Source organism: Natronomonas salina, assembly GCF_013391105.1.
In the GTDB taxonomy this organism is placed as follows: domain Archaea; phylum Halobacteriota; class Halobacteria; order Halobacteriales; family Haloarculaceae; genus Natronomonas; species Natronomonas salina.
Genome location: NZ_CP058335.1, coordinates 2086481 through 2198987, shown reverse-complemented (window position 1 = coordinate 2198987; position 112507 = coordinate 2086481). Strand labels below are relative to the sequence as shown.

Genomic DNA, 112507 nt, shown 5'->3' with positions numbered 1-112507 from the left:
CGTCTGGATCGAGCCCGGGAGCACTGAGCACGACCGAACGATCGGCCTCAACTTCCTCGAACTTCCCGAGTGCGAGACGCGAACGGCCCGTGAAAACGAGATCGAGAACCGCATCGAGAACCTGAAAGCAATCTTCGACACCGACGAGTACTGGGGCGTCAACATGGAGTCGATCACCGAGTCGATGGCTCGGGCGATGATGCAGTCCGAGACGCCGTTCTCGGTGATCGACATGTACTTCACGCTGCTGAACGCCGACCGCCGCGAGGACTTCGCACGCGACGTCGAGGACCCGTACGTCCGAGAGTTCTGTCTCGAGATCGCTGCGATGGACGACGAGACCGTTCGTCCGCTTCTGAAGCGCATCAAGACCTGGGTGGAGAACGCAGTCATCCGCCGTATCATCGCCCACCGCGAGAGCACCATCGATTTCAGCGACATCGTGGCCAACGACCGCATCGTGATCGTCAGCACGCCCGTCGAGAACACCGACATCAAGAAGATGGTCACGCTCGGCGTGCTACGGAACCTCTGGAGCGCCATCCAGCAGCGTTCCTACGAGCAGGAGCCACCACTCGACCCGTACTTCGTCCTGTGTGACGAGTTCGACGAGATCGCGAGCGAGAACCTCGATGTCGAATCGATGCTGGCTCGCGCTCGGTCGATGCGGCTCTCGGTGACCCTCGCTACGCAGTATCCCTCACAGCTCGCCGAGCCGACGCGGAAGGCGATGTTGAACAACTGTGATACCCTGGTGACCTTCTCGGTGAACGACGTCGACGACGCCCGGCTGCTGATGAAGCGATTCCGTGGCTACAACGCCGAGGACCTCATCTCAACAGACCAGTATCAGGTCTGGACGAAACTCCCGCTGGCGGACGGCCGGTACTCCGATCCCGTTCTGCTGAACACGTTCCCGGTGTATCCGCCACTCCGGTCTGCAGACGCCGTCCACGACGTCATCGAACAGAGCCTCGAGCGGTACGGGACTGACCCGTTAACGGACGCCGACATCCTCCAGAACCTCGTCTACAGCGACGCCAACGAAGCAGTGAGCGTCGAGTCGCTGCTTGCGGAGGCGATGGCCGAGGCGATTCGTGCCGTCCAGCTCCGCGAGGGCGTCCGTGAGACGAACGGCTGGGTGGACACCCCTGACGTCGACGCGGAACTCATGACTCGCATCGAAGCCTTCGACACGGATGTCTCAGCGACCGATGTCGACCCTGTCGACTTGCCGGACGTCCGTGAGGCATCGCCGCTCATCGAAGTTGACCTTGACCGAGAGCGGGACACCGTCGTCACGCGACTCTCCGAGGACGGCAACGCTGCGGTGACGCCGGCGACGGGTGACGTCCAGTCGGCCGGCGGTGACGACCACGACGCGTTACTCACAGACGCTGAACGGGCGCTCACCGAACAGGGATTCAGTGTCCGGCTGCACGAACAGGACGGCCGAACACAACCCGACGGTACCGCTGTCCATCCGGACTACGATACGGCGTTCACTATCGAGGCCGAGACCACGACGCCCGATCGCCCGGCGAAGGTCCTCCGGAACCTCGCTCGAGCACATCATGCCGATCGGATGCCTATCTTCGTGGTTCGACCAGGTGACGACGCGACGAAGTGGGCGGCCAGAATCGAGAACATCTGCTCCCCGCCGCTTCGTGAACTCGCCGACGGCTCCGAGCAATTCTACACCTGCGACGAGGTCGTGACGTTCGGTGGCGGGGCGACCGTGCAAGGCGGCGTGACAGCTGTCCGACCGCGAACCGGCGACTCCAACCGCACGGTCTGGCAGCGCGACGACGGCGACCTCGTGCTCTCGGACGGCGACACGGAGTTCACTCGCGTCCCCGACGTCGACTCGCTCTCGAAGGATACCGTGCCTGCCTATTACAGCTACGACCGAGAGACCGAACGGTACACCGTCTACACGCCCGGTGAGACACAACAGTACGAGTCCCGCGACACCTTCGAGGATGACTGGGTGTCGATCAAACGCCCGTTCCTCCCGAGTGAGCAACTACCCGATCGAGATTACGACCTGGATAGCTATCTCATCGTGATCCTCCCCGAGGACGGGTCGCCGCTCCTCTACCAGAACGGTTCGACCTATCCGTTCTCAGAGTGCCTCGATCAGGGCGTCCTCTGGCCCTCCGACGGTGATTCTTCTGTACCAAAGCGTGACGCAGCTGAAGCAACCGATGGAACGGATGCCGAATCCGTCGAGGAAGCCCCCGACCAAGACACCGGCCAGCCGGTAGTCGACGAGCAAGACAGTGATGCGGTCGAGGTATTCGCCGCGATGTACGTTCGCGAATCTGAGGCAGCACAAATTCTGGAGGATGAGCTGTTTCAGGCGTACCTCGCCTGGCTCGAGGACACCGACATCGAGGGCACGACGGACAAGGGCTGGTTCACACGGAAGCTCGGAAACGTCGTGGACTTCGAGGTTGATCGAGTCCGCGACGACGGCGACCGAGTCCGGTCGTACAATGGAATTGATCTCACTCCCGATGGCCACTCACTCCACGACACATGAGATACCTGACACACTCAGACTCGGTCGTACTGAACGGCTTGAATCAGGCTGGATTGCAGGCGTCGTCCTGCCAGAATGAGAGCCATCACCGTATGTACGCGGGGAATACTTTCCTTGTCCCAGCAAGTTGCACGGACATCCGCATCCCACGATCGATGGCGTCCCAGGAGAACCGCAAGACGTCGTCGGTGTCCTGGCAGTGTCCCTCCAGAAACCAACTAGTATACTCACGGCTGAACCCGAAGAACGGGCGGGGGAGTAGGAGGCTCCGGCAGGGGCCGGAACTGGCGACAGATGCCAGGATGTTGATAATCAGGTTGGGTGGAGCTGTCGCAGTTTGTGGAGGTGGTCGCATTGCCGGACAGTGACTGGTCGCTGGACGTGGACACGATCCCTGAACGGTTGTTGGAGCGCGAGCAGTGGGTGTGCTGGCGGACCGAGCAGCGGGATGGGAAGCAGACGAAGATTCCGGTGACGCCGGGGTCGGGGTCGTTTGCGTCGGCGACGGACGCCGACACATGGGCGGGGTTCGAGGCAGCTCGCGAGTACGCGGCTGCTGGCCGAGCAGCAGGCGTGGGGTTCGTCTTCACGGATGCTGATCCATTTGTTGGCGTCGATCTGGATGACTGTCGCGATCCGGAGTCGGGTGACGTCGACGAGACAGCGATGGATATCATCGAGCGGCTGGATTCGTACACCGAGGTGAGCCCGTCTGGCACCGGGTTTCACGTGCTCGTTGCGGGGGAGTTACCTGAAGGGCGGAACCGGCGGGGGTCCGTCGAGCTCTACGATTCAGCGCGGTACTTCACCGTCACCGGCGACCACGTCGAGCAGACGCCGCGGCGTGTCGCGTGTCGACAGGACGCCCTCAAGGCGATCCATCGTGACTACGTGGCGGAGGCCGAGACGGACGCGCATGCTCCAAACGAGACGGTTGATGAACCCAACGAGGATGGTGGCGCTGCCGTCGCGTCGTCCAGTGAGTCGGGTGGGCCTGGGTCGGATTTCGATGACGAGGCGGTCCTGGAGAAGGCGAAGAACGCCGCGAACGGCTCGAAGTTCGAGCGGCTGTGGAAGGGGAATACGGCCGGGTACGAGAGCCACTCGGAGGCTGATATGGCGCTGTGTTGCCTGCTGGCGTTCTGGACTGGTGGTGACGCGATGCAGATGGATCGGCTCTTCCGGCAGTCCGGATTGTATCGCGGGAAGTGGAACGAGGTCCACTACGGTGACGGCTCGACGTACGGCGAGAAGACGGTCGAGCGAGCAATCGAGACCACGACCGAGTTCTACGAACCGCCGGCCGACGATGCCGCTCAGAAGACGATTGAGAGCGCTCGTAACAGCACTGGAGAGTCGGGGCGGACTGTATCTGGCGAGCGGGGCGCGCTCTTGCGGGAGAAGAACCGGTTGTTATCCGAGCAGGTGGACGAACTCGAGACGACGGTCGCTGAGCAGCAACAGCAGATCGCCGACTTGGAAGCCGAGCGGCGTCGCCTGCAGGCCGCGCTCGCAGACTGTACCGCGGACCTCGAGGCGGCCACGCACTCCGATTCAGCGCCTTCGTGGTCGTCTCGGGTGACGCAACTCCTCTCGGGTCGCGACGAAACGTAGCTGTCGCATCGAGTGATTAGATCAACGCTAGCTGGGCAGACGACTCCGATTTCCAGTACCAACAACAGAAGAGAGTCGGTCTCTGATTAGCCGACGAAATCCCAATCTGGCATCGAGTGATGCCCTCTTCTCACTCGTTTTATTGTTCCGGCTGGGGTTCTGGCGTCGGCTGCGAGTCCTTCAGCGAAACTGCGGGTCGCTTGTTGACTTCTGCTGGAAGGACTCCGTCAGCGGGCCAAGAAGCGTCCTCACAAAGCTCCATGGCTTTCTGCCATGCAGCGTCGTGGAATCGCCCGCCGGTGAGTCGCAGCCAGAGATAGACGGTCCCGAAGTACCCATCGATGTGGCTGCCGCTGCCGCCGTAGTGGCCATGTGCCAGAATACCGGGCGTATTACCCGGCTTGTTCAGCGACGGGACGTTGTAGAACATGAAGAACGACTCGTCTTTTCTGTTCGATCGCTGATCGGATACCACGCCGGGCCAGGTGACCGGGATACTGATTTCGCTCCGACTCGTGAGGAATTCAACCAGTCCGTGAAGGGACTTCATCTGTGCTTGCGTGGGGAGCCGATATGGGTACTTGTGGGGCCCTATCGCGACGGCTTCCGTGTTCCACTTCGTCGTCACGAAGTCGTCCGGACTGTCAGTGACGATCGACTCTGCTTTCGGGTCCGGATCGTTGACGATGTCGATCGCGACCGAATGGGTGTTGTGGGGCCCGCCGTGGACGAGCCGCTGCATGACGTCGTTGTGTTGAACAACAGTTCCGTCGCGTCTGATGACAAAATGCACCGATAGTGGTTCGTCATTGCCAGCGCTGTTCTCGTTGTCCTGCATCCGGTTCATGTTATCCTCCTCCCACGCCATCGAGTCCGTTTCGTGGACGATGATCTCGTTGACATCGTCAGCGCTCCGGCATGTTATCCTCGGTGGTGTGAAGTGGAGAACGTCGTCGTTCTTCCAGTTCGTGATTTCGAGGTCGGGAACCGAGTGTTCGGTTTCGTCGAGGACGAGCGTCGACTCCGACTCCGGGACGTTCGTGTAACACGTCGGAATCGCTTCCGTATCGGCTTCCCCGTCTTCGGCCTCGCCAGCACCATCGCCAGCGACCGCATTCTGGAGATACCACTCCTCTGTGTCATCGAACCGAGAAACCGCGTCGGTTGCTCTCCCAACTGGATCACCTTTCGATCGAAGCATATCCTCCCTGAGGTCGCTGCCGGAGGCACCCCCTGTTGAGCTGTTCGGCCCCCCATCGCTTCGTTCACCGGCCGTCGAGGCTGCTTGAGGGGCGTTTTTCGATGTCTCGTTGAGCAGTGCACCGAATCCGGAGTTGGTACTGGTCGTCCGACCGCCGGACCCATCAGCAGCTCCGGCGAGTCCGGCGAGCGCTCGCACCTTATCGACCTCGGCCTGGAGGTCCGCACGATAGTTTTTCCCTGCTATCTCTCCGAATTGGGTCGCACTGGCCGTCGTCGTTCGCATAGCATCGGTTGCGGCGTCGCTAGTAGCCTGCTGGCCATTCTGTGTCACCGCCGCTGTCTGTTCGAGCCCGGCCATGTCACGGAACAGGTCCGCTGTCGATAGGGCATTCAGGATCGCGCCAACGCCCGTTGGATCAGGTGCACTCTGCGGCGACTGGATATTGACGATGGGGGCGTCGAGTGATCCCGGCGTCACCTGATCGTCGGTGGCACGCGAGCCGGTATCGACCGGCGTAATCTCCGTCGCTGCAAACGGGATTGGCGATTCCTGCCAGTCCCAGAAACGCGTGATGTCCAGCTTCTCGGCGGCATTCGCCTGGCCGAGGACGGCCTCCATGTGCACCCCCTCGCTCGGGAGGGCAACCATCTCTTCGTCGATGGCCATGGGGTCGTAGTTCCGGTCGCGCCATTCACCCCACCAGTTGACGAGCGTCAGTAAGGTTTGATCGGCTTCGGTGTCCCCGACGAACCCTTCGAAGCCGTATCGCACGGGCTCACCCCGCAGATCGGCACCCTCGAGCGTCTCTGTTAGCGTCGTGTCGATCGCCTCCCGGGTCGCCTCTGACAGTTGATCAATCGGTTTCGGGTCTGGGAGGACCAGCGGGAATCCTACCAGGTTCCCGTAGGTCGCTACGGGTGTCGGTTCGATGAGCTCCGTAGCCATCTTCCGCCCCAGCAGGGGCACGTCTTTCAGGAGTAGAGCCAGTGTCTCCTGTCCAAGGTCGGCCCAGACTGCCTGGCTGTAGTACAACTGGTCGTCCATGAGGGTGTCGACGAGCTCGGTGAACTCGATCGGCCGGTCGACGTGCAAGAGTGGCCACGAACTGGCATTACCCTGTCCGTCCCACCGACCACGGATGATAAGCGAGTCCTGTTCGCCTTCCCATGTGACACTGAGATTCAGTTCGAATCGGTCAACGTTGCTCGTATCGGCGTCCTCATCGAACGCGACCGAAACCTGTCTGATATCGCTGAACGCGAGTCGGTCTGGGACGGATGTATTCCCGTTCGAGAGGTCGATCTCAAGTCGGTCAGCTCCGTGCCGGTCGATAAAGACCGTCTCGATAGTCTTCTCCGTGGGGTCTCCTGTCGGCGCGGTAAAGCTCGTAATCTCGGCGTCGGAGGGCACGGACCACTCACCGTCGCCGAGTGACCCCTCTACGCCGATCCGGGCGTAGACGCGTTCTTCTGAAGCGGTGTCCGATAGCTCGTCAGGCGAGAGGTCCTGGCTGAGCGTGACCCTCGATTTCCCGAACGCATTGCGAAGTAATCGATGCGTATCGGTATCGATCGCTGCATCGAGCAGGGCCGAGCGGTGCTGTCGAACTATCTGCTGGTTGAAGTCGATGGGGTCGAACGGGATGTAAATGACCGGATCGGCCTCCTCGGGACCAACCTCGGTCCGGTACATCTGGACGACCTCGTAGTAGTGGAGGTTCAGCGGGTGCATGTGGTTATAGTTGGTCACCACCCGCGTTTTCGCCTCGACGCTCTCGGATTGGCCCACCTCGCTGACGATCGAGGCTCGGCGAGATCGGGTCGAAGATGCATTCTGCTGAGTGAGGTCGGACAACCGCTGCCCCATCGACGCTGCGAGACCGCGACGGCCACTTGAGGAACTTACCGACCTCGTCTTCGACCGAGTTCTCGCCGAGCTCGTCGACCCGCTCGCCCCGAGCGTGAATCCCCCACCGGAGAAGCCGAGCCCAGCGCTCCCGCTGGATTGGCCTGATTCGGAGTCACTCGAAATGGTCGAACTCCCGGTAGTGAACTCCGTGGCTGTCGCATACTGGGTTTCGTCGATGGCTCGCGACCGTCGTTGTGTGTTGGAGAGCTGTTCGCCTTGCGAGATGTCTTCGTCAGTCGAGGCGCTGGAACGGCGTTCCCAGTCTAATACTGCCATCCGGGTCATTTCGCCGGGTGCGAGTGACGTACTGTGGAGCAAGTTCCCAAGCGAGAGTCCCTCTGGAGTCCACGACTGAGAGAGCGACAGTACCGCCCCGATAGCGGGCTTCTCGAATCCATTCGGCGTCTCTGACCCGTCTATCTGTATCGGAAATGAGCTGTCGGCACGTTCCCTCTCTGTATCTCTCTCACCCGGAAAGAACACGTGGCCTGGCCAGACGATGTCTCTATTCCCGATGGTCCTACCACTGGTGTCCGGATTCGACATCTCGAGGACATCGTCCAGGAATACCTTTTCGTAGAATACTTTCTCCGTGTTATACTGTCGAGCGACGGGTTGCAGCTCGGCTGGCGGTTGGTCGCTATCGGGATCGAGCTGTCCACCGCCGAATTGCTCGAGGATGGACCGCGCAGCGACGAATGGGGACCAGTGGCTGTAATCACGGACCGTCTGTAGTCCGGTCGCTTCTATCAGTTCCGCCCCCACGCCGTCTTCAGTCCCGGCTATGGCGGTTATGTCCTCGTTGACCAATTCGGTCACATCCCGGGGTTCATCACCTGTTACGAGACTCGCTGGTGCGTATCCGTAGTTGGACATCGGCGATGCATTGCCAGCGGCGGCCATCGTTACGTCGCGCGCTCGTTCGAACAGTGGCGCAGTCGCCAGGTCATGAATCGTTTCGATTCCCAGTCGGGCCAATGCAGTGACGTCATCGTCATCGACCCCAACGAGCCGGTCGACACTCGACCCGAGAGCATCTCTAGTGCTCAGATCTGCGTGCTCGCCTTTCAGAAAGTTGCTGTAGTGGATCTGCGTGAAGCTCTCCCCAGACATGCTACTCAAATGTTTTATTTGGTCTTAACCGTACGCGTATGATGTATTGATATTAACCGTAATTACGCCGAATTACCTGTGGCTCCCTACGGGGAGCCTCTGGCGTGGCTTCTAACTCGGGGTACGAGTAGCGGCTCCTTCGTTTCCCTCTCGAAACCGGTGTAGTAGTCGGTAGCCGTTCAAACTGCCCCCAAGGGCGTCTTCCGTCATTTGGTTCATCGTCGTCGTAAGCTGGTTGCACCTGCCCCCGTTCGATTCTGCGTGCAGATCATCTACCCAGTCGGCCCAAGTTGACGCGTAGGTGTGCCGCAAGCGACTGGTCGTGCTCACTGCTGCAAAGCGTAACGAACCCCCATGACCATCTTTGAAACGGGCGTGGGTATTCGAATAAGTACCGGCGATAGTCTTCTTGATTCGATTAGTGGTGGGATCGATCAAGACCACATCCGCTATGTGACCATCCTCTAATACGGCGCAAGTCGATGTAGGGGATATGGCCCGACACCTGTACGAATGTCTTAGCTGTCGAAACCTACACGCTGGAGAGCCTCACAGCGGCTGCGCTGTTTGTGGCTGTGAGGTCACACAGGTCGATCTCACTGAGTTCGAGTGACCGAGGGTAGTCGCCGGCCCTCGAAACGGGGAACTATCCGTTAGCCACAGTGCGTTTCTTGGGGTCAAACAATGCCCCACACCGATAGCACTCAACCGTGTCTTCCCAGTGGGAGGCGTTGAACAATGACGTACAGCCAGGGCATTTCACTTGGACACCCATTACGCTACAGCCATCGCGGAAAATCTCTTATAGATATCTACGAAATCGGCTGGGTCCCCGGACGGTGCGACTGCTCGGTCAGCACTCTCTTGAAAGCCTTCGGTGCGGCTCGCGGTCACTCAGCGAGATATCCCTACTTCGCTCGGATAGGAGTCGCTGAGACGGCTCTGCTGCGTCGTGAACCCATCTCGCCCTTTCACTCCACCAAGTGCTTCCACCGTCAGGGTTACTCACTCAGTGAGGATGACTGATAGCCCTTGGACGGCTCACTATCATCTACCTGAATCAGATGTGGGGATGTACTGACAGTGGAGTCTTCGAGCGTGATCTCGCCGTCGCTGGTGATCGTGACCTCCTGGCCTGCATAGGTGAACGAGACTTCTCCAGTCGGCATCTCCTCGATGACCGTCTCTAATGCATCCGGATCGATAACATCCTCTAAGATCGGGAGTTCCAACGGGTCTCGTCCTTGCGTTTCAGCGACACGATGAACGACTCGATCAGGGATGGCACCCTCCGTTTCTGGCATATCCGCCTCTTTGGGAAACGCTGCTATAACCGTAGTGTCGGGGCAGTGGCCGGATAATAAATTATCCCTGCATCTGGATGGATTCAAAGATCGCTGTCGACCGGAGACTGGCCTGAAAGAGGTCGATTGGAGCCGGGTCGTCGATTAAGTCATACTCACATCATGCTCTTGGCTGGATAAAGTCGGAGCCACTGTCCTTTATGCGCCGCTACCGGATTTATCGTCCTTCGTCCACGGCAGCATCCGTTCGTGTTTGTTCGTAGAGACGAATCGGCGGAGTTGGTTGTGCATCTCGAACGGCGAGTCCGTGAAAAGTGCGGTGCAAAACGTTCCATATCGTGACGTAGGGGGGCAGGCTGAAACTCAACCTGCACAGATACTTCCTCGCTGCCATCCGTGAGACAGGATGTGGCCTTCGTGAACCGCCTCCCGATGACATTCCAACGGTGATTGAACGAAGGCCATCGCCCGAAAGCAGGATGCCGATAGCTGATTCCACTGATTGTTCACGTAGTCAGTCGGTGAAAATCGAGGTGAGCTCGCCAAGGTATTCCTCAGCGTCGTCGTGGCCGTAGTACTGGATGTCTTCATTCCGCTGGTCGAACTCGAGCCAGCCTCGCGCTTCGAGGTGCGGCAGGTGGGCATGCGGCAGTGATACCTCGAGTTCCTCTCGAGTGGTCAACTCGACCTCGGATTCGATGTGCATGATGAGTTCCTCGAGTGTCACTGTCGTATCAGTAGTCGTCTGCTCGAAGTGGTAGATCACCTCACGCCGGATATGATGTGATAGCGTATCTAACAGATCGTTCACCGCTAGGGATTCTTCAGGTGAACTGTGGGGAGACATACGACCAGGTGCATCTGTGCACAGATTGTTACCAGCGTATTTCTGCGATGCCGATATGGGTACTATTAGCGTCTTTGCGCTGGAAACATGTGGTGTAGCAACAACCATCGCCTAGATTGGTTCCACTCTGTTTCGCGAAACGTGGAACGGACAGTCGATTATGGAATGGTGGATATCACCAATATACGCTCTACACTCTCCAAAACGGCTATCTGATATTCCTGATGAGGAGATTCCCCAGATTCACGAGTTGGGATTCGTTTACACGAGTCGATTTATCGCTTCAGACGGCGCTAATCTCGATGTCATCCGGGCCCCTGACAGCGATTCGATAGTCGAGGTACGTGAATTCGAGGGTGATGGTGTCTCGTGATGCACTGTAGCTGGGGTTGCTGAACAGCGTTTCGAGTACGTCGGGGTCGATCACGTCGTACAATGGTGGGGAGAGTTCCTCTGGTGGGTCGCCCTCTCGCTGTGCGATCTCGGAGAGGATGGTAACAACGACCGACTCGGTCGAACCGTGTTCTTGGAGCGTCTCTGACCCCATATACCCCCTTGTGTGGGTTGGGTGCATAATCTAAATTGAATATTACTAGAATTTACTAATATTTAGTCGACGACCTCTTCAAACTCAGGAAGCGGCCTCGAGGTTAGCCGAGTTTCAATCCGGCCAGCTGCCTTCCTCATTGGGTCTGGAATCGTACTCCTCGATTCCTACGGGAGGAGACGGACTCCTTGCATCCGCTACACTCCTGTCTTGGGTGGCGTGTTAAGCGACTTCGATATGCACGTTCTCATCACCCTCTATCGTGATGAGATGGCCAGCGTACGTGAATTCCACCCGGACAAAGCCATCCTTTGAATCACAGAAGAGTGCCTTCAGCCCGTCAAGATCTATGACGGTATTGAGTGGCGGAGACAGCTCGATCGGGTCTACACCTTCCTCTTCTGCAATCTCCAGGATCAGCGAGGTTGTCAGCGAGTCTGTCCCTCCGGAGCGTGTTAGCACAGAGTCACCCATATCTAACCAAATAATAACAGAATGGCTTATAGATTTCTCCGAATACAATCCGGAAATAGAGGCAAACAGAGGGGGGTAACGTCGGGGAGAACAATCCAGGCGTGGGCCGAGGTTACTCCTTTTCGGCTCCTCCACGGCGGAGGGGAGTAATCGTGATCGCGTACATCGCTCCACACTCACTACACTCCAGATTGAAACTCGGATTGTCGTCTCGAGTCGTCTCTGATATCTTCCCTCCACAGTCGCACCCGAGCGTGATGTCCATCTATTCGACCACATCCAATGTCTGGGAATCGATAAAGTGTGGCCTGGTTATCTATCTGACATCTAGCTAACGTTTATAGCCAGGGTTGGGGTCCGTTGACGTAGCGTTACTATTCACGTCTCTGCTGGCTCCTGTACTATGTTTCCTGGAACAAAACTGTTATTTTCCACCCCTCAAATCGACAGATGGACAGCAGGTAATGCCGAGCCATAATTGCATCCCCACCCCACCCCCACTGCTGTCCCATCTCTCTCACCGGTTCCGACCGTCAATGAACATTATATATTAGGCAGGATTCCTATGCAGCATCCCATCGTTCGCTGACATATGAGCGACTACGTTGAGTGCCGAGACTGCACGTTCGTTCTCCAGGCCAAAGCAGGCCCCGACCCAGAGCCTCGGCACTGGACTTCCTGCCCGAACTGTGGGACGACCGAGTTCGACCGGATCGAACGTGAGTCTCGGGATGAACGCAGAACACCCGTTTCCGGTCCACTCCCCGAAATGGGTGGATAACTCAACCAGGTTCGCTATACGGTTTGGCGATTCTCGACCGAGACCTCGGTGACGAACCCACCCTGTTCGAACGCACTGCGACACGTAGCACACAACGTGACGAGCTCTCTGGTGCCATCTGTATACGCGACGTTCACCGGCTCGCTGTCACTTCGCTCACATTCGGCGCAAGCCATACTGGGAGAGTGTCCGCCTTCAGGGTAAGGCACTCGGCGAACTCGATTTGCTAGCTGGTAAAAAGCTATCACGTAACCTTCGTCTGGTAGGTCTCTGAGGTCTACTATTACTGTCTCTCAGCGTCTCACCATTCTCACTCTTCCAGGGTTGCCGTTTCGATGAGCGGGTACGCCGGGAGGAGTTCCACCAGCCTGTCCAGGCTCTCCGCTCGCTCTGTCGACTCGAGATCATGGAGGACTATCATCGCCTCGGAGTCGAAGCTATTCAGGGTGTCCTCGATTCGAACGCGCCACATGTCGGGTCCCTCGTAGTCCACAAGGGAGAAGTCCTCTTCCATCGTCCCCTGGTTACCTCGGACGTCTTCGAAGTGAACCCGCATAGACATGTTCCATCGACCCAAGGTAAAGGGCTACTGCGTGATACAGAATGTGAATATTATCGTATCTATGGATGCGTCTCATCTACGGATACGAATCGGCCTGTCCAGACTCTCCTGATCTACTGTTGGGTTGAATCAATGGTTCGTATCTAGCAATCTCAAATCCCTTGTTCCGCCTACACTGTTAGGGCGAGAAGTTAATCGAACTTCTCTTGTACAACAATTCGCCCGTTCGAACTTGGAGATGTCAGATGGACAGGTTCTGACGGGTAGAGAGTTAGCCTAATCGACACGATCCATCTGACTCAGATGACACCCATCGTGTCATAGCTCATGATGAAAACGGAACGTGCCCCGTTCCAGGGTCGGGGGCAATCCCCCGCCCCTCATCATCTCCCAACCATCCCCTTCGGGCTACTCTCTGACACCCTTACTCATCGACACCTAAGAGGCGCGAGTCATCGAGAAATCGAGCGGCGTAGCAGTGCAGGCGACCAATGACCGCGCTGACTGTCTCTTGTATTCCATCGGATTTTGGGATTTGATGAGGGGCTTCCCGCATCTGAACCGAACTATTTTATATTGATACAGAAATAGCGGATGAAAATGATGGGTCTGCTCTTTCAATACGCCTACTCTACCGTCATCGTCTTGCTAATGTCTATCGGAGTTTTCATGATCGCCAGTACTCTCCATGAGGGCACCCATTGGATCGTGGGTAGAATCTGGTCGAGCGAGCTGGAGATTCTTCGACTCGACATTGTATTTCCTGTCGCGGTGATTTTCCACTCGCCGTACGATCTCCCACCACACGGCGTCCGGCTTACGGGAGTTGCACCACTGCTCTTCTGGCTCCCTGTGGCTGTCACAATCTACGTAGCGCTCGCTGCAGCACCAGTTGGACGTGTTCTGCTCTCAGTCCCCTTCTGGGCGGCAGCAATCCTCAGCCCAAGTGACGTACTCGCATTTCTCTATCCCGAACGATTCCAAGAGTACGCTGCCAATGGCAACGCAGTCGGCCATATTGGGATGATCAAGATATTGCTCCAGGAATTGACCTCGTAACTTCGACACTTCCAATCCTTCATCGAGAAAAACGGTACTGTAGAAATCACCCAATCAACGATGCGTTTCAGGGCCCTTGCAGAATATATGGTGCGTTTGCAGTGCTGTACTCGGCGGAAGGATTGGAGAAGTGATTAAGTCGTTGTAGGGGTTTAGAGTAACGCGACGTGATAACTCCGACGAACTCAGAATCAACTTCTAGGGATTCTTCGTAGGCAGATTGCTTGCAGTCTCCATCGCCGATTGCTGATGACTAGAAACATCGAGGAGACGTGAGGATTCTGTTGGTCAGTCCCGATCTGTATTGGAGCTACTGTCAGTGGCGATCTCGCTGATGTTGACGTTGGTATAGAAGGCGACCACGATAGCGACCGAGATTGCACTGAGCCAGAGCAACAGTTTGGCCAGGATTAGTCGAGGTGAGCCATAGACATCGGTATCCCTGATGCCGAAGACACGTATCGCGCCGAGCCACAGGCCTAGCGTCATCCACGCTACGAGTACCAGGCGGCCATATCGTCGTTCCCCGACACCGACGAGGGCGCCTGCGATGAGACCGGTGACTACGATTCCAATCCAGTCTGGAACGGAAACGCCGAGGCGAAACCCGAGTTCGGAGATGAGCATCACGAGTGGCTGGACAGCGGGGCTGATGAGAAACCAGATCCAGAGGGTCCGGAGCGCGTCCGCTATTTCGCCTTCCGGGTCGATCATGCTTCACTCACCTCGTAGATTGTATCGCCGGAGACCCCATAGACGGAGTCGTCGGTCACGAGTGGCGTCACACCATCACCACCCGTCGGTGCCGGGCTGACGCGGAAACGCTGTTCACCAGTCGCCGAATCGATTCCTGCCAAGCCAGTCTGTGTCGCTACGTAGATCGTCTCGCCACCGACCGCAATTCCCCGGCTTGGGTTCGCTAGGTGTCGAGACCATTGGCGGTCACCATTCGGGTCGATGGCCGAGAGTCGCTCGGCATCGACCTCGAGGACGTACGTTTGGTCGGCGACGGCGAGACGATCTCCGCGGTCGGATCCATCCCCATCCAGGTCGAACGTCCAGCGTGGCTCTCCTGTCCCGGCATCGGCTGCTGTCAGCACCCCACCCCGGACGTGCCAGAGCATCTCATCAGTCACCGCGACAGTTGCAGCCTGCAGGGATGCTGCCGAGACACGTAGCTCACTCCGCCAGAGCTGGTCTCCGGTTGCCGGATCGATACCCCGGAGGGTCCCGGTTTGTTCGGTCGCTGCCACGAGAACGTTTGGCGTTGCGGCCACCGGTACGAGTCGACCATCTCGACGCCACACCTGCTCGCCGCCCTTTGCTCCAATCGCGAGGAGCGCGTGTTCAGAGCCCTGTAGCGCACTGAGATAGAGGGTGTTTCCCAGGAGAACGACAGCATCGATGCTACTGTTGACGTCGTAGCGCCAGCGTGGGCGTCCGTCAGTAACATCCAATGCGTATAGGGCGGCCTGTGACGCAACGAAACACCATTTCCCGAAGACCCGGGGGTCGCTGTCGATCTGTGTCCGTTCTTCATCCGGACCGAGCCACCGTTCGGTTCCGGGTTCCGAGACGAAGCGACGTTCGCCGTCGGTACTCACGCCCAGCAGTCGATTATGTGTCGGAACGAACAACGTATCCTCGTGGTGAGCCAGCCCGCTGAACCGCCACTGTGCCGCAGTATCTATTTGGAGTTGCCACTGGACTTCAGCAGTAGTCTGTGGACCCGTATCATCTGTTGCTGCCGTGTTCCCAGGCGTCGCTTGGGGGTGACGCCAGCCTTCTGCCTCCACTGGATTATGACTGGCGTCGCCGAATTTCGACAGAACACCTCCGAAGACCCCCGATATCCCGCCGGTTGCCAGAAACTGGCGACGAGTGAAATAAACCATTTTCCATCGTTCAGATGAGAATCATATAAATGTAGCGTTCACACCAACATGAGAGTGAAAACACGAGATAAGTACCTGACCCGGGTTCGACAAGAGCGACATACTTTGGGGTCTCACGTCATCGAATCAATTACCTTGTCTCAAGGTGCTGAATCTGCATCGGTTGGTACAGGGCGCAAGTCGGTCATTCATCCTGACCAAAGCCGTGAGCGTGGAGCAGAAGTGCCGAACCACCCAGAATCAATATCACGCCCATCGTTACGGAGAGCGACGTACGAAAAACGGAAGCAGAGGACTGCGAACTCCACCCTAAGAACAGCAACCAAGACCCGACCACGACCCAGATGCCTCCGAGAAGCGTTTGCGCATAATACTCCATGGTTTAACTTCTAATGCAAACGACTGTTCGGGCCGGTAAATAAGCAGGCTAGTTCTAACAGCTAATTCAGTCTCGTCGCATTGGAACTCTCCCTCCCCGATTCGGTCGGTATAGGTGAAAGCGTTACCGGAGTAGCCATCCACCTGTCCGATCCTCATATCCAGTTCATTGGCCAGCTCGGCTCTGGTGAATCCCGTGACGGCAGAGACTTCAACCGGAGAACTTGTGAGTCTTAACTAAAGGGGAATGACTTGAGATATTGACTGATGAGTTGTTCTATCCCCTGGTGAAGATGTTCTGAGAGAGACTCTTCACTCATATCTAATTCATCAGCCAGTTCTTGGATTGTGACCTCCTGCGAGGGGCTATAATAGCCGTGTTCATATGCAGCCACAGTCGCTTTGAGTGCCGCTAACCGTGTCCGTGCCTCACTCGCGGTCAGTGAGCCAGTATAGATCGGCGAACCCGGTTGTATGTGACGGCCTCCCTCAGTAAGTGGACCTGTATCCACAGGAGTGAATCCAATATCTTCGATAAGACTCGAAACTACACTTTTGGCCTCATCATCATCCCCAGCGATAAATATCGCAAAACGATCATCCGGATCGGCCTCAAGCCGTTGTCCGTCTCGGAGATTTTCCCAATAAATAGAATTGAATGCCTTGACCACTCTTGAGTCTTCGAGATGATCCGCAACGAGGTCCGTATGTGTCTTCCCTCCTTCGACCAGTCCATCCCGCCCCGGATAATAATTTGAGGCACTGATAACGATCTTATCACTGAGAGTGTCCGCAGGGAGGGACTTGTATGCATTGAACGGAATCGCCTCCATGACGACTTCGCCGAAATCGGCTGCTTCAGAGACGGTCCTCGCATGAGCGTTGCCTCCCAGATTGTCAACGAGATCGGTGAGTGTTTCTGGCCCCCGAGAATTGCTGATCATAACCTCGTGGCCTGCTTCAACGAAGTTCTGAGCGGCTGTACTCCCGACATTCCCTGCGCCAATCATTCCGATTTTCATCAATAATCTCCCGTTCCAGCCTATGAGTGGGGACGTGAAAAGCTACCAAGTTAGGAGTCTGGTTGCTACTACCGAGAGTGGAAGTGAGGGGATCAACTCATCAATTCTTACCCGTTGCAATTGAAACCTGAAGTACGTGGCTCGCTCCTCTTGTGGTATCCTCAGCTGAGGATACTCCTCTTCGGAACATCTAATACTACGAATTTCGTAGTAGCTCTATGAGCGAGGGCAAAGGAAGCCAAGAGCCAAAACGGGGTGAAGGGGTTGATGAGAGTACGCTCTTCTCACTTCTTGGGAAGGCACATACCTTAGCAATCCTCAATGAAGTTGTCACTACAGACAAGCAGTCGATCCGTTTCGGCGAACTCCAAGATTCGCTCGAACTTTCGCCGAATACCCTCTCTCGACGACTCGATGAACTTGTCGAAGTTGGGTTTCTTGAACGTACACAGTACGACGAAATTCCTCCACGAGTAGAATACGAAGAAACAGAAATGGTAAACGATCTCACGCCAGTTTTCCGAGGACTAGAGACATGGATGGAACGGCACGGATCTGATCAACTTGAGTGTTCCTGAGAATCAGTAGTTCGGCTCTGTTGGAATTCTCAAAACCTGGTCGGACTGGGTCAGTATAGGGAGTCCACAGATTAGTCATTAGCGGCAGAACGTAATACGAGAACACGTGCAGTTGCTTCTTTACAATCACTAAAACCTCAATAGGGGTACTATCAAACAGGAAGTAGACGGTTCTCGTCCAGTAATAACTCGCATTCAGATTGTTTCAACTACACCACAGAGCGTCTCTAACTCCGCCTGTATCAGGTATTGATAGTATCGCTCCGCTCATCACTAAATGCCGAGTTTGTCAGCCACTGTTCTGCCTGACGGAGTCGGTACCGAAGTGTCGATTTCGGCAGTTCGAGCTCACTCGCCACGTCCGCAAGTGTTGCTTCTCGCGGCGTCTCATAGTACCCACACTCAACGGCTGTCTCGATGGCCTGACGCTGCTCGTATGGGAGAGTCATCTGTGAGAAATCGGGACTTGGCCAGGTCGATGGAGAACCAACTTGACTAAGCGATAGTTCTACCCCTTCTGGAAGCCCGTCTTGTAACTGATCGAATATTTCGCCTCCCCTCGTTTCACCCGGGAGGAGGACCCGCCACTCATAGACGTTCTCTCGACGCCGTGCGTCAAACAATGCGCCATCCCCGACCGTCCGGGTTGTCATGAAGGGGATGGAGTGGCAATAGCTCCCGCCCGATGTGTACGCATAGATGAGCCGACTCCCGTTCTCCTCTGCAACCACCTCATACTCGCCATCGATACTGCACCCAGGATGCTCACCGAGGCACTCGCTGCACACTGACGCATCTGTCATCACCCGCTCTACTTCATCAAGCGCCTCTTCTGGCCCGACGAATCGGTCAACACGCCAGAATCCCGCAGTTGAGCCCGCAATCCGCAGCGCACGACCAACAAGCTCTGGATACGAGATGAAGACGTCCATGAGTGGATCAGCACCCTGTTCGTACTTGGCTGCTAGAATATATTCGTGCATGTACAGTACTCGAATTCGACTCTACAAGTCGCTTCGGGTGCTTGGCTGATGAATTGGAACCAATAGTTGCGCATGCACGAACCAATATTCACGTGGTATCTCCCCCAACAATACGGCGTGAACGATACTGACACCCGCAGCGTGGAAGTAGAAATACCCGCTGACGTATACAGACAACTGGCGGAAGACGACAAGACAGTCGCGGACACCCTCGCATCTCTCGCTACCGACCGCGTACAGCTGCAACGGTCCATCAGCGCCTATTCGAACCGTGACGACGGAGACGCAGAGACGGACACTAATCCGCTAGAGACGAATCCGCCAATCGCAGAGTTACTTGGATTTCAATTGGAATCCGTTGATGACGGCGAAGCAGTCGTTACGTTCGAACCCGGCCCCGAACACGCCAATCCGATGGGGACGCTCCACGGTGGCGTGCTCTGTGACATCGGCGATTTGGCTATGGGCGCAGCCTATGCGAGTACGCTCGCTGATGATGAATCGTTCACGACGCTTGAATTGGACGTGAAGTTCCGGCGGCCTGTTTGGGGAGAGCCGCTTACTGCCACGGCGCAGGTTATGGACGCCGGGCGAACCGTGGGGGTGGTCACATGTGACATCACCGGGCCGGAGGGGGAACTCGTTGCACATCTACAGAGTACCTGTTTGACGCTTCGAGGCGACTCCGCTGAAGGTCGATGAGCGAGGACTCTGCCTCCATCCGTTCAGCGGAGCAATCGACCCTTTCTGAGATATGGACAAATCCATCTCACCGTCGGTGGATCGGCTGGGCTGTCCTGGCGTTCGCATTTCTCTCCGTTGGACTGCACCGGACGTCAATGGGTGTTCTCGCCGAAACCCTCGTCAGAACGTTCGAGATGAGCGGTGCTGAGTTAGGGTTCCTGCACTCGTCGTTCTTTTATCTCTACGCTGCGCTTCAACTTCCAGCGGGAATTTTCACTGATTACGTCGGATCACGGAAAACGGCGGTGTACGGCACGCTCGCCATGAGCGTCGGATCAGTAGTATTCGCGCTCAGCCCCTCCTATGCTTGGGCCCTCGCTGCAAGGGCGCTTCTCGGTGTTGGGGCGAGCGTTCTGTATCTGGCGATACTCCGCTTCTGTGCGAATTGGTTTCGAGCGAACGAATTTGCGACACTGTCTGGACTGACGCTCACAGTCGGCGCCCTGGGAGGAATCCTCGCAACGACCCCGCTGGCAGTTGCTGTGAGTCGAATCGGATGGCGCGGGTCGTTATTCGGAATTGGGATCGCCGGGATTCTCGCCACAGTCGCTGTCTTTCTGGTTGTTAGAAACACCCCAAGCGACGCCGGCCTTTCCCAGATCGACGGCGTCCCGCCGGCCCCTACGCAAAGCGTTGCAGACATCAAATCAAACCTCGCTGCGGTGCTCCGGACGCCTGCAACGTGGCTTCTCGGCGTTCTTCTATTCTGTGGGATCGGCATTGATTACACTATCTTCGGTCTGTGGGGGATTCCGTATCTCGTGCAGTCGTATGGGTTGACTATCACCCGGGCTTCAACCTACGTGCTCGTCGCTGGGATCGGCTGGGTGGGCGGACCGGTCGTCTTTGGCGTCGTCTCGGATCGGTTGGAGACACGGATGCCGTTGGTTCTGGGTGCAGTCCTCGTCATCTCGACGATTTGGGTGACATTTGCGGTGGTTGGGACGGTAGCCCTCTACGTAGTCGGGGCATTGTTTTTCATCACGCGGTTTATGGGGGGCGGTGGCGTTCTCGCGTTCACCGTTATCAAGGAGCAATTCAACCCCTCTGCAGCCGGGACCGCCATGGGAGCGATAAACTCGATGGGATGGTTTGGTGCAGCTGTCTTTCCGGTCCTCTTCGGAGCCGTACTTGATACATTTTGGACAGGGAACATGATCAATGGAGCGCGCGTGTACACGGAGACGGGATACAGGATTGGGTTTGCTCTTGCAGCTGGTGCTTCACTCCTCATGGTTGTATGTGCGTTTTGGACGATGCGGCGACTTGACGACGAATCAAAATCTTCCGGATCAGAATGAAGCGAGATTCTTCAGATTCAATAGAGCGCTGGCAGAAAACCAATCGGTCTATAAGCAGGTTCGAGCGACAGGGTGGTTTGATGGAGATGGGCTGAAAGAAACCGTGGTCGCCAACTGTATCCACTCTCTGTACGCAGCACACCATTCCTATCAGCTACTGAGGCTTTCAACAAGCCAGAAAAGCAGAACCCCACTGTAGGACGGTGCTGTCTCCTGGGCCGTATCGAGTGGGTCTCCGCGACGAATCCCTCGCCCAGTGCGCAGTACGAGTCGGTTTTTCTCGCCCCTGACGGGTGCGGGGCGCTCTGAACTAACCGGGTCGTAATGTCCCGTATCCGAAGATCCGCATGGCTACGAGTAGCGACGCGTCGGCCTCGTTCGAGGAAGCCGACACACGATCCGAGGAGATGCATAGCACGATCGAAGCATGGATTGACGAGCTTGTCGAGGCAGTCGATGACGCTCAGGGCAGCGAGACGTTCCAGGAGTGGCTCGACGTCCAGAGCCGGTTCCACGACTACTCGTATCGAAACACACTGCTGATCAAACAGCAATGTCCGGAGGCGACGAAAGTCGCGGGCTATCGGACGTGGCAGGAAGAGTTCGATCGCCACGTGAAGGAAGGTGAGTCGGCGATCTGGATCTGGGCGCCGATCATCGCCAAACGCTGTCCCGAATGCGAGAATTCGTGGAGCTACCACGAGGACAGCGACTGTGACTACGACGAGACGCCGCCAGAGGAGTGGTCGAAGGGGCTTGTTGGGTTCAATCCAGCCCCGGTGTTCGACGTCTCCCAGACCGAGGGCGAGCCGCTGCCGGAGCTGGATACCGCAGCCGAAGGAGACGCGGGCAACCTCGTCTCGAGACTTACTGAGGCGGCTGAAACGCTCGATGTAGACGTTCGAATCGTCCCGACGACCGAGTGGTCACACGGTGAGGCGAAGGGCGTCTGCAGGTCGTTGCAGGGCCGTGATGCGGACGCGCTGGTCGAGGTGCAAGCCCGGTCGAACGACGCCGACCTCGCTGGGACGCTCATCCACGAGTACGCCCACGCCCAGCTGCATCTCGGCGTCGACAACGAGGCCGAACGGGTGAAGCGGGAAGTCGAAGCCGAGGCGGTCGCGTACGTCGTCGGACGCTACTTCGATCTCGACATGAGCGGGTCAGCGTTCTACCTCGCAGCCTGGGAGTCCGATGACTCGGAGGTCGTTCGAGATCGCCTCCAGCGCATCAGTCACACCAGCCAGCAGATTCTCGAATGCCTCTCAAACTGAACTGAGAGGCAACATAGTAGAATACCGAGAGCGGGTATCAGATTCGGAGCGGAACAGGGATTGCTGAATCGTGTTCGAAGGTGCGTGAGAGAAATAGCAGCTCTATTCAACGGACCGATATCTGTTGGGAGAGGTGAGTTGGGGAGAAATGCTCAAATCCTCTCGCGTCCTATCTATCGGGGTTATGGAGCGCTATGTCGATGGCTTCGTCATTCCGGTCCCGAACGACCACCTGGATGCGTACCGTGAAATGGCCGACGGGGCGGGGAAACTGTGGATTGAGCATGGTGCTCTCGAGTACTTCGAAGGGGTCGGAGACGACATGGAGCCCGATATGGAAGGAATGTCGATGGTGACCTTTCCGCAACTTGCAGAAACGGGTGCCGACGAAACGGTCGTGTTCTCGTTTATCGTGTTCGAGTCGCGGGACCACCGCGACGAAGTGAACGCGAAGGTGATGGATGATCCTGCGATGGATCCTGACGGTTTCGATGGGGAGATGCCCTTCGACACGGAGCGTATGTCGTACGGAGGGTTCCGTTCCATCGTCAGCTACGAAAACTGACGAACGAGACCAACGGTGCATATCGGCACGTACCGCGAATCTCCCGGGCTCGGTCGTCGCCCGCCTCCTATCCCCCGTGAACGTCCCCGTGATGTTTCTCCTCGTGGTGGTCGCACTCTGAGGTGCCTGGTTCCAGGTCCCCGAATCGTCGACTGCTGGGTGACAAGGCGGGGAGGCATTGCCCCGCTGAGGGACCTAGATGCCTGCTATAGACTCAATACTGCCGAACACCTCTGAAGAGAATGATATGGGGATGCTTCGTTTCGATCACGTGGGTGTTGTCGTCGATGATCTTGCCGCCGTGGCCGCGTTCTTCCTCGACCTGGGCTTCGAGCGTGAGGGGGACGCGCTGGTCGAGGGCGAGTCGGTGGACGAGATCAACGGGCTCGATGGCGTCCGAGCGGAGGTGGTGATGTTAGAAATCCCGGATGGCAGCGGCAAGCTCGAGCTCATCAAATACCATGCGCCAGCCGATACAGATGGCGCACACGCCTGGCCGGCGAACCGACTGGGCTTCCGGCACATCGCCTTCGAGGTCGAGGCCTTGAACACGATCATCGACGGACTGCGAGACAAAGGCTTTGACACGGTCGGCGAGGTCAGCGATTTCGAGGACACCTATCGACTCTGCTATATCCGCGGTCCTGAAGGATTGATAGTCGAGCTTGCCGAGTACATTGCCGTCGAGGAAGCGAGTTAGACCGGACGGTTCTTCGCCTCCATCTCTGGCGGCGACTAGCTGCGATATCACGGACGATTATCCTCGCTCGCCGCCATCGGAGGTGAGAAGGGTTCCAGCGCAATGAGACGAACTCAGATGATGGAACGAGTTTGCGAAGAATACAGTAGCTCCAACTCCCTTGACCCCGGAACATCTTCCTGCGTCGCTGAGACGGGTCGGGTCTCTCGGTGACATTCGCTATCCGACTTTCACGTACGAGAGGTCGAAGTCGTGTTCCCAATCACTCCCGTCTTCGGACTTCTCCCAGGTGCCCGTAATCGTATCGCCATCGTCGGAAAACGTCCCGGTAAACCGCTGGGCGAATCCCTGTGCGTCCCGCCAGAGCTCCCACTCCCCGCTGTTCAGCGTCATCTCGTACACGCGAAACACGCCACGAGCGTCCGAGTAGAGCATCGTGAACTGCTCGGTGGCATCGTCCACCCCAATAATCGAGACGGTCGGGAGCGGCGAGTTTTCACCCAGTTCAGCGGCCAGTTCGGACGTTTCCTCTGCCTCCCCGCGATACACGAGGAAGGCCCCGTCTTCGATCCATTCGAATGTCGCCCGGCCACCCGAGAGTGTCTGCTCCCCGATCGACATCTGCATCTCCCACTCCCCGACGAGCGCATCTAATCGCCCGAGTACTGGATTGGAGTCAGCCGTCATTGGACGAGGTACGGCTGGTAGCTGCTTAACGATAGCTCACGTTACGTCCTGTACGAACCGATCGGGTGGGTCACTCCCCGTCGTGACTGCGCTGTAAGCCTCCTCTCGAAAGCCCTCGGCGCGCTCGCGGTCGCTCAGCGACATCTCCTCACTCCAGTCGGAGAGGGGTCGCTGAGGCGACTGAACTGCACGCGAGCGCGCCTCGTCCTTTCATTCCACCAGGGGGGCTTTTGTCGCGGTATGTGGCACCTGACGCCACCCCGGTGTGGGCCAGAAGGTGAGTCAGCTGGCCTGGCTGAGCCACCTGGACGGTCGGTGTGTCGCAGACGGCTCGCCGCGCTCGCCGCTGCTGGCCAGCGCGCCCTCGCGACCGACCATTCCGGGCTGCCCGCCTGCGGTGGCGGGCGGGCTGCCGGGCGTCTGGTTTCGGCGCCAGCGGGTAAGCGACCGGGGTTGCGCTCCAGTTGGTGCTCACCCCGAACGCTTACTCCGCTGGACGGGGCGCGCTGGCCCGGTCGCCGCGCGCGGCTGGCTGTGTCCTCGTCTCGGGCGCGCTCTCGCTCGCGCCCGAAGGGGCGCTCGCGAAGACGCGAGCGAGAGCGCGCAGTCGTGACTGGTCGGTCGTGTTCGTGGAAAACCGCGATGTGGTAGCATCGCGGGGGTCGGACGCTCGTGAGCGCCTTCAGGGGTTGAACTTCAATGTCAGATACGAACTCGATTTGTGAAAAGGTCGCGGTCGAACAGGACGTTGAACAGCACGCGGTCGACGAGCAGCCGGAGCTGGAGGCGACGGTGGAGCTGGAGACGCAGGCGAAGATCGACTCGGACGTTCGTGATCGAGTTGCGGCGGCCGACAAGCAGGGGCGACCCCACGGGATGACGCTCGAGGCACAGGAGAAGTGGGAGGCGCGGGAAGCCGAGAAGCGCCGGACGCGTGAACGCGAGGATCGGCAACAGACGAGTCGGCGTGAAGCGCTCTGCCGCGAGATGACGCATGCGAAGCACTGTGAGCTCTCCAGCGAGGCTGATCCTCGTGAGAAGCTAGATGAGGAGACACGGCAGGAGGTCAACAAGCAGGCCCACCGGCTGGAAGGCAAGTGTCGCGGTGGGCTCGGATTCGCGGCCATCGAGCGAGAACTCGCGGCGCGGGTAGTTCGCGGGCGGTCGATGCAGGATGCGGTGCTGGACCTCGTCGAGGACGTCCAGGCGGCGCCAGGGTCGATCGTCGCGCTCGGGAAGCTGGAGAAGGTTAGTCGCCAGTGGGTCGACGTTGAGGCTACAGTCGCCGAGCTTTGGATTCCTTCCCATCCAAGTATGCAGCAAGTCGGGTTGCTCGAAGACGAGACTGGGCGTACTAAGGTTACCGTATGGCGCAACTCGGGCCAACCTCCTCTCGAGGAAGGCCAGCAGGTGCGCATCAGGGACGCGGCGGTGAGCTGGTATCAGGGCCGACCGTCACTCGCGCTCACCGGACGATCAACAGTCCACTTCCCCGAGCGGGACGCCTGGTGGTGAGCGCGTAGCCGGCGCTCTTCTTTTCGTGACGCCCGACACCCGCCACCCCACCTCCGCTCCGTGCTCGCTCCTTCGTCGCTGCGCGCGCAGCCACGACCTAAGGGTAAAGATTCAGTCTGATATCTTAACAAGCCATTTCCTGCAGTTCCCATTCGCTTTTCATGATGGCCGTGATACACGGGACAGCGGCGGGTTCCTTATATCGGAACTCTCGTTATCGCTGTATATACTACGATGCTGCATCATGGCTCGTGCATTGAGGCGTCATCGTCTGGTGGTTCGCAAGAGCCAAGATGTAAGGTAGGGGCTTATGCTTTAGGTCGCTGGAGGATCAATCTGATAATGATGTGAGTTCAAACAAATTCGCCCCGACCCATCTGAACTCATAAGCAACTTTCACGTCTGCAGCCCTATTCACGAGTCCTTGAGCAATCCCTTGATATCACTTCTGCTGACCGTCGTCGGCCTCCTGCATCGTCACGTTCATATCCTCGATCACGTAGTTGATCTCCTGATTCGGAGACGCCTGCGTGACCTTGATGTCCTTTCCGAACACCTCTTCCATATATCAATAATCAGTCAAGAAGGATAAAACCGCCCTCGCCTACCACCGCAGAAACCCAGTAACAAGACGGGCTGCTCGGCGAGCAACCCGGAACACCCCACCGCGTCCAATGTCCTCGCCGAGAGAAGCGTCCCCGCCAGCACGCTGACGACACTCCTCCTCTGCCGCCAACACAGCAGCCACGGGTTCGACGTCCTCGGCAGCTCTTCATGTACGCGCAGCATTACACAGGATCTCGCTCCTCCACACACGTCATCGAGGCCGTCCTCAGTAAATTCACATCGCTTAATCAGATGAAAATCGTTCACTTGTTCCACATGAAATGGGGGGGTTCAGTCTTCGGCGACTTAGACGGCCTCGTACTCTAACTGGCGATCCTCGGCCACTCGACGGCCCTCAACTGGACATCCTCGAGGTATTGCCTCCCGGTCAGCGTAGAACTCCTTCTCAATCTCCGACGGCATCAGCGGCCGATACAGGGAATCGTGCTTGACCGGCGGAGCCAGCCGTCGATGATAGTCCTCCGGCCGCTCCCGCTTCCACTTGTTCGATACCACTTCGTGCGCCTTCACCAGCCGCGCGACATCTGCCTCTCGCTTCAACCGGTGTGTCTGTGCGCTCAAGCTGCACCCCACCCTCAGCCGGTTTCAAATTTAAGCGCACTGTCCGGACACCCTCGCGTCCAGTGCGTCCATCGAAACCTCAGGAAGGAGTATATATACCCGGAACGAGACTCGCCAGAAATGCAACTCTACATCGACTCTGGAACCCACACCAATACCGACATCGAGGAACGCATCGCCCGAATCCAATCCCACCTCGACTTACCAGACGCCGTCTTCACCGAGGAAAGCAACGAACCTCCCAGCCTCACTAAGAAACTCTCCCACCTCCTGCTCGCTCCGCTCCTCGTCGGAATGATGATCGTCTGGGTAGACATCGTCCTCGGTCTCCTCAAACCCATCTTCGGCGATGACCGAGACATCGAAGACCACCTCGAGCAGGAACACGGAGCCGAGAAACTCCCCGTCGACACACCGAAACTCGACACCATCGCCGAGACACCAAAACTCCACTTCAGCGCAAACTGGGCCGTGATCGTTATCTCCCTCCTCATCTGGGACGTTCATGGCACCGCCATTCTTACCCTCGTCTCCCTTCCCTTTGTGTCTGGAGTCGCGCTGATGATGACGTTCCTCGGCAGTATCCACGAGAGTAGGAACAGCCACATCGCTCGCAGAATCGCGAATCACGCATCCCACTTCGACGAAGGTTGTCTCGTAACTGGCGAAGACCACCACGAGCCCGTCGCCGAAATCCTCGAGGACTACCCCGAGGTCACCGTGCTAAACCCCTCCCCTGAATCGAACGACTAACCGAACAACTCATGCATCGAACGAGAAAGAGCCGACTTTGTCTCCTGCGGCTTATCGAGCAACGCGATCTGATAGTACTGGTCAATCCCGTACTCAATCATCTGCTTGCGAGTCTCCTCGCTGATGACCCTGTCCAACGTCTCCCACGGCAAATCCAGTAACTCGTCCACAGTATCAACCGTCCCATCGAAACGCTCCCGTGCCTCATCCTCGAAGTCCTCTAACACCGTATCCACTTCATCAGGGGAAACGTCCAAACTCTTCTCCGGCATCTGGAAGTCCCCAATCAATTCCAACGCCTCATCCACCTCCACGGAGGTATCAGTACCAAGCCGTTCCAGAATCTCGTACTGGTGTTTGATCAACTTCGACACGGACGCGTCCTCTTCTGGATGCGGGAAATGAGTCAAATGAAACGCGAGAGCGGCCGCTGCTCGTGTCTTCCCCAGAACCTCCGCATCAACCATTCGACGGACTGAAACTGGGAACGGATCAACCTTCTTCCGCAACTCCACCGTTTTCGGCTTCAATTCCTCTATCTCGTCGAAAGGAACCTCACGACTGGTTTGAACCGACACACCGACGGATCTCACCTCGGTCAACAACCCTAACACCTCATTGTGCCACTCACGGACTCGCTCACGACGATTCGCTCGGTACTCCCGGAACCACCCCAAGAAATGGTCACCAAGTAGTTTTGCAGCACCCCCTGCCACGGCGAGCAGTCCACCACCCAACAACACATCACCGAGCGGGGCGTCCGGGAGTGCCATTCTCACCAGGCCTCGAGGAACTCCTCGACAACCTGCTCGTCCCCATCTTCCAGCCCGTAGACCTCGTCGAGAATCAAATCATCCAACTCGTCCTGCAGGCTGTCAAACTCGTCCTTCAACCCCTCAATCCCCTTCAAATCACCATCGTACTCCTCCATCAACTCAACCACGTCATCACGTGACGGCGTGTCCAAGTTCAGCAACTCCCTCCGAGGCAGCCGCCGATCCTCCAACGTCACTCGCTCATACACGAAGTCCCGAACGCGGTCATCATCGAACGCCAGCTCGTGCCCCTGCTTCATCACCACGAGATGCTCCCCATCGTCCGACATGTCCTTCCGAATCGGCTGCTGACGGTAATCCTCGTCATCGAGATTGACCCTTTTGGCGAGATCAATCACCTCGCTCGAGTCCTCGTAATCCCCCAAGTAGTTCCGCAGGTCACTCGTCCTGTACTCCAGTTCCGCGATTGCATCGCGCGTCTCCTTGATCTCCTCGGCCAACTCCTCGATGCGGTCATCGGGAGCGTTCGACGGCAGGACGATGGGATGCGGCTCGAGGAACCGCTGATTGTAACTGTAGTACTTCCCACCAAAAATCGGGGCGACGTGCTTGTGCCAGTACTCGATCACCTTCGAGTTCAACAGCCCTGCGTAGTACAGGTGATCCTCTTCGGACGAAGCGTACTCGTTTCGGAGCTGAATACCGTACCCTCCTGCGTTCCCACCACCGACGAAGTAGTACTCCCCCTCGGTGTCCACGGCGAACCGGTTGTAACTGCTCAAGATGTTCACCATAATCTTGGCCGGTTCGAACTTCGTCAAGTTCTTCGGATAGACGAAACCGTACCACCCGGGCTCGCCACGCATCTTGCCCGAATCCCTCGACTTCACATTCTCCTCGAATTCTTGGAAATACTCCCACGCGTGCGGCATCTCCTCCTGCATCTCCTCCTGCGAAATCACCTCGAAATTGTCAGATGAGACGTGATACGGGAGAATCATCCAGAGGCCCGCCCAATCAACTCCCCACCGGTCAATCTCCTTCCCCTTGAGGACGCGTGTGAGGATGTTCTTCTCTATCGGGTACGTTTCGTCGTACCCACTCGGAGCAAATTCGACAACTCCCTCCTCGTCTGTCTCACTGACAATCTCGCCGATATAGACTGTGTTCGCGCTCGTCTGCGTCCCAACGAACACCTCGGACGCAATATCGCCAACGCGAAAGTCGGACTGGTCTACAATCGTATCGAACACCTCTCGCTCACGGTCAGGCATCGGCTTCCAGCAATCGAGGTACTCGTCCTGGTTATCCTCTCGAAGCGCATCCTTCGAGTACTTGTACAGATCGTACTCTTCAACGTCGCTCGGCGTCACCCACTCGTCGAGCTCATAGATCTCTTCCAGAACCCGATCTCGCTCCTCGGCGAATCGCGCACATCGGACATCCTCGACATCAGCGACGATATCCCGGTCAATCACGAAGATGCACGGGTACGGTGTAGCCGCGTCGAACACCTCGACATCCTTGAAGTCAATGAGCGTGGTCAACGGCTCCTCGACGAGCATATCACGAATCTCGGCCGAGTATTCGTGCATAAACAGCCTGTTGGGGCAAATGTACGAGATTCGGCCATCATCGGCGAGCCACTCCAACCCCCGCTCGATGAACGGCACGTAGATGTCCGCACCCTTGTCCACGATGGACGAGTACCGTTCCGCGTACTCCTCTTTCGGCCCCGTGATGTTCTGCGTCTTCACGTACGGCGGGTTCGCAATCACCACATCGAACTCCATCTCGTCCTTAATCTCGTCCACGTCGTTCCGATCATCGAGGAACGCCTGCGCCCGGCCGTTGTAGTTAGCGAACTGTGTGAGCTGGGACTGCTCTCGGTCACCATCATCATCCAAGTCCTTCTCCTGCTTCTCCCGAACCGTCGGAGTCAGCGTGTCAGCAACATGAATCTCGAAACCATCCATCGTGTAACCTGGGTACTGCTCCGTCACCTTGTCGTACAGGTCAACAGTCCTGAACAGGAGATTTATCTGTGAAATGTGGACGGCGAACGGGTTGATGTCGATGCCGTACAGGTTCTCCTCCACGCGCTCCAGAATCGTCCGCGCCTCCTCAGCATTGAGTACTCGTCCTTCCCTTCCATGCAGGTCGGCGAGGTCCTTCAGTCGCTTGTGGCTCTTATCGCGGTCCGGGAATGCCCGGACCTTCATCGCAGCGAGGAGTTCAGCTGGGGCGATGAATGCCTTCGGCGGATTCTCCCAGTCAACGTAGTCAGCGAGCGGCTCACCCGTGTCTGTCTCGAACACCGGTTCGAGCAGGGATTCAGCCGGTGGACGAAATCCAAAGGTATCCTGAAAGACGTCGAGTGCTGTCGTATCCGGGATGACGTCAATGTCGACCCGGAAGACGTTGTGTGCCGGCTGGTCGCGCGCCGCTGCGTCGTCGAGGCGTTCGTGTGTATCCCTGTGGAACTGCTGGTAGAAGCCGAACCGCCCGCGGCTGTACCCGAGGTCGTTCTCGATACGGTCGAGCGTGGTTGCGACCGATGCTGCCTGCAATTCGTCAGTTGACCACGAGGGGTCGACGTGGATTCCGAGGTCGATGTCTCTGGAGCCAATATACGTGCGGCCGTGGGCGTCTTGGAAGCCGCCCGTGACTTGGAGGTGGACCGCCCACCCGCCGAGTAGACAGACGGGTGGTTCGGCAGCCGAGAGGACGTCTTGCAGTTCGCCTTCCGAGAGGGTCGTCACCGGCTCGGCGTACTGGCTGCGATCCGCGTTACTCATCGGTCAACCCGTGGTATCGCTTCAGTAGCCGATTCGCAGCTTCGACTGCCGGACCGTCCTCGTCGAGAAGATCGACGGTCAGCTGTGGAATCGAGACGGTCGTGACCTCGTCGACCGTCTGGGTATTGTAAAAGACGTGCTCGTCGGTCGCGCGGAGTTCGGTGTTCCCGCCGCCGACGAACCCCTTCTGTTCAATCACGTTCAGCCAGTCGCCGATGTCATCGCCTCGCACGTAGAGTGCCGTCGTCGACGCGAACAGGAACCCTTGGTGTACCTGTTCGGCTTCGTCGGTCGTGAGCGCGTAGTCAAGGTTTGCCTCGCGAATGGTCTCCAGTGGCTGTTGGAGCGAGACGCGCACCGAGTTCGGTTCGATCCGCGTCTCCACCCAGTGGTTATAGAGGGCTGCTGGGTCGAGGACGGTGGTATCCTCGATGAGCCCGTCATCTTCGAGCTGGTCGAGGTAGTCGTACGCCCACGACGTGGAGACGTCCGCCTCGTTGGCGACTGCATAGCGGCTCAGTTCACCAGTAGCGTGATTCAACAACACCCGATGGAGGCGTTCTTTCTTGAACCCACGCTCCCGAGCCGGTTTCTCGAGTAGCATTGTATCTAGGTTATCGGCGAGACTTATATATGTAACCGGAATTCCGGTAATCGGGTGAATTTATATACAGTAACGGACGGTGTTCCTGGCTCCTTTCTCAGTTGAACTTCTGGGCCTCGGATTCATCGCCGGCGACTTCTGAACAACCCCGAGCCGTCTCCAGCGTCTCACCTTCTACCAAGTAGAGACCTTCGAGGAACGGGAAGCGGCACTCCGAGAGCGGTTCGCCGAGCTCGAGAGTAGCTAGTCCGCTGCTCTCGCTGGAAGGGGTTTGTTGGCCCCTGACGGGTGAGGGGCGCTCTGATGCGTGCCTCGTGACGTTCGATGGCTTCGAGACATATCTACCAACAGACGGTCGACGAAGACGTCCAGCAGAACGACCAGAACACGTGCCCGGAGTGCAGTGGCCGCGTCACGACGAACAGTCGCGAGACGGTCTGTGACGACTGCGGCCTCGTCATCGCTGGCGAGCGAATCGATCGTGGCCCGGAGTGGCGCGAGTTTGACGATGATTCCACAAACAGCCGGCGTGCAGGGTCTCCGAACACAGTTGCGCGACACGACCGGGGCATCGGGACGGAGATCGGCTGGGGCCGGGACAGTGACGACCGACAACTGACCCAGGAGAAGCAACGACAGCTCTACCGACTCCGGCGTGAACATCGGCGGTCGAAGGCGGAGTCGACCACGGAGCGGAATCAGATCCAGGGTTTCGTCGAAATCAGGCGGATGACGGCCGCTCTCGGACTGAGTCAAAGTATCCGCGACCAGGGCTGTCAGCTCTTCCGGACGGCCCAGGACGCCAACCTCCTGCAGGGCAGGTCAATCGAGGCAATTGCGACAGCATGCGTGTACGCGGTCTGTCGACTCAACGAGCAGCCGCGGACGTTCGGCGATACTGCCCAGGTCTCGAAGATGGACGAAGAGCGGATTCGGCACTGCTACCGGCTGCTCAATCGTGAGCTGGATCTGCCGGTCCCGCCGGCGGGTCCCGAGCAATATCTCCCGCAGATCGCCTCGGCGCTCGATGCCCACCACGAGACGGAACGGCGAGCACGTGAACTCCTGGAGCAAGCAGACGAACACTGCGTCTCAAATGGACAGAACCCTATGGGGGCGGCCGCTGGCGCGCTGTATCTCGCCTCCAGACAGACCGGCGAGCATCTCAATCAGGATGCGGTCGCCGATGCTGCGGACGTTTCAGCGGTGACCGTCCGGGAGCGTTATCGAGATCTACAGTCAGTCGCGACGGCCTGAGAGCGAGCGGGTGCAAGGCCCGATTCGTGACTGGCTAGGAGACGAACAGGGAAGCATCCGCAATCGCATCGCTCGCTGCGACTGGGCAATGGATTCTGGGACTGTGAGAAAACAGCGTCGCGTACGAAACGCGTAATTCCAGCGGTTGCTGAATCGGTCCGGTTTTTCGGGCGCCCCGACAGGTGGGGCGCCGGCCAGAGTAAGCCTGCCCTCGTTACTCCGATGACCGAGAACTCGATCAGTACGACCGAGGAATCGCTGCCAGAACCACGGACACGACGCGCTCGCACCGAAGACATGGCGGTCTCGTTGCGGAAGACCGGCGGTATCTACTCCGTGCATAGCGAATCGGGGAACACCTACCGCGTCGACGTCGCGCTCGGTGAGTGCACCTGCCCAGATCAGCAGCGGGCGTCGACGGAGCGCTGCAAGCACATCCGTCGCGTTGAGTTGGAGATCCAGCAACGAACGGTTCCCACTCCCGACGGTCGCCTTCCGGAACGCCCGGTCGCCGATGGGGGACTCGATACCGAGGGCACAACTGAAGACGTCTCAGACGGACGCCGGGTGGAAGGCCCGATTCAGGAGGTCGACAAACATGGGCGCTCGACGGGCGCGTCGTACTATCGATGCCGGAGCTGTGGACGAGAGGCGATGCGGCGCCAGGACCTCGAGGACTGCTGTCCCGCGGCCCGGCGCTGACCTCGTCCGTAGACGGATAGATCGATCGAGTTCGCTTGCAAGAACATTGCCAAAAAACGAATCCCTTTCGTTCGTGGTATTCACTGGCGGCTAATGGAGTCGGACTGATTTGAGGAAGAGAAAGATTCTGGAGAACCACGGTCTTGACCGGAATTTGCTGCCCATTATCTGCTCCTGAGAACGCCAAGAGGACTATATCATCGCTGTAGCCGTATGGATCGGCGGGGCTTTCACTGCAGTCAGTAACCGCCCTTCGATTAGGTCAGGAGGACGAAGGCGTAAAAGGCGCCGATGTATGCCGCATTGATGGTCAGGCCGATTCCGAGTCCTCCGATAATTGCACTTCTCCGCACCCAATAATATACTGTCACGAACATAATGGCCTCCGCAAAGATGATGAACAGCGGTGCATCCCCGATCCAGCCAAGAGGGGCGTGGGTGTAGACCCAGCCACCACCGCGGCTGGCGAGGGATTCGTACCCACTCTCGGCGACGAACGCGAAGATGGCCGGGCCGACATACGCAGCAGTCCTTCCGAATTCGTCGTTGAGGCGAATCCCGACGTATCCCATGAACGTGATGAGGATCGCCCAGGCGAACGGCATATAGGCGGGGGAACTCAACAGGAACCGATACCCCGACGGGTACACGAGAGTCCCGGCGATGTGGACGAGAAAGTGATCTCCGAGGAGTTCCAACAAACCGCCGATCGTGCCGATGGCGAGGAGATGCCGAATGGTTGTATCGTACCGTGCGTAAACGACGCCGATCCCGTAGGAAGCAAAGGCGTAGCCGTACGAAAGGGCCAGCGACTGGAGGAAGAGAAAGTTGTGATAATACGCCACCACGGTGGCGAGGAGCCACGCCCCGACGAGCAGGTCCCGTCTAATCAGCGAGGATCGCATCCTCCGGATAAGCGGCCGAATCTCCATCGATAGTCGGGTCACGTCTGTCCCCCACTCGGAGTCATGTGTCGTCGATACGCCTCGAAGAGAGCCGGAAGACCGAGGGGGAGGGCCAAAACCCCGAACGTTGCGAGCCCGAAGTCACCGTATCGATCGTTCTTGTATGCTAGAATGGTAGCTACAACACCGAATATCGCGATAGCATAGGCCAGGTTACTCCAGAGTGGGTCATACGTCGAGCAATAGAGCCAGCACACGAACGTGTACGACGGAGCGTTCCACGATGGTGGGGTCAACTTCGGCCAGAAGAACCGACAGTACGTCGTCCACGTGAGCATCGAGACGACTGGAAGGCCGGCCAACCAGGCGGTTGGCCCGAGTTTGGTGACCCGTCGATACCCCTCGAAGAACAGCGCGGGAAACCCGACGATCCACAGCCAGATGGCGACCGAGTAACTGACTGGCCAGTGCTCGATGCGCGGTTGCGTGAACGGTACTCGGAACCGCGCAGGCAACGAGAACCACGGGAACGACGGGTCCGGCACCGGGTTCGTGAACAATGCAAAGAACCCGAGGAGCACCCCCATGAAGAGTCCGTACAACCCGTACCTCGTGTACGCCGCCAACGGGTCCGGAAGTGTAGTCTCACCACCGGCGAGCCGTGATGATTCGGTGGTATTTCGGGTCATAATGCTTTCAGTGGTGGTCGTGGTTGTGGTCGTGGCTGGCGGAAACGACTGGATCGACAGTGGCGAATTCCTCGGGCGACTCCTCGAAGGATCGCTTGCAGGCCGTCGAGCAGAAGTGGTAGGTCTCGCCCTCGTGGGTCGTGCTCGGTCCGTCCTCGTCGGTTCGCATCCCGCAGACCGGATCCCGATATCGGCCGGGCGCCCCTAGGCCCCGGCGGTAGACGTACAGGAGGAACCCCGAGAGGGCGAACGCGACCAGGTTGAGGTAGAACGTGTAGTTCAGTTCGAAATACGTCTGCTCGCTGGCAGTCATGCCGCCGGCGAGGTCGGGAACGATCCCCAGGGCGTCGAACAGTTGCTCCATGAGGAAGCCGGTGAAGGCCATCGTCACGAAGAACACGCCGAGAATATACAGCATCACCTTCCAGCCGTAGTACTTCCGGTAGACGTTGAGCACCGGGACCGTGATGAGGTCGGCGTAAACGAACGCGATGACACCGGCGAAGCTCACGCCACCGCCCCACAGCGCAACGGCGAACGGGACGTTGCCCATACTGCCGACGAAGCTGATGACCGCGATGGCCACGCCCATAACCGCGTTCTCGGCGCTGACGAGCAACCCGTCGCCCTGGAGGAAGAGCGTGTTCCAGACCCACTGCGGGACGAACACGATGACGAACCCCGAGATCAGGAAGCCCGCGATCACGTCCTTGTAGAGCATCGACCACTCCTTCCGATACTGGTTGGCGACCTTGTACCAGCCACCCCACGACCGGAGCTCGTCCCGCCAGTCTCCGTTGCTAGCCACCTGCTGCTGGTAGGTCTCCATGCAGCCTTCCGAGCAGAACCTCAAGGTCTCCCCGCCGTCCGTGACGATGGAGTACTCGTCCTTCCCTTCCATCCCGCAGGTGGGGTCCTCCGAGACACCGTGGTCATTATCTCGCCGGTTCAGCTCCTTGCGGACCTGCTCGAAGAGGGTTTCGGGGAGCGTCAGGTGGACGATGACGGCCATCACCGCGATGAGAATAAGGCCACCGAGCAGCTCGGCGACCAGGAACTCCCAGCCGAGCAGGATCAGGATCATCAACCCGAGTTCGACGATGAGGTTCGTCGAGGCGAACATGAACGCGAGGAACGTCACGACGTGGGCCCCCTTCTTGAACAAACCCTTCCCGATGGCGACGGCGCCGAAGCTGCACCCGCTGCTGGCGGCGCCGAACAGCGTCGCCTTCGTGACGCCAGCGACGTCTCCCTCACCGAGGACGGTGGCCATCCGCTCTTTCGAGACGTATACCTGGACGAGACTGGTGATCACCAACCCCATGATGATCGCCCACGCCGCCGTCCAGAGGAACCCGACCCCGATTCGGAGGGCTTCGATGAATTCAGCGCCCAGTATCGGTGACATGGTACGTGTACTACGAATCGGATTCGAGTCGCTCGCGACGTCGTTCATATTCCTCGTCGCTCAAATCACCACGTGCATAGGCGCTCCGGAGTTCCTCGAGCGCCGGGTCGGACGAATCAGCCTGTGTAGTCAGCGCCTGATAGCCGAGGTAGACGGCCGCGAAGAGGACGGCGAGGAAGCCGAGTTGCATGACTACGGCGAAGACCAGCATCCAGCCGGACGCGCCGCTCGCGCCCCACATGTGGTCACCCCACGCCCCGCCCATCATCGGTCCGGTTCCCATCATCCCGAAGCCCATCCCGACGGCGGGGACGACGACCAGGGCAGCGATGATCGCGAGGACGATCCAGACGAGTTTTCGGTCGATTGTATCGGTGGTCATGGTCGTGATCGGTGAGTCGCGTTCAGACGCGATCTCTATCTAGAGAGAGGGGCGCATCGTTCAATGCCGTTCTCCTTAGGAAGCCAAAGAAGAAGGGGTATTTGAGCCTTGCAATACAATGCATCTGGGTGGCGGACTGTTCAATTACGGTCTGAAGGTGACGAGATAGGTGGAGAAATCATTCAGAATAGGCCACTGGCTGGCGTTTCTGCCTCGAAACCGTCGCTTACGACCCTCGAATGCCCTCAGGAGGGGGTTCTGGACCTCGAGACGCCGAGACCGATTCAAAAGAACCGATTGACGCTGGAGTGAACGCGGGATACGACTGGTGAACTACGTCTCGTCCATTTCGATAGAGGTCAGTGCGGCACGAATCAAGACCTGGCGTCTCGCGGAACCACCAAGACGGGCACGTCGAGCGAGCCGATGAGACTCGTCGCGACGCTCCCGAGGAGCTGACGCTTCAGGTTCGACCGGCCGTGAGAGCCGATCACGACCAGGTCGACGTCATGATTGTCGACGTACTCGTGGACACCCCCGGCGATGCCGTCGAACTCAGTGAACCGAGCGACCTCGGTCTCGACGGCCACATCGGGCGAGGCCTCGTCGATCTGTGCGGCGAGCCGGTCGACCGCCTGCTGGCCCTGCTCTTCCAGGCGCTCGACGAACGCCTCGTCGAGCCCGCCGGCGTTGAAGACACCGCCCGCAGACTGCAGGTCGACGACGTTCAGGACGTGGACCGTCGCCCCGCTGCGGCTGGCGACCGCAGCTCCGTGCACACCGGCCGCTTCAGCGTTCGCACTACCGTCGGTTGGAACGAGAACGCGTTCACACTCACCTGGAGCGGCGTCCCCGTCACACGGGACGACCAAGACTGGCGCCTCGGAGTACTGGGTACCCGTTCGGTGACGCCACCGAAGAGCCGATCACCCAGCCCGGACAGCCCCTGTCTCCCGAGAGTAATAAGTGACGCATCCCGTTCCACCGCATGCTCGCAAATGGACGCAGCAGGCTCACCCTCAGCGAGGTGTGTCGAAACGTCGACCCCGGTGTCCAAAGCCAGCTCCGCGACATCGTCGAGGATGCGTTCCCCTCGCTCTTGGAGTTCCGCCTCCTCGTCGGCCGATTTCACGAGCCGATTCCGTTTCCGCTCGAGGACATGGAGGACGTCGACCTCAGCATCGAACATTAAGGCAAACCTGAACCCCCGCTGTGCCGCCCGTTCGGCTGCCTCGCTCCCGTCGACGGCGATCACTACGCGGTCGTACATTATTGGGGGTTTGTACTACGGGACCTTCACCTTTCGCCGGTCGTCCCTTCACCCGTCGTCGGGATGCTTGACCGTCACAACCGGCACGTGCGAGGTTCGCAGCGTCCGATCAGCGACTCCGCCCACGAGGTATCGCTCCAGTTCGGCCTTGCCACGCCGACCGATAACGGTCAGGTCGGTCCCATATTCGTCTACGTACGATCGGATTTCACGATAAGGCGTCCCGGTGGCGACGGTGCCAGTTGCGGACAGCCCGGCCTCTCGGGCCATTGTCGTCACGTCGTCGATGGCCGACCGGGCAGCATCGTCCAGGTCATCGGCGCGACCGACCGAACGCACGTCCAGTCCGAGCGACGTGGCGTCCACGACCGAAAGGGCGTGAACCGTCGCGTCGTAAGCGTCGGCGACACCAACAGCCCATTCCGCGGCCGCCATGGCGCCGTCGCTGCCATCGGTCGGGACGAGGACATCCTCATACGGGAAGAAACGCGTGCGACTCTCGCCGAGCCGGACGGTCAATACGGGGACGTCGGCGAGTCGGACGACGCGTTCGGCGACGCTCCCTAAGACGTACCGGCGGACACCGGTCCGACCGTGAGTCCCCATCGCGACGAGGTCGACGCCGTGGTCGTCGGCGTACGACAGAATGCAATCCTCGGGGTAGCCCGTGCGGACACACTGCTCGACGGCGATTCCCTGATCGGCCGCTCGGTCAGCGACCGTCGTCACGTATGTCTCGCCATCCTGCTCACACTCCTCACTGTGCGGCGCCGTCTGTGTCTGTCGAACGTTGACCACGTGGAGGACGTGCGCGGTGGCGTCGAACCGAGCCGCCAAGTCCAGGCCATGGTCGATCGCGATACCCGCCTCGTCGCTGCCATCGGTCGGAATCAGGATGTCCTCGAGCATAGTCGATACCCGGGAGTTCGGTCGCCGCTGTAAAGAGCGTTCGTCGGAATCACCGGGTCCGCCGGTAGTGCCTGTGGACACTCCGGGCGCGGCGAAGGGTTATATCCTGTGACGTGAGAGGGGCACTGCGGACTTATGGTCCCTCCGGCCCAACGTGGAACTATGAGTGACGTCGAAGCGATCGAAATGGACGAAGAGGAGCGGGACGCGTTCCTCGGCGCCGGGGGCACGGGGGTCATCGCGCTTTCGGATTCGGAAGGGGAACCACCGCACGCGGTTCCCGTCTCATATGGCTACGACATGAGCGAGGACGTGTTTTACTTCCGGCTTGCGGCGGGCGAAGAGAGCTCGAAGGGCAACCTCCGTGACCGTGCCGTCACCTTCGTGACCTACGGCCGACCGGACGACGAGTGGTGGAGCGTCATCGCGAAGGGGCGACTGCGGTCGACGACCGAGGAGTCGATCGCCATCGAGTCCCTGGAGGGCCTCCAGCAGGTCCAGATTCCGCTGGTGGAGATCTTCGATCGCCCGACGTCAGAGGTGACATTCGAGTTCTACCGACTCAAGCCGGAGAAACTCACCACGCGTAAGGAGTCTCCGACCGGCCAATGATGAGCGCAGGCCGGGCCCTCGTGCGTCCCGTTCACGAGACGACAGCACTTCGATGTCTCAGGCCGTAGGAACGAGGAGGCTTTACTAAGTAGGGGGAAACGTAGGTAATTGTGGGTGCCGCCCGGTACCGGTCGAGGCCCCTGTTCGAAACGCTGGTCCAGCCGAAGCCGTTCCCGGGTACGGTGAGGCACCCACCCAGACCGCCGACTGGTGACTCTGTGATTCCAAGCAGTACGGGTGAACCTCTCGCCGGAATCGCTACCGTCGACTACGTTGTTGAACTGCTCACCGACGAACGATAACGACTCCGGGACGTCATCCGAGTCTCACGACACGAAGACCAACCACTCATGCCGGAAGAACGACTCTACAAGACCGAGGAGGAGACCACGAGTGCGGATATCGCTGCAGCGTTACGTGATGCCGCAGACGAAATCGAATCCGGTGACGTCCAATTGGGAGACGGTGCTCAAGAACAGACGGTTACCGTTCCAAGGCGACCCCAATTCGAGGTTGAGCTCGAACGATTCACTGATTCCGAGACCGGAGAGCAACGGTACGAACTCGAGTACGAGATCCGGTGGACGAAGTAGTCCAGCCGTACAACTTTCTACATCTCCATCCTTTTCGGGGATTCTTCAACGATGACCGGCCGGTCACGCGAGCCCGCCGAGCGCCGATCCGACAACGTACGCAACGGCAGCGGCGACCATCCCGACGGTCAGCATCTCACCGCCCGCACGGTACCACGTCCTATTCGTGACGATGCTCCGGCTAGCGCCGACGACGAAGAACGCGACGGCCGCAGCACCCAGCGATAACGGGAACGTCACGCCGGGGGTGAGGAGATCCTCCGAGACGAGACCGAGCAGGTACGGCAGCAACGGCGTCCAACCGGCGAAGACGAACGCGGCGAACGTCGTCGCCGCAGTGAAGGCGGGGGGCCGATCAATCTCCTGGACGTCGTTTTGCGCGGCTTGGTACTCCTGCGATGACCGCTGGCTGAGGTAATTGCTCGCGCCCATTGAGAACCCATCTGCAAGGAGGTTCGCGAAGCCGAGAATCAGGACGATAGCGGGGTCCAGCGCCGCGCCAGCGACGCCGGCGACGACCGCGAAGGTCGTGATAATCCCGTCATTCGCCCCGTAGATGACCTCCGCAATGTACCCGCCGTATTCGTCGACCTCGTCTCCGAGCAGCGCCTCGATCATGTGCGGCCGTACTCGTACCGGCAACAAGAATGTCGGGCGTCACGCCGCCCGTTACACCACCCCGAAACCTTGCCTCGTTGGAGGGATCGCACCGGGGGAAACTAATAAATCCTCCAGTTCGTACGGGTGGCCGAGCACCGACGAATGTACCGGACCGTGCTGGTCGCTGTCGACGGGAGCGAGGCCTCGAGCGACGTGCTCGCGCACGGAATTGCGATCGCGTCCGGCAGGGACGCGTCGGTCGAGATTCTGACGGTCGTGGAACCCAGCGGGAACCCCCTCGGGTTCGGCGTCGAGGACGTCACCGAGATCGACGAGGCGATCGCCGACCTGGTCGACACGGTCATCGGGGTGGGTGACGTCGGTGACGTGACGACGAACGTCGAGATTCGCCGCGGACGGCCAGCTTACGAGCTGATTCTCGAGTACGCCGACGAGGTCGAAGCCGACGTGATCGTCGCCGGTCGCCACGGGACGTCAACGCTGCCGGAGAGCGTCCTCGGTTCGACGGCGGACCGGGTATCGAGGCTTGCCACGATACCGGTCGTCATCGTCCCCGCCGCGAACGAGTGATTGACCCGTCCAGACCCCAACCGAGTGCGTAAGTCACTGGTCAGAGGAAGACATGTAGGAACCATGGCCTACGACGCGCTTCGCCGTCTCCTTGCCGACGGACACTCGCCCTCGGTTGCCACGCTTCCCGACGGGAGCGTCGATCATTTCTGTACCCTCTCCGACGGGCGTGGCGGCACCATCGAGACCCGGGAGACGTTCGGACATGACGTCCTCGGCGACCGGTCGTCGTTCCGATTCCAGATCGAGACGAGCGAACCGGGCGGGCAGGCGGTCAACGCCGCGACCCAGCTACACGCGCTCGGCGCCGACGTGGCCTGCTACGGACACATCGACGACCCCGTCTTCGACGATCTCCCCTTCGAGACGGTGTCGATGGGTGAGCCCGCGGAAGTGTACGCCTTCAACTTCACCGACCAGGATGTTATGTTCGCCCGGCACCCGACTTTCGCCGAGTGGTCCCTCGACGATTTGCGAGATTTGGCGCCTCTACCGGAGATATTCGGCGTGGAAGCTGTTGCCTGCACTAACTGGGTCTCGACCCCGAACATGGGAGCAGCCTTCCACCGACTAGGGGAGGCGGACCTCCCACGGGTTCCGTTCGTCCTCGATCCCGGCGATGTCGTCAAGCGAGATGTCGACGACCTTAAGGCGTTGCTCAACGCGCTCGGTGCCCTGCAAGACACTTTCGACGTTATCTATAATGGGAATCGCGCGGAGGTTCGTGAGACGGCTGCGGTGATCGAGGGGCGCTTCGAGGACGACCTCGACCGTCTGGCCGCGATCCGGGAGGCGGCCGGCATTTCGGCGACCGTCATCCATGACCGTGCCGAGGCCCTCGTCGCGACGGCGGACGAGCGGACTCGGGTCGAGAACTACAACGCCGAGGAGGCCGTCCGGCACACTGGCGGTGGCGATCGGTTCACGGGCGGGCTGACGCACGCGCTCGCGTGTGGCTGGGACTGGGAGCCCGCACTCGCCTGCGGGAACGCCTGTGCCGTCTACTACGTTAAAACCGGCGAGACGGCCACAACCGACGCGCTCGCTAACCTTATCGACGACCGGTAGTCCGCCGGGGCATGACGGCGTCGTCGGAATCTAGGGTCCGTTAGTAACAGTTACAACGGCAATTTGAGTTAGCGGGACGCTGGTACCGACCGCGCCTCAACTGACAGGCGGCGCGAAAAAATGGAAATCAAATGTAGTCCATGGTGGCTACGCGTCAGGGATGGACGGTGCATCCCCGCTCCCCCTTTGAGGGATGGCCGAGTCAACGGAGGACGTCCGCCCTTCGCGGACACCCCAAGGTCGGTGCTGGTCGGAGTCAGTACTCGGGTCGCTGGGCGCGGATGACTGCCGCGAGATGCTGGCTTTCGTCAGCGAGTAGTTCGGTCAGGTCATCGGCCGTGATGATTCCCTCCAGACTGCCGTCGTCCGTACAGACGGGGAGGCGCCGAATCCCGTTGTCCGCCATTAGCCGGGCGGCTTCATAGAAGCCGGCGTCCGGCTCGAGCGTCCACAGATTCGTCGACATCACGTCCGTAGCCGTCCATCCGTCCGGATCGTCCGCCTCGGTCAAGACGCGAGTCGTCAGGTCCCGGTCGGTGACGATACCCATTGGCTCGTCGCCGTCAGTGATTACGACGCTTCCGACGGACCGATGGTCCATCGTCCGGGCGAGCTCTCGAACCGTCGCGTCGGTCGACGCGCTGACTACGTCATCCCGTGCAAGTTCTTGGATTGGCATTGTTATCCCTCCATCTGAATACACGCGACATGTGGCCGTTATTCGGGGGGTGACATCTCATCCGTCGGGACGCCCCGGCAGAAGTAAGTCCACGGCATCCCTAGTTGGGGAAGAGGATTTGATGACCCTCTTAGACGCCCCCGCGTAAATACAGGGTTCACGGTTCCCAGCACATCGGAACCGGATCCTCGGACCTGTAGGTTCATGGCTACGGAATCGTTCCACTGGTCACCGTTTCGGGGAATCTTACACGACGAGACAGTGGTGGCGAGCTTTCGAGGCTGGCGGGCCTATAATCGAATGAGTCATGGTCGATCGATATGGCCGCACCCTCGTCGCCATCGCTGCCCTCCTCGTAGCCGGTGGGCTCGCCAGCCTCCACGCCGCGGTCGCACTCCACCAAGGTCTCGCTGCCGGGGCGTTGCTGGCCACCGCGTTCGTCTACGAGGCGCTGTTGCGGGACCCCCCGGTCCCGTCGACCGAGCCCATGGCAGTCCTCGCCGTGCTCCTCTGGCATGCCGTCCTGGTGTGGCTACTCGTCTTGGGGTTCTTCTAGCGATCCCGCCAGAAGCCCATGAGCGCGAGGAACGCTGCAGCGAGCGTGACGATCTCGTACGGTTGGGGGTGGAATACCAGTATCGCCGTCGCGACGATGCAGGTGCCCGCGAGGACGGCGTACCCTTGCGAACGGGGCGACGACCCCTTCGCGTCGGTCTGGACCCGGATGGACCCGTTCTCCATCCGATCGAGCACCCGGTCAAGACGCGTCGGGAGGCGGACGAGTGCCGGGACTGTCGACCGCATTTCCGTCGTGACGTCGCGGAGCAGCGCCTCGACATCGAACTCGTAGAGACCCTCCTCGACGAGGAACGAGCGTGCAGCGGCGACGAAGTCGAACTCTGGGTCGAGCTGCCGACAGACCCCTTCCGCGACAGTCCCGACCCGGATCAGCAACATCACGTTCGGCGGGATGCGGAACGGGAACTCCCGGAGTGCATCGAATAGCTGCCCGGTGATGTCCCGCCAACCGAGGTCCGACCGTCCCTCGAGGTTCTCCATCGCGAGCCGGAGGACATTCCTGACCGCCGCCCGGTCGACGGACGACTCGAGGACGTCGAGCGCGACGAGGACGTCGACGAGCGCGTCGACGTCGCGGCGGGCCAATGCCCGGTACAGGTCGGTGAGCCGACGCTGGGTCTCAGCCGACAGCGCCTCGCTCATCCCGAAGTCGTAGATCACCAGCGTCCCATCAGGCTGGACGGCGAGGTTCCCCGGGTGTGGGTCGGCGTGGAACACCCCGTGGCTGAGCCCCATCCGCAGGTACACCTCCGTGATTCGGTCGGCGAGCTCCGACGGGTCGACCGCGGCGCGGTCGAGCGCATCCCGATCGGTGATTCGCTCACCCGTGACGTGCTCCATCACGAGAACGCGTTCAGTCGTCAACTCTTCGTTGACCCAGGGGATGTACACGCGGTCGTCGTCCGCGAGGTTCGTCCGGATACGCTCCATCATCCGGGCCTCTCGCTCGAAGTCGAGCTCGTCAAGGATTATCCGCTCGAAGTCGTCGGCGATGTTCCGAAGCGAGTATCGGTAACGCTCGGCGACGAACGGTCCGAGCACTGATACCAACGTCCGAATGACCCTGAGATCCCGTTCAATCTGCGGAACGATGCCCGGCCGGCGAATCTTCAGGGCTACTCGGTCGTCGCCAAGTTTGCCCGAGTACACGTACGCCAGCGATCCACCTGCGACCGGCTCAAGGTCCAACACGGAAGCTTCCAGATCCGCCTCGAGAACCGTCTCTGGGTCCTGGGAGGTGTCCTCGGGCACCTCGTCCTGTAGCGACGAGAATGCATCGGCGTACACCGCCGGGACGACGTCTGGACGGGTCGAGAGGACCTGTCCAGCTTTCACGAACGCCGGGCCCAGTTCCAAGAACGTCTGTGTCAGCCGCTCGGCCCGCCGTCGGTGACGATCCCTGGGAAGCTGTCGATCACTGCCGAACAGCACGAACTGTCGGCGATCACGGAGGAACGCGACTGCGAACGGCAATAACTGGACCGTAACGTAGACGAGCCGCCGATAGAACGACGTCATTTGTTTATAGATTCCCTTTCCGCCTGATTGTGGCCACGCTCTGGGAGTCGCTCTGTGGCGACACCGCTAGAGAACGGTTCATCACGAGCCGAGAGCTTGACGAGGAGGTTAAGGGAGCGAGGTTGCATAGTCCCAACCCGAACTTCCTACCGAATCGGCAAGAATGCGCCCGGTGATTCTCGTCGTTCGGGATTAGTGTTGGGGTGTCCGCCGGGTCCGTCCACAATTAGTCTTCGAGAGGGTCCTCCATCTCGCCCATTACGGCCTCGAGGGCGTCCGTCGCTGTAATCAGCCCGACAATAGTCGTCCCGAGGTCGTCGTAGACTAGCGCGAGTTCCTGCTGCTCGTCCTGAAAGTGGTCAACGGCGTCGCTGATGAGCGTATCAGCCCGGATACGCATCGGTGGCGCAGCGATGTCGACGAGCGTGACCTCACCATGTCGAAGTTCCTCAAGCTTGTCGATGACGGACGGGACGTAGACGATGCCGCGGTAATCCTTGGGATCCGCGCCAATCAGCGGGAACCGGGTGTGTGGACTCTCACCGATACGTTCGAGGTTCTCCTGGATGGAGCGATTCGTCGAGAGGAAGACGATGTCGTCCACGTCCGTCATGACTTCGCTGACAGGTATTTCACCGACGGTGAGTGCGTTAATTACCTCCTGTTTCCGTTCAGCCGAGAGGTTCCCTCGGTCAAGCAGGGAGCCGAGGCGGTGGCGAAGTTCAGCCCGGGATTCGACACGGTCGGCCTCCGTCTCCAGCCACGCGCCGGTCATCTCGACCCCGAAGGCCGCGAGGGTCCATTTCGCGACGGTGTCACCGACGACTATGACAGGGTAGAGTAACTTCGCAAACCAGTACAGTGGCATAGCTCCGTACCGAGCGACGAACTTTGTCCGCTCCACCCCGAGGTACGTCGGGGTCTGTTCGCCGTGCGTAAGGTGGAGTAGGTTGATGACGACGAAGGCCAGGACACCCCCAGCCCCGATCGACGCAAGCATCGTCGATTCGAATACTGGGTCGAACACGGAGGCTAAGGCTGGTTCCGCAACAATACCGACCGCGATGCTCGTCGCCGAGATACCGACCTGACAGCTCGTCAAATAGATTTCGAGATCCTGCGTCATCTTCCAAGCTCGACGGAGTCCTGGGGCGTCGAACTCCGAGCGTGGATACTGTCTGACTCGTGTCAGTGCAAACTCAATGGCGACAAAGAATCCGTTCGCCAGAATCAACAGGACCCCGATACTCAGGCGAACAACAAGCTCGATCCCCTCCATACGAGGCTGTTCCCGCCTCACTCTCAATACTGTGGGCCCTCGTAACCAGAAACTGGGAATCGGAGCCGTATTCGTAGTACCGGTGGATTCTCTCAAGCAGTGTGTCGGTTCGACTATCGGGTAATCCAGGCCATCCGAACCCCTTGGACACCCGAGGCAATCGTCCGAATCATGACCCGAAGCCCGGGTGGAACGTCCCCTTCCGAGATTATTCAATTGGGGAATCTGGAGCGTTCGCAGTGGCGGGCTGCCGGTGGGCGATCACCACATCGCCCGAGGCGTGTCGGGCCACCGCGTCAGTGACGGACCCGACGAGCCTCCGCCGTAGCAGGTTCCCTTCGGAGGCACCGATCACCGTCAAATCGTGGGTCGTCGTCTCGTTGGTAATCGTGCCGGGAACGTTCTCGCTGACCGGTGCGGACCGTTCGACGCCGACGGACCAAAGATGGTCCTCGGCGGCTTCGAAGACGGCGTCTGCATTGTCCCGATTCCTTTCTGGAGAGGACGGCGAGGTGACGTGCAGGAGTGTGACCTTCGCGTCTCGCTGCCGACCGATCGTTCCCGCTATCGCCGCCGCGAATTGGCTGTGACGACTGTCCGTGACTGGGACCAATATCGAATCCAGCGTACCAGTGTTCCCGTTTCGTAAACGGTCGACGAGGACGTCGGGGCGTGCATCTCGTAGCACCTCGTCGAGGTGAGTCCCGAGAACGACACCACGTTGCGACGGCCGACCCCGCCATCCCAGCAAGAGCAGGTCCGGATCCTCTTCCGCCGCGGCACCCAGGATTCCAGACGCCACGTCTCTGTCGTACCAGAGTGTCGCCGATACGCTAAGACCGGTCGGTTCGGCGACGTCCTTCGCTTGTTCTAGCAGAGACCGCTCGGCATCGTCGCCTTGTGTGGCACCATCGGATAGCGGTATCTGCGGTGGGACCGTCACGACGTGGACTATCGATAAATCGTAACCCCGGTCGGTAGCGATATCCACGGCTTGGCTGACCAAGTGGTCTGCGGTCTCGGCGTTCGCCACCGGGACGAGTAGTGTTCCGTTCGAATTCGTCATCTCGTTCTTGTCTCTATTTCGGTCAAACGATCGTTGCTCGTTTCGCGAACGATTCCTAGTCCTCATTTCGGCTCGCTTTTTCGCTCCAGCCTCCAGCGTCGACAATCTCGAAGAGCAACCCCCAGTCTCCGCCGTCCTCGGGGAGCATATCACGAAGTTGCTGGAAGTCCGAGCCGGGTGCCTGCTCGTAGACTAGGTCAATGACAATCCGGGCGTGATAGGCAGCGTCGACTGGGTCCGCGTTCTCCCGCTCTGCGACGCGAGCGACGAACTCCTGCCAGTTGAACCGCTGGCCGTGCTCGTCGACGGCACCGGTCAGATACCACTTGATCTCCATGGGGAGCGAGGCGGCGAGATCCTCGGCGTTTCCTTCGGGAATCCGCTCTCCGAGCGTCATCAGCGTTGCGCGAATTACTCGGACTGTCTCGCCCGTACCCGGTAGCTCAAGGCGGTGTTGCACTGTTCCAGTGAACTCGTCGAAGTTCATACTAGTAGAAACGGCCTCACGATGCTTCAAGCAGGTCAGGGATTCTCAGAACGTGGGAACTCCCCCACAGTAGTAGGATGGATGGTCCCCATGTCAGCTGAACGCTTGGGCGAGTAACCGTGACTGTGTCGTTCGCGAGGAAGTTCAGCGGCTCGTGTAGCCGTCCACACCCAGCGACCCAAGCCCCGGCCGCGCACCATAACAATAGCGGAGGCGGGTAGTTCCCAGGGACGCCCGGGAGATCAGAACTCTGTCAATGGGACACCGCAGACCGGAACGTCGGCGTGACGGACAACTTCTTCGGTTGTGCTGCCGATGAGGTATCGCTCGATTCCAGAGCGGCCGTGCGTCCCCATCACGATCAGATCGATTCCGTGGTTGCTGGTGTACTCGAGGATCAACTCTTCGGGTGCACCGCTTCCGACGGTCCCCGCAACTGAGACACCGGCGGTGCGTGCTCGTTTGCGAACCTTTTCGACTGCATCGCGTCCAAAGTCCTCGAGTCCACCGAGAATCTCGCTTTTTGCGACATCATTGCTCAAACGGTCACTATCGATCCCGTAGACGGTATGGATCGTCGCGCCGTAGACAGACCCGAGGAACACCGCGAGATCGATTGCTTTCTCGGAGCCTTCGCTCCCGTCCGTCGGCAGTAGGATGTTCTCGTACGACTCCTCTCTGATCGCTTTCGAATGGGCGTCCTTGGGAACCAAGAGGACTGGAACGCTGGAGGCCCTGAGCGTCTTCTCGGCGACGCTCCCGAGCAGGACCCGATCCAACCCCGTCCGACCGTGCGTGCCCATCACGACAAGGTCGACGTCCTTGTCCTCGACGTAGCCAGTGATCGCCCGGAACGGTATCCCCCATTCGACACTGGTCGTGACACGGGTAGAGAGTTGACCGGCGGCGCGCTCGGCCGTGGACTCGACCGCTGCTTCTGCGTCCTCCACGTAGATCTCCTCCAGTTTCTCAGGATTGGTTGACTCCGGAAGGGCAAGCGACGGTTCGACCTCGCGTACGTCCACCACCGACAGCGCGTGGAGGTCCGCCCCGAGTGTCGCTGCGAGGTCGATAGCCCGACTCGCGGCCCTTGATGCACTCTCGCTGCCGTCGGTGGGGACGAGGATCGATTCAATAGGTTGGTCCATGTTCATTCATAGCGCTACCCGGAGAAAACCCTAGATCTCTGTCCCACGATCTGGGAAATCATCAGATCTGCCGGCCGATCGATGGCGGAACATAGCATCAAATCTGCAGTCATCCACGGCTACCGTTCTAGACCTGCGACTGTCGGGCAGCCCCCCTCGAGCGACCTCAGTCGGCCGCCTGTTCGGCCTGCCGGGTTCGCTCGACGCCCAATGCGTCGGTCGACGACGTGGCGGTGACCAATCTGAGAAATTGTCTCGCGTTCGTGAGGAGCTTGTTTTCAGCCTTCCGGAGATGCTCCTCGTACGTCGAGCGCGCGACGTCGGTCCGGTCGGCCAGCCCGCGAATCGAGATTCTCCGGGGCTGTTCGTAGTAGCCACTCTCCAGCGCCAGATCGAGCGCCGCTAATTGCCGGTCGGTGAGGTCATCGAACAACTGATCGACGGGTGCCAGCATACTGTGGGGAATCGTTTGCTTCGAGATGGCCGTCTTCGAGAGGACTTCAACGTCGCGGTCCGCCTCCAGATCCTCGTGTAGCGCCTGGATGTCGTCCTCGTCAAAGGCGATTACTGTGTAGTGTTCCCATCCGTGTCGGTGGACGGTTGGGGGTTGATAGAGCGCATTGTACTCCTCGAACCGTTCGATGATGGAGTCCTCAAGTGAACAGAGACACGACTGAGTCACGGCGTGCAGCCCGGTTTCGTCGACGGACTTGTGGAGGACCGTCCCGAGTTGCTCGATTTCGTCGAGCAACTCTTCGGTTGGCGACTCCGAGGAAGTGATCTCTATCACCTGGCAATCGCTCAGGTACCACTCCCGAATCGTTAGGTCGGGATGCCGTTCCGAAATTTCGCGGTAGGGACATTCGTGTTTCACTCGGAACGAGGCCTCGTAGAGGCTCATATCCAGGTAAAAGAAGGCGAGAAAAATAACACTGCCGGTCATGTCCCGCAGTCCTGATAAGGTAGTCTCCCGCCTACCGGTATCTACCGATGTCAGAGATATCCCCCGAGGAACTCGATAGCCGATTGCGGGCCGGTGAAGAGGACGTCCTAGTCCTCGACATACGGCACGAAGGCGAATACAACGAGTGGCACATCCCAGACAGCGTCAACATCGACGTCTACGACGAACTGACGGACAACCACGAAGCGGCGAAGGAAGAACTCACGGGCCTCCCGGTCGACAGGGACGTCGTCACCGTCTGTACCGCCGGCGTCGTCTCACAGACCGCAACGGAGGTGCTTCGAGAACTCGACTACGATGCCGCGACGCTTTCCGACGGCATGAACGGCTGGAGCCGGGTCCACCGGCACGCGCCGGTGCCGGTCAACTTCGACGGCACGCTGGTCCAAGTCGCTCGACCCGGGAAGGGCTGTCTCTCCCACATCCTCGTCTCGAACGGCGAAGCAGCTGTCTTCGATCCGTCACACTACCTTGAGGAATACGAGGCGATCCTCACGAAGTACGACACCGAACTCGTGGGGGTCTTCGATTCGCACGCCCATGCCGATCACGTCTCTGGAGGCGCGGCCCTCGCCGAGCGCCACGACGTCCCGTACTACCTGCACCCGAAGGACGCACTCGCTATCGATGCGACCCCGATCGAAGACGGACAGACCGTCCATGTCGGCGGTCTCGACGTCGAGGTCGTTCACACGCCAGGCCACAGTGAGGGCAGCGTTTCGTTCGACATAGAGGGGAAGGCGCTGCTGACGGGTGACACGCTTTTCCATGAGAGTGTAGGTCGCGTCGAACTCGGCGTCGAAGCCGGCATCGAGGATACCAACGTCGAGGAGAACGCCGCAACGCTCTACGAGAGCCTCCAGCGGTTGCTCGACCGCCCCAAGGACGCGGTCGTCCTGCCAGCCCACGATCCTGGTTCACCCGACCCACCGGTATCCGCAACCCTCGATGAGGTCATCGAGCGGAACGATGATCTGGGACGAGACCGCGAGGCGTTTATCGCGGCGCTTGCGTCGGACATCCCCGATCACCCTCCAAACTTCGAACGCGTTAAGCGTACCAACGTTGGGCAGGAATCGGTCCCCGACGAGGAACTGGCCGAACTGGAGCTTGGGCCGAACAACTGCGCCGCCGAGTGATTCATGAACGAGGCAACTAACATCAATCAGGGTATCCGTGAACATCTCGGGCAGTTCTCGCTGCACGTCCTGCTGGTATTTGCGACCGGGCTGACGATCGGGTCCGAACGCGCCGTCGTGCCCGTCCTGGGCGAGGAGGTCCTTGGGGTCGAGTCGTTGTTCGTCATCGGCTCGTTCGTCGTCTCATTCGGCTTCGTCAAGGCCCTCCTCAACCTCTACGCCGGCAAGTGGGGCGAAGAGTACGGCCGCAAGCCGGTGCTCGTGGCCGGGTGGGCGACGGCCCTTCCGTTACCGCTCATCCTTATCTACGCACCGAGTTGGAACTGGATCACCGTCGGGAATATCCTGCTGGGGATCAACCAGGCGTTGACCTGGAGTATGGCGATCAACGCCAAGATCGACCTCGCCGGGCCAGACCAGCGCGGCCTCGCGGTCGGCATCGACGAGTCCTTCGGCTACACTGGCGTCGCGGTCGGGGCCTGGCTCACGGGTGCCATCGCCGGTCGGTGGAGTCTCCGGCCGGAGCCATTCTACTTCCTCGCGGTCGTCGTCGTGCTAGCGTTCCTTATCTCGATTTTCCTGATCAAGGAGACCGTCCAGTACGCCCAGGCGGAGGGCGATGCCGACGACCACGACGCGAACCTGCCGTTCAACGAGGTGCTGAAGCGGGCGACCTACGGTGACAGAACGCTGTTCGCCGCCGCACAGGCCGGCCACATCGAGAACTTCGTCGACACGCTGTTCTGGATCGCCGTCCCGCTGTACCTCACCAGTCAGGGGCTCGGGATTGCAGCCGTCGGGGTCGTCGTCGGCGTTCACAGTGCGATGTACTTCCTCCAGATCGGGACCGGTGGCCTCGCGGATCGCATCGGTCGCCGGCCACCCGTCGTCTGGGGGATGTTCCTCGCAGGGGCGGGTGTCCTGGGAATGGTTATGGTTGAAGGATACCTCCTGTGGACGGTCCTGGCGGCGGCCTCCGGTCTAGGGATGGCGCTGCTGTATCCGAACCTGATGACGGTGCCGAGCGACGCCGCCCATCCGACGTGGCGGTCGGCCGGGATGGGCGTCTACCGGATGTGGCGCGACGCCGGCTACGGCGTCGGCGCGATTCTCATCGGCCTCTCGATGGAGTTCGTGAACATCGAGGCCGCATTCTACATGACCGCCATCCTGATGTTCATCTCCGGGGCGGTGGTGTACGTCTGGATGGAGGAGACCCACCCCGAGTTCGGGACGCACGAGCCTCCAGCCCCTGCTTCCGAACCGACGACGCGGACGGTCATGGAGAAGTAGGCCCCGTTCCTCGGTCGTCGCTGTCGATCCGCTCATCATTGAATCGATGACCGAACGGCATGGTGATTAGATGAGCTATTATGCAGGAGGGGTGCCGTCTGACCAGGGCTTCACCCTGTCAGCCCGGGGTTAAGTGGCCCCATGAGCACCGGCCCGACGGGCATCACTAGTACGGGACGACAGCCTTGCGATCGCTGTATTTTTGAGATTTCTTCCGTTTCCTACCGAGACAATCATCAAGTACGTCAACTTTCGACGCTTCGGGTTTGACCACCGATATCAACAGCAGGCCCCGATATCTGAACGTTTTTATCGGTATCCCCTTTATCCGTCGACATGGACAGCGGGGTTGTACTATTGAACTTCGGGGAGCCGGAACAGCCGATCAGGGAGGACGTCGTCGACTATCTGGAACGGATTTTCTTCGCGAACGCCGACATCGAGGGCGAGACTACCGAGGCGGAGGCTCGAGAGCGAGCAGAACAGCTCGCACAGCGGCGTGCCCCCGGCCTCATGGAGGAGTATGAGGAGATCGGTGGCTCACCCCTACAGTTGCATGCTAAGACCCAGGCGTCGATGCTCGAGACCGAACTCCGGGATAGGGGGTACGACTCGACGACGTACGTTGGGATGCAGTACACGGAACCATTCATCGACGAGACGGTTTCGCGTGCTCGCGAAGACGGGGTGGACCAGCTGATCGGACTGCCGATCTACCCACTCTGTGGTCCTTCGACGACAGTCGCTGCACTTGAGGAGCTGAACGCGGCAATCGAATCGCTGGAGTGGAACGTGACGGTCAGCGAGCTCACAGGCTGGCACCGCCACTCGGTCTACACTCGTCTCAGGGCCGATAACATCCGGTCGTTCCTCCGGACGAAGGGCCTCACCCTCGACGCGGACACGCAACTCGTCTTCTCTGCACACGGGACACCGCAGTACTACCTCGACGGGGGGAGCCGATACGTGGAGTATGTCGAAGAGTTCTGCGAGGCAATCGCCGCCCAACTCGGCGTCGAAGACTACGAACTTGGCTATCAGAACCACGAGAACCGTGATGTCGACTGGACACAGCCGGATGTCGAGGACGTCGTCGAGGGCCTCGAGGCCGAGCGGGTGGTCGTCGAACCGGTCAGTTTCATGCACGAGCAGTCGGAGACGCTCTCCGAACTCGACGTCGAACTCCGTGAGGAGGCTGAGGAAGAGGGTCTGGGGTTCCACCGGGTCCCTATCCCGTACGACGACGAACGGTTCGCCGGCCTGCTGGCCGACCTGGTCGAACCGTTCCTCGCCGGCTTCGACCCGGGATACTACAATCTCCGGCGGTGCCAGTGCCGAGACGACCCGACGGCGTTCTGCCTGAACGCCCCCCAAAATCGATGACCGTCGGCATCGTCGGCGCGGGAATAACCGGCCTCGCGGTGACGCATTACCTTTCCGAGCGGGATGTCGACGTTGTGACCTTCGAGGCCGCCGCAGAACCTGGCGGCGTAATCGAGTCCCGACGCGCCGACGACCACGTATTGGAATACGGTCCACAACGCATCCGGCTGGTGTCCCAACTGGAGGCGCTCATCGACGACCTCAACCTCCGGGAAGAAATGTTGGTCGCCGACGAGGACTTGCCCCTCTACGTGTACGCTGAAGAGCGCCTACGGGAGGTCCCCCGGTCGCTGCGGGGGTTTTTAGAGACCGACCTCCTTTCTTGGCGGGGGAAGCTCCGCCTCCTCGCGGAACCGCTGACCAGCAACGCCAGCACCGATGAGCGGGCTGCGACGCTGTTCCAGCGCAAGTTCGGGCACGAGGCCTACCACAACGTGATTGAACCGTTGTTCGGCGGTATCTTCGGGTCCGACCCTTCGGAGATGCCGGCCGAGTACTCCCTCTCACGACTCGTGGCCATGGAGGAGCGGAGGGGGTCGCTGCTCCGGGTCGCCGTCGACCGCCTCCTGGGTGACGGTGACGTCCCACCGCCGGTCTCGTTCACCGATGGTCTCCAGTCGCTCCCGGAAGCCATCTACGACGCCCACCGGCCATACGTTCACTTGGACACAACCGTCGAGGCGGTCCGGGCCGACGGTGACGGCTATAGACTCGAGACTGGCGGAAGCAACGCCCGGGTGGACGAACTCGTGGTGACGGTGCCAGCCGCCGACGCGGCATCGCTGCTGGTCGACCTGGAGTCAGCCTCCCCTGGCCCGCTCCGCGACCTCACATACAACCCCCTGGCCCTCGTGTTCCTGAAGGCGTCTGTCGATCGGCAAGGGTTCGGCTACCAGGTCCGGCGCGACGAACCTCTCCGGACGCTGGGCGTCACATGGAACGCGAGTCTTTTCGACCGAGTCGGCGTCCACACGGCGTTCCTCGGCGGGATGGACGACCCAGAGGCCGTGGAGCTGCCGGCGGAGGAACTTGGCGCCATCGCAAGCCGAGAGTTCCAAGACGTCCTGGGCGTCGAGCCCTCCGTCATTGATGTCCGGAAGATGCCCCGAGCGTTCCCGGCCTACGACACCTCTTGGGCGGCGCTCGACGAGGTATCGCTGCCAACGGATGTCCACCTGGCGACAAACTACACGGGCCGCATGGGTGTCACCGCTCGACTCAGAGAGGCCGAGCGGCTCGCAACCAGACTGGCGGGATCCGAAACCGGGACGACGGTCACCCCCGAAACCGCCTGAGTTGGTCGGACCGCTCGAGTCATTCGTCCCACTCGAAGGACTTCGCCGTCTCCACGAACGTCCGGACGCTCTCGACGGGCGTCTCCCGGTGGACGCCGTGGCCCAGGTTCAGGATATGTCCCTCCGGGCCCGCGGCCTCGATGACCGATCGGGTTTGACGGCGGACAAACTCCTCGTCGCCGAATAGGAACTGCGGGTCAAGGTTCCCTTGGACGGGGGTCTCACCCAGCTGTCGTCTGGCCGCCGCCATGTCGACAGTCCAGTCCAGCCCGATAACGTCGGCGCCAGTCTTCTCGAGGAGGTCAATCTTGCCATCCATCCCACGGACGAACACGATTGAGGGGGCGTCCAGGTCCGAGAGAATCTCCTCGTGGACCGGCTGGACGAACTCCTCGTAGTCGCTGCGCGAGAGAACGCTCGCATACGTGTCGAACAGCTGTACCACATCGGCGCCTTCTTCGATCTGGTACTCGAGGGATTCCCGGACGGCTGTCGCGAACGTCTCTAGGAGCGACCGGAATGCCTCAGGGTGTTCGACTCGGAACCGGCGGATCGGGTCGTGGCGGTGGGAGACGCCGCCGGCCACCACGTAGGAGGCGAGGGTGAACGGCCCGCCTGCGAAACCGATGAGCGCGGTTCGGTTGCCGACACTTGTTCGGAGTCGACCTAGGAGGTCACCGACGAAATCCAGCGACGAGCGGACGTCCTGGCGCTCGCGTTCGATGTCGTCGGGGCCCTGGACGGGATTCTCCACGACGGGCCCGACGCCCGACTCAACGTGGTACTCGAACCCCAGTGGCTCAAGCACTGTGAGAATGTCCGAGTAAATGACGAGACCGTCTGGTTCGTACAGCTTCCAGGGAAGTAGCGTAATTCGTTCGGCAATCTCCGGCGTCTCGATCGCCTCCCTGAACGAGTGGTTGCTTCGTATCTCCCTATACTCCGGAATGTGTCGTCCCGCCTGACGCATCAGCCAGACCGGCGGCCGCTCGGTTCGTTCCCCCCGCGCAGCCCGCACAAGCAGATTGTTCATCGATGGGGACAGGGCGAGGAACCAGGTAAATGATTCCTTACAGTTCCATGTCCTGGGACTCGTGCCGTTGATACATCTCCCCGACCATCGACTCAAAAGACCCGCTCGTTAACCGAGACACCTAGGAATCGGACCACGTGACACCCGTTAACCGACCCTGGGCCGTAAGTACCGGCAAGTGACACCCATGGGGACCAACGACGCATCCACGCGGTTCGAAGGCGACACGGCGCTACCGACCGACTCGGCCACGCTCGTGGAGGGAGTACCCGGACTAGGGATGGTTGCGGCGATCACGGTCGACCAGCTCCGGACGCAGCTCGGGCTCGAACAGCACGGCACCATCGTCTCAGAGGACCTCCCGCCAGTCGTGGCGTTCCAGGACGGCCGCGTCAGGGACGCTGTGCGGGTCTACGCCGGCCGGGATCCGGCGGTGATGACCCTGGAGAGCGACGTCCCGATCCCGCCTGCCGCTGTCGACTCGCTGAGCCAGTGCGTCATCGACGATCTGGCCGAGTCCTTAGAGCGCGCCGTCTTCCTCGCGGGCGCACCCGCCCAGTCGGAGGAGCAGATCGGCGAGGTGGTCGGCGTCGCGACGACGATGGACCTGGAGCATGCGCTGGCCGACGCCGATATCGCGCTTGCGGAGGGGTCGGGCGCGGTCGGCGGTGTTACTGGTTCGCTTCTGAAGGACTGCTACCACGCCAACCTGCCGGCGGCGGTCCTCATCGTTGGGTCGAACCCTTACCTGCCAGATCCGACGGCGGCCCGGGCCGTCATCGAGGACGCCCTTGAACCGCTCGTCGACTTCGATGTCGACACGGGAGCGCTCGTCGAACGGGCCGAGGAGATCCAACAGTAGAAACAACAGATCGCCGAGCAGCTACAGCAATACCGCGAGAGCGACCAGCCCGACCAGTCCAGCGTCCGCGGAATGTACCAGTAAGGGAACTTCGCGGGGCCGGATACACCGTAGACGGGTCAGGCGTACATATGGGGCGGACCCCCTTAGATGTCCGTGACAGCTCATAGCCGGCGGGCGAGTGCCAGCTTTTGGGAATCGTAACGGCGTACTTGTGCCCATCTCGCGTATTTCCGAACGTAGTCGACTCGATAGCGTCCGTACCGCAGACCAAAGAAACTGCGGCACAAACCAACATGCACATATCCGACATCATCTCAGCTGAGTACGTCTCGCTCGACCCCGACGCAAGGGTCTCCAAGCTCGCCGGCGCGTTCGAGGACCCTGAGGTCCGGGGCGTGATCGTCCACGGCGAGGAGTTCGAGGGGGTCGTCACGCGAACAGAACTGGCGACCTCCCACCGCCACCCGGACGGGAAGGTCGGCTCGCTCATCCGGCACGTCCCTCGACTTGCCCCGGACGAGGACGTCCGCGAAGTCGCGCGGCTCATGATCGACAGTGACTCGCGGGTCCTCCCGGTCTTCGAAGGCCGGGAGCTCCGCGGGGTCGTCACCGTTGACGACGTCCTCGGCGCGGTCGAGCCGTACCTTGAGGCGGCGACGGTCGCAGATGCCGCCTCGAAGGACCTCGTCACCGTGGAGCCCGGGTCGCCCGTGGACGAGGTCCTTCACAAGTTTCGGGACAATCACGTCACGCACCTGCCGGCCGTCGCGGACGACCAGGCGGTTGGCATCCTCAGCCTCCACGACGTGGTGGCGGTCACCGTCCGGCCGGAACACCGCAGCCAGGGCGGCGACCCCGGCGGACGGGACGCCTTTGGCGGGACCGGCACCGGGAGCACCGGCACTACCCACGGCGGATACGGGGCTCGCGAGGGCGAACTCAATCGGGTGCTGGACCTGCCGGTCCGTGACGTTATGGTTTCGCCGGTCCGGACGACACATTCCGACGCGACCCTCGAGACCGCCGTAACGGCAATGTTCGACGCGGGTGTGTCGTCGCTGGTCGTCACCGCCGACGGCCGCCCAACGGGAATAGTCACGAAGACGGACGTCCTCAAGGCGCTCACCTGGGAGGCCGAGGGCAACCGTGCCGTCGAGGTGAACGGCACCGACCTCCTGGGGGACACCGATTATGACGAGGTCGTCGCGATGATCGATCGCTTCGATGACCGTAACAGCGATATGGCGGTCTTGGGCGCGAAGATTCACCTCCACGAACACGACGAGCGGCGCCGCGGAACGTCGCTGTTGCTTGCGCGTGTTCGTCTACACACTGACCGTGGGCTGTTCGTGGCCTCCGGCGAGGGGTTCGGCGCGGGCCAGGCTATAGCGACAGCCCGTGACGTCCTTGAGCGGCGGCTCCGCGATGCGAAGACCCACGGCAAGAGCAAGAAGCACCCTGACGCGGACTTCTGGGAGCAGCGCTTCGGCTGGATGCTCAAGGCGTGACGCGACACGTGGCGGCATAGCGGGACGGGACGCGATGCGTCGCCTCGTGGTCGCAACCGTTCCGAACGGGGGAAGAACGAAGGCCAGCTCGGACGAACGTCCCACCATGGCACCCGTTCGTCGACTCGTCATCGACGTCCTGAAACCTCACGAACCACCGATTGTCGAGTTCACGACCAGACTCTCGGGGATCGACGCGGTCGACGGCGTGAACGCAACGCTCGTCGAACTCGACAAGGAGGTCCAGAACGTCAAGCTCACATTCGAGGGGGATGCGCTGAGGTTCGACCCCATCGAGGCAGAGATCGAGCACTTGGGCGGGGCCGTCCACTCGGTCGACCAGGTCGCTTGCGGGGAGTATATCGTCGAGGATCGCCCGACACCGCAAGACCGCTAACTGTGACCTCGATTCGCCGGTTCCTCGAGCGACTGGTGGCGAGGGAGGATGTCCTAGCGATCTCTCGACGGTATTTCGTCTCTAACGGGTTCGATGGGACACTGACGAGTATCGGCGTCATTGTCGGCGCTGTGCTCTCGGGGGTACCCAACGGCCTTACCGTGATCAAGATCGGTCTCGGCGCCGCCGTCGGACTCGGAACGTCAGCAGTCTGGAGCGTCTGGGAGATAGAGCGGGCCGAGACCAGAGCCGAGATACACCGCCTGGAGCGGGCAATGCTGGTCGACCTCAACGATACGCGCATTGAGCGCGAGCAGGCCGGTGTCCGCGTGGTCCACGCGACGATGAGTGGCCTCGGCCCGATTATCGGGATCCTCGTCCCCCTCTCCCCATTCCTGGTCGCGGGGACGGTCCTCACGATGGTCGAGGCAGCGCTCGTCGCCGTCGCACTCGGAGTCAGCGTTCTCGGTGTGTTCGGCGCGTACATGGGTTCAATCTCGGGCCAGCGGTGGTATGTAGCGGCCGCTAGGATGGGGCTCGCGGGGCTCGTCGTTGCCGCCATCAACGTGTTTCTCCCGGGATAAGTACCCGTTCCGGACGCGTCGGCGGACACAGGAATCATCCTGGGGTACCCTCACGCCTCGAACCGTCTGACGGCCCCCGCGACTGCGAGATAAGCGGGGAGACACACCAGCATGATGCCGCCCAGAATCGCCCAGTCAGCGGTGCCGAGCGGGATTGTCCCGAAGTACCGGTTGAGCGGCGTGTATAGGACCGCTAGCTGCGCTGCGAGCGAGACGAGCACGGCACCGGCCAGCCAGGGATTCGAGAACGTCGGCGTCTCCCGCAGCCAGCGGATTACGTACAGCTTCTCGAACTCGAGGACGACGAACCCGGTGAACACCATCGTCAACGCGTACGGCGTGACGCTGGCCGCGCCGGCCAGCGAGAAGAACATCAGACCGAGCATGACGACCGTGGTCACGAGACCGGTCCCACCAATCAGCCCAAGCATCCCCCGATCGACGATCCCCCGGTCCGGGTCGCGCGGTGTCCGTTCCATCACGTCGCCGCTCTCCGGGTCCGCGCCGAGCGCCAGCGCGGGGAGCCCGTCGGTAAGGAGATTGATCCACAGCAGCTGCACCGCCGGGAGAATTAGATAACCGAACAGTGAGGCGAGGAACACGATGGCTACCTCAGCGACGTTCGCGCTCAGGAGGTAGGCGACGAACTTCCAGATGTTGTCGAAGATCGCCCGACCCCGCTCGATCGCCCGCTCGATGGTCGCGTAGTTATCGTCCAACAGCACGACGTCGCTGGCCTGCCTGGCGACGTCCGTCCCGCGCTCTCCCATTGCCACACCGATGTCCGCGTTCTTCAGCGCCGGGGCGTCGTTGACGCCGTCGCCCGTCATCGCGACGACGTGACCGTTCCCCTGCAGTGCCTGCAGGATGCGGACCTTATGTTCCGGAGAGGTCCGGGCGAACACGTCGACCGACTCGACCCGGTCACGGAGCTCCTCGTCGCTCAATCCCTCTACGTCCCGTCCCTCGAGGACCTCTTGGCCCATGCCGAGCGAGCCGGCGATGGCGGCCGCCGTCCGGACGTTGTCCCCGGTGACCATCTTCACGTCGATGCCGGCACGCCTGGTCGCCTCGATAGCGTCGGCGACCTCATCGCGTGGCGGATCAATCATCCCCACGAGACCCACGAAGACCAGGTCGCTCTCGAGGTCGTCGGGGTTGTCCGCGTAGGCTACCGCGAGGACGCGAAGCGCGTCGTCGGCGAACTCGCCCGTTCGCTCCTCGACCCGTGCCGCTCGCTCCTCGGTGAGCTCGACTGGTCCGTCGTCGGTGAGAATTCTGGAGGCCATCGACAGTACGACCTCCGGCGCCCCCTTGACATACCCTCGGTCGCCGTGGATCGTCCCCATCCACTTCCGCTCGGAGGAGAACGGGATCTCGTCGGTCCGGGGATTCTCGGCGCGGAGGCTCTCGACGTTTATTCCGCAGGAGTCGGCAGCTTGGACCAGCGCCTGCTCGGTCGGTTCACCCTCTTCAACCGTCGCGTCGTTGCACAGGGCACCGGCTTCCAAGAGGCGATGGACGCGGTCGGTCGGCCCGGACTCCGTGCGGTCAGAAGCCTTGGGCTCCTCGACGTCGCCCAAGTCGGCGATGGTGTCGTCAACCCAGACACGGCTTGCCGTCATCCGGCCCTCCGTGAGCGTCCCAGTCTTATCCGTGCAGATGACGTCGACAGACCCCAGCGCTTCAACGGCCGGGAGTCGACGGACGAGCGTGTTCTCATCGGCCATCTGGCGCACACCGAGCGCCAGCGTGAGGGTGACGACGGCCGGCAGCCCCTCCGGTACCGCTGCGACGGCTAGTGAGACCGCCGTGAGCCCCGTCTCGACGAGCGGTGTCCCGCGGAACCACAGGAGGGGTACGACAAGCGCGGAGAGGGCGATCACGCCGAGACCGAGGGTCCGCCCGAGGTCGTCCAGTTCGCGCTGGAGGGGCGTGTCCGTCTCTTCGGTGGCCGCCAGTTGGTCGGCGATAGCGCCCATCTCCGTCTTGGATCCGGTCGCCGAAACGACCGCGACGCCGTGGCCCCGGGTGACATTCGTCCCTTTGTACACCATCGAGTCACGCTCGGCGAGCGGCGTATCCGGCGCCACCGGCTCCGGGTCCTTGTTCACCGGCAGGCTCTCGCCGGTCAGCGAGGCCTCCTCGACCTCGAGTTCTGTCTCCTCGAGGAGCCGCCCGTCGGCCGGGACGACGTCGCCGCTGGAGAGCTCGACGACGTCGCCGGGGACGAGTTCGGTCGCATCGGTCTCGACTGTCTCTCCGTTGCGGCGGACCTCGGCCGTCGGGGCGGTGAGCTCCCGAAGTGATTCGAGACTCCGTTCGGCGCGGTAGTCTTGGACGAACCCGAAGATCCCGTTCGCCACGACGATGATCGCGATGAGGGCCGTATCGACGGTGTGGCCTGCCACCAGCGACAGGACCGCTGCCGCGACCAGAACCCAGATGAGGACGCTGTCGAATTGCGCGACGAAAATCTTGAGCGGCGAGCGTCCCGAATGGGCCGTGAACTCGTTTTCTCCGTGTCGCTCGAGCCGCCGCTGGGCCTCCTCGGTCGACAGCCCCTCCTCGTCGGTGTCGAGTTCCGCGACGACCTCCTCCTGAGTCAGGCTATGCGATCGCTCTACCACTGTGTGCGTCTCCGACCGCGACCGTTGTAAAGGACTCCCTCCCGACGACTCCGTTGCCGGTCTACGTGCCCGTCCCGGATCACCGTCCGTAATCGATTATGTCCGATGCTGGCACGGCGGAATGGTTTTCACGGTGGTCGCAGAGTAATAGCTGTGAGCACCCCCGATTCCGAGACGGTACTCGCGGTGGTCGACTCATGGGATTGGCGCCATTGGATTGGGGTCGTCCTGTCGATGGGGATCGCGGCCGTGCACCTCTACATCGGGTATACGTATTCCGAGCAGGTGTTTTTCGTCATTGGTGCTAGCTTCCTCATCGGCGTCGTGCTGTACTTCACTAGGTTCTGGCACCCAGTGCTGTACCTCCTCGGACTCGTCCACATTGGCGCCCTCGCCGTCACCTGGGTGCTCTCCGGGATGCAGTTCCTCGATTGGGGGCTGCTCACCGGGGTGCTGAGCGCCGGGCTCGGGCTGATTGCGCTGTCGCTGTTCATCGAGGAGAGCGAAGTCGTCGATGGGTCTTGACTAGCTTGCAGAGGGCCAACGATTCGAAGTCGTTCTTGGCCCCGGCGACAGACCCTGGAGACGCATACGCCTTGGATTGATCGACGAAGACGACTCCATCTCAACTGCTGTCGGGTTGTAGTAAGTCTCGTGGAGTAAAACCCGCCGGGGTACGGCAGCCAACTGCTGATCCTAATTCTAGCTCCGTTCCCTGGAGGCCGTCAAGACCAACCCGGGCCAGGCGTTGCGCAACCCCGCTCCGGTTCCTCACGGAACGACGGTCACAGTGACCGGCGCACGTCGGACGACGCGTTCGGCGACGCTGCCGAGTACCAGCCGATCCAGCCCGGTCCGACCGTGACTCCCAACGATGACGTGGTCGGAGCCGTCTCGACCAGCCCGCTCGACGATGACGCGGGAGGGGTCGCCGACCTCGACGTCGGTGATGACAGACGCCTCGCCGGCAAGACTGGCGACCGACTCGCGACACTCGGATAGGAGCCGTTCGGCCGCCGACTCGACATGATCGTACCACGCGTCTGACCCGTGGGGTGGTGCGTCCCGGATGTCGTCTATCAGGCCTCCGCCGTGCGCGTCGCTCGGATCAACGACGTGGAGGAGGACCACCTCGGCCGGCTCGTGTCTGGCGAACGCGTGCTCGACCGCCCGCCGCGATGGCGGCGACCCGTCAACTGCGACGAGGAACCTCCCGTCTCCCGTTCCGGTTGAACAATCACGTACCACGGTCACGGGAACGGGCGCCCGGCGGACGACCGTCTCGGCGACGCCACCGAGGAGGATTTGCCTCGCGCCCGCCTGTCCGTGCTCACCCATGACGACGCCGTCGAACCCGTCGGCGTACTCTGGGATGGTCCTTGAGGGCGGACCGTATGCGATATCGGTGTCGACGTCGACGTCAGCATCCGCGGCATACTGTTCGACCGTCTCGAAGACGTCTGTCGCCGACTCCCGTTCACGTTCGTACTTGTCCTCCCGATAGCCGGAGACGCGTTCGGCTTCCGACTCCGAGTCGACGACGCCAATCACGTACAGTACCGTGATGCGAGCATCGGGGAATTCGGTCAGGGCGTACTGAAGAGCGGTCTCGGCCGGGGGATGACCGTCCATGGGAACGAGCAGGTCTGGCATGGGTGGATACTATCCGGTGAGAGGAGGTACGGGTCGGAAGGCGAAAAGCGAAGGGGAAGATGTCATCACCCGGCGAGTCGCGGCCAGGCGGTTATCTGACGACCGAGACGAGGGCCGGGGAGCGTCGCATGACCGTCTCGGCGACGCTCCCCATCGGTAGCGACGATCCGTCGTCACGACCATGGCTTCCCATCACGATGATGTCGACATCGTTCTCCTCGGCTACCGAGACTATCTCTCGCCACGGCTCGCCGACCTCCAGTTGTGTATTGACCTCGCTATCGTAGTCGGCGGCAATTCGTTTAGCCTCCGCGAAGATCTCCTCTGAACGTTTCTGTGACCGTTCGTACCACTCTTGAATCGTCTCCGCCGTCGGGCGGTCGTTCTCAGTCTCCCACTCCTCGAACGGCGTCATGACGTGGAGGACGAGGACGTCCCCCTCGGAGTGTTCCTTGAGGGCGTGCTCCAGACCATCCTTTGACTTCGGGGATCCGTCCATCGGCACGAGAATCGACTCGACCATAATGAGGGTTACACCGCCGAGGGGATAAGGTCCTGTACTCGCCCGGCCGTGCTCGACGACCGGCCCATAGTATAGTCACGTAGAGCCTCGACCCGCGTCGCAGAATCAATCCTGAACAGTCATCCACGAATCTGAATCAAGTGTCGAGAACGACGCCGAGAACTATCGTGCTGCCGAAGATGAAGACGACGGAGGCTGCCAGTGCAAGGTTCGCGATCCGGGCTGTCTGTTCGGTCACGGAGGCGAGCATCCGGACGTCGGCCGTGATGATCAGCAGCGCACAAACGGTGTTGAAAAATAAGTCCAAGGCGGTGTCAAGGAGTCCATAGTATTCGAGCACGGGCGGGGCCCCACCCGGTCACCGATTTTGCGGGCAAATAATTCAATCAGTTCCCAGAGTACGCCAGCAGCCAGTACGAACAGCAGTGTGAAGGCCACGGTGTACGCCTCAGAGAGCTCCAAACCGGGTACTTGTGCGTCAACCGTGTGGAGACTCGCGTGGACGATAGCCGCGAGGACCGCTGCTGAAACCGTGTGGGTCAAGTGGTCCCACCAAGAGACTGTATCGTACCACTCGATCATCCCGATTACGTGGAGAAGCCCGGCGACCGCGAGTGCAAGCGACAGGCGGGTTGCGAACGCCACATCAATTCCCGTGGCCCCGAATCCGACCTCGAGGATATCTGGCATGAGTGCGACAATGATTGCGCCGGCGGCGTTCGCGACAGCGGGTCCGTTACCTGTGTGCACCCCGATCAGGAGTCCGGTTACGATTCCAGTTTAAGGATCCCGAGTACGCGACCTGAAGCAGTGTCACCATACTGGCCGTCGATTCGCTTGTCCCCAATAGGCGCCACTCAGATAAATCAAACCTCCACCAGTAAGCGTGACGACGCCGGGGCTTACCGGCCGGATCTGGTTATCGTATTTGTCGACGTGCCCACATATAAATGCACAGATGTCGAACGAGATCTCATGACGTCCGTCCGGAACATCGTAGAGGGGCGGGGGTTTGCGAGTAACGCTTGTGACCTCGAGGGCGACTCAACGGTTCTTGTCAACGCGGGCGACGACTTCACGCAGACACCCGTGTCGAGACGGCCATCGACAAAGTGCTTGTGAGTTGTCGCCCAGCGCAGATCGACACCGTCGAGGATGTGTTCGCAACAAGTCCAGTCGGCGAATTCGTAGTCGCTAGCACCGCGACCTGGGCCGCTCTTTGAATCACGGCTAGATTCGATACAGAGTTTCCCCGACGTGGAACATGTCGAGGGACCTCCTTAAGGCTGAGTGGCGACGTGACTGCTGAACCCGTGGTCTTTATTTCTCGATCGGTGTCTTGACGACGGTGACGGGGTGTTCGGCCATTCGGACGATCCGTTCGGCGACGCTGCCGAGCAGCCGGCGATACTCTCCCGAACGGTTTTTCGAACCGACGATTGTCAGCCCGACGTCAGCTTCCTCGCTGTATGCGAGGATCTCCTCGTGAGGGACGCCATGGCAAATGACCGACTCTGTCTTGACACCGGCTTCGTCCGCATGATCGACGATTGCCGCTACCGCGTCGCGACCCGCTTGTTCAAGCGCAGACTCTAGCCCTTCGAACTCGTGAACGTACTCGTCCCCGGGATAGGAGCTGTAGGCCTCCGCATCGACAACGTACAGGACGTGGAGTTCGGCTCCGTAACGCTGGGCGGCATCGATGGCGTGTTCGATCGCCCGGTCGACGCCCGCACTCATGTCCGTCGGCAAGAGGATTCGATTGTACATATAGAGAGAAACGATTGAGAATCAGATATATTGGACGACTAAATCCCAGTATCTGAGACCTCCCCCAGAATATTGGAGCTGCCGTGACGGCCGTGCAGTGCCTGGTGGATTTCACCCTCCAAGAGAGGACTACGTGTAGATGGACCGCGAGAGTCGATTCGTGCCGCGGACGACGTGTGGACCACTCTCTAGTCCCAGTCTACGGTTGTCTCGGCCACCACCACAACCCGGAGTACTACGACCTCAGCGTCGACGTCGGTAATCGGCTCAGCGAGAAACTGCCGATGGACCGGCGTGTGTCGCCAGCGGCATCCCCTGCGGCGAGCAGGTCGTGGCAGTGACCGACAGGAGGGGAAGCCTCCAGTTCGAACTACTGGACGAACAGGCCGTAACCGGGACGACGGAGCGAGGCCGACGGGTGGGTCGCCGACCGGCTAGACCTCTCGTGGGTATGCCACGGCGGTGAGTTGGTCCGCCAAAACGTCCGGTCAGTCCGCTAGGGCGTCAATTGCCCGCCCGCGTTCGCGGACGAGCTTCCGCTCGATGGCGTTCAGCCGCTGGGAAACCCCAGATGGGGTGATCCCGAGCTCGTCGGCGAGGTCGTCGAGGCTTGCCTCCCGGGGCTCCTCGTAGTAGCCGGCGCCGATGGCGACGGCCAGCGCCTCCCGTTGCTTCTCGGTCAGCGTCACGCCCACCGTCGCGTCCGGGCCGTCGTCGACTCCCGAGCGGATTTGCTCCAGGGAGACCGTCGCGTCAGCCTCCCGGAGGTCCTCGATGATCGCTCGGAGGGTCGCCCGCTCCGGAATCACCAGGGAGTACACGAGGGTCCCGTCTCTGACGGACTCGAGGTTGGCAATGCAGTCGTGCCCCTCGACGATTGCACACGGGCAGGCCGCATCCACGGGCGTCCGCTGGTAGTGGCAGGTCTCATCGTTGTTGATCGCAACCTGGCAGATTTCCTCGCCGTCGAACTCCGAGCGAGTCAGTGACTGCTTGACCGAGTCGAGATCGCGGTTCTGGAGCGGACACCCTCCGGCAGCGTCAATCTCGACGGCCAGCCGCACGTCGAGCGGGCCGGCCGGACCCTCACGGTCCCTCCGCCCAGCGGATGTACGTGACATTACAGGTGGACCTATGGACGACGTAGTCAAGAGCCCCTGCGACGAGTCCTGAAAAATGAGAATCAATCAGTTCACGACGTCTGACCGCTGAAACCACGTAGAGGCCCGTCGGATGCTAGTCGGACGGTATCTCGGCGACCGGTGTTTCGCCCGATTCGAGGTCAGGCGTGGCGACCTTGTAGAGGCCCCACAGCAGCAGGACTGCCAGGCCGGCCAGGACCAGACCGGTCCGCAGCGTCGGGTCGACGAACGGGGTGGCGATCACCTCGCCCGCTTCGTTGGTCAGCGGCGCGGCGCCGTACGGTTCGCCCGCGAGCATCTCGACGATGCCGAGGATGACGATGCCCAGCAGCATCAGCGCTGCGCTGAGCCCCATCGCCGTCCGGTCTATTACGTTGAGTTCTGTGTTGGTGTTCATGGTTCTCTCACCGCCTAGCCGAGCAGGTACTTCAGTTTCGGTCGGTTCCTGATGAACTTCGTCCGCTCGATGATCGCGTCGAGGCCGTAGTAGCGGCCGGTTGCGAGCACGATCATGGTGACGAACAGCAGCAGGCCCATGAGGTCGCCGTTCACGAGGCCGTGTCCGAAGTCGGCGTTGCCGACCCAGAACAGCGTCATGAACAGGGCACCGAAGACGGAGGCGAGCCTCACGAGCGCCCCTGCCATCAGGCCGAGCCCGATGAGGGTCTCACCGAGCGGCACCATCGGCTCGATGAGCCACGCGAGGTTGTTCCCCATCCAGACTGGGAGGGGACCGAGCGCGGTCCCATCCATGCCTTGCAGGTAGATGGGCCCGTAGCTGTAGGCCAGCCCGTCCTCGATGAGCTTCGTCACGCCGGAGTGGAAGAACCACCAGCCGGTGACGATGCGCAGGAACGCGAGCCAGTACGCCGTCAGCGCCCCCGAGAGCTCGAGTTCGAACTCCTCCGATAGGGGGTTGGCCGCTTGGTATGACATGGTTTTCTCACCCTACAGGTGAGACGAGGGGAGCCGATCCCGAATCACCTTGGCACCAATATACAGCCTTTCAAGTGGGGTCGCTTACTTGCCAGGGAAGATCCTGGTCCCTGACGACGTGAAGACGATCCTCCTCTCGGGGCGCGCCGGTGACGGCAACTACGGCGCTCGCAAGCGCGAAGCCGACGACGGATACCGGGAGCTAGGCATCCAGTGTGACCGGTACGACCCCCACCGACCCTCGATGGCCGTGCCGAGCGGATAAAACGCTGTATATCAAGCGACGGTGGGACCCGTCGCCACGATGAGGAACTAACCGTGGACCGCGACCCGACGCGACGCGCGGCACCGCGCTTGATTATGCCACACTGCCAGAACTGCGGTTCGTTCGTTACGACCACGTATGTCCGCGTGGTGACGCCCGACGAGGTGGACCACCCGAGGGTCTGTCCGTACTGTCCGGATCTCATCCGGGATGGCGCCGAGGTACGGGAGGCCCGTTCGAAGCGTCGCCGAGACGTGGCAGTACCTGCTCGATAACGCACAGAAAAGGAGAACGAATCGGCGGGCAGCCGGGAACGGCTACCCCTTCTTGTAGGTGACGCCGCTCCCTGTACCGGGGTACTCCCACTCGACGTTGCCGTGCGTGCAGGCCCAGCGGCAGCTACCGCACTCGAGGCAGTTCTCATAGGCTATCTCGGGAACGCCCTCATCGCCCTCTCGCCAGACCCCTGCCGGACAGACCGACACGCAATCGTAGGTCGTACACCGTTCGGCGCAGAGCCCGGGAATAGTCACGTCCAGATGTGACTCCCCTGGGTCATCGTACTTGACGGTGTAGAGGCGGTCTTCGAGCGAGTCGTTCTCGACGTCCGGGGTGTGTGGTTCAACACTCATACTAGGTCACTATCTTCCTGTAGCGGAGCGCGAGCCTGGCAGCGCCGGAGTAGCCGCCGACGGCCTCTAGGATGCGCTCCTTCGCGTTCTCTGCGTGTGTTTCCTTGGGCTCCCGGTCGACCCGGAAGTACTCGGTGCCGGCGTCGGCCAGCGCCCGCGGCAATTCCTGGAAGACGAACTCGCGGTCCGCCTCGACGGCCTCCATCAGCCACTCATATCGCTGGAGATTCCGGACGACGAACGATTCTTCGAGAGCCTCGGGGTAGGCCTCAAGGGTGGCTGCGTCGGTTTGGCCATCCGGCGTGGCGTCGACGATGGCGTCAGCCGCGTGGACGCCGCTCTCGACGGCCATGTTCGTCCCCTCTAGGTGGACGCCGTTGTTGAGCACGAGGCCGGCGGCATCGCCGACGACGACGGCGCCGTCGTGGACCAGGTCCGGGACGGACTGGATGCCACCTTCCGGGATGGTTTTGGCCGCGTACTCGACGGTCCGGGCCCCCCGCAGCAGCGGCGCGACACTGGGATGGGTCTTGAACGCGTTCAGCGTCCCCTCGGGGTCCGGCTGGGTCGTCACGGCGTCCGAGATTCGGTAGGCGAGGCCGACGCTCACCGAGTCGCCGTTCGTGTAGATGAAGCCGCCACCGAAGGCGTCGCCGACAGCCCCTTCACCGAAGTAGTGGTAGGCCGCGCCGGCGTCCCCCGAGAGACGGAAGCGGTCGGCGATTGCGTGCTCGTCGTCGGGAAACTCTAAGACTTCCTTGACTGCCACGGCGACGTTCTCGCGGTCCTCGGTTTCCTTGAGGTCCGCGCCCTCGCTGACCAGCGAGTTGCCACCCTCCGCGAGGACGACGTACGGGGCACGTAGCGTGCCGCCCGGGCGGTCTGTCTCGACGCCGACCACGCGGTCCTCCTCGCGGACGAGGCCAGTTACGGTCGTCTCCGTGACGAGCGTTGCGCCGGCTTCGACGGCCTGCTCCGCGAACCAGCGATCGAACTCGCCGCGGAACACCGTATAGGAGTCATTGTGCGGCGGTTCGTGCCATTCCCCGGGGCTGATCGAGACGGCCGTCTCGTCGCGATCGGTGAGCATCCCGTAGCGACGCTCCGCGATGTACCGCTCCAGTGGCGCCTCCTCGAGGTCGACTAGTTCGCGGATGGTCGGCGTGTAGAGGACGCCCCCGAAGACGTTCTTCGCGCCTGGGTAGCGGCCCCGCTCGATCAACAGCACCTCGAGGTCCGCCTGGGCCATTCGGAGGGCGGCCGCGCTACCGGATAGCCCGGCACCCACGACGACGACGTCGAAGTGGTCGTCATAGTCCGGCGTCTCCGTGTCCCTTTCAGCCAGTGGGTCCTCAGCGGTCGTAGTATCGGTCATGGTGTTACCTCCGGTGTATCGGTCTCCTCGAGAGCTTCGGCCAGCGCCGGGCAGACCTCGAAGAGGTCGCCGACGATGCCGTAATCGGCGTGCTCGAATATTGGTGCATTCGGGTCGTTGTTTATCGCGACGACGACGTCGCTGTCGTTCATCCCCTCGAGGTGTTGGACAGCGCCGGAGATGCCAACGGCGACGTAGAGCTCCGGCCGGACAGTCTTGCCCGTCTGGCCGACCTGTCGGGAGCCTTCGATCCAGCCTTCGTCCACCGCGCGTCGGCTCGCCGCGACTTCGGCGTCGAGCGCGTCCGCAAGCCGTCGAATCGGCGCGAGGTCCCCGTCGACGCCGCCTCCAGCGGCGACGATCCGGTCGGCCTCCGTGATGTCCACCGTTTCGTTGGTGTTGCGCTCTAGTACCTCCGTGAGGGTGTCAGCCTCGTCGACGACCACGTCGACGTGCTCGATTTGGCCCTCGCGGTCGGGTTCGGCGGGAGCCGACTCGAAGACGCCAGGGCGGATCGTCGCCATTTGCGGGCGGTGCTCCTCGCAGATGATCGTCGCGAGGACGTTGCCGCCGAAGGCTGGACGCCGGGCCTGCAGGACGCCATCGTCGTCGACGTCTATCTCGGTGCAGTCGGCGGTGAGGCCGGCGTGGCTCGGTACGGCGACCCGGCCAGCGAAGTCACGGCCGGTGTGGGTCCCTCCAATGAGTACAATCGACGGCTTCCGCGCCTCCACCATCGCCCGGAACTGCTCGCCGTAAGGGTCCGCACGGTACGGCTCGAAAACCTCGTCGTCGGCGACGAGCACGCGGTCGGCGCCGCGGGAAACCGCCCTCTCGGCGACGTCGTGGACGTCATGGCCGATCACGAGCGCGACGAGGTCCTCGCCGGTCTCTTCGGCCAGCGACTTCGCCTCCTCGAGCAGTTCCCAGGAGACGCCCATCACCTCCCCATCGTGCTCCTCGACGAAGACCCACACGTCTTCGTACTCTTCGGAGTTGACGTCGGTCACGGCAGCACCTCCGTGCCCGCGAGTTCGTCAATGAGTTCGTCGACTGTCCCGACCGTCACGCGTTCGCGTTCAACTCCCTCGATTGTGTCCATCCCGCCGACCTGCGTTGGCGATGCGGCGAGTCCGACCGTGTTCTCGTCGATGCCGAGGTCGTCGGCGTCCAGGGTCACCGGTTCGAACTCGGTCTCAGCGTAGATCTTCCGGTGGAGCCCGGCAGGTCGCGGGTGGTTCTCGCCGAAGGCGACGGCGACGACGACTGGGAGGTCAGCGATGACCCGTTCGTAGCCGCCCTCGACGTCGCGTCGCGCGGCCAGCTGGCCCGTCTCTGGGAGCGGCTCCAGTTCCTCAACATAGGTGAGCTGTGCCCACCCTAGGTGGGCAGCGATGCCCGGCGGTACCTGGCCCGTTGAGGAGTCCGTTGTCTCCTCGCCACAGACGACGATGTCGCCGTCGAGGTATTCGACCGTGCGGGCGAGCGTAAGGCTCGTTGGCCACGTGTCGCTGCCACCGAAGGCGACGTCAGAGACGAGGACACCGTCGTCGCAGCCCATCGCGACGGCCACCTCAAGGACCTCTGCGGCAGGCGGCGGCCCCATCGTCATAGCGACGACGCGCCCGCCGACCTCGTCGCGGATTCCGAGTGCCGCCTCCAGTGCATTCCGGTCGGGCCGGTTCAGGACCGCGGGCGCGCTCGACCGGTCGAGTCGCCCGGTGTCCGGGTCGATGCTGACTTCGTCGTCGTCCGGAACCTGCTTGATTCCGACGACGATGGTTGGATGATCGGTCATGGTATTGGCCTACCCCTCCCCCGTTTCCATCTTCGTCCACTGTCTGGATAACCCAGAACCCTCTATCCCAGCCGTCGAGAAAGACGGGTCCACTTTTATCAAAAGCGCTCCTAGTTCTCGGGGAGCACCCGTTCGTCTGACCGGCGGACGACGCTAGTCCGCTGGGTGACAGGGTCGACATACACGTTGTAGGCGGACCCGTCAGCCGTAGCTTCGACAACCCAGACATGGCGCTGCTGATCGGCGCCGGCCACGTCGATGTCGCGGTATCCGGCCTCACGGAGCGCCTCGTCAACGATGTCGATGGCTTGGGACTCGTTAGTCACCGTCCGGTCGGTTTCCGAGAGCCGGACGGTCATCACGGGTTGTTCCGAGTGGCGAACGACGCGCTCGGCGACGCTACCGATGAGCCGTCGCTCGATGCCCGACCGGCCATGCGTCCCCATGACGACGAGGTCGGCGTCAACGTCGTCCCCGTACGCGAGGATTTCCTCTGCAGGGTCGCCCGCCCGTATCTCGGAGACCGTCGCGACATCGTAGGCCTCGGCCAGCTCTTCGAGGGTCGCGACTGCCCGCTCGCCGACTTCCCGAAGTTTCGCTTCTGTCCCCGATGCGTCTGCCAGCACCGCACCGGCGTTCGAGTCCACTACATAGAGGAAGTGGACCGTCGCCCCATACTGTTCACCGAGGTCCAGCGCCTGCATCGCAACGTGGGCGGTACCTTTACTCCCGTCGGTCGGGACCAGTATGCGTTCGTGCATATTCGAATTAAGGACGGGGGACGAAAAATAGAGGCTAGCCGAATCCCAGAATCCGGGAATTCTCTCGTGGGGTCGATCTCGGCATCCAATCGAAGCTTGGCTCGTACTCAGGTTCAGATCCGGTGACCCGTTCATCCGCAATCGGGTCGACCTGATTGGCGCTGCTGACGACGAGGTGAAGGTATCGTGATTCTCCGATCCTGTATCTCGAACGGTGGGGACTGCATCAAGTTCCACGAGCGGCTGCGTTCAATTCCCATATGCTGAGATTTGATTAGTTGTTATATGCGGACCCATATCGAATCGCCGGTTGAGGACATTGACGGATACGTTCGTAGTGAGGTGGAGTTCAACGTGGGGACTTCACGGACTCGAGGCACTGGGACATCGGAAGGAGTCCCTTTATGAGTACCCGTTCGTCCTCTCGGTGCGGACGATCGAGAGGACTCCACAACGTGGCTGACCGCCAACGCGAACGCCGTCATGAACCTCAAGGAGCACTAATAATGTACGAACGAATACTTATTCCCACGGACGGCAGCGACGTCGCGGAAACAGCCATCGACCAGGCACTCGATCTCGCCGAGCGGTACGGTGCGGAGGTACACGCCCTGTTCGTCGTCGACACCGATTCGCTGAGCCTGACGCTCGGGGGCGAACAGCTGGACCGCATCGAGCAGGGCCGGTTCGATGAGATGGAGGAGGTGAAAGCTAAGGCCGAGGAGGCGACCGGCTATGTCGCCGAGCGCGCTAGCGAGCGTGGCCTGGATGTTGTCGAGCACGTCTCGGCGGGGCGGCCTCATGAGATGGTCGCGCAGTACGCCGAAGGCCACGGTATCGATTTGGTGGTGATGGGCAGCCATGGCCGCTCGGGCGTCCGGCGAGCATTGCTCGGAAGTGTTACCGAGCGGGTCCTCCGCGGGACCGACGTCCCAGTACTGGTCGTCGACGCACGCGAGAAAAAATAGCTCACGGGTCCGAAAGAGCGATTATCTCACCCTGTGTCCACCACGGGTGGGACGCCGACGCGAGGTGGGCACGTGCAGTCCGGGGCGCAGAGGCGACATGCTGTCCTATTCTCCCTGGAAACGAATTTCTGAACATTCAACGATTCGACGTGGTATCAGACGAGTTCGTCGATTGTCAGCCGAGGACGTACTCGAGCCGAGGATACTTCTCAATCAGTGGCTGGCCGTCGACCTCGTACTGCTCAACGTACTGATCAAGCCCGAGGATGCGGCCGGCACCGAAGGCAGCGACCGACAGGAACACGAGCATGTACATGAAGTCGGCGTTGATGGGGCCGTGGGCCATGTCCCAGTTCCCGAAGTAGAACAACAGCATCATGAGCGCGCCGAAGAACGCGGCCAACCGCGTCAACAGTCCGACCATGAGGCCGAGGCCGATGGCCACTTCGCCCCACGGGACGGCGATGTTGACGAACGCGACGAACCAATCGGTCTGGCCCATCCAGAGGAACATCTCCTCGAGTGGGTTGCCGTTCTGGGCGGCGACGTTCAGGAGGTACCCCTGCGCGTCGAATCCGACGAGGACCTTCTCCGCGCCCGAGTATAAGAACGCGAACCCGATGACGAGGCGCAACGCGAGCACGAACCAGGCACTCAGCGGGTGGGCGCGACCCTCGACGGTTACGCCCGCGAGTGTTGACTGGAACGTCGTGTCGTGTGCGTTTGTCTCTGACATAGGTCCAAGCTAACGGCTCGGTGGGTTATAAATTGAGGGCTGTCCTGTGACGATCCGATGACCACGGATTCGTTAGCAGGTGGACCGCTACCCCCGCATCAGCCGTGGACTCCCACGGCTCTCTGCAGCTTTCAGAGTGCCGTCATGGCACCTCCCGGTCGACGGAGTGAAGCTCTCTGTACGCATAGAGTACTGGACGTCGAAGTCGATGGGGACGACGAGACTGACGAGCGACCCACGAGAACTATCCCCCTTAATAGCTCAACGGCGAAGAACGGCCGTTATGGCGTGGCAATCGCGATCACCGTCTCGTAGTCGTTCGGCACGGACCGGGGCACCCTCCAACCCTTCGGTTCAAGGGGGCACGGAGCAAACGAACGCGTGATGGGCGACAGGGAACAAGGTTCGCGCGACGACCATGAGCAGGGTGTAAGTAGCGACGCCGCCGAGGAGGGTGAGACCTCCGAGGAACCACGGACGGAACAGTCGCTGATCGAGGACGAGGCCGAACCGCGCCACGCGCGTCGGGAGGTGGAGGCCAAACATGACCACGAGGGTCACGGCGGCCACGGGGACACCCACGGAGACCACGGCGGGATGCACGCCGGCCACGAGGAGATGTTCCGCCGACGCTTCTTCGTCTCGACACTGCTGTCGATTCCTGTCCTCCTCTACAGCGAGACTCTGCAAGCGTGGCTGGGGTTCTCGGTCCCGGCGTTCCCCGGGAGCGAATGGATCAGTCCCGTCTTTGCGGTGATAGTCTTCGCATACGGTGGCGTCCCGTTCCTCCGGATGGCCGTCCCCGAGTTGAAGGACCGTTCGCCGGGCATGATGACCCTCATCTCAATGGCTATCACCGTCGCATTCGTCTACAGCCTGGCGAGCGTTGCGTTCCCGACGCAGTCGGCCTTCTTCTGGGAGCTGGTGACACTGATCGACATCATGCTGCTGGGCCACTGGATCGAGATGCGGTCGGTCCGGCGGGCCTCCAGTGCGCTCGACGAGCTGGCGAAGCTGATGCCCGACACCGCCGAGCGCGTCACTGACGACGGCGAGACCGAGGAGGTCCCCGTACACAAACTGACGGAGGGTGACCTCGTGCTCGTCCGTCCCGGCGGGAGCGTGCCGGCGGACGGGGTCGTCGAGGAGGGTGACTCCGACGTCAGCGAGGCGATGATCACCGGCGAGTCCATGCCAGTCTCGAAGGAGCCCGGCGACGAGGTGATCGGCGGCACCGTCAACGGCGACGGGAGTCTCCGGGTGCGGATCGATGCGACTGGCGAGGACACGGCGTTGGCCGGCATCATGCGACTGGTGGAAGAGGCCCAGCAGAGCAAGTCTAAAACGCAGATGCTCGCCGACCGAGCGGCGGGCTGGCTCTTCTACGTCGCGCTGGCCGCAGCAGTCGTGACTGCCGTCGCCTGGACCGTCGCGGTACAGTTCAACGCCGAAGTCATCGAGCGCGTCGTCACGGTATTGGTCATCGCTTGTCCCCACGCGCTCGGGTTGGCGGTTCCGCTAGTCGTCGCCATCAACACGTCGCTTGCCGCGCGCAACGGGATGCTCATCCGGGACCGCATCGCCATGGAACGGGCGCGGGAACTCGACACGGTCATCTTCGATAAGACTGGGACGCTCACCGAGGGCGAACACGGCGTCGTCGGCATCGAGACGACCGACGGCATCGAAGAGACGGAGGCGCTCGAACTCGCCGCCGCCGTCGAAGGCGACTCCGAGCACATGATCGCCCGCGCCATCCGGGAGGCGGCCCACGAGCGCGGGGTTACGGCGCCCGATGCGATGGGCTTCGAGGCGCTGAAGGGCCGCGGCGTGCGGGCGACCGTTCGCGGCGAAACCGTCCACGTCGGCGGGCCAAACCTCCTGACACAACTCGATCGTGACGTTCCCTCTAACCTACAGACATTCGCAAACAAGGCGGGTGCGAACGCCCAGACGGTCGTCTATCTCGTCCGTGAAGGCGAGCCAGTTGCGGCGTTCGCCATGGCCGACGTCGTCCGCGAGGAGAGTTACCGGGTCGTCGAGGCACTACACGAGTTAGACATCGAGGTGGCGATGCTGACTGGCGACTCGGCGGACGTCGCCGAGGCTGTCGCCGAGGACCTCGGTATCGACACCGTGTTCGCGGAGGTCCTGCCCGAGGACAAGGACAAGAAAGTACAGGAACTGCAGGACCAGGGGAAGCTGGTGGCGATGGTCGGCGACGGTGTCAACGATGCACCGGCGCTCACACGGGCCGATGTCGGCATCGCGATCGGCAGCGGGACGGATGTCGCCGTCCAGTCGGCGGGCATCATTCTCGTCCAGAACAACCCGATGGACGTCGCCCGGTTAGTGAAACTGAGCCAGGCGAGTTACCGGAAGATGAAGGAGAACCTCGTGTGGGCGGCCGGCTACAACATCTTTGCCATCCCGCTGGCCGCGGGCGTCCTCGCGCCGTGGGGGATCCTCCTCTCTCCGGCCGTTGGGGCGTTGCTCATGTCGCTGAGTACGGTCATCGTTGCGATTAACGCACAGTTCCTGCGACGGGTCGACCTGGACATCCCGAGTCTCCCGGAGGTGTCACCGCCGCGCGATACGTCGCCGACCGGCTGATTTCGTTCGAAACGAGGGGTCTCAGTCTCGCTTCAATCTCTCCCGCCGGCTCTCGAATTCGTCGTCTGAGAGGTCGCCGCGAGCGTACGCTGCTCGGAGTTCCTCAATGGCAGGGTCGGAGACGTCCTTGGCCGACCGGCGTACCAGCCGGTAGATGAGGTAGCCGACGCCCCCGATGACGGCGAGCATCACCACCCACATCAGAATCCACATCCACGTCCCGTCTGCGTTCCCCCACATGCCGCTGTCGGCCATGTGCCCCCAGCCCCAGACCCCCATCATCGGCATCATGAGTGCCATCATCAGGAATGGGAGGAGCACGACGACGGCGACCACGACCAGCAAAATCCGTACCAGATCGTTCTCCGTGGCCATGGGTCAAGTTCGACCGAACGCCAGATAAAATCTCCCTCCGAAACCCGGCCGTGTGGGAGCCCACGATCCAGCGGCACTGGGGCTCAGAGCTCGACCTGCTGAGGGATAAGCGCCAATCGAGAGGGTTCTCCAGGGGATTAGGGGATGTGGATGTGGAGTCAACGGTGAAGACACTCGAGGAGCGTGTCGAGGCGATTGATGATAAGTTGGTTCGGCTACGGAATAATGAGCAGCGGTCAGAAGCAGATCTACGTGCGTAAATCAAGGACGAAGTGCAGCAGATACTCGAAGAGAATCGGTAATTGAAGTGGGGTGTCGTTGACAGAGACTGTTAGCTGGCGCCGGACATCGGTTCGGCGGTACGTGTTATTTCGTAGCTGCCTCTGCCCTCAGAACCCTTAGTCATCTGCATGAAATTAGCCTAGTATCTGCACTTACTTTTGAGCTAGTCGGGTACCGTAATAGGTAAGCGATTCCGTCCCATCAGCGGGGACAATGCGGAATGTAGGTGGAAGCCTGACAGCACTCAATGGTCGTCGCCTCCTATTCGCGCTCGGTGGGCTCTACCTCGCTCTCGCCGCCGGCTGGCCACTCCTCGTCCCTGGCAATCCGCCACTCGCGAACATCGAAGTCGTCGGAATCATCGTCGGCGGCTCCGGCCTCGGCTTACTCGTAGCAGCCTACTGGCTCCCCCGCAGCGACATCCACCCCGATAGCTTCCCCACGATTCTCAGATGGTGTCTCGGCGCAATCGGCGCTATGTTCGCTATCTTACTTCTCGTCGCGGGCATTGCCGGTCTCACCAACGTCATCGAGAACATCCTCATCCTCACCAGCCTCGCGAGCCTCGCCGGCCTTGGCATCGGTTTCCAGAACGCGAAGGCATACACACGGGCGCTGAACGCCGAGGAGCGACGCCGGGAAGCCGAACGCTACAGCCGGGAGCTCGAACGCTACGAGACCATCGTCGAAACCGTCCACGACGGCATCTTCGTTGCCGACCACAACGATACGTTCACCCTCGTCAACGACGCGTACACAGAACTCGTCGGGTACGACCGCCAGACCCTCCTCGGCTCAAACGTCTCCCTCGTCGTTAGCGGAGACATCGAAACTTTGGCCGCTGAGTTCGAAGCTGAAACGCAGGCCAACCCGGAAAAGGCGGGAACGTTCGAGGCAACGCTCGAAACCGCGTCTGGCGAACGTATCGAAACGGAAGCTACTGTCGCGCGCCTGCCACAGCAGGCGGGAGAGGGTCCAGACTACGTCGTCGTCGTCCGCGATGTCACCACTCGCAATGAACGCAAGCGCGCCCTCGAGCAGGCGAATGAGCGACTCAAGTCCTCGAATGAACGTCTCGAACACTTCGCCTATGCGGCATCACATGATTTGAAAGAGCCGCTCCGGATGGTCTCGAGTTATCTGCGATTGGTCCAGCGCCGAGCCGATGACGAACTGTCCGACGAAACCAGGGAGTACCTCGAATACGCTGTCGATGGCGCCGACCGGATGGGCGCGATGATCGACGGTCTCCTCCAGTATTCACGCGTCGAGACGCGTGGCAATGCGTTTGAACCGGTCGATTTGAACGACGTCGTGGCCGACGTCCGATCCGACCTTGACGTCCGAATCAGCGAGAGCGACGCTGCGATCACCGTCGAAGAGTTACCGACTGTTGCCGGGGACGAACATCAACTTCGCCAGGTCTTCCAGAACCTCATAACCAACGCGATTGTGTACAGCGGAGACGACCGGCCTCGAATCTCCATTGACACCGAGCGAAGCGGCGACATGTGGACGGTCTCGGTTCGGGATCACGGAATCGGTATCGAGCCAGAGTACCAGGACAAGATCTTCGAGGTCTTCCAGCGTCTACACGCGGAAAGTGAGTACTCGGGGTCAGGTATCGGATTAGCGCTCTGTGAACGGATCATCGAACGGCATGGTGGCACTATCAATGTGGACTCCGAGCCTGGGGAAGGAGCAACGTTTTCGTTTTCACTACCAGCTGTCTCTCAGGTAGCGTCAAAATCTGGTGCTGGTGATTTGTCGGATGACGGTTGAAGGATGGGTGCGTTAGAATGTCGAGTCTGATTCTTCACCGATCGTTCCTGTAGTAGTATCATGGATTGACCGATGGGGTATCATGCGATAACGCTTATCGGAGATTTCGGGCTTGCAGTCAGTCTTGTTCAAAGGCGGGAGCTCACAGTCGTTTGTTTCCGTTTTTTGTACGCCATTCTCGGTGACGATGGACATGATCTCGATTCTGGGGGTTCGGCATTTCTGCTTCACGCTTATGGGTTTGGTCAGAGAGGGTGGCTGATTTGACGCCTGTACTGGCAGATTAGGGTGGAATCGATTCCGGGAGTCCCGTCTGACCACCTGCGTCGTAATCGTGTCGATGACGCGGCTTCACGTCGATAGAGAAACGAAGAATGTCGATCCTTCACCAGGCTCGGATTCGACCCATATCTCACCACCATGGCGCTCGACAATTCGTTCACAGAGAGCGAGACCGATGCCGGTGCTACGGTGCTCCCCGTGTGGATGAAGCCGTTCAAACACGTCGAAGATACGGTCCTGGTCGTCAGAATCAATCCCTATCCCTTCGTCGCTGATCGATACCACTACCTCCGACTCCCTCTCGGCCTCAACCGAAATGTGGACGTGTGGTGGATCGTCCCCACTGTATTGAATCGCGTTCTCCAGGAGATTCTGGAACACTTGTCGGAGTTGGTTGACATCCCCTTCGACACATGGGAGCTCTTCGACGACGACCTCACCCTCACTCTCCTCGATCAGCTGCTGGAGATCGGTTTGGACATCCGCTATCACGTCGTTCAGATCGACGGCTGTGAACCTCGATCCCGCCCCTTCCACCCGTGAATAAGCGAGTAGGCTATCGACCATCTCGCGCATTCGATCAGCGCCGTCGACCGCGTATCCGAGGAATTCGTGGGCCTCTTCGCTCAACTCGTCCCCATGGCGAGTTTCGAGCAACTGGAGGTACGTGGAGACCATCCGAAGCGGTTCCTGGAGGTCATGCGATGCTGCGTGAGCGAAGTTTTCGAGCCGTTCGTTCGTCGCCCGGAGACGGTCATTCAGGGCCTTGAGTAGTTGTTCATCCTTCTTCCGCTCGGTGATGTCGATCAGCGCCCCAGGGAACGTGCGTGGGGTCCCGTCGTCGGCACACTCCACATGGCCGCGAGCGAGGACCCACCGACGTTCGCCCGCTTCGTTCCAGACACGGTACTCCGCCTCGTACTCTCCGCACGACTCGACGGCCGCGTCGATTTTTCGTTCGACCCGTTCGCGGTCTTCCTCATGGATGGAGGAGACGAACCGCTCCAGTGAGACACCCTCGCGTGCTGCGTCAGGATCGACTCCGAACTTCTTGGCGAATGACGGGCCTGTAACGAACTCGTCGTCGGGGATACTCCACTCCCACGTGCCGACGGCACCGGCCTCGGCCGCTGCCTCCATCTGCAGTTTCGCATCGCGGATCGACTGTTCGCGTTCTCGCCGTTCGAGTTCGGCACTCAGCCAGTTACTGAGTAGTTCGATGACCGTCACGTCCCATTCGGAGAACTCCTCGTCGCGGGGATTCATCCCGTAAAAGCAGAACGTTCCATAGACGCCGTCGTCAGCGTACACGGGGGTCCCAAGATAACACGCGATCCCCCACGTTGAGTCTGCTAACTCTGGAGCATCTGCTTCGACGTCTTCGATGACGAGCGTTTCTTCGGTTTCGATGACGTGCTTGCAGTTCGGAAGCTCCGAGAGCGGAACCGATGTCCCGGCCTCCAATTCAACGTCCGTTGGGGCGTCCAGGGCCTCAAATACATATGTAGTATCGTCAACAAAAGAGAATGTCGCATATTCCGTGCCGACGGCCTCCCGGACGACTGCTAAGAGTTCTTCAACCTGTGCGATAAACGGCTGGTCGGTATTGGCGATGACGTCTGAAACCTGTTGGAGGGTCCCTTCGCGATCCTCAAGTTCAGCTAGAAGTTCTACTCGAGAATCGGTAGAGGAAGCCCGGTCACTCATTATTGCCCCAAACGGATAGCAGACTGAAAGGTCATTCCATCAGATGCAATTTAGGGCACTCCGCCATGCGCTACTTATTGGCCGATAGTCTCTGAATCGCTGATCGCTATCAACGGGAATGGTCGATGTGTATCGCTTGTAGTGGCGGAGTTGGCGAGGCTTGATTTAGGGGATTACCGACTGGCCCAGCCTTGCTGTAAACGTGCAGGGGGTTTCGGCGATTGAGGATTGGAAGATAGGCACGTGTTTTGTACTCTCACGAGTAACTACCAGCATGGAGATTGGTGACCAAGCACCCAGCTTCGCACTCCCAGGGACAGAGGGCCATGAGACATCCCTGTACACGCTGGATGACCATATCGCCAGTGGTGTGGCCATCCTGCTGTTCTATCCGTTCGACTTCAGCCCCATTTGCACTACAGAACTCTGTGAATTTAGAGACGCTGAATTCCTCGAGTTCACACCAAACGTCGACGTCCTCGCCATCTCGACCGACAGTGTCTATGCCCATCGAGAATTCATCAACCGCTACGACCTCCCCTTCCCGCTGCTGAGCGATAACTCCGGAGACGTCAGCGCTGAATACGGCCTGAAGTACGACGAGTACGAACAGCACGAAGCCGTCACGCAACGTGCCCTCATTGTCATCGACGACACTCAGGAAATCGTGTACACATGGACGGAAGACGACGCAAGCGCAGAATTTGATATCGCTGTCCTAGACGACGTTCGTAAAAACGTTGATATATTCCCTTCTCAAAATTGAGACCACTCATACGTAGAAGAGAGTGTTCCACGAACGGATGACGCTATCCTGATTCGCGAGAGTCTGATAGGTACAACCGCCGGTGGAGAGGGCGCGTTAGTGCGTCTGGATGCCGTCGACCCCGTACGTTTAATCTCTGACAGTCATCGTGGTCTCTATGTACGATCTCACAGCATTTCAACGGGACCTGCTCTATGTGACTAACGGGCTTGATGAGCCACACGGACTCGCCATCAGAGACGAGTTGGAGAACTACTATGAGATAGAGGTCCATCACGGACGTCTCTACCCGAACCTGGATACTCTCGTCGAGAAGGGTCTCGTTGAGAAGAGTGACCTCGATGCTCGGTCGAACGTCTATACGGTGACGCGTCGTGGCCGGCGGGAAATTGAAGCACGGGCGAACTGGATTGCCCAATACGTCGACTGAAGGCTCTCATCTGCGCGGGACAGGGTGCCCACAGTTAGAGCTCTACAGGCGATTCTATCGCGGAGTCTGCTTCGATGAGCGTCGAGATCTGTGGCTGCAGTCGGTCGAGCTGCTCGGTCGGCTCCACCAGTCCCCGATCCTGATTATAGGTGATGAGTCGGGTCGATTCGATCTTCGGGAGGTGAACGTGATGAAGCAAGAGCTGCAACTCTGAGAGGCGCCCCTCCGGAATCTCCATCACGGATATGTTGTCGTTGTGTTTGATGATGGCCTTCGTAAGATCGTTCACCGTCAGGGGTCGCTGCTCGTCTGCGAGTGCTGCGAGAATGATACGACGATACCGATGCCCACTGAGGTCAAGGACTGGGTGAGATGCAGTCGAACCCTCGCTCATTAGAAGGCTTGAGTTTCGCGACGTAGTTCGCTCTGGCTTTTGAGTATTCAACTCCTTTTTAGGCGGCTTATCGAGACGGTGTCGTTACGTCCAAGAGCGTGTTCCCGAGGACCTGGTTAGTGCCACGTCGGAGGCGAGACGCGACGGCTTGCGGTGAAATGTCGAGTTCATCTCCGAGTTCCTGCAGTGTCACCTCGCGAGGGGATTCGTAGTAGCCACGCTCGTAGGCGAGCACCAGTGCTTCCTGCTGGGTGTCAGTGAGTGCTGCCTCGGTACCCGTCTCGACCGGCTGAAGTGCGTGCAGCTCGGTCAGCCTGATTGGGATGTCTAACTCCCGACAGCGAGACTGGAACGCTGCGATGTCGTTGCGATCGTCCCCACGGATCTCGAAGTTCCACTCTTTGTTTGTCCCAGTGGCCTCGATGAGTGCGATGTCGGTCTCGGTCAGCACGCTGAGCACGTCGACGTAGTCGACCGCCCATTCGACGCGCAGCAAGTGCTCGTCATCGACGGCATCGACGAACTGGATCGCTTCCACGCCTGGATGGTCAGTGAACGCCCCCTCGATATCATCGACGTCCGTTCCCCGAACCCAGAAGTAGGGAATCACCACGTCCCGCGCGGGGATGATCCGCTCCAGTTCGACGGTCACGTCCGGTAATTGTTCGAAGACGGTACCCAAGGGAAATTGGTCGGCAGGTACCGTGAACGTCGCTTCAGTAGCCATACCCGAATCGATGTGTCCTGTCGAGAAAGGGCTACTGCCAGTCCACCTTCTTTGGAGGGCTGTTTGACGTCCTATCCTGACCGATATGCGGGTCTCTTGTAAGACCAGTTTGGGAAAACATGGTTTCAGGAACATCTGTCAGAACCAGCCGCGTCGGTCACGTGCTAACAGACCTAAAATTGAGTTTAGTGCGGGCGTCTATCCCATAGGGTACCGAAACCTATCCGCATATAGAACAGGCAAACGTACTTGGTTGCGCCGGCGGGAAACTGCATATGTCAGCCGATACGGTTCTCTCGTGGAAAACGTATCTCAACGCAATCGGATTGGGGTTAATAACTGCTCTCGTCTGTATTCTACTCTTTTCGTTTCTCTCAATCACTGTCGTCCCCAACACGTATTCGCTGATTCTCGGGGTCGCTGTTGCCGTTGGATACGTGCTGATTCAATGAAACGCTCTAAATCAGATAATCTCGATACGTAGCTTCCCTATACTGACCAACTCGGGCAGGTATTGATTTCGGGACGAGCTGATTGAATCAACCGTGTCATAAATGCAGAGACCTTTCAAAATATGGTGTGATATTTCTATTTCAATCAACAGATGCATCTTACTATCATAATGTGGCGGTAAGTACACCTTTTTATTCGTCTCTCAAAGTATCTGCTGCCGGATGTGTAAGCCGGCAAGGAAGGAGTGAAAGGGCTCTGGCAAAACCTGGTCGCTGACGAAAGAGTACAGTCATGGGTTAATCTGAACGCCACCCCCTGAAATCCGCCTACCTGTCGCGGACAGCAGCTGGTAGCAAGGGAGCGACTCATCCTCCGCTCCTGGTTCCTGTTGGACTATCGTGATGAATACGTTCTAGAGAGATTAATTCCTGTATCCCTAGACAGACCGATCGACAACGATGTTAGAGCCGTGCTGTTGGCTTGGTGAATGTGGTACAACCACCTCGTCTCCCAGCCATCGGCGAGATTAATCTCCAGTCGTGGTTGTGGCTACGTCATGAAGGGGGTGATCGACGCGATGTTCTGGGCCACGGTTGCCACCCGGAGGATGAACGCTATCAGGAGCGCAAGCGGGATGAAACCAACCACAACCACCACGAGTGTGAAGACGAATATCGCTGGCATCGGGGCAGCCGCCGTGGAAAAGGAAGCGAGATAGATGAGTAATGCGACCGGGAGAGAAACAGCCACTACACCCACGTACAGAAGCGAGCGAGAGAGCTTCGCGAGTTCCTCCTTCATAAATGCGGTCGTAAAGTACTGTCGCGCAATGTCGAGATTCTTCAGATCCGCACTCAAGGCATCGAGCGTGGCGTGCAGCTGTTCATGCTCACCCTCATCGTAGGCCGATTCAAGTTGATGGCATTCCTGAATGTGGGTTGCATATTCGATCCCGAGGAGGGGAACGATCACCGACGCGATCTTATCTGATGCTGTTCCGAGTTGGTCGCTAATCTGGGCACATTCCTCCGGGAGCTCATCGATAAGGTGGGTTCCCGGTTCATCGGTCGAGTCGGGGAGGAGTTCAGCCAGCGACCTGGCGCGGTCGTGGGTCTGCTGGAGGAGCTGTTCCAGGAAGTCCCCTGGGTCGGTCGGTGGTGCCGGCTGGTCGAGGGCTGCCTGCCGGTAGTCGGCTGTCTGGCCGACTTCCTCACGGAGCGATCCCGGCGATTCCAGTTCCTGGGAGAGGATCACCTGATTGATCGCGACCACAAGGGTGATGAGCGTAATGTTCCCTCCGATCAATGCACTTGCGATATAGATCGGCGGCGTGAGATTGCGGATGGCGAACCGTAAGATGAGCGGGATGAGCACCACCATAGTCATGATGAAGAGCACCCCAGTGGCGACGCTGAATCGGTTCCCTGACAGGAGCACCCATCGACTGAATCGGTCGTCCATTCGTTGACTGGTACTTCACCAGGCAGCCGGAAAAGGTGTGCTCTCTCCCCCATCCCCTCTTTGTATTAGGATTTGATTCTCTGATTGTGACCAATCTTTGTGCCTGACCTGTACTGACCGAATCAAGAGTAGTATGGTTCCAGCTCGCCGAGACTGGAGCAGTCAAAGGATGATTCTGCGTATTGATTACTGTGATTCAATCTGAGAGGGAGATCATTCACTGAATCAATCCGAATGGAGCAGGCTTATCGCTCAGATTTCAGGAGACCATATCGGTACTCATCTACGTATCGGCCGAACCCATACCAGTGTTCGCGGAGAACCCCTTCTTGCTGAAACCCGAGTTTCTCTAGCACTCTATTCGAAGCCTCGTTGTCCCCGACTGTACGGCCCCAGACCTTGTGGAGACCAAGCTCATCGAAAGCATGTGTCAAACAGAGATCCGCCGCTTCGGTCGCGCATCCATTGCCCTGACGATCAGGGGTAATCCAATAGCCTAACTCGGCCTTGCGGCCCTCCAAGTCAATATTCTTGATAGAGGCACACCCAACAGGCGTCCCGTCTTGACATACTAGGAACATATGATGATTGCCGACCTCAATTTTGGCCGCGATGTCGTCTTCGGTAACTGGTGTACGAACGGTTTCGTATCCAGCGTGCCGCAACTTCGGATTGTTGAGGTTGCCTACGAGGAACTCGTAATCCTCTGGCTGAACTGCGCGAAGTGTCACTTGCTCTCCTTCAAGAAATATTGGCCCTGGCATACGCCGAATTTTGTAGAGGGTATCAGGTAAATTATTATGCTATTCTACAATGGTAGATGTAGCCGTCGTTTCTGGATACAGTCTCTAGATAGACCGAAACGGTGCAGAAGGATCCAGCGCAATAGGACTGGATAAGTCGAATGACTGAGCCTGTAAATAGCCGGCCCTTCTGAGGATTCACTCGTTCCCTCAAACGTCTAATTTATGTGAAAAAGGAGTCCTTATTACCTCTTCGAAACATATCCTGCGTATGCCCCAACCCTCCGATGTAGCGCGCCAGGTTGTCAAGACGGTCGCAGACTACGAGAACTCCTCGCTGAACGACCTCCCACCGTTAGAAGACAAAATCGATTCCGAGACGTACCACCAAATAGCATCCTTCGAGAGTGAACTGACCGAGCCACTCACCTTCGAGTACCTCTTTTACGACATTACAGTACTGCCTGAGGGGGAGGTCATCGTTACGCCGTGAGGAACTGAGTGGTTCACCTCCTGTACGGACCGATCCCTGGCTGCTGCGTTCGGTACCACACAACTCTATCGATTCCAAGAGAGAGCCTGTCCGCGTCTGTTGACCATATTCTGACGAGAGTCGACCTTGTTAATACTCCACGCAGCCTATCAACCATATGGACTGCAACATCTGTGAGGGACCTGATGGAAAACGTACTGAGCTAACGTACAAAAACGGCGACATCTATCAGATGTATCTCTGTCGGGGTTGCATCGATAGGTTCGCAACCGACGTAACAGTGAGAAGAGTCGAACAGTTCCCAGGTCTCTGAGCCCGAGAGGAGGTTCAAGAGTAACTCTCCAGAGATTTTAATCGAGGTTCAGTCCTCTATGTGATGGCTTCATACGGCGGCCGGTTTCCATTCCACTCCATTCAGTATCGCCAGCTGTCTTTCCCCAGGACCCCTATCGGGCGGTCCGTTACCTACATCCACCGATCTGTGAGTAAGATGGTTTCAGCGCGTCGAGACTGAATCAGCCCAACGAATGAGCCTGCTCGTGGACTGGCGATCTCGATTCTTCAAAGCGGGGATAATATCGGATATTTTCAGGGATGTTGTATAAATATCTAATTGGTGATAATAGCTTAGGTAGTGGGAGGACATAGGTGTTAGAACGTATGGTTGGGGCCATTTCAGAAGCGATAGTAGAATGTCAGGAGTGTGCGTTTTCGAAAACCGTCCACCCAGATGATGGGGCGTTACCAGCAGACGTGGTAGTTGAACACGGGAGAGAGACAGGGCACAAGCTTTCAGTAGGTGCAATTCAGGAATGACACCTCTGTATCGACTGATTCGGGAATAGATTGGTCCAGGATATTTGACTGAATCAACCGTGCGAGTGGGCCTGCATCTTGGGCAGTCAGTTCTCCGAACTCGCTCAGCCAGAGCGTGTGTGGGGTATCATGTGGCGATGAGAACAACCGCGACGGCACCAAGTGCGATGCCGAGAGCCTTCTTCACGGTGACCGCTTCGCCCAGCACGACGATTCCGAGGAGTGCACCACCGACAAGGAACATCCCGAAGATCGGGATGACGATACTGACGGGGCCGGTTGTCAGGGCTCGGAAGTAGCCGACGACAGCCCCCGTGAGACAGATGCCGGCTGCGACTGCAAACCCGACAGACCGGCTCGTCACCGACGGGATCGACCACTCGCCGAACAGGGCCGCCACACTCGTTGCTCCCACCGCTAATGTCCCGACTGCAATCGGCATCACGGTAAACGTCGGCAGGTCTTGCAGCGCGATTTTCATAAACAGGAACGCGAACGAATAACACGCCATTGCCAGCAACGCCCACAACACGTAGTTCACGGAAGACCGCCCCCGAATTCGTAATGAATCCCTCGTCCTCGTCGGTGAGTCATCTGTTCACATAGTTGTCTGTCAACGGTGAGGATAAACCCTACTGGTGAGTGACCACGAAACCGATCCCCCAATAGGTAATCGCTTACGCTACCGAACGATATGTTTCTACCGTATACCGACCGAATCGGGAGTATGATGGTTTCGGTACGACGAGACTGAATCAGCCACACTGCCTCGCCTGCTAATGGAGGAGGGAGGTTGAACCACTGACGAGAGGTGAGCTTACTCCGGTTAGGATAGGCTCAACAGTGAATATACGTTCAAGTTACGCCTGGACAATCGACTCGCTTAACCGTCGTGTGATTGTACTCACACAATGAGATGAGACGAATCCTCTTCAGGGACAGACAGGGGCATCAGGGAACCATCACTGACGACTTGGATGTCAACTATCAGGGCCGGTGGGGAGGGGAGATCGAAGAATGCATCGAGCGGATTGATGCCCACTATCCTCCTGACGAGGTGTACAACCATATCGTGGTTGAGTTACCGGACGAAGCACCAATCGACGGCGTCGAACGGGTCAATGCTCCTCACCAAGACGGACGCTGACCAGACTCCATCAGTGATGCAGTATGCGTAATCCGACGTCCTTTCCATTCCCCGATCTATCAGGGGGTCTTAGGCCACTCTCCAACAATCGGCAGGTCTATCGCCTGTATTAATCAGATGAGGGTGACAGGTATCACTAGAGTCTGCCTCAATCAACTGTGAGGACTAGCTGGCAAATAGAGTGTCTTACTATCTGGACGAGGCCAAGTCGATGAGGAGGACTCCTGCTTGAAATAGCTTTGTGATTGGCAGGCCGAACACCTTTCCCTCCTCGGGCCAGTATTCTAGCACTTCTCGGAACACTCCGAGGGGTCGGGCCCATGCCACCAGATCAACCACTGGAGGAGGCGACCGAACTTCTCCAACAGTTCGGCTTGAAAGAGTACGAAGCCCGGTCCTTCGTCGGCCTCTCTCGGCTCGACGCGGGAACGGCGAAAGAACTCAGTGAAATCACCGACGTCCCCCGGACGCGCATCTACGACGCGGTCAAAGCCTTGGAGGAGTTGGGGCTGGTTGAAGTACATCATTCGAGCCCGAAACGATTCCGAGCAGTCACGATTAACGAAGCCACTGAGACCCTCCGAAAGACCTACGAAGGCAGAATCTCACAGCTCCAAGACTCCCTCGAGCGTGTCGATCGAGCCGAGGTAACAGAAGAAACCCCCGTCCAGGAAGTCTGGTCGATATCGGGCCAACCCAGCATCGAGACCCGGGCGAACACCCTCATCAGTTCGGCGACCGACGAGATCGTCCTGGTGATCGGCGACGAGTCGCTGCTGACCCAAGGGCTCATCACCACGCTCAACGACGTCGGTGATGGCGCCGAGATCATCATCGGGGCGTTGACCGAGTCACTGCGAGAACAGATTCAGGGGAAGGTGCCAGAGGCGACGACGTTCATCTCGGGACTGGAGTGGCTTCACGGTCCCGGGCGATCCGAGAAGGACACCGAGATCGGTCGTCTCCTCCTGGCCGACCGTTCGGCGATCCTGGTCAGTACGCTCGTGTTGGCGACGGAGTCCGAGCACGCGATCTTCGGCGAAGGGTTCGGGAACGGGATGATCGTGATCGCCCGCCGACTCCTCTCGCAAGGACTACTCCCGAGACGTGATCCTGGAGTCTAAGAGGAACCGTATGCATCCCACGATCAACCGCGTCTCGTTGAACAATTTACGACATGCGGTATTTGGCATGCAATGAAATACGGTACGAGACCTTGCTGGTCAAAATACGTTTGTTCATTGATAGCATACACTATACTGAAGGCCACAAGATGATGGTCGGGAACCCAGTAGCAATACTGGAGCCACCATCCTACGATCATCAGCGACCGCTGTGTATCATCCCTAGATGACTTGATGCGTGGACACCTTTTACAGCGGGGACGACATCGTTCGGGGTATGGCTACTGAGGCGACCGTCACCGTCCCAGCCGACCAATTTCCTCTGGGCACCGTCTTCGCCCAACTCCCGGACGTCTCGGTCGAATTAGAGCGATTAATCCCCTCACGAGACGTGGTGATCCCGTACTTCTGGGTGCGCGGTACAGAGGTCGAGGACATCGAGGCGGCGTTCACCGAGCATCCGGGGGTGAAAGACATCCAACTCGTCGATTCCGTCCAGGACGAGTACCTCCTGCGGGTCGAGTGGTCACTCGAGTACGACGATGTCCTGAGTGTGCTGACCGAGACCGACATCCCGCTCATCAAAGCAACCGGCACGAACAAGGAGTGGACGTTCGATATACGGGGAGACTCTCGAAGCGATGTTGCAGCCTTTCACTCGCGCTGTCGAGAGGTCGGGATTCCGGTGACACTGACGGCACTGCACGATCTGACACCAGTCGAAACCGAAACCGAAGCGGCACTCACGGACAAACAGGAAGAAGCACTGGTGCTCGCCTTCGACCGTGGATACTTCGAAACTCCGCGTGAGGTGACGATGGAAGAACTCGGTGACGAGTTTGGGATCTCCCAGCAGGCCGTTGCGTCTCGCCTTCGGAACGGAATCAAGCACATCCTCGACGATACGCTCCCAGAGACAGAGCAGTCGAATGACTAACCCGCATAAAAGGGTGTTGTATAGCCAACGGCAATTCTGACACTGCTTGCCAACCTGAGATTCGAATGAGAGTGGGGAACGGCCACTCGTCACGATGGTTGGGACCATGAACGAATGCCACGAATGCGATCAGGATGGGGCACGGGACGTTCGAGTGACATACACGACCGGCGCGACAGAGACTCTCGAGTTGTGTGATCGCTGCGTGATGCAATTCGAGAACGGCGGGTTCGTTACGGAGGTTGTTCGAACAGAACTGACCCACTAACCACCGCTACGACCGACACACAGGTTGGATCAGATTGCCAGTTGACGGTCAACTCAACGGGATACGTTGATCACTTGCATTGGTCGATCGGGAGTGTGTGGGGTCGGTGAAGGCTTCGTCAGCGATACTGGATGTCGTTTACCTCCTGTTTCGTTCACTCCACTATTGGAGAACCAGCCTACCTATCCATTCCGCGGTAATCGCACTCGGTCGATCTCTACGACCGCGGGGTCAGCGATATAGCGAGTAATGCAGCGCTCGCATACGAACCCTTCAAGGGAATCACCGCTATCGAAGGTCACCTCCGTCAATTTGCCTCCGCCCCCCTCACAGTCTATGCAGTCCATGATTGACTATGGGTTCTGCACCGAATGCCTATGACCGTTGTACTCACAGGCTGTATATAGTGGGGAGGACGAACGCTCTGCTATCGTGCGGTGAGCCGGAAACGAAGGCCTGCCGTCTGCGCGCCAGACTATGCTATATGCCACCTGTATCGACCGGATTGGGGGTGGAATGGTTCCAGTGCGTCAAGACTGCTGAATCAGTCGAACGACCGGGCCTGCTTACTGACCGGCGGAGGATACGGTGTCCTTTCCAACGGGACGGGACTCAGAGGTACTATTAACTCTTACTGGAGGCAATCTTCTCTCATGAGTTCCCCAACTGATGGGCAGACTCGGTATAACGAACTCCGTTCGACTCTCGGAGGCGTCACCGTCGAGGGACAAGCCCACTCGCTCAGCGCGTGGTTCGTCCTCGCGTTACGCCTCGTCATCGGGTTCGCGTTCCTCTACTCCGGCGTCGAGAAGATCCTCGGCGGGTTCGCCGCTCAGGGGTATCTCGGGAACGTCGCTGCAACCAACGGGAATCCCCTCGAGGGCATGTTCCTCTGGATGAGCCAGACCCCCTGGTTCGTCGAGTTCGTGAACGTCGCCGTTCCGTGGGGCGAAGTAGCCATCGGCCTCGGCATCATCGTCGGGCTGTTGACCCGCCTAGCCGCGTTCTTCGGCGCACTCATGATGCTGTTGTTCTACTTCGGGAACTGGGATATGGCGCACGGCCCCATCAACGCTGACTTCATGTACATGTTGGTGTTCCTCTCGGTGGCCGCCTTCGGCGCTGGCCGCATCCTCGGACTCGATCAGTACGTCGAACAGTACGAGATCGATGGCGAGCCCTTCATCGAGAAATACCCACAGCTCGGCCTCATTCTGGGCTGACTGAACCGTCCGGAAGCAGACCGGGAACACCCGCGTCCACCGATTGCTTCCTGAAGCATCTCGCTGACCGATCCCTACGTCCCCTGTACCGACTGATTCGTAAATATCCTAAACACCGAACCCGAGGGATGACTTCAGCCCGCCGATAAATGCGTGTCCGTGGATGGGAGATAGAGCGGCCGCCGGTGGGTATTACAGTAATTGTTTTTCTTCCAGGTCGTCCCAAATAGCCTGACCAGTTTCGGTGAGTCCGTAGACGCGACCTTTCCGACGCTCCTCGTCGACGAGAAGTTCGACGCAGTTGTTCTCCCGGAGTTGCGAGAGAGCATTGCTGATATTGGCAATGGAAACATCCGCTCGCTCGGCTATCTGTGAGGGCGTTGACGGGTTCTCGTGCAATTCGCGGATAACGATCTTTCGATACCGCGAGGAAACGATAAATCCTATGTTATTCCATTCGTCCGTCATGCCGATAGACGTATTCACCTGCAGATAGCTCATAGTTTTATTTCGCCTACTATGTATAATTTGACAATTCACCAACTTGTGACATCCCTTCAGACGAATCCGGTGACGCTTCCTTCTGTTCACCGAATATGAGCCTTGACTCGTATTTCACGCCTTCCTCTCGATGAGTGAGAGCGTCTGAGAGGAGCGGACAAGCGAAATCAACTCATCGGTATCGAGCGGTTTCGTCATGAACCCGTCAACGCCAAGATCAGCTGGCACGATGGAGTCTGGGTCTTGCATCGAACCCGTCAACACGATCGTAAATATATCCGGTCCGGATTCATCGGGGAGTCGACGGATGATTTCATCACCAGTCGCTGTTGGAAGGCGCCAATCGAGAAAGACTATATCCGGTACTGCTTGATCGGCAAACTCACCGCGCTGGTGGACATAATCGAGGGCTTGGTCTGCAGTAGAGACGTGGGCAATCGGATTGGTGATATCCGCCTCGGAAAGATATTCCTGAAAGAGCCTAGCGTCTCCCGGGTTATCTTCCACGATGAGAATCTCGGCTAGAGAGCCATTCTTCTCGATATACCATCCCATTACCTTCTTGATTAGGGTGGTTGTTTAAGTACCTTTTCTATAGGTTCGTTGATATTATCCTAAATTCCCTTTCCAGATCCCCGTTCCAAAATGCGAGCCCCCTCCGCCAGCCAGTCCCAATCCGACTGTATAGAGCCTACAATCCACGAATCCCACACCCCGACGTGGCTAACCGTAAAGAGGGATCTGCTAATCATCGTAGTCTCCGCCCCCACGCTATCTTCCAGTCAGCTCCCCGTGACGCTACTTGGGGCTGGGGCGATTGAGTCGCTACGCCACGCCAACAGCATGATTGCTATCGCTCCTCGGTGAGTGCCCCAGGTAAACGCTCGGGGTCAACAACGATCTTCTGCCGACCTTTCCGTACGCGTGCAATCTGTCCGTCGGCCTCCAGCTCTGAGAGATCACGACTGACCTTTGCCGGCGAAAACCCAGTTTCAGTGACCACGTCTTGCTGCCACATCCGTCCCTCGTGGGCATCAAGTAGGGTGAGAATCTGCTCTTCCGAGGAAATCATCTTCTCGTGTTCGATAATCGTGGGCGTAGTGTTCGCTGGGGCTGTCCCGGACGATGGGTTCTCGCTGTTTTGGGGGTTGTCTTGGAGAGTATTCGGTACGCCCTCTTTGACGGCGCTCACGAGGACGTTTACGACGTTCATTCCTGCTCACCTGCCTTTGGACCCGCGAACTGCGCGTTTGACGTGTGGATACATGCGAACGCAACCAGAATACGCGCTATGGTGGGCAATAGCCAGGTTGTCCGTTGGTTTCTGTCCTCCCTCATGCGAGCGCTCCACTGATTCACCATAATAAGTGTTCTTGTCAACTCGGGGAGTAAACTTATTGGATAACCAGTTAGGTATGTTTATAGATAACAATGGGAGCCAAGAATAAGCATCGGGTAGGTAGATGCGTCTCCTCAGCTGCGGCCACCCTGGGTACTTCGAATATACAAAAGGCGTCGTGTCTATCGCCTGTAGTGGCCGATTTAAAGTGGCTTAAATTGTGGAGCCACCCACTGCCCATCCGTGGCGTAAACGTGCTTAGCGATCGATCTCGTTTATGCCTGACTGGGGTCTCTGCCAATTTACTCAAAAAACCATAGTATTATTTGTTAACGCATACCCATGTCGGGGTGGGATAATGTCCAAATTAGAGGGGAACAAAGGTGTTTTGCGAAGTGCCGATTATGCGGTTCGATATTTTCCGCGATAGTTCGATCAGATGGGACAATTAAATCGATCAGCATTGCCCCTGACTGCACCTGTGGGGAGGCTGACTTCTGTCGGATGAACGGGGCGGGCAGCGACTGATTTTCCCCTCGCGACCGATTAGTGTCGTTCCTCTAGAGGCCCCCCGATATCCCGAGGGGGCAATCGCTCATTGTTCTCCCATCCAAGATAGCTGTCTCCACTGCACGCAGAGCAGTTCTTAGTTTTATCTCGTTTGACGTAAATCGGAGTGGTTCTAGGTGCTTTACCATTTGAGTCATTACCCCCAGTGACGGAGAGAATCGGCGGCCAATCCCGATCATCTGCCAGTAACAACCATTGGCCGTCTTTCTGAGACCATTGTATCGGCCAACGTCGCCGATGCAGTCCTCGTAACCTGTGGCACCGCCCTCAGGACACCAACAGCACCGTCGAGTAATCGTTCCTGCGAGTATTCTCAGGGGCCTGTGGGCAGTGGCTCAGGGAGTCATGAGTACTACTCGTTGCCGTCTGCGGATGTACGAGTTTTAATTGACACCGAGCGCCTTTTATCAACTTCCAGTAATATGTATGACGTTATGATATTCTCTGACCGAAAGGAAAATAATCCCGGACCGGTTATACTAGCAAGGAATAACCAAATGGCTAGTTTTGCACTCGTTGACGACATACTCCGCGCGCTAGCGGACCACGACCGCCGCCTCGCACTTTACTACCTCCAGGCGGAGGACGAGGCAGAGATCGAAATGCTCGCTCGGCAGGTCGTCGCCTGGAGCGAAGAGAAACCCATCGATGAGATAACCGACGACGAACTTCAGCAACTCATCATGGAGTTTCGGCACAATCACCTCAATCGGCTTCGAGATGCCGGCTGCATCGAGTACGATGAACGGACTGGGATGGTTCGGTACATGGACCCTCCAACGATCCTTGAAGGATTATTGGGTGTGCTTGCCCCGCTCGAACACCCAGAGGAAAATTGAGTTTACCACCAGATGAGGAATCCACTCTCTTGACCTGCCAGGCCGTCACTCCTACTTTCGCCCCTCCAACGAGCGTTTCCACGCTCCACTAGGTAATCACCCTCTGCTACAGCTTAGAGGTGGCCGCATTAAGTTCGGTCACAGTGATAGCGTATTTTGCGACCGCACTCGCACTCGGATCTGTTGTCTGTCCCGGTGAACGATACTTCCCCACCACAATCACAATTGATGTATCCTGTTTTCATCATTACACCAACGAAAAGGGATTAACCTTCTCCGTCGTTCGTCACAACACCCTCAATCTGCTTATACCTATATCGCCGTTCTCAGAACAAGAAAACAACGAGTCGAATCAGGACTGTCAATTCCATCTCCATCCCGGACCGGATCTATCCAACAGTAGAGGTATCTTTTTTTGATCAACTCCCCGGATACACCGCAGGTAGCGAAGCAGCAGTACTCGCATCCCCATCACTACCCCTTGCTGTTCGGTTTCTCAGAAGCGCCAATTCGAGTCTTGATTCACCCCGCTCCAATTCAGTGCCCTGTGAACTCAAATTCTATCGAACCACAACCCGGGCACGCCTCCCACTTTCTCGGTTCAGGGGAAGAGGCGTTCTTCGAGTACGTGACAAATCCGCAGTTGAGACATTCGATATACTCTGCCAGGCTCGACATCTTGAATGGATGGAGAATCGCTACCACCTTCAGTAATATCCCTAGTGATGGATGTAAGTAAGGTCTAAAACTGGTATTCAAAAATAAAGGGCCGGAGTGAGCTTGTTGCCAACAAGATGTGAGTCTGTAATACGAATGGCCACCGAAATCTATGGCCTACGAAGAGCCTGAAGAATGCCACTAGTATTGGAACAGCTACGCTAGGGCTGGCGAATAGGGAATAGACAGGAGACTAGAAGTAGATGTGAGGCATCCGAATGCTGCGGAGGGGACTTCTGAGGACAAGGTGAATGTCGTAGAGTTGATGGATTGTCGTTGAAGGGGTCTTTCTTGACGCCGATAGTGTGGCAGGGCTGTTCTTCCTCGGGGTTGAGATGTCTGGTCGACCTGGGCCAGATTCTCTCCCAATGCTCGATGTCATAGATGAGCGTGACAATCAGTATTCGCCTGCCAGCTGACTATGACAGAAACACCGGGTTCCAATATGAGTGGCAAGAACACGCCCTCAGATTTATATCAGAAAACCGGGGCAAGCAGACGTAGGTGGCATAGCCCCGCTACCAATCACTGAGCAAATCACCCCACCGAACGACTATGAAACTCTCACCACGGAACTCGAGCAAGCGACGACCAGAACAACACGGTCTTCGCGACCGTGCTAAGGCCCAGAAAGCCAAATGGGCCCGATTCACATCCCCTCATACATCGATTGCGTACCCTCCTGTAGCGATATCTCGAAAACGATGACGAGGATAGCAGGCCCCCATCTTCCATCGCTGTCAATCTGGCCAAATCGATTCATTCGACGATATGACATCAACTAGGGGCCCGAGAGGTTCCCATCCTTCGCAGCTGCACCGTGACACCCGATAGGGTAGCAATCGTGTCTAACTGCCCGCTGTCAAGGACACCAGTGCATGGCCCGTTCGGAGCCTATCCGAGCACCACTGCTTCGATGGCACTCCAGCAACACAACCACCATCGTGAACTCGAAGAGCACGTCCAGGAGACCCTCGGTCCGCACCGCGAGGTACTCGAGGCACTCGCTGAGCTCGACAACGAACTCAGCGAGGACGCCAAACACGCACTTGCGATTCTCGACGAACTGGAGGCTCAGGAATGACGGTGCCGATCAAGCGCCGACTGAACACGGCCCTCGATCAACGCGTTCAGCGCGACGGCAGCCTCCGATTCATCGATATCCACCTCCTCGGTGAGTTCCGCAGCCGCTCGCAGGGCCGCTTCCTGCTTGGCTTCTGCTTCACTCGCGGCGTCATGCGAGAGCGCGAAGTGACACCACATACAGCGATCACGATTCTGCGGGGTGTCCTTCCCGTGGAGTCGCGCGTACGTGCGTTCATTCGAATCCTCGCCGAACCGCGTGAGGTACCTCCGAGTGTGTTCGCTCCCACGCTGCCGACCCTGTCGATCCTCGATCCGGGCCTGACTGAATCCGAGGTTGACGAGCCAGCGCGTGTTCGACTTTCGGAAGTTCGTCGGCGTCACTGCCTTGTCGACGCCGGCGCGGCCAGCGGCGTTCTTGAAGTATCCGAGGAAGGTGTTGTACGACGGCCGATCGGGCGAGGAGAGCTTCGACCACAGGTAATCCTCGCCGTCGCCGGGGTGCTCGTTGAGGCACCGCTGGAGGTAGGGCACAGCAATTACGAGATGTACGGTTCGCTCACCACGCTTTCCACGGGGTCTCGTCCCCGCAGGAAGACTCCTTTCGCGCTCGGCTCCCTTCGGTCGCCGCTCGCCTTCAGCGGTCCTCGCTCCTTCCAGACGATCACAACCCGCGAGAGTATCTCTCTGATACGCGCGCCGCTCGGTCTCGGGGACGGACGACACCGAGTGCGGTGTCGAGACCACCCGTATCAGCGGGCGGCGTACAGATCCAGTAGGAAGGTGATAACTACGGGCCGTCGAGCGGAAGGACACGACAGATGCCGCAGTTCGACGGCGACGGACGGCGGTTCGACAACGACCGTACGTCCCGCGACCGGCGCGCGCTGGCCGTTGGCACGCGGCTCGGCGGCCTCGGGCTCCTCGCGGTGCTGAGTGTGAGCGCCCTGAGCGTGGCCTCCGGCGGGCCGGAGTGGCTCACGGGCCGGTACGTCGCTGCCGCGATGGTGGCGCTGGGGGCAGCGGCGATGGTCGGCCGGTTCGTCGCCGTCGCGCGGCGGGGATTCACCTCCGACCTGGAGCCGTACCTGTTCGCCGTCCGGGCGGTGCTGTTCGGGCTGTTGCTCGTCGTGCTCTACCAGTCGTTCTCGCCGGGGTACGGGCTCGCCGAAAGCCGGCGCGTCTCCACAGTCGTCGTCTGGCTGCTGCTCGTCGCCGTCTGCGTGACCGCCAGGGATCCACGGCAGTATCGGCCTGTGCAGTGGCTCGCGCTGGGCTGTCTCGCGACCGTCACCGGGATCTTCTTCTATCACGGCCTCGCGAGCACGACCCGGATTCCGTTCTGGTTCGGCGCCATTATGGCCGTCGGGATCGCCGTCGTTCCACAGTACCTCTCGCGGACGGCGTTCCTCTGGGCCGCCAACCGGTATGCGGCCGCCGTGATCGTGCTGGCGCTGCCGGCGTACGTCGTCGGCGAGTACACGCTGTTCGGGCTGTCGATCGGGTTCATGCGCTCCTACACGATTCCGTTCCTGGGCTACGATGTGGATGCGGCCCGGTCGCTGTACGTCAACCGCAACGCCTTCGCCGTCGCCGCCTTCGGCGGGTTCGTCGCCGCCATCGGAGAGTTCCACCGCGCCGCCGCCAGTGACCGCCCCGCTTGGACCGCGCTCGTGCCGGCCGCCCTCCTCGGGATCAACGCGCTCGGCCTCGCGATCTCGTTCGGTCGGGTGCTGTGGGTGGTCACGCCGATGGCCGTCGGCGTCTACCTCGCGTACCTCGCGTGGGGCCGCCGCGCCGTCCCCCTGGCCGTCGTCGCGGGCTTCGCGTACCTCTTTGCGGGGATAGCCGCCGTCCACACCGGCCTCGCCCCGATCGGCGAGGACACGCCGACGCGCGCCGAGCGCTGGTATCCCGCCATCGCCGCTATCGTCGACAACCCGTCGCTGCTCGGCCAGGGCTTCATCAGCACCACGGACTACATCGCACCCTACATCGAGACGGCGAAGCCCTCCTTCGTCGAGACGTACACGGCGTCGGAGGCCCCCGGCAGCCCCCACAACGCCTACCTCCGCACCACGATCCGCGCCGGCCTCCTCGGCGGCCTCGCGTACCTCACCCTCGTGGTCGGCAGTCTGGTATCGGGCGCCCAGGAGATCCGCCGGCGCCACGGCGACGTGACGGTCGCGGTGATTCTGCTCGCACTCGGTGTCGGGTTCGCCGCCCACCAGCAGTTCGAGGCCTACTCCCTGTACAACTACGGGAGCAGTACGATGCTCGCGGTGCTCGTCACCGGCTTCCTGCTCTTCGGCGACCGAGACTGGGTGCCGACCGACGTGGATTGATCGGGGATCCGTCTCTCCGGTCTCGAGGTTCTCACGGTTCGTCGGTACTGTTCGCCCGTCCAGTCCACCCGGACGGCGTCCCGGTGGACTGTCGGTGCCGACGGAGACCCGGGTGAGGCGGAGCGGGACGGTCTGCCGTCCGGTCGTTGCATGTGGGTGGACGGCACCCGGCCCGGGAGACGCGAACGAAGTGACCGGCTCCGGATACACGAACGGCGAGCGGTGCCCGTGGGGAAACGCGAGCGGTAGCGAGCCGCGAGTAGTGAGATTCCGAACGGAGTGAGAAGGAGTCCCGCCTCAGAAGTCGGCGACCCCGCCCGACGGAGGGCGGTACTGCGTCGCCCGGGTGGCGATCACTCGCCCTCGGTCAGCGTGACGTTCTCGAGCTGGACGCCGATGTCGTTGAGTTCGACGGTGATGCGACAGAACGTGTACTCAGTCCCGTCGTAGTTCACGTGGAACCCGTCGAAGCTCATCGTCGAGTCGATGGTGTACTTCCGGTCCTCGATGTGCCGCTCACCGAGGCCGGGCCCCTCGATCGTCGTGTCGTCGATCGTGAGGAGTCCGTCGTTGATCTCCACGTGCTCGTCCACGATGCGTACCTCGTCGTCCGACTCCTCTGCCTGATCGGCTCCGACGGCGCCGATGGCGCCGACGCCGACGAAGGCCGTCCCGACGAGTGCGATCGCGACTACCACGCTTGCCAGTTTTGCGGTATTCATGGTCGCTTCACCCTACGATATGCCCGTCGAGGCCATAAGGGGAGAAGTTCGTTCGAACGGTTCACGCGGTATGGGGATTCTAACACGCGATATCGTATGATTCGAGGATCGGGGTGAACTATTGGAACGACCTTGAACCGACAGAAACGAGGAGCGGCCGGTGGTAAATATCTGGATAACGTCGTGCGTACCGGTTTCCGACGGCGACGGCGACGGCGCTACCGCGCTGGTAAACTATCCCATAATCGGTGAGGCGTGGAACGCTGATACGTTCGACAGTCGCGTAGTCGCATCTATCTCACTCCAGGGTCCGCTCGATGCCCTCCGCGATCCGCGCCGCGTCGGGGACGTACGCGTCCTCCCGGGCGAACATCGGGACGGGGACGTCGTAGCCGGTCACCCGCTCCATCGGCGCCTCGAGGTGGTAGAAGGCCTCCTCGTTGACGCGGGCGAAGATCTCGCCGGCGAGGCCGCTCGTCTTCGGCGCCTCGTGGACGACGGCACAGCGGCCGGTCTTCCGGACGGACTCGACGATGGTCGCGGTGTCCATCGGGTAGAGCGTCCGGGGGTCGACGACCTCGACGCTGCCGTCGACGTCCTCGACCGCCTCGAGGGTCTCCTTCAGCATCGACCCCCAGGCGACCACGGTCACGTCGTCGCCGGGCTGGACGACCCGGGCCTCCCCGAGGGGGACCTCGTGGTCGTCGGGGACCGACTCGCCGGCGGCGCGGTAGAGCCGCGTCGGCTCCATGAAGACGACGGGGTCGGGGTCGCGGATGGCCGACCGGAGCAGGCCGGCGGTCTCGGCGGGGGAGGCGGGGACGACCACCTGCAGGCCGGGGACGTGCGCGAAGCCGGCCTCGAAGCTCTCGGAGTGGAGCTCCAGGGCGTGGATGCCGCCGCCGTAGGGCGTCCGGATCGTCATCGGACAGCTGACGGTCCCGCGGGTGCGGCTGCGCATCCGGGCGACGTGCTGGGCGAGCTGGTGGAACCCCTGGTAGAGGAAGCTCTGGAACTGGATCTCGGGGACGGGTCGCAGCCCCGTCGCGGCGAGGCCCACCCCGACGCCGACGATGCCGGCCTCCGCGACGGGCGCGTCGAACACCCGGTCGTCGAACTCCTCCGCGAGGCCCTGCGTCGCGCGGAAGACGCCGCCCGCGCGGCCGACGTCCTCGCCGTAGACCACGACGTCGTCGTCGCGTTCGAGCTCCGCGCGGAGGGTCTCCCGGACCGCCTCGATCATCCGGAGCCGTTCGCCGTCACTCATCGGCCTCACCCCCGAAGGCCTCGAACTGCCGTTCGAGCTCCGGTGGCATCTCGTCGTAGACGTGCCGGAACATGTCGGCGGGGTCGAGGGCCTCGTTGGCCGCCCGCGCGGCGTCGATGGCGTCGGCGATCTCCTCTTCGACGCGCTCGTCGATGTCCTCCTCCAGCTCCTGGTCGAGGATGCCGCGGTCCTCGAGGAACACCTGCAGGCGGACGATGGGGTCGCGTGCCTCCCAGGCCTCGCTCTCCTCGTCCTCGCGGTAGGCGGAGGGGTCGTCTGAGGTCGTGTGCATCGACCGCCGGTAGGTGAGCGCCTCGATCAGGACGGGCTCGCCGTTCCTGGCCTTCCGGATGGCCTCCCGGGCGACCCGGTAGACGCCGAGGACGTCGTTGCCGTCGACGCGGATCCCCTCGATGCCAGCGGCGACGGCCTTCTGGGCGAGCGTCTCGGCCTGCGTCTGCTTCTCGATGCGCGTGGAGATGGCGTACTGGTTGTTCTGACAGAGGAAGACGGTCTGGGCGTCGTAGACGCCCGCGAAGTTCAACGCCTCGTAGACGTCGCCCTCGCTCGTGGCGCCGTCGCCGAAGTACGTGACCGCGACGTTGTCCCGGTCCTGCAGCGCCTCTCCCCAGCCGATGCCGACGGCGTGCAGCGGCTGACTGCCGACGGGGATGGCGGGGGGCAGCGCGCCGGTGCCGCCGGGGATCTCCGCGCCCTCCTCCATCCCGAGTGCGTACTGGAGCATCTGCTCGGGGGGTGTCCCGTGGACCAGCAGCGCCGGCCCCTCGCGGAACGAGGGGACGACCCAGTCGTCGTCCGCCAGCGCGTAGGCGCTGCCGACCTGGGCGGCCTCCTGGCCGATGGCCGGGGCGTAGGTGCCGAGTTCGCCGCGCCGCTGCAGCGAGATGGCCCGCTCGTCAAGGCGCCGCGAGCGCTTCATCGACTCGTACATCTCCAGCAACTCGTCGTCGGAGAGGTCCGGGAGGAGTTCCTCGTCGACCGTCTCGTCCTCGGACAGCACCTGGACCTCCTCGACGGCGAACTCGGCGACGGTCTCGCGGGGCATACCGAGGTTTCTCCCTCCAGCGCATTAACGGGTTTCCCGAGCGGGGACGGAATCGGACCGCGGGCATCGCACCGACCGTCGCGACCCCCCGGCGGATGCACAACGCATTTGTTTAGGCTTACCTAAAGCCGCGGTATGGAACTGTCGCGTCGCGACGCCGTCGCCGCGCTCGCGGCCGTCGGCGCCGGCGCCGGCGGGACCGCGTACGTCTGGCGTCGCGACGACCCCGAGCCGTCGCCGGACGTCGAGACCCTGACGGCGGTCGCGACAGTAGTGTACCCGAGCGAGGTCGAGGGGATCGAGGCGTTCGTCGAGACCTACGCCGCCGGCCGGGCCGCGAGCGACGACGACCACGCCGAGGGCGTCCGGAGGGCGACCGAGCGCGTGGACGCCAGGGCCCGGGACTGGTACGGGGCGCCGTTCGCCGACCTCCCGCCGGAGGATCGCGACTCGCTGCTCCGGGAGATGGGCGTCGACACCGCCGACGAGGACCCCCGGGGGACGACCGCCGAGCGGGTGCGCTACTTCGTCGTCGGCGACCTGCTGCTGGCGCTGTACGCCTCGCCGACGGGCGGGGAGCTGGTCGGGATCGAGAACCCGCAGGGCCACCCCGGCGGGCTGGAGAGCTATCGGAGGGGACCGTGACCGACGACGCGGCCGACGTCTGCGTCGTCGGCGCGGGGCCGGCGGGCGGCATCCTCGCGGCCGAACTCGCCGGCTCGTACGACGTGGTGGTCCTCGAGGCGGGGCCGCGGTTCGAGGACGCGGACCGCGAGCGCCGGATGGAGCGGTCGATACGCCCCGCCTACTCCATCCCGGACGTCTGGGAGATGGGCGGCGAGCGGGACGCCTACACCACCGCCGGCGACGGCTACCCGCTGAACCGGGCCAGGGTCAAGGGCGTCGGCGGCACGACGCTCCACTGGCAGGGGATGGTGATGCGGCTTCACGAGACCGACTTCGAGATGGCGTCCCGCTACGGCGTCGGGTCGGACTGGCCGATCGACTACGCGGCCCTGCGGCCGTACTACACCCGCGCGGAGGCGGAACTCGGCGTCGCCGGCGCCTCGGACAACCCCTTCGGGCCGCCGCGGGAGGAGCCGCACCCGCTGCCGGCGTTCCCGCCGTCGTACAGCGACTCCATCTTCGCCGAGGCCTGCGAGGCACTCGGCATCGCGACGCACTCGGTGCCGAACGCGCGGAACTCGGAGCCGTACGACGGCGACGGCGCCTGCGTCGGCTACGGCACCTGCCAGCCGGTCTGCCCGTCGGGCGCGAAGTACACCGCCGAGCGGCACGTCGACCGGGCCGAGGCCGCCGGTGCCCGCGTCGTCGCGGAGGCGCCGGTCCAGCGCCTGGAACACGACGCCTCCGGCGAGCGGGTGACCGCCGCGGTCTACGCGAAGGACGGCGAGGAGCGCCGCCAGGAGGCGCGGTCGTTCGTCGTCGCCTGCGGGGGCGTTGAGACGCCCCGCCTCCTGCTCTGTTCGCGCTCCGACCGGCACCCGGACGGCTTAGCCAACGGCAGCGGCGCGGTCGGGCGGTACTTCATGGACCACCTCTACGCCGGCGTCGGCGGCCGGTACGACGGCCCGACCAGACAGAAGCACGTCGGCTTCAACACCACCGAGTCCCACCAGTTCTACGACGACGTCGACGCGGAGTCCGGCAGCCTGAAACTGGAGTTCATCAACTACGCCGGCCCCTCGCCCGTCGAGCAGGCCCTGCGGGCCGACGACTGGGGCGACGCGCTGCTCGAGGACCTCCGGGACGCCTACGGGACGTACCTCGAGGTCGGCGCGCTGGTCGAACAGATGCCACGGAAGGAGAACAGAGTGACGCTCGACCCCGACCGCACCGACGACCACGGCCGCCCCGTCCCCAGGATCGAGTGGCGCGTCGACGACTACACGGACCGGACGCTCGCCCGGGCCAACGAGATCCAGCGGTCGATCCTCGCGGAACTGGACGTCGACGTGGAGTGGGCGGACGGGCCCGGCAGCGTCCGTCCGGCGTTCCACCACATGGGGACGACCCGGATGGGCGTGGACCCCGCCGAGAGCGTCGTGTCTCCGCGGCTGCGGACGCACGAACTCGAGAACTGCTGGATCGCCTCATCGAGCGTCTTCGTCACCGGCGGGGCGATGAACCCGACGCTCACCATCGCCGCGCTCTCCCTGAAGGCGGCCGAACACGTCGACGAGGCGCTCTCGCAGACACTTTAGGCGAACCTAAAAGCTCAAGTGCGCCGACCGGGAACGGACGGGCAATGAGCGAGACGGAGGTCGAGGCGGCCGAGGTGGAGTCCGCGACGGCGGCGTCCGAGGAGTACACGTTCGAGGACCTGAGCGTCGTGATGGGGACGTACAACGAGGAGGCGGCCATCGCGACGGTGCTGTCGGACATCGAGCGGGTGACGGACGGCCGCGCAGAGGTCGTCTGCGTCGACGGCTCCGACGACCGGACGCCCGAGATCGCCGAGGAGCACGGCGCCCGCGTCATCAGACAGGAGCCGCAGGGGTACGGCGTCGCCGTCCACGCGGCCCTCCGGGCCGCGAGCCGCGACGTGATCGTCACCACCGACTGCGACGACACCTACCCGATGGACGCCCTCCCGGAGTTCCTCGAGTCGATCAACGAGGGGTACGACGTGGTCAGCGGCGACCGGATCTACCACGGCGCCGACGCGATGCCGGCGTTCAACCGCCTCGGAAACGTCGCCTTCGCCCTCGGCGCGAGCGTCCTCCTCGGCGAGCGCGTCCACGACACCACGACGGGCATGCGCGCGTACCGCCGGGAGGTCATCGAGGCCATCGAGTGGACCGAGAACACCGGCCTCTCCGCCGAGTTGCTGATGCGGCCGCTGGCCCGCGGCTACCGGGTCCGCGAGCACCCAATCGACTACGCCGAGCGCGCCGGCGAGACGAAGCTGGACCCGCTGACCGGCGGCGCCGAGATCGCGAAGTCCATCCTCAAGGTCGGCCTCGAGGAGCGCTTCTAGCGGCGTTCGGTCTCCATCTCAACGAACGACGGGTAGCGACTGCCGGGCACGTAGGCGTCGTCGCAGGTCGTCGCGGCGAGACAGACCTGCTCCGCCGGCGGCCACACCACCTCCACGCCGCCGTCACCGGGCCGCACCAGCACCTCGGACTCGTAGGCGACGGTCCCGCCCTGCCGGCCGACGACGACGACCGAGAGCTCCGCCCGCGTCGGCCCCTCGATGGGAACCGACGCCTCGCCACTGGAGAACGCACCGTCGACGAGGGTCCAGTCCACTGCCAACGTCTCCCCCTGCGGGCGGACGGTCCGTCGGTCGGTCTCGCCGTCCGCGGAGACGGCCACGGTCGCGCTGGTTGCCCCATCCGGGACGCCGACCCGCGTCGTCGCCGAGAGGTCGCCGGTCCGGAGCCGCTCCGTCGAGTGCAGCGTCGGTTCGACGGCATCGTCCGGGGCGGGCGTCCACTCCCCGCGGTAGCGATAGCGGTACGGCGTCCGGTCGGGGAAGGCGTCCAGAACCGCCCACGTCCGCTCGGCGCCGCGGTCCAGCGCGTATACCGTCCGGCCGTCGTAGCCGGGGTCGTTCCGGAGGGGCTGGAACGGGTGGTTGAGCCAGGGGCCGTACGGCGTCGGCAGCAGGACGACACTGTCGGCCGGCGGCTGCGGCTCGAACGGTTCGTATGCCTGCTCGTAGGTGTCGGTGTACGCCGCGTTCCGCTCGGTCGGCGGGCCGAACGACGCCGCGGCCGCGCCGCCGGCGACCGGGACCGCGACGAGGACGACCGCGAAGGCGACGGCGCGGCGCTGGCTGCGAGGGAGCTCTGCTGTCCTCCACCACAGCGCCCTGCCACCCCGGACGACGGCGTAGCCGCCGAACACGGTTAGCGGTAACAGCACGTCGAAGTGGTAGACCGTGCCGACGACGCCGAGCAGCCCGTCGGTCGGGTCCGTCGGCGTCGCCAGCAGGTTCGCGTTGCCCCAGAAGTAGACGTTGCCGAGGGCGACGCTTGCGGCGACGCCGAGGACGACGGCCCGGAGTTGCCGGTCGGTGAGCCACGCTCCGGCGGCCCGCTCGGGCGCCGACCGGGCCAGGACCGCGCCGGCGACGGCGAGGGCGGTCCCGAGGGCGCCGAGGGGCGCCCACCGGGTCGCCAGGTACCAGAGCACGTAACCGTTGACCTCCAGCGCCAGGGCCGGCGTGTAGTCCATCGAGTGGTCGAGCAACCGGCGCTCGCCGAAGCCCAGGCCGTCCAGCGGGGCGAACGCCTGGTAGGGGAAGACGAGCGGGTCGCCGGTCAGCGCGGCGTTGTAGCCGAGGGTGACGGCGACCATCGCGAGGCCGCAGCCCCCCAGCGCGAGGTACTGGGCGAGCGCGTCGCGGCGCTCCGTCGCGAGCGTCCACAGCGCGTGGACGGCGAACGGGGCCACGAAGAGCACGGCGGTGTACGGCCGCGAGAAGAAGGCGACGCCGCTGGCCAGCCCCGCCAGCGCGGCCCACCGGACGGACCGCTCGCGGCAGGCCCGCACGTAGCAGTACGCGAACGAGAGGTTCAGGAGGAACGTCGGCGCGTACGGGAGGAACACCGACGAGGTGATCGCGAACAGCGGCGCGCAGAGCAGGAGCGCGCCGGCCGCGAGCCCGGTCGGCCGGTCGAAGGCCCAGCGGGCGAGCGTGGCGACGAGGGCGACGTTGCCCGCGGCGACCAGCGCCAGCGAGAGCCGGGGTTCGCCGGCCAGCAGCCCGACGGCGAAGACGGCCGGCGGCACGGGGCTGTACTTCGAGTAGAGGCCCTCCGGCCCGTCGACGAAGAACCACGGGCGGAAGGCGTCGTCGACGGGCGGGTGCAGGCGGAGCTGCCCCTCGAGGAGCATCGCCGCCTGCTGGAGGTAGACGGCCTCGTCGTGGTTGTTCGAGTGGTAGGGGAAGAGGACGAGCGCGACGACGAGGACGACGCCGAAGGCGAGGGCGGCGAGCGCGAGCGTCGGCCAGCGCCGCCGGAGCCTTTCGCGCACCCGCCCGCCGCGCATCTCAGACGTCGACGCCGGCGTCCCGCATCAGTCGGATGGTCGGTTCGAGGTCGGAGAGTTGCGTGAGGTCCAGGTCCGACGGCGGGTTCAGCTCGTCGATGGTCGGCAGCGCGCCGATGGGCTCGACCCCGGGGATCAGGGGGTACTCGAAGGTCGTCCGGGCGAAGTAGTCCTGGGCCTCCCCGGAGAGCAGGTGGCGGACGAAGTTCGCGGCCATCTCCGGGTCGTTCGCGGAGTCGACGACCGCGGCGCCGGCGACGTTGAAGATGGCGCCGGCGTCGCCGCGGGTGAACGCGGTCTCCAGCGGCGCGTCCGGCCGGTTGTCCAGGACGCGCTGGATGTAGTAGTGGTTCGTGAACCCGGCGGTGATCTCGCCGTCGGCGATGGCCTGACAGACCTGGTACTCGTCGGGGTAGCGCTGGACGCCCGAGTCGAGCATCCCCTGGAGCCACTGGCGGGTGGTGTCCTCGCCCTCGAGGAGCCGCATCGCGGTGACGAACGCCTGGAAGGACCCGTAGCTCGGCGCCCACCCCATCTCGCCGTCGAAGGCGTCCTCGTCGGGGAACGCGAGGATGTCCTCGGGGACGTCGCCCCCGGAGAAGGCCTCTGTGTTGAACGGGATCGTCCGGGCGCGCCCGGAGGTCCCGATCCAGCGGTTGTCGTCGTCGCGGAACTCCTCGCGGACGAGTCCGGCGACGTCCTCGTGGAGTGGCCTTGTCCGCCCGGCCTCGGCGAGCTGGCCGAGGGCGCCGGCGTTCACCGAGAAGAAGACGTCGGCCTCGCTGTTCTGGCCGGCCGTCTCGATCTGGTTGACCGCCTCGTTAGCCCCCAGGTAGCGGACGTCGAGGGTGAGGTCGTCGTAGAGGTCCTGGACGTAGGCGACGAGGTCGCCGACGAGCACCTCCGACCGCCCGGAGTAGACCGTGACTTCGCCCTCCAGCGGCGGCATGTCCTCCATCGAGGTGCCGCCGGGGGTGCCCCGGCCGGCGCGGGCGGAGCCGATCTGGCCGACCGGCGAATCGCCGTCGCCGCCGTTGCCGTCGCCGTTGCCGCCGCCCGGCAGCAGGTCGCTACAGCCGGCCAGTCCGACGCCGCCGGCGGAGGCGGCCGCCGCCAGGAACCGACGACGGGACGTCAATCCGCCGTCACCTCCGTCGGGGTCGCCTCGGCGGTCCCCAGGGCGTCGAGACAGTCCAGCCACTCCAGCATCGTCTCGCCGACCAGGTTGAGGAAGGCGCCGTTCTCGTACGCCGAGAAGTCGCCGGCGGCGAGCGTCTCGGCCATCGCCTCGAAGACGCCGGCGTAGTCGTCGGCGTCGCCGCCGACGTCGTCGATTACCTCCCAGAGGTGCTCGTTGAGTTCGAGCCCCGCGACCTCGTTGTTCAGGTCCGAGAACGTCGAGCGGGCGGCCTTGTTGTGCTCGCAGAGCGGCGCGCCGTTGTAGATGCGCTTGCCGAGGACGTCGCAGGCGCGCTTGAGGAAGACGCCCGACCAGATGTCGTCGAAGCGGCCGACCGCCCACTCGTTGTCGTCCATCGGGAGCTGGTAGAACGCCGGGATCACCTCCCGGCGGAAGGCGAGGTTCATCGAGCAGACGGTGAGGTAGTTGCCGCGGGCGGCGACGAAGTCGTTCTCGAAGTCGGCCGCCGAGGTGCGGGTCTGGGCCTGCCCCTGCAGGTCGCCGTCCATCAGGATGCGGACGGCGTCGAGGTCGGGGACGTTCGTCCAGAGGCCCTGGGAGGCGACGACGTCGTCGACGGCGACGGGCTCGGTCTCGACGGTCTCGTCCATCGCGCCGTAGGGGTAGCCGCGCGGGTAGAGGCCGTGCTCGTCGGCGTTCTGGTAGAGGACGTTCACCCACCGCTCGTCGGAGGAGACGGCCTCCAGTTCCCCCTCGTAGTTGAGGTTCGCGAGGTGGCGGCCGAAGAAGTCGTACTCCTCGTGGGGGAGGGTGTCGTCGTCGATGAGGACGCCGTACTCGTAGTCGCCGGCCCACAGGTACAGCAGCCCGAAGCTGGTCTCGGCGTGGCTGGCCTCGGGGATCAGGTGCTCGTACTCGGAGAGGCCGCGCTCGGCGAACCACTCCTCGCGGCGCGGACCGTCGAACACCTCGCCGTCGACGTCGAGGTCCTCGAGCATCGCTTCCATCTCCCGGACGTCGCAGAACGTCTCGGTGACGAGGACGAACTCCAGGCGGTCGGTGTCGAACCCGTGGGCCCGCGCGTTCTCGACGTACGCGCGGACGCACTCGGGTTCCCGGACCGTCGGGACGATAACGCAGGTGTCGGTCATCTCGGTGTACGTTATTTTAGGCGGACCTAAAAAGGTGCCGGAAACCGGAGTCAGCGTGCCGCGATCGGCGGCCGAACGCTTCAGACCCGCCGCGCGCCGAGGGCCGCGAGGCCGAGGGAGGCGAGGGCGATCATCCCCACGACGGCCAGGGGGTTCATCCCGAAGACCTCCGGGTCGGCGGGGTCCCGCTCCGCGGGGTCGCCGTCGCCCGCCGCGCCGTCGATAGCCGTCCCGGTGGACGTCTGCGTCTCGTTCGGCGGCGGCGTCGCCGTGCCGGTCGGCGATCCGACCCGGACCGGCGTCGAGGTCTCCGTCGGCAGTTGCAGTCCGTTGGGCGTCGGGGTCTCCGTGACCGCCGGCGTCGGGGTGGCGGTCGGGGTCGGCGTCTGCTCGGACGGCGGGGCCCCCATCGACTCGTGGGCGTCGGCGTCCGACCGGCAGCCGTCACAGATACCGAAGTAGTGGGCGGGGACGAGGCGGCCGAACGTCACGGTCCGGTCGGTGCGGGAGCCGCCCGTGACGTTGACGCCCCCGAGGTACCAGCCGTCGTCGCCGGCGTTCGCCACGCAGGAGTCCAGGCGCAGTTCGAGCCTGTCGCCCTGGCCGTAGTTCGGCTGGTCGTCGTTGTCGCTGTCGTCGAACGTGAACACGACGGCCTCGCCGTCCCAGGTCACGTCGCCCACCGCGTACGGCTGGAACTGATAGCCGTCTGCGGTCGTCTGATTGACGCCGAGTTCGTAGTTCGGCCCCCCGAAGAAGCCGCCCGACTCGCAGGCGTCGAGGTTCGCGCCCTCGACCGCGAAGACGATCCGGTCCGGGTAGGCGACGGTGGGCGCCCGGTCGACGGAGTCGGCCAGTTCGACGGTCAGTTCGTAGCTGACCGACTCCGCGCCGGTGTCGTGGCTATCCGGGTCGACCGTGAAGTCGGCCTGCTGTTCGCCGTGACCGGCGGCGGCCGGGGCCGCGAGGAGGGCGAGCGACGCGGCGACGAGGACCAGGAGGGCGAGGGCGGCGGTCGTGCGCGGCTTCATCGAAATATCGTGGCGCCGGTACCCGATAAAAACTTTCGACGGCAGGTTTGATGGCGGGGCCGGCTGAACCGCCGGCTATGTCCCGCTCCCGGTCGCTGCTCCGCGCGCCGACCGGCCGGCTGCGGACGCCGTGGCGTCTGCTCGTCGCCGGCCTCCTGTTCCTCCTCGTGAACCTTTCGGTCGCCGTCGTCCTCGTGACCGCCGGCCTCGCGCTCGACCCCGGGGACGCCGACGGCCCGCGACTGGCCGGCGTCCTCGTCGCGCTGGCGGGCAGTGGGCTCGCGGTCGCCGCCGCGGTTCTCGTCGCCGGCCGGTACCTCGACCACCGGCGGGTCGCCGACCTCGGGCTGTCGCTCGACGCGGTCTGGTGGCGCGACCTCGCGGTCGGCGCCGCCCTCGGCGTCGTCCTCGTCGGAGGGGCCTACGCCGCCGGTCTCGCGGTGGGCGTCTACGAGGCGACGCTCGACCCCCGCGGCCCCGCCGGCTACTCGCTGCCCGCCTGGCTGGCGCTGGTGAGCGCGACGATGGTCGCGGTCGGCGTCTACGAGGAACTGCTCCTCCGGGGGTACCTGCTGA

The 112507-nt window shown here is 61.0% G+C and carries 111 protein-coding genes (2 of these 111 cut by a window edge); 46 read left to right on the top strand and 65 right to left on the bottom strand.

The annotated features are described in order from the left end of the window. On the top strand, positions 1-2545 hold the 3' portion of the coding sequence (locus HWV07_RS11520) for a TraM recognition domain-containing protein (RefSeq protein WP_178336057.1). The gene continues 470 nt to the left of window position 1, outside the view; the window shows 2545 of its 3015 coding nt (coding positions 471-3015); its start codon lies beyond the left edge, outside the window; the stop codon is at positions 2543-2545. Between the two features lie 354 nt (positions 2546-2899). Further along, on the top strand, positions 2900-4159 hold the full coding sequence (locus tag HWV07_RS11515) for a phage NrS-1 polymerase family protein (RefSeq protein WP_211694330.1): 1260 nt from the start codon (positions 2900-2902) through the stop codon (positions 4157-4159). A 139-nt stretch (positions 4160-4298) separates the two neighbouring features. Here HWV07_RS11515 and HWV07_RS11510 read toward each other — a convergent pair whose 3' ends face one another. The 6 genes from HWV07_RS11510 to HWV07_RS11485 all read right to left on the bottom strand — a co-directional run bounded on the left by HWV07_RS11510 (position 4299) and on the right by HWV07_RS11485 (position 12851). After that, positions 4299-8384, bottom strand: a complete 4086-nt coding sequence (locus HWV07_RS11510) for a peptidoglycan recognition protein family protein (RefSeq protein WP_178334440.1) — start codon at positions 8382-8384, stop codon at positions 4299-4301. A 1001-nt stretch (positions 8385-9385) separates the two neighbouring features. Further along, positions 9386-9688 carry a HalOD1 output domain-containing protein gene (locus HWV07_RS11505; protein WP_178334439.1) on the bottom strand — a complete coding sequence of 101 codons (303 nt, stop codon included), beginning with the start codon at positions 9686-9688 and terminating at the stop codon, positions 9386-9388. Between the two features lie 514 nt (positions 9689-10202). Next, the gene (locus tag HWV07_RS20120) at positions 10203-10535 is read right to left on the bottom strand and encodes a DUF7344 domain-containing protein (protein WP_425487788.1); all 333 of its coding nucleotides are present in this window, start codon (positions 10533-10535) and stop codon (positions 10203-10205) included. Between the two features lie 283 nt (positions 10536-10818). Beyond that, on the bottom strand, positions 10819-11082 hold the full coding sequence (locus HWV07_RS11495; protein WP_178334437.1) for a HalOD1 output domain-containing protein: 264 nt from the start codon (positions 11080-11082) through the stop codon (positions 10819-10821). A 222-nt stretch (positions 11083-11304) separates the two neighbouring features. Then, positions 11305-11556: a HalOD1 output domain-containing protein gene (locus HWV07_RS11490; protein WP_178334436.1), complete on the bottom strand. Its 252-nt coding sequence runs from the start codon at positions 11554-11556 to the stop codon at positions 11305-11307. A gap of 1091 nt (positions 11557-12647) precedes the next feature. Then, on the bottom strand, positions 12648-12851 hold the full coding sequence (locus HWV07_RS11485; RefSeq protein ID WP_178334435.1) for a hypothetical protein: 204 nt from the start codon (positions 12849-12851) through the stop codon (positions 12648-12650). Positions 12852-13499: 648 nt separating this feature from the next. Here HWV07_RS11485 and HWV07_RS11480 point away from each other — a divergent pair. Next, positions 13500-13958, top strand: coding sequence for a hypothetical protein (locus tag HWV07_RS11480; RefSeq protein WP_178334434.1), 459 nt, complete (start codon positions 13500-13502; stop codon positions 13956-13958). 288 nt (positions 13959-14246) lie between these two features. Here HWV07_RS11480 and HWV07_RS11475 read toward each other — a convergent pair whose 3' ends face one another. The 3 genes from HWV07_RS11475 to HWV07_RS11465 all read right to left on the bottom strand — a co-directional run bounded on the left by HWV07_RS11475 (position 14247) and on the right by HWV07_RS11465 (position 17253). Continuing rightward, positions 14247-14672 (bottom strand): hypothetical protein, encoded by a 426-nt coding sequence (locus tag HWV07_RS11475; RefSeq protein WP_178334433.1) that lies wholly within the window; start codon positions 14670-14672, stop codon positions 14247-14249. Continuing rightward, on the bottom strand, positions 14669-15853 hold the full coding sequence (locus HWV07_RS11470; protein ID WP_178334432.1) for an outer membrane protein assembly factor BamB family protein: 1185 nt from the start codon (positions 15851-15853) through the stop codon (positions 14669-14671). Before HWV07_RS11470 ends, HWV07_RS11475 begins: the two co-directional genes overlap by 4 nt. A 611-nt stretch (positions 15854-16464) precedes the next feature. Further along, a complete protein-coding gene (locus HWV07_RS11465) occupies positions 16465-17253 on the bottom strand; it encodes an NAD(P)-binding domain-containing protein (RefSeq protein ID WP_211694115.1) in 789 nt (262 codons plus the stop codon). Between the two features lie 218 nt (positions 17254-17471). Between HWV07_RS11465 and HWV07_RS11460 the strand changes: the two genes are divergently transcribed. Then, entirely contained in the window at positions 17472-17831 is a 360-nt protein-coding gene (locus tag HWV07_RS11460; protein ID WP_178334431.1) for a winged helix-turn-helix transcriptional regulator, read from the top strand. Between the two features lie 242 nt (positions 17832-18073). Here HWV07_RS11460 and HWV07_RS11455 read toward each other — a convergent pair whose 3' ends face one another. Beyond that, the gene (locus HWV07_RS11455) at positions 18074-18814 is read right to left on the bottom strand and encodes a helix-turn-helix domain-containing protein (RefSeq protein ID WP_178334430.1); all 741 of its coding nucleotides are present in this window, start codon (positions 18812-18814) and stop codon (positions 18074-18076) included. Between the two features lie 117 nt (positions 18815-18931). On the opposite strand from HWV07_RS11455, the gene HWV07_RS11450 reads away from it, so the two are divergent. The 5 genes from HWV07_RS11450 to HWV07_RS11430 all read left to right on the top strand — a co-directional run bounded on the left by HWV07_RS11450 (position 18932) and on the right by HWV07_RS11430 (position 23398). Further along, on the top strand, positions 18932-19516 hold the full coding sequence (locus HWV07_RS11450) for a PaaI family thioesterase (RefSeq protein ID WP_211694113.1): 585 nt from the start codon (positions 18932-18934) through the stop codon (positions 19514-19516). After that, positions 19513-20859 (top strand): MFS transporter, encoded by a 1347-nt coding sequence (locus HWV07_RS11445; protein ID WP_178334428.1) that lies wholly within the window; start codon positions 19513-19515, stop codon positions 20857-20859. Before HWV07_RS11450 ends, HWV07_RS11445 begins: the two co-directional genes overlap by 4 nt. Positions 20860-21206: 347 nt before the next feature. Further along, complete coding sequence (locus tag HWV07_RS11440) at positions 21207-22133, top strand: ArdC-like ssDNA-binding domain-containing protein (RefSeq protein ID WP_178334427.1); 927 nt, start codon at positions 21207-21209, stop codon at positions 22131-22133. A gap of 184 nt (positions 22134-22317) precedes the next feature. Continuing rightward, positions 22318-22698 (top strand): DUF1428 domain-containing protein, encoded by a 381-nt coding sequence (locus tag HWV07_RS11435; protein WP_178334426.1) that lies wholly within the window; start codon positions 22318-22320, stop codon positions 22696-22698. Positions 22699-22897: 199 nt separating this feature from the next. Then, positions 22898-23398 carry a VOC family protein gene (locus tag HWV07_RS11430; RefSeq protein WP_246279754.1) on the top strand — a complete coding sequence of 167 codons (501 nt, stop codon included), beginning with the start codon at positions 22898-22900 and terminating at the stop codon, positions 23396-23398. A gap of 219 nt (positions 23399-23617) precedes the next feature. Here HWV07_RS11430 and HWV07_RS11425 read toward each other — a convergent pair whose 3' ends face one another. Then, positions 23618-24085, bottom strand: a complete 468-nt coding sequence (locus HWV07_RS11425) for a hypothetical protein (RefSeq protein ID WP_178334425.1) — start codon at positions 24083-24085, stop codon at positions 23618-23620. A gap of 699 nt (positions 24086-24784) precedes the next feature. Between HWV07_RS11425 and HWV07_RS11420 the strand changes: the two genes are divergently transcribed. After that, on the top strand, positions 24785-25600 hold the full coding sequence (locus HWV07_RS11420; protein ID WP_178334424.1) for a DNA-binding protein: 816 nt from the start codon (positions 24785-24787) through the stop codon (positions 25598-25600). 442 nt (positions 25601-26042) lie between these two features. Here the strand turns inward: HWV07_RS11420 and HWV07_RS19935 are convergent, their stop codons facing one another. Together HWV07_RS19935 and HWV07_RS11415 are read right to left on the bottom strand one after the other, a co-directional pair. Beyond that, complete coding sequence (locus HWV07_RS19935; protein WP_281362296.1) at positions 26043-26165, bottom strand: hypothetical protein; 123 nt, start codon at positions 26163-26165, stop codon at positions 26043-26045. 347 nt (positions 26166-26512) lie between these two features. Then, positions 26513-26788, bottom strand: a complete 276-nt coding sequence (locus tag HWV07_RS11415) for a hypothetical protein (RefSeq protein ID WP_178334423.1) — start codon at positions 26786-26788, stop codon at positions 26513-26515. Between the two features lie 120 nt (positions 26789-26908). Here HWV07_RS11415 and HWV07_RS11410 point away from each other — a divergent pair, with 120 nt between their 5' ends. Further along, positions 26909-27541, top strand: coding sequence for a hypothetical protein (locus HWV07_RS11410; RefSeq protein ID WP_178334422.1), 633 nt, complete (start codon positions 26909-26911; stop codon positions 27539-27541). On the opposite strand, the gene HWV07_RS11405 is transcribed toward HWV07_RS11410, so the two are convergent. From HWV07_RS11405 to HWV07_RS11395, 3 genes are read right to left on the bottom strand one after another with little or no spacing between them, the layout of a single operon-like run. Next, the gene (locus tag HWV07_RS11405) at positions 27538-28314 is read right to left on the bottom strand and encodes a hypothetical protein (RefSeq protein ID WP_178334421.1); all 777 of its coding nucleotides are present in this window, start codon (positions 28312-28314) and stop codon (positions 27538-27540) included. The genes HWV07_RS11410 and HWV07_RS11405 overlap by 4 nt on opposite strands. A 2-nt stretch (positions 28315-28316) precedes the next feature. After that, positions 28317-31115: an Eco57I restriction-modification methylase domain-containing protein gene (locus HWV07_RS19650; protein ID WP_211694111.1), complete on the bottom strand. Its 2799-nt coding sequence runs from the start codon at positions 31113-31115 to the stop codon at positions 28317-28319. Next, positions 31108-31719, bottom strand: a complete 612-nt coding sequence (locus HWV07_RS11395) for a hypothetical protein (protein ID WP_178334420.1) — start codon at positions 31717-31719, stop codon at positions 31108-31110. Before HWV07_RS11395 ends, HWV07_RS19650 begins: the two co-directional genes overlap by 8 nt. 324 nt (positions 31720-32043) lie before the next feature. Here HWV07_RS11395 and HWV07_RS11390 point away from each other — a divergent pair, with 324 nt between their 5' ends. Further along, positions 32044-32976: a transcription initiation factor IIB gene (locus HWV07_RS11390; protein WP_178334419.1), complete on the top strand. Its 933-nt coding sequence runs from the start codon at positions 32044-32046 to the stop codon at positions 32974-32976. Between the two features lie 336 nt (positions 32977-33312). Then, the gene (locus HWV07_RS11385; protein ID WP_178334418.1) at positions 33313-33678 is read left to right on the top strand and encodes a DUF8118 domain-containing protein; all 366 of its coding nucleotides are present in this window, start codon (positions 33313-33315) and stop codon (positions 33676-33678) included. Between the two features lie 257 nt (positions 33679-33935). Here the strand turns inward: HWV07_RS11385 and HWV07_RS11380 are convergent, their stop codons facing one another. The 7 genes from HWV07_RS11380 to HWV07_RS11355 all read right to left on the bottom strand — a co-directional run bounded on the left by HWV07_RS11380 (position 33936) and on the right by HWV07_RS11355 (position 39241). Next, the gene (locus HWV07_RS11380; protein ID WP_178334417.1) at positions 33936-34610 is read right to left on the bottom strand and encodes a DUF6989 domain-containing protein; all 675 of its coding nucleotides are present in this window, start codon (positions 34608-34610) and stop codon (positions 33936-33938) included. 11 nt (positions 34611-34621) lie between these two features. Further along, on the bottom strand, positions 34622-35272 hold the full coding sequence (locus HWV07_RS11375; RefSeq protein WP_178334416.1) for a hypothetical protein: 651 nt from the start codon (positions 35270-35272) through the stop codon (positions 34622-34624). A 7-nt stretch (positions 35273-35279) separates the two neighbouring features. Next, entirely contained in the window at positions 35280-36680 is a 1401-nt protein-coding gene (locus HWV07_RS11370; protein WP_178334415.1) for a permease, read from the bottom strand. A gap of 10 nt (positions 36681-36690) precedes the next feature. Then, positions 36691-37062 carry an SHOCT domain-containing protein gene (locus tag HWV07_RS11365; RefSeq protein ID WP_178334414.1) on the bottom strand — a complete coding sequence of 124 codons (372 nt, stop codon included), beginning with the start codon at positions 37060-37062 and terminating at the stop codon, positions 36691-36693. 374 nt (positions 37063-37436) lie between these two features. After that, complete coding sequence (locus HWV07_RS19805) at positions 37437-37841, bottom strand: universal stress protein (protein WP_246279753.1); 405 nt, start codon at positions 37839-37841, stop codon at positions 37437-37439. Then, on the bottom strand, positions 37790-38332 hold the full coding sequence (locus HWV07_RS19800) for a universal stress protein (RefSeq protein ID WP_246279752.1): 543 nt from the start codon (positions 38330-38332) through the stop codon (positions 37790-37792). The genes HWV07_RS19805 and HWV07_RS19800 overlap by 52 nt, the downstream gene beginning before the upstream one ends. Before the next feature lie 48 nt (positions 38333-38380). After that, a complete protein-coding gene (locus tag HWV07_RS11355) occupies positions 38381-39241 on the bottom strand; it encodes a universal stress protein (protein WP_178334413.1) in 861 nt (286 codons plus the stop codon). Between the two features lie 162 nt (positions 39242-39403). Here HWV07_RS11355 and HWV07_RS11350 point away from each other — a divergent pair, with 162 nt between their 5' ends. Together HWV07_RS11350 and HWV07_RS11345 are read left to right on the top strand one after the other, a co-directional pair. Further along, positions 39404-39853: a pyridoxamine 5'-phosphate oxidase family protein gene (locus HWV07_RS11350; protein ID WP_178334412.1), complete on the top strand. Its 450-nt coding sequence runs from the start codon at positions 39404-39406 to the stop codon at positions 39851-39853. A 350-nt stretch (positions 39854-40203) separates the two neighbouring features. Then, on the top strand, positions 40204-40446 hold the full coding sequence (locus tag HWV07_RS11345) for an amphi-Trp domain-containing protein (protein ID WP_178334411.1): 243 nt from the start codon (positions 40204-40206) through the stop codon (positions 40444-40446). Positions 40447-40509: 63 nt separating this feature from the next. Here the strand turns inward: HWV07_RS11345 and HWV07_RS11340 are convergent, their stop codons facing one another. Beyond that, a complete protein-coding gene (locus tag HWV07_RS11340; RefSeq protein ID WP_178334410.1) occupies positions 40510-41064 on the bottom strand; it encodes a VIT1/CCC1 transporter family protein in 555 nt (184 codons plus the stop codon). A gap of 144 nt (positions 41065-41208) precedes the next feature. Between HWV07_RS11340 and HWV07_RS11335 the strand changes: the two genes are divergently transcribed. Both HWV07_RS11335 and HWV07_RS11330 read left to right on the top strand, forming a co-directional pair. Continuing rightward, positions 41209-41637, top strand: a complete 429-nt coding sequence (locus tag HWV07_RS11335; RefSeq protein WP_178334409.1) for a universal stress protein — start codon at positions 41209-41211, stop codon at positions 41635-41637. 63 nt (positions 41638-41700) lie between these two features. Continuing rightward, positions 41701-42705: a carbohydrate kinase family protein gene (locus HWV07_RS11330; RefSeq protein WP_178334408.1), complete on the top strand. Its 1005-nt coding sequence runs from the start codon at positions 41701-41703 to the stop codon at positions 42703-42705. Between the two features lie 256 nt (positions 42706-42961). Here the strand turns inward: HWV07_RS11330 and HWV07_RS11325 are convergent, their stop codons facing one another. Continuing rightward, positions 42962-43384, bottom strand: coding sequence for a CBS domain-containing protein (locus tag HWV07_RS11325; RefSeq protein WP_178336053.1), 423 nt, complete (start codon positions 43382-43384; stop codon positions 42962-42964). A 307-nt stretch (positions 43385-43691) separates the two neighbouring features. Here HWV07_RS11325 and HWV07_RS20195 point away from each other — a divergent pair, with 307 nt between their 5' ends. Further along, complete coding sequence (locus HWV07_RS20195; protein WP_484549442.1) at positions 43692-43940, top strand: DUF8015 family protein; 249 nt, start codon at positions 43692-43694, stop codon at positions 43938-43940. On the opposite strand, the gene HWV07_RS11315 is transcribed toward HWV07_RS20195, so the two are convergent. From HWV07_RS11315 to HWV07_RS11290, 6 genes are all read right to left on the bottom strand, one after another. Next, the gene (locus HWV07_RS11315) at positions 43937-45481 is read right to left on the bottom strand and encodes an ABC1 kinase family protein (protein ID WP_178334406.1); all 1545 of its coding nucleotides are present in this window, start codon (positions 45479-45481) and stop codon (positions 43937-43939) included. The genes HWV07_RS20195 and HWV07_RS11315 overlap by 4 nt on opposite strands. A gap of 226 nt (positions 45482-45707) precedes the next feature. Then, entirely contained in the window at positions 45708-46760 is a 1053-nt protein-coding gene (locus HWV07_RS11310; protein WP_178334405.1) for a CNNM domain-containing protein, read from the bottom strand. A gap of 208 nt (positions 46761-46968) precedes the next feature. Then, on the bottom strand, positions 46969-47826 hold the full coding sequence (locus tag HWV07_RS11305) for a universal stress protein (protein ID WP_178334404.1): 858 nt from the start codon (positions 47824-47826) through the stop codon (positions 46969-46971). Between the two features lie 55 nt (positions 47827-47881). After that, positions 47882-48313 (bottom strand): DUF2267 domain-containing protein, encoded by a 432-nt coding sequence (locus tag HWV07_RS11300; RefSeq protein ID WP_178334403.1) that lies wholly within the window; start codon positions 48311-48313, stop codon positions 47882-47884. 242 nt (positions 48314-48555) lie between these two features. Next, a complete protein-coding gene (locus tag HWV07_RS11295; protein WP_178334402.1) occupies positions 48556-49461 on the bottom strand; it encodes a universal stress protein in 906 nt (301 codons plus the stop codon). Between the two features lie 166 nt (positions 49462-49627). Continuing rightward, complete coding sequence (locus HWV07_RS11290; RefSeq protein ID WP_178334401.1) at positions 49628-50362, bottom strand: helix-turn-helix domain-containing protein; 735 nt, start codon at positions 50360-50362, stop codon at positions 49628-49630. An 89-nt stretch (positions 50363-50451) separates the two neighbouring features. Between HWV07_RS11290 and HWV07_RS11285 the strand changes: the two genes are divergently transcribed. The 4 genes from HWV07_RS11285 to hemG all read left to right on the top strand — a co-directional run bounded on the left by HWV07_RS11285 (position 50452) and on the right by hemG (position 55535). After that, positions 50452-51564 carry an MBL fold metallo-hydrolase gene (locus HWV07_RS11285; RefSeq protein ID WP_178334400.1) on the top strand — a complete coding sequence of 371 codons (1113 nt, stop codon included), beginning with the start codon at positions 50452-50454 and terminating at the stop codon, positions 51562-51564. Between the two features lie 3 nt (positions 51565-51567). Continuing rightward, positions 51568-52857, top strand: coding sequence for an MFS transporter (locus HWV07_RS11280; RefSeq protein WP_178334399.1), 1290 nt, complete (start codon positions 51568-51570; stop codon positions 52855-52857). A gap of 336 nt (positions 52858-53193) precedes the next feature. After that, entirely contained in the window at positions 53194-54240 is a 1047-nt protein-coding gene (gene hemH / locus HWV07_RS11275) for a ferrochelatase (RefSeq protein ID WP_178334398.1), read from the top strand. Then, positions 54237-55535, top strand: a complete 1299-nt coding sequence (gene hemG, locus HWV07_RS11270; RefSeq protein ID WP_178334397.1) for a protoporphyrinogen oxidase — start codon at positions 54237-54239, stop codon at positions 55533-55535. Before hemH ends, hemG begins: the two co-directional genes overlap by 4 nt. 19 nt (positions 55536-55554) lie before the next feature. Here the strand turns inward: hemG and hemE are convergent, their stop codons facing one another. Continuing rightward, on the bottom strand, positions 55555-56568 hold the full coding sequence (hemE, locus tag HWV07_RS11265; RefSeq protein WP_178334396.1) for a uroporphyrinogen decarboxylase: 1014 nt from the start codon (positions 56566-56568) through the stop codon (positions 55555-55557). Between the two features lie 187 nt (positions 56569-56755). Here hemE and HWV07_RS11260 point away from each other — a divergent pair, with 187 nt between their 5' ends. The 4 genes from HWV07_RS11260 to HWV07_RS11245 all read left to right on the top strand — a co-directional run bounded on the left by HWV07_RS11260 (position 56756) and on the right by HWV07_RS11245 (position 59922). Beyond that, on the top strand, positions 56756-57430 hold the full coding sequence (locus HWV07_RS11260; RefSeq protein ID WP_178334395.1) for a proteasome assembly chaperone family protein: 675 nt from the start codon (positions 56756-56758) through the stop codon (positions 57428-57430). Positions 57431-57726: 296 nt separating this feature from the next. Then, entirely contained in the window at positions 57727-58941 is a 1215-nt protein-coding gene (locus HWV07_RS11255; protein WP_178336052.1) for a CBS domain-containing protein, read from the top strand. Between the two features lie 106 nt (positions 58942-59047). Further along, positions 59048-59338: a DUF211 domain-containing protein gene (locus HWV07_RS11250; RefSeq protein WP_178336051.1), complete on the top strand. Its 291-nt coding sequence runs from the start codon at positions 59048-59050 to the stop codon at positions 59336-59338. 2 nt (positions 59339-59340) lie between these two features. Beyond that, positions 59341-59922 (top strand): VIT1/CCC1 transporter family protein, encoded by a 582-nt coding sequence (locus tag HWV07_RS11245; RefSeq protein WP_178334394.1) that lies wholly within the window; start codon positions 59341-59343, stop codon positions 59920-59922. A gap of 50 nt (positions 59923-59972) precedes the next feature. Here HWV07_RS11245 and HWV07_RS11240 read toward each other — a convergent pair whose 3' ends face one another. Next, positions 59973-62552, bottom strand: coding sequence for a calcium-translocating P-type ATPase, PMCA-type (locus HWV07_RS11240; RefSeq protein WP_178334393.1), 2580 nt, complete (start codon positions 62550-62552; stop codon positions 59973-59975). 153 nt (positions 62553-62705) lie between these two features. On the opposite strand from HWV07_RS11240, the gene HWV07_RS11235 reads away from it, so the two are divergent. Beyond that, positions 62706-63077, top strand: a complete 372-nt coding sequence (locus HWV07_RS11235) for a hypothetical protein (RefSeq protein WP_178334392.1) — start codon at positions 62706-62708, stop codon at positions 63075-63077. Between the two features lie 246 nt (positions 63078-63323). On the opposite strand, the gene HWV07_RS11230 is transcribed toward HWV07_RS11235, so the two are convergent. The 8 genes from HWV07_RS11230 to HWV07_RS11200 form a co-directional block, all read right to left on the bottom strand. Continuing rightward, a complete protein-coding gene (locus HWV07_RS11230; RefSeq protein ID WP_178334391.1) occupies positions 63324-64205 on the bottom strand; it encodes a universal stress protein in 882 nt (293 codons plus the stop codon). 91 nt (positions 64206-64296) lie between these two features. Further along, complete coding sequence (locus tag HWV07_RS11225) at positions 64297-64728, bottom strand: universal stress protein (protein ID WP_178334390.1); 432 nt, start codon at positions 64726-64728, stop codon at positions 64297-64299. 136 nt (positions 64729-64864) lie between these two features. Beyond that, positions 64865-65068 carry a hypothetical protein gene (locus HWV07_RS11220; protein ID WP_178334389.1) on the bottom strand — a complete coding sequence of 68 codons (204 nt, stop codon included), beginning with the start codon at positions 65066-65068 and terminating at the stop codon, positions 64865-64867. Then, a complete protein-coding gene (locus tag HWV07_RS20190; RefSeq protein WP_484549441.1) occupies positions 64999-65478 on the bottom strand; it encodes a DUF2238 domain-containing protein in 480 nt (159 codons plus the stop codon). The genes HWV07_RS11220 and HWV07_RS20190 overlap by 70 nt, the downstream gene beginning before the upstream one ends. Before the next feature lie 570 nt (positions 65479-66048). Further along, positions 66049-66498: a universal stress protein gene (locus tag HWV07_RS11215; protein ID WP_178334388.1), complete on the bottom strand. Its 450-nt coding sequence runs from the start codon at positions 66496-66498 to the stop codon at positions 66049-66051. A 488-nt stretch (positions 66499-66986) separates the two neighbouring features. Further along, positions 66987-67619 (bottom strand): helix-turn-helix domain-containing protein, encoded by a 633-nt coding sequence (locus tag HWV07_RS11210; RefSeq protein WP_178334387.1) that lies wholly within the window; start codon positions 67617-67619, stop codon positions 66987-66989. Positions 67620-67734: 115 nt separating this feature from the next. Then, positions 67735-68037, bottom strand: coding sequence for a hypothetical protein (locus tag HWV07_RS11205; protein WP_178334386.1), 303 nt, complete (start codon positions 68035-68037; stop codon positions 67735-67737). A 14-nt stretch (positions 68038-68051) separates the two neighbouring features. Further along, a complete protein-coding gene (locus HWV07_RS11200) occupies positions 68052-68576 on the bottom strand; it encodes a DoxX family protein (protein ID WP_178334385.1) in 525 nt (174 codons plus the stop codon). 88 nt (positions 68577-68664) lie between these two features. Between HWV07_RS11200 and HWV07_RS11195 the strand changes: the two genes are divergently transcribed. Both HWV07_RS11195 and HWV07_RS19795 read left to right on the top strand, forming a co-directional pair. After that, positions 68665-68841, top strand: a complete 177-nt coding sequence (locus HWV07_RS11195; protein WP_178334384.1) for a hypothetical protein — start codon at positions 68665-68667, stop codon at positions 68839-68841. A 95-nt stretch (positions 68842-68936) separates the two neighbouring features. Beyond that, on the top strand, positions 68937-69116 hold the full coding sequence (locus HWV07_RS19795; protein ID WP_246279880.1) for a DUF7563 family protein: 180 nt from the start codon (positions 68937-68939) through the stop codon (positions 69114-69116). A 42-nt stretch (positions 69117-69158) separates the two neighbouring features. Here the strand turns inward: HWV07_RS19795 and HWV07_RS11190 are convergent, their stop codons facing one another. The 5 genes from HWV07_RS11190 to HWV07_RS11170 all read right to left on the bottom strand — a co-directional run bounded on the left by HWV07_RS11190 (position 69159) and on the right by HWV07_RS11170 (position 73407). Then, positions 69159-69473 (bottom strand): ferredoxin family protein, encoded by a 315-nt coding sequence (locus HWV07_RS11190; RefSeq protein ID WP_178334383.1) that lies wholly within the window; start codon positions 69471-69473, stop codon positions 69159-69161. Position 69474: 1 nt separating this feature from the next. After that, positions 69475-70848, bottom strand: coding sequence for an FAD-dependent oxidoreductase (locus HWV07_RS11185; protein WP_178334382.1), 1374 nt, complete (start codon positions 70846-70848; stop codon positions 69475-69477). Then, positions 70845-71858, bottom strand: a complete 1014-nt coding sequence (locus HWV07_RS11180; RefSeq protein WP_246279749.1) for an electron transfer flavoprotein subunit alpha/FixB family protein — start codon at positions 71856-71858, stop codon at positions 70845-70847. Before HWV07_RS11180 ends, HWV07_RS11185 begins: the two co-directional genes overlap by 4 nt. Next, positions 71855-72646 carry an electron transfer flavoprotein subunit beta/FixA family protein gene (locus HWV07_RS11175; protein ID WP_178334381.1) on the bottom strand — a complete coding sequence of 264 codons (792 nt, stop codon included), beginning with the start codon at positions 72644-72646 and terminating at the stop codon, positions 71855-71857. Before HWV07_RS11175 ends, HWV07_RS11180 begins: the two co-directional genes overlap by 4 nt. Positions 72647-72756: 110 nt before the next feature. Continuing rightward, positions 72757-73407: a universal stress protein gene (locus tag HWV07_RS11170; RefSeq protein WP_178334380.1), complete on the bottom strand. Its 651-nt coding sequence runs from the start codon at positions 73405-73407 to the stop codon at positions 72757-72759. Positions 73408-73913: 506 nt separating this feature from the next. Between HWV07_RS11170 and HWV07_RS11165 the strand changes: the two genes are divergently transcribed. After that, entirely contained in the window at positions 73914-74375 is a 462-nt protein-coding gene (locus HWV07_RS11165; protein ID WP_178334379.1) for a universal stress protein, read from the top strand. A 175-nt stretch (positions 74376-74550) separates the two neighbouring features. On the opposite strand, the gene HWV07_RS11160 is transcribed toward HWV07_RS11165, so the two are convergent. Further along, positions 74551-75111: a DoxX family protein gene (locus tag HWV07_RS11160; protein WP_178334378.1), complete on the bottom strand. Its 561-nt coding sequence runs from the start codon at positions 75109-75111 to the stop codon at positions 74551-74553. Between the two features lie 384 nt (positions 75112-75495). Here HWV07_RS11160 and HWV07_RS11155 point away from each other — a divergent pair, with 384 nt between their 5' ends. After that, positions 75496-77724, top strand: a complete 2229-nt coding sequence (locus tag HWV07_RS11155) for a copper-translocating P-type ATPase (RefSeq protein WP_178334377.1) — start codon at positions 75496-75498, stop codon at positions 77722-77724. Between the two features lie 21 nt (positions 77725-77745). On the opposite strand, the gene HWV07_RS11150 is transcribed toward HWV07_RS11155, so the two are convergent. Beyond that, on the bottom strand, positions 77746-78099 hold the full coding sequence (locus HWV07_RS11150; protein WP_178334376.1) for an SHOCT domain-containing protein: 354 nt from the start codon (positions 78097-78099) through the stop codon (positions 77746-77748). A 495-nt stretch (positions 78100-78594) separates the two neighbouring features. Between HWV07_RS11150 and HWV07_RS11145 the strand changes: the two genes are divergently transcribed. Beyond that, positions 78595-80163 (top strand): sensor histidine kinase, encoded by a 1569-nt coding sequence (locus tag HWV07_RS11145; RefSeq protein WP_178334375.1) that lies wholly within the window; start codon positions 78595-78597, stop codon positions 80161-80163. Positions 80164-80514: 351 nt separating this feature from the next. On the opposite strand, the gene HWV07_RS11140 is transcribed toward HWV07_RS11145, so the two are convergent. Further along, a complete protein-coding gene (locus HWV07_RS11140; RefSeq protein WP_178334374.1) occupies positions 80515-82152 on the bottom strand; it encodes an ATP-binding protein in 1638 nt (545 codons plus the stop codon). A 274-nt stretch (positions 82153-82426) separates the two neighbouring features. Between HWV07_RS11140 and HWV07_RS11135 the strand changes: the two genes are divergently transcribed. Both HWV07_RS11135 and HWV07_RS11130 read left to right on the top strand, forming a co-directional pair. Further along, entirely contained in the window at positions 82427-82918 is a 492-nt protein-coding gene (locus HWV07_RS11135) for a redoxin domain-containing protein (protein WP_178334373.1), read from the top strand. A 157-nt stretch (positions 82919-83075) separates the two neighbouring features. Beyond that, on the top strand, positions 83076-83348 hold the full coding sequence (locus HWV07_RS11130) for a PadR family transcriptional regulator (RefSeq protein ID WP_178334372.1): 273 nt from the start codon (positions 83076-83078) through the stop codon (positions 83346-83348). Positions 83349-83382: 34 nt separating this feature from the next. Here HWV07_RS11130 and HWV07_RS11125 read toward each other — a convergent pair whose 3' ends face one another. The 4 genes from HWV07_RS11125 to HWV07_RS11110 form a co-directional block, all read right to left on the bottom strand. Further along, positions 83383-83742 (bottom strand): DUF7344 domain-containing protein, encoded by a 360-nt coding sequence (locus HWV07_RS11125; protein ID WP_178334371.1) that lies wholly within the window; start codon positions 83740-83742, stop codon positions 83383-83385. 67 nt (positions 83743-83809) lie between these two features. After that, positions 83810-84469, bottom strand: coding sequence for a helix-turn-helix domain-containing protein (locus tag HWV07_RS11120; RefSeq protein ID WP_178334370.1), 660 nt, complete (start codon positions 84467-84469; stop codon positions 83810-83812). Between the two features lie 1002 nt (positions 84470-85471). Next, positions 85472-86383: a DUF7972 family membrane protein gene (locus tag HWV07_RS11115; protein ID WP_178334369.1), complete on the bottom strand. Its 912-nt coding sequence runs from the start codon at positions 86381-86383 to the stop codon at positions 85472-85474. Positions 86384-86628: 245 nt separating this feature from the next. Beyond that, positions 86629-87147, bottom strand: a complete 519-nt coding sequence (locus tag HWV07_RS11110; protein WP_178334368.1) for a GNAT family N-acetyltransferase — start codon at positions 87145-87147, stop codon at positions 86629-86631. Between the two features lie 250 nt (positions 87148-87397). Here HWV07_RS11110 and HWV07_RS11105 point away from each other — a divergent pair, with 250 nt between their 5' ends. Continuing rightward, the gene (locus tag HWV07_RS11105; protein ID WP_178334367.1) at positions 87398-87619 is read left to right on the top strand and encodes a HalOD1 output domain-containing protein; all 222 of its coding nucleotides are present in this window, start codon (positions 87398-87400) and stop codon (positions 87617-87619) included. A gap of 943 nt (positions 87620-88562) precedes the next feature. Here HWV07_RS11105 and HWV07_RS11100 read toward each other — a convergent pair. Continuing rightward, positions 88563-88976 (bottom strand): EamA family transporter, encoded by a 414-nt coding sequence (locus tag HWV07_RS11100; RefSeq protein WP_178334366.1) that lies wholly within the window; start codon positions 88974-88976, stop codon positions 88563-88565. Between the two features lie 375 nt (positions 88977-89351). On the opposite strand from HWV07_RS11100, the gene HWV07_RS11095 reads away from it, so the two are divergent. From HWV07_RS11095 to HWV07_RS11080, 4 genes are all read left to right on the top strand, one after another. Beyond that, positions 89352-89582 carry a hypothetical protein gene (locus tag HWV07_RS11095; RefSeq protein WP_178334365.1) on the top strand — a complete coding sequence of 77 codons (231 nt, stop codon included), beginning with the start codon at positions 89352-89354 and terminating at the stop codon, positions 89580-89582. 320 nt (positions 89583-89902) lie between these two features. Further along, positions 89903-90706: a TrmB family transcriptional regulator gene (locus tag HWV07_RS11090; protein WP_178334364.1), complete on the top strand. Its 804-nt coding sequence runs from the start codon at positions 89903-89905 to the stop codon at positions 90704-90706. A 277-nt stretch (positions 90707-90983) separates the two neighbouring features. Next, positions 90984-91643 (top strand): helix-turn-helix domain-containing protein, encoded by a 660-nt coding sequence (locus tag HWV07_RS11085; protein ID WP_178334363.1) that lies wholly within the window; start codon positions 90984-90986, stop codon positions 91641-91643. Between the two features lie 921 nt (positions 91644-92564). After that, positions 92565-93134: a DoxX family protein gene (locus HWV07_RS11080; protein WP_178334362.1), complete on the top strand. Its 570-nt coding sequence runs from the start codon at positions 92565-92567 to the stop codon at positions 93132-93134. A gap of 192 nt (positions 93135-93326) precedes the next feature. On the opposite strand, the gene HWV07_RS11075 is transcribed toward HWV07_RS11080, so the two are convergent. The 3 genes from HWV07_RS11075 to HWV07_RS11065 all read right to left on the bottom strand — a co-directional run bounded on the left by HWV07_RS11075 (position 93327) and on the right by HWV07_RS11065 (position 94848). Next, complete coding sequence (locus HWV07_RS11075; protein WP_246279748.1) at positions 93327-93635, bottom strand: winged helix-turn-helix domain-containing protein; 309 nt, start codon at positions 93633-93635, stop codon at positions 93327-93329. Between the two features lie 114 nt (positions 93636-93749). Then, positions 93750-94190, bottom strand: coding sequence for a response regulator (locus tag HWV07_RS11070; protein ID WP_178334361.1), 441 nt, complete (start codon positions 94188-94190; stop codon positions 93750-93752). Positions 94191-94485: 295 nt separating this feature from the next. Beyond that, entirely contained in the window at positions 94486-94848 is a 363-nt protein-coding gene (locus tag HWV07_RS11065; RefSeq protein ID WP_178334360.1) for a helix-turn-helix transcriptional regulator, read from the bottom strand. A 1193-nt stretch (positions 94849-96041) separates the two neighbouring features. Here HWV07_RS11065 and HWV07_RS11060 point away from each other — a divergent pair. Together HWV07_RS11060 and HWV07_RS11055 are read left to right on the top strand one after the other, a co-directional pair. After that, entirely contained in the window at positions 96042-96383 is a 342-nt protein-coding gene (locus HWV07_RS11060) for a DUF7344 domain-containing protein (RefSeq protein ID WP_178334359.1), read from the top strand. A 1633-nt stretch (positions 96384-98016) separates the two neighbouring features. Beyond that, the gene (locus HWV07_RS11055) at positions 98017-98184 is read left to right on the top strand and encodes a hypothetical protein (RefSeq protein WP_178334358.1); all 168 of its coding nucleotides are present in this window, start codon (positions 98017-98019) and stop codon (positions 98182-98184) included. On the opposite strand, the gene HWV07_RS11050 is transcribed toward HWV07_RS11055, so the two are convergent. Next, positions 98175-98717, bottom strand: coding sequence for a site-specific integrase (locus HWV07_RS11050; RefSeq protein ID WP_178334357.1), 543 nt, complete (start codon positions 98715-98717; stop codon positions 98175-98177). The two genes, HWV07_RS11055 and HWV07_RS11050, sit on opposite strands and share 10 nt — an antisense overlap. Before the next feature lie 287 nt (positions 98718-99004). Between HWV07_RS11050 and HWV07_RS11045 the strand changes: the two genes are divergently transcribed. After that, on the top strand, positions 99005-100528 hold the full coding sequence (locus tag HWV07_RS11045; RefSeq protein ID WP_178334356.1) for an O-antigen ligase family protein: 1524 nt from the start codon (positions 99005-99007) through the stop codon (positions 100526-100528). A 353-nt stretch (positions 100529-100881) separates the two neighbouring features. On the opposite strand, the gene HWV07_RS11040 is transcribed toward HWV07_RS11045, so the two are convergent. The 3 genes from HWV07_RS11040 to pdhA all read right to left on the bottom strand — a co-directional run bounded on the left by HWV07_RS11040 (position 100882) and on the right by pdhA (position 103583). After that, complete coding sequence (locus HWV07_RS11040; RefSeq protein ID WP_178334355.1) at positions 100882-101226, bottom strand: hypothetical protein; 345 nt, start codon at positions 101224-101226, stop codon at positions 100882-100884. A 322-nt stretch (positions 101227-101548) separates the two neighbouring features. Then, a complete protein-coding gene (locus tag HWV07_RS11035; RefSeq protein WP_178334354.1) occupies positions 101549-102517 on the bottom strand; it encodes an alpha-ketoacid dehydrogenase subunit beta in 969 nt (322 codons plus the stop codon). Beyond that, entirely contained in the window at positions 102510-103583 is a 1074-nt protein-coding gene (gene pdhA / locus HWV07_RS11030) for a pyruvate dehydrogenase (acetyl-transferring) E1 component subunit alpha (RefSeq protein ID WP_178334353.1), read from the bottom strand. The genes HWV07_RS11035 and pdhA overlap by 8 nt, the downstream gene beginning before the upstream one ends. A gap of 135 nt (positions 103584-103718) precedes the next feature. Here pdhA and HWV07_RS11025 point away from each other — a divergent pair, with 135 nt between their 5' ends. From HWV07_RS11025 to HWV07_RS11015, 3 genes are read left to right on the top strand one after another with little or no spacing between them, the layout of a single operon-like run. Continuing rightward, entirely contained in the window at positions 103719-104228 is a 510-nt protein-coding gene (locus tag HWV07_RS11025; RefSeq protein ID WP_178334352.1) for a gluconate 2-dehydrogenase subunit 3 family protein, read from the top strand. Next, the gene (locus HWV07_RS11020; RefSeq protein WP_178334351.1) at positions 104225-105808 is read left to right on the top strand and encodes a GMC family oxidoreductase; all 1584 of its coding nucleotides are present in this window, start codon (positions 104225-104227) and stop codon (positions 105806-105808) included. The genes HWV07_RS11025 and HWV07_RS11020 overlap by 4 nt, the downstream gene beginning before the upstream one ends. A 44-nt stretch (positions 105809-105852) precedes the next feature. Next, a complete protein-coding gene (locus HWV07_RS11015; RefSeq protein ID WP_178334350.1) occupies positions 105853-106584 on the top strand; it encodes a dolichyl-phosphate hexose transferase in 732 nt (243 codons plus the stop codon). Here the strand turns inward: HWV07_RS11015 and HWV07_RS11010 are convergent. From HWV07_RS11010 to HWV07_RS10995, 4 genes are all read right to left on the bottom strand, one after another. Next, positions 106581-108608, bottom strand: coding sequence for an ArnT family glycosyltransferase (locus HWV07_RS11010; protein ID WP_178334349.1), 2028 nt, complete (start codon positions 108606-108608; stop codon positions 106581-106583). The genes HWV07_RS11015 and HWV07_RS11010 overlap by 4 nt on opposite strands. A gap of 1 nt (position 108609) precedes the next feature. Then, positions 108610-109746 carry an extracellular solute-binding protein gene (locus HWV07_RS11005; RefSeq protein WP_178334348.1) on the bottom strand — a complete coding sequence of 379 codons (1137 nt, stop codon included), beginning with the start codon at positions 109744-109746 and terminating at the stop codon, positions 108610-108612. After that, entirely contained in the window at positions 109743-110900 is a 1158-nt protein-coding gene (locus tag HWV07_RS11000) for an alpha-1 4-glucan-protein synthase (protein ID WP_178334347.1), read from the bottom strand. The genes HWV07_RS11005 and HWV07_RS11000 overlap by 4 nt, the downstream gene beginning before the upstream one ends. Positions 110901-110980: 80 nt before the next feature. Then, complete coding sequence (locus tag HWV07_RS10995) at positions 110981-111931, bottom strand: hypothetical protein (protein ID WP_178334346.1); 951 nt, start codon at positions 111929-111931, stop codon at positions 110981-110983. Positions 111932-112008: 77 nt separating this feature from the next. On the opposite strand from HWV07_RS10995, the gene HWV07_RS10990 reads away from it, so the two are divergent. Beyond that, positions 112009-112507, top strand: the 5' end (the start) of a protein-coding gene (locus tag HWV07_RS10990) for a CPBP family intramembrane glutamic endopeptidase (protein WP_178334345.1). 506 nt of this gene lie beyond the right edge of the window; the window shows 499 of its 1005 coding nt (coding positions 1-499); it begins with the start codon at positions 112009-112011; its stop codon lies beyond the right edge, outside the window.

What these genes read in the sequence shown, in the direction of transcription:
- HWV07_RS11175 (WP_178334381.1), bottom strand. Translation starts at nt 72,646, where the DNA reads ATGACCGATCATCCAACCATCGTCGTCGGAATCAAGCAGGTTCCGGAC.
- HWV07_RS11160 (WP_178334378.1), bottom strand. Translation starts at nt 75,111, where the DNA reads ATGTCAGAGACAAACGCACACGACACGACGTTCCAGTCAACACTCGCG.
- HWV07_RS11325 (WP_178336053.1), bottom strand. Translation starts at nt 43,384, where the DNA reads ATGCCAATCCAAGAACTTGCACGGGATGACGTAGTCAGCGCGTCGACC.
- HWV07_RS11490 (WP_178334436.1), bottom strand. Translation starts at nt 11,556, where the DNA reads ATGGGTGACTCTGTGCTAACACGCTCCGGAGGGACAGACTCGCTGACA.
- HWV07_RS11330 (WP_178334408.1), top strand. Translation starts at nt 41,701, where the DNA reads ATGGCCTACGACGCGCTTCGCCGTCTCCTTGCCGACGGACACTCGCCC.
- HWV07_RS19935 (WP_281362296.1), bottom strand. Translation starts at nt 26,165, where the DNA reads ATGGAAGAGGTGTTCGGAAAGGACATCAAGGTCACGCAGGCGTCTCCG.
- HWV07_RS11015 (WP_178334350.1), top strand. Translation starts at nt 105,853, where the DNA reads ATGAGCGAGACGGAGGTCGAGGCGGCCGAGGTGGAGTCCGCGACGGCG.
- HWV07_RS11225 (WP_178334390.1), bottom strand. Translation starts at nt 64,728, where the DNA reads ATGGTCGAGTCGATTCTCGTGCCGATGGACGGATCCCCGAAGTCAAAG.
- hemH (WP_178334398.1), top strand. Translation starts at nt 53,194, where the DNA reads ATGGACAGCGGGGTTGTACTATTGAACTTCGGGGAGCCGGAACAGCCG.
- HWV07_RS11035 (WP_178334354.1), bottom strand. Translation starts at nt 102,517, where the DNA reads ATGAGTGACGGCGAACGGCTCCGGATGATCGAGGCGGTCCGGGAGACC.
- HWV07_RS11055 (WP_178334358.1), top strand. Translation starts at nt 98,017, where the DNA reads ATGGCACTCCAGCAACACAACCACCATCGTGAACTCGAAGAGCACGTC.
- HWV07_RS11420 (WP_178334424.1), top strand. Translation starts at nt 24,785, where the DNA reads ATGTCAGATACGAACTCGATTTGTGAAAAGGTCGCGGTCGAACAGGAC.
- HWV07_RS11465 (WP_211694115.1), bottom strand. Translation starts at nt 17,253, where the DNA reads ATGAAAATCGGAATGATTGGCGCAGGGAATGTCGGGAGTACAGCCGCT.
- HWV07_RS11060 (WP_178334359.1), top strand. Translation starts at nt 96,042, where the DNA reads ATGGCTAGTTTTGCACTCGTTGACGACATACTCCGCGCGCTAGCGGAC.
- HWV07_RS11410 (WP_178334422.1), top strand. Translation starts at nt 26,909, where the DNA reads ATGCAACTCTACATCGACTCTGGAACCCACACCAATACCGACATCGAG.
- HWV07_RS11185 (WP_178334382.1), bottom strand. Translation starts at nt 70,848, where the DNA reads ATGACCGATACTACGACCGCTGAGGACCCACTGGCTGAAAGGGACACG.
- HWV07_RS11285 (WP_178334400.1), top strand. Translation starts at nt 50,452, where the DNA reads ATGTCAGAGATATCCCCCGAGGAACTCGATAGCCGATTGCGGGCCGGT.
- HWV07_RS11205 (WP_178334386.1), bottom strand. Translation starts at nt 68,037, where the DNA reads ATGAACACCAACACAGAACTCAACGTAATAGACCGGACGGCGATGGGG.
- HWV07_RS11390 (WP_178334419.1), top strand. Translation starts at nt 32,044, where the DNA reads ATGGCTTCGAGACATATCTACCAACAGACGGTCGACGAAGACGTCCAG.
- HWV07_RS11485 (WP_178334435.1), bottom strand. Translation starts at nt 12,851, where the DNA reads ATGGAAGAGGACTTCTCCCTTGTGGACTACGAGGGACCCGACATGTGG.
- HWV07_RS11475 (WP_178334433.1), bottom strand. Translation starts at nt 14,672, where the DNA reads ATGATCGACCCGGAAGGCGAAATAGCGGACGCGCTCCGGACCCTCTGG.
- HWV07_RS11280 (WP_178334399.1), top strand. Translation starts at nt 51,568, where the DNA reads ATGAACGAGGCAACTAACATCAATCAGGGTATCCGTGAACATCTCGGG.
- HWV07_RS11085 (WP_178334363.1), top strand. Translation starts at nt 90,984, where the DNA reads ATGGCTACTGAGGCGACCGTCACCGTCCCAGCCGACCAATTTCCTCTG.
- HWV07_RS11165 (WP_178334379.1), top strand. Translation starts at nt 73,914, where the DNA reads ATGTACGAACGAATACTTATTCCCACGGACGGCAGCGACGTCGCGGAA.
- HWV07_RS11125 (WP_178334371.1), bottom strand. Translation starts at nt 83,742, where the DNA reads ATGAGCGAGGGTTCGACTGCATCTCACCCAGTCCTTGACCTCAGTGGG.
- hemG (WP_178334397.1), top strand. Translation starts at nt 54,237, where the DNA reads ATGACCGTCGGCATCGTCGGCGCGGGAATAACCGGCCTCGCGGTGACG.
- HWV07_RS11155 (WP_178334377.1), top strand. Translation starts at nt 75,496, where the DNA reads ATGGGCGACAGGGAACAAGGTTCGCGCGACGACCATGAGCAGGGTGTA.
- HWV07_RS11150 (WP_178334376.1), bottom strand. Translation starts at nt 78,099, where the DNA reads ATGGCCACGGAGAACGATCTGGTACGGATTTTGCTGGTCGTGGTCGCC.
- HWV07_RS11065 (WP_178334360.1), bottom strand. Translation starts at nt 94,848, where the DNA reads ATGAACGTCGTAAACGTCCTCGTGAGCGCCGTCAAAGAGGGCGTACCG.
- HWV07_RS11340 (WP_178334410.1), bottom strand. Translation starts at nt 41,064, where the DNA reads ATGATCGAGGCGCTGCTCGGAGACGAGGTCGACGAATACGGCGGGTAC.
- hemE (WP_178334396.1), bottom strand. Translation starts at nt 56,568, where the DNA reads ATGAACAATCTGCTTGTGCGGGCTGCGCGGGGGGAACGAACCGAGCGG.
- HWV07_RS11000 (WP_178334347.1), bottom strand. Translation starts at nt 110,900, where the DNA reads ATGACCGACACCTGCGTTATCGTCCCGACGGTCCGGGAACCCGAGTGC.
- HWV07_RS11350 (WP_178334412.1), top strand. Translation starts at nt 39,404, where the DNA reads ATGAGTGACGTCGAAGCGATCGAAATGGACGAAGAGGAGCGGGACGCG.
- HWV07_RS20195 (WP_484549442.1), top strand. Translation starts at nt 43,692, where the DNA reads ATGGTCGATCGATATGGCCGCACCCTCGTCGCCATCGCTGCCCTCCTC.
- HWV07_RS19650 (WP_211694111.1), bottom strand. Translation starts at nt 31,115, where the DNA reads ATGAGTAACGCGGATCGCAGCCAGTACGCCGAGCCGGTGACGACCCTC.
- HWV07_RS11190 (WP_178334383.1), bottom strand. Translation starts at nt 69,473, where the DNA reads ATGAGTGTTGAACCACACACCCCGGACGTCGAGAACGACTCGCTCGAA.
- HWV07_RS11495 (WP_178334437.1), bottom strand. Translation starts at nt 11,082, where the DNA reads ATGGGGTCAGAGACGCTCCAAGAACACGGTTCGACCGAGTCGGTCGTT.
- HWV07_RS11425 (WP_178334425.1), bottom strand. Translation starts at nt 24,085, where the DNA reads ATGACGGCTGACTCCAATCCAGTACTCGGGCGATTAGATGCGCTCGTC.
- HWV07_RS11200 (WP_178334385.1), bottom strand. Translation starts at nt 68,576, where the DNA reads ATGTCATACCAAGCGGCCAACCCCCTATCGGAGGAGTTCGAACTCGAG.
- HWV07_RS11130 (WP_178334372.1), top strand. Translation starts at nt 83,076, where the DNA reads ATGTACGATCTCACAGCATTTCAACGGGACCTGCTCTATGTGACTAAC.
- HWV07_RS11295 (WP_178334402.1), bottom strand. Translation starts at nt 49,461, where the DNA reads ATGGACCAACCTATTGAATCGATCCTCGTCCCCACCGACGGCAGCGAG.
- HWV07_RS11075 (WP_246279748.1), bottom strand. Translation starts at nt 93,635, where the DNA reads ATGAGCTATCTGCAGGTGAATACGTCTATCGGCATGACGGACGAATGG.
- HWV07_RS11230 (WP_178334391.1), bottom strand. Translation starts at nt 64,205, where the DNA reads ATGCCAGACCTGCTCGTTCCCATGGACGGTCATCCCCCGGCCGAGACC.
- HWV07_RS11010 (WP_178334349.1), bottom strand. Translation starts at nt 108,608, where the DNA reads ATGCGCGGCGGGCGGGTGCGCGAAAGGCTCCGGCGGCGCTGGCCGACG.
- HWV07_RS11070 (WP_178334361.1), bottom strand. Translation starts at nt 94,190, where the DNA reads ATGGGATGGTATATCGAGAAGAATGGCTCTCTAGCCGAGATTCTCATC.
- HWV07_RS11110 (WP_178334368.1), bottom strand. Translation starts at nt 87,147, where the DNA reads ATGCCAGGGCCAATATTTCTTGAAGGAGAGCAAGTGACACTTCGCGCA.
- HWV07_RS11140 (WP_178334374.1), bottom strand. Translation starts at nt 82,152, where the DNA reads ATGAGTGACCGGGCTTCCTCTACCGATTCTCGAGTAGAACTTCTAGCT.
- HWV07_RS11260 (WP_178334395.1), top strand. Translation starts at nt 56,756, where the DNA reads ATGGGGACCAACGACGCATCCACGCGGTTCGAAGGCGACACGGCGCTA.
- HWV07_RS11335 (WP_178334409.1), top strand. Translation starts at nt 41,209, where the DNA reads ATGTACCGGACCGTGCTGGTCGCTGTCGACGGGAGCGAGGCCTCGAGC.
- HWV07_RS11090 (WP_178334364.1), top strand. Translation starts at nt 89,903, where the DNA reads ATGCCACCAGATCAACCACTGGAGGAGGCGACCGAACTTCTCCAACAG.
- HWV07_RS11480 (WP_178334434.1), top strand. Translation starts at nt 13,500, where the DNA reads ATGATGGGTCTGCTCTTTCAATACGCCTACTCTACCGTCATCGTCTTG.
- HWV07_RS19800 (WP_246279752.1), bottom strand. Translation starts at nt 38,332, where the DNA reads ATGTACGACCGCGTAGTGATCGCCGTCGACGGGAGCGAGGCAGCCGAA.
- HWV07_RS11120 (WP_178334370.1), bottom strand. Translation starts at nt 84,469, where the DNA reads ATGGCTACTGAAGCGACGTTCACGGTACCTGCCGACCAATTTCCCTTG.
- pdhA (WP_178334353.1), bottom strand. Translation starts at nt 103,583, where the DNA reads ATGCCCCGCGAGACCGTCGCCGAGTTCGCCGTCGAGGAGGTCCAGGTG.
- HWV07_RS11305 (WP_178334404.1), bottom strand. Translation starts at nt 47,826, where the DNA reads ATGACGAATTCGAACGGAACACTACTCGTCCCGGTGGCGAACGCCGAG.
- HWV07_RS11255 (WP_178336052.1), top strand. Translation starts at nt 57,727, where the DNA reads ATGCACATATCCGACATCATCTCAGCTGAGTACGTCTCGCTCGACCCC.
- HWV07_RS11395 (WP_178334420.1), bottom strand. Translation starts at nt 31,719, where the DNA reads ATGCTACTCGAGAAACCGGCTCGGGAGCGTGGGTTCAAGAAAGAACGC.
- HWV07_RS11355 (WP_178334413.1), bottom strand. Translation starts at nt 39,241, where the DNA reads ATGCTCGAGGACATCCTGATTCCGACCGATGGCAGCGACGAGGCGGGT.
- HWV07_RS11095 (WP_178334365.1), top strand. Translation starts at nt 89,352, where the DNA reads ATGAGACGAATCCTCTTCAGGGACAGACAGGGGCATCAGGGAACCATC.
- HWV07_RS11105 (WP_178334367.1), top strand. Translation starts at nt 87,398, where the DNA reads ATGCCCCAACCCTCCGATGTAGCGCGCCAGGTTGTCAAGACGGTCGCA.
- HWV07_RS11250 (WP_178336051.1), top strand. Translation starts at nt 59,048, where the DNA reads ATGGCACCCGTTCGTCGACTCGTCATCGACGTCCTGAAACCTCACGAA.
- HWV07_RS11210 (WP_178334387.1), bottom strand. Translation starts at nt 67,619, where the DNA reads ATGTCACGTACATCCGCTGGGCGGAGGGACCGTGAGGGTCCGGCCGGC.
- HWV07_RS11445 (WP_178334428.1), top strand. Translation starts at nt 19,513, where the DNA reads ATGAGCGAGGACTCTGCCTCCATCCGTTCAGCGGAGCAATCGACCCTT.
- HWV07_RS11365 (WP_178334414.1), bottom strand. Translation starts at nt 37,062, where the DNA reads ATGACCACCGATACAATCGACCGAAAACTCGTCTGGATCGTCCTCGCG.
- HWV07_RS11440 (WP_178334427.1), top strand. Translation starts at nt 21,207, where the DNA reads ATGGCTACGAGTAGCGACGCGTCGGCCTCGTTCGAGGAAGCCGACACA.
- HWV07_RS11145 (WP_178334375.1), top strand. Translation starts at nt 78,595, where the DNA reads ATGCGGAATGTAGGTGGAAGCCTGACAGCACTCAATGGTCGTCGCCTC.
- HWV07_RS11215 (WP_178334388.1), bottom strand. Translation starts at nt 66,498, where the DNA reads ATGTACAATCGAATCCTCTTGCCGACGGACATGAGTGCGGGCGTCGAC.
- HWV07_RS10995 (WP_178334346.1), bottom strand. Translation starts at nt 111,931, where the DNA reads ATGAAGCCGCGCACGACCGCCGCCCTCGCCCTCCTGGTCCTCGTCGCC.
- HWV07_RS11430 (WP_246279754.1), top strand. Translation starts at nt 22,898, where the DNA reads ATGCCTGCTATAGACTCAATACTGCCGAACACCTCTGAAGAGAATGAT.
- HWV07_RS11435 (WP_178334426.1), top strand. Translation starts at nt 22,318, where the DNA reads ATGGAGCGCTATGTCGATGGCTTCGTCATTCCGGTCCCGAACGACCAC.
- HWV07_RS11045 (WP_178334356.1), top strand. Translation starts at nt 99,005, where the DNA reads ATGCCGCAGTTCGACGGCGACGGACGGCGGTTCGACAACGACCGTACG.
- HWV07_RS11455 (WP_178334430.1), bottom strand. Translation starts at nt 18,814, where the DNA reads ATGCACGAATATATTCTAGCAGCCAAGTACGAACAGGGTGCTGATCCA.
- HWV07_RS11460 (WP_178334431.1), top strand. Translation starts at nt 17,472, where the DNA reads ATGAGCGAGGGCAAAGGAAGCCAAGAGCCAAAACGGGGTGAAGGGGTT.
- HWV07_RS11470 (WP_178334432.1), bottom strand. Translation starts at nt 15,853, where the DNA reads ATGGTTTATTTCACTCGTCGCCAGTTTCTGGCAACCGGCGGGATATCG.
- HWV07_RS11375 (WP_178334416.1), bottom strand. Translation starts at nt 35,272, where the DNA reads ATGACCCGAAATACCACCGAATCATCACGGCTCGCCGGTGGTGAGACT.
- HWV07_RS11080 (WP_178334362.1), top strand. Translation starts at nt 92,565, where the DNA reads ATGAGTTCCCCAACTGATGGGCAGACTCGGTATAACGAACTCCGTTCG.
- HWV07_RS11310 (WP_178334405.1), bottom strand. Translation starts at nt 46,760, where the DNA reads ATGGAGGGGATCGAGCTTGTTGTTCGCCTGAGTATCGGGGTCCTGTTG.
- HWV07_RS11300 (WP_178334403.1), bottom strand. Translation starts at nt 48,313, where the DNA reads ATGAACTTCGACGAGTTCACTGGAACAGTGCAACACCGCCTTGAGCTA.
- HWV07_RS19795 (WP_246279880.1), top strand. Translation starts at nt 68,937, where the DNA reads ATGCCACACTGCCAGAACTGCGGTTCGTTCGTTACGACCACGTATGTC.
- HWV07_RS11115 (WP_178334369.1), bottom strand. Translation starts at nt 86,383, where the DNA reads ATGGACGACCGATTCAGTCGATGGGTGCTCCTGTCAGGGAACCGATTC.
- HWV07_RS11290 (WP_178334401.1), bottom strand. Translation starts at nt 50,362, where the DNA reads ATGAGCCTCTACGAGGCCTCGTTCCGAGTGAAACACGAATGTCCCTAC.
- HWV07_RS11315 (WP_178334406.1), bottom strand. Translation starts at nt 45,481, where the DNA reads ATGACGTCGTTCTATCGGCGGCTCGTCTACGTTACGGTCCAGTTATTG.
- HWV07_RS11405 (WP_178334421.1), bottom strand. Translation starts at nt 28,314, where the DNA reads ATGGCACTCCCGGACGCCCCGCTCGGTGATGTGTTGTTGGGTGGTGGA.
- HWV07_RS11380 (WP_178334417.1), bottom strand. Translation starts at nt 34,610, where the DNA reads ATGGAGATTCGGCCGCTTATCCGGAGGATGCGATCCTCGCTGATTAGA.
- HWV07_RS11135 (WP_178334373.1), top strand. Translation starts at nt 82,427, where the DNA reads ATGGAGATTGGTGACCAAGCACCCAGCTTCGCACTCCCAGGGACAGAG.
- HWV07_RS11025 (WP_178334352.1), top strand. Translation starts at nt 103,719, where the DNA reads ATGGAACTGTCGCGTCGCGACGCCGTCGCCGCGCTCGCGGCCGTCGGC.
- HWV07_RS11345 (WP_178334411.1), top strand. Translation starts at nt 40,204, where the DNA reads ATGCCGGAAGAACGACTCTACAAGACCGAGGAGGAGACCACGAGTGCG.
- HWV07_RS20120 (WP_425487788.1), bottom strand. Translation starts at nt 10,535, where the DNA reads ATGTCTCCCCACAGTTCACCTGAAGAATCCCTAGCGGTGAACGATCTG.
- HWV07_RS11510 (WP_178334440.1), bottom strand. Translation starts at nt 8,384, where the DNA reads ATGTCTGGGGAGAGCTTCACGCAGATCCACTACAGCAACTTTCTGAAA.
- HWV07_RS11170 (WP_178334380.1), bottom strand. Translation starts at nt 73,407, where the DNA reads ATGCACGAACGCATACTGGTCCCGACCGACGGGAGTAAAGGTACCGCC.
- HWV07_RS11505 (WP_178334439.1), bottom strand. Translation starts at nt 9,688, where the DNA reads ATGCCAGAAACGGAGGGTGCCATCCCTGATCGAGTCGTTCATCGTGTC.
- HWV07_RS11370 (WP_178334415.1), bottom strand. Translation starts at nt 36,680, where the DNA reads ATGTCACCGATACTGGGCGCTGAATTCATCGAAGCCCTCCGAATCGGG.